116 protein-coding genes, 2 pseudogenes, 1 riboswitch and 1 other annotated feature (1 of these 120 only partly in view) are annotated in these 115,343 nt (G+C 38.5%); of the genes and pseudogenes, 40 read left to right on the top strand and 78 right to left on the bottom strand.

Features of this window, described 5'->3' with window-relative positions:
* The first annotated feature begins 197 nt into the window (after positions 1–197).
* The 3 genes from AC25Y1_RS08680 to AC25Y1_RS08670 are packed head-to-tail and all read left to right on the top strand — an operon-like array spanning position 198 to position 1,048.
* Complete coding sequence (locus AC25Y1_RS08680) at positions 198–590, top strand: hypothetical protein (RefSeq protein WP_488147574.1); 393 nt, start codon at positions 198–200, stop codon at positions 588–590.
* A gap of 34 nt (positions 591–624) precedes the next feature.
* Positions 625–804, top strand: a complete 180-nt coding sequence (locus AC25Y1_RS08675; RefSeq protein ID WP_488147573.1) for a hypothetical protein — start codon at positions 625–627, stop codon at positions 802–804.
* 58 nt (positions 805–862) lie between these two features.
* Entirely contained in the window at positions 863–1,048 is a 186-nt protein-coding gene (locus tag AC25Y1_RS08670; RefSeq protein ID WP_488147572.1) for a hypothetical protein, read from the top strand.
* Between the two features lie 231 nt (positions 1,049–1,279).
* On the opposite strand, the gene AC25Y1_RS08665 is transcribed toward AC25Y1_RS08670, so the two are convergent.
* The 3 genes from AC25Y1_RS08665 to abc-f all read right to left on the bottom strand — a co-directional run bounded on the left by AC25Y1_RS08665 (position 1,280) and on the right by abc-f (position 4,463).
* The gene (locus tag AC25Y1_RS08665; RefSeq protein WP_488147571.1) at positions 1,280–2,017 is read right to left on the bottom strand and encodes a hypothetical protein; all 738 of its coding nucleotides are present in this window, start codon (positions 2,015–2,017) and stop codon (positions 1,280–1,282) included.
* A complete protein-coding gene (locus AC25Y1_RS08660) occupies positions 2,010–2,480 on the bottom strand; it encodes an RNA polymerase sigma factor (RefSeq protein WP_488147645.1) in 471 nt (156 codons plus the stop codon). The genes AC25Y1_RS08665 and AC25Y1_RS08660 overlap by 8 nt, the downstream gene beginning before the upstream one ends.
* Positions 2,481–2,801: 321 nt before the next feature.
* Positions 2,802–4,463 carry a ribosomal protection-like ABC-F family protein gene (gene abc-f / locus AC25Y1_RS08655; protein WP_488147570.1) on the bottom strand — a complete coding sequence of 554 codons (1,662 nt, stop codon included), beginning with the start codon at positions 4,461–4,463 and terminating at the stop codon, positions 2,802–2,804.
* Between the two features lie 465 nt (positions 4,464–4,928).
* Between abc-f and pgeF the strand changes: the two genes are divergently transcribed.
* The 3 genes from pgeF to AC25Y1_RS08640 all read left to right on the top strand — a co-directional run bounded on the left by pgeF (position 4,929) and on the right by AC25Y1_RS08640 (position 7,664).
* The gene (gene pgeF, locus AC25Y1_RS08650) at positions 4,929–5,693 is read left to right on the top strand and encodes a peptidoglycan editing factor PgeF (RefSeq protein ID WP_488147569.1); all 765 of its coding nucleotides are present in this window, start codon (positions 4,929–4,931) and stop codon (positions 5,691–5,693) included.
* A 222-nt stretch (positions 5,694–5,915) separates the two neighbouring features.
* Positions 5,916–6,575: a VC0807 family protein gene (locus AC25Y1_RS08645; protein WP_488147568.1), complete on the top strand. Its 660-nt coding sequence runs from the start codon at positions 5,916–5,918 to the stop codon at positions 6,573–6,575.
* 153 nt (positions 6,576–6,728) lie between these two features.
* Positions 6,729–7,664, top strand: coding sequence for a DUF2167 domain-containing protein (locus AC25Y1_RS08640; protein ID WP_488147567.1), 936 nt, complete (start codon positions 6,729–6,731; stop codon positions 7,662–7,664).
* A gap of 52 nt (positions 7,665–7,716) precedes the next feature.
* Here the strand turns inward: AC25Y1_RS08640 and mqo are convergent, their stop codons facing one another.
* A complete protein-coding gene (gene mqo, locus AC25Y1_RS08635) occupies positions 7,717–9,246 on the bottom strand; it encodes a malate dehydrogenase (quinone) (protein WP_488147566.1) in 1,530 nt (509 codons plus the stop codon).
* Between the two features lie 364 nt (positions 9,247–9,610).
* Here mqo and AC25Y1_RS08630 point away from each other — a divergent pair, with 364 nt between their 5' ends.
* A complete protein-coding gene (locus AC25Y1_RS08630; protein WP_488147565.1) occupies positions 9,611–10,243 on the top strand; it encodes a CBS domain-containing protein in 633 nt (210 codons plus the stop codon).
* A 48-nt stretch (positions 10,244–10,291) separates the two neighbouring features.
* Here AC25Y1_RS08630 and AC25Y1_RS08625 read toward each other — a convergent pair whose 3' ends face one another.
* Genes AC25Y1_RS08625 through AC25Y1_RS08600 form a run of 6 tightly spaced genes read right to left on the bottom strand, consistent with a single transcriptional unit; the run spans position 10,292 to position 16,929 of the window.
* Positions 10,292–11,419, bottom strand: a complete 1,128-nt coding sequence (locus AC25Y1_RS08625; protein WP_488147564.1) for a M20 family metallopeptidase — start codon at positions 11,417–11,419, stop codon at positions 10,292–10,294.
* A 17-nt stretch (positions 11,420–11,436) separates the two neighbouring features.
* Positions 11,437–12,423: an ABC transporter ATP-binding protein gene (locus AC25Y1_RS08620; RefSeq protein ID WP_488147563.1), complete on the bottom strand. Its 987-nt coding sequence runs from the start codon at positions 12,421–12,423 to the stop codon at positions 11,437–11,439.
* Positions 12,410–13,423: an ABC transporter ATP-binding protein gene (locus tag AC25Y1_RS08615; RefSeq protein WP_488147562.1), complete on the bottom strand. Its 1,014-nt coding sequence runs from the start codon at positions 13,421–13,423 to the stop codon at positions 12,410–12,412. Before AC25Y1_RS08615 ends, AC25Y1_RS08620 begins: the two co-directional genes overlap by 14 nt.
* Positions 13,416–14,342 carry an ABC transporter permease gene (locus tag AC25Y1_RS08610; protein WP_488147561.1) on the bottom strand — a complete coding sequence of 309 codons (927 nt, stop codon included), beginning with the start codon at positions 14,340–14,342 and terminating at the stop codon, positions 13,416–13,418. The genes AC25Y1_RS08615 and AC25Y1_RS08610 overlap by 8 nt, the downstream gene beginning before the upstream one ends.
* A 13-nt stretch (positions 14,343–14,355) precedes the next feature.
* Complete coding sequence (locus AC25Y1_RS08605; RefSeq protein WP_488147560.1) at positions 14,356–15,306, bottom strand: ABC transporter permease; 951 nt, start codon at positions 15,304–15,306, stop codon at positions 14,356–14,358.
* Positions 15,307–15,342: 36 nt separating this feature from the next.
* A complete protein-coding gene (locus tag AC25Y1_RS08600) occupies positions 15,343–16,929 on the bottom strand; it encodes an ABC transporter substrate-binding protein (protein ID WP_488147559.1) in 1,587 nt (528 codons plus the stop codon).
* A gap of 188 nt (positions 16,930–17,117) precedes the next feature.
* Between AC25Y1_RS08600 and AC25Y1_RS08595 the strand changes: the two genes are divergently transcribed.
* Both AC25Y1_RS08595 and AC25Y1_RS08590 read left to right on the top strand, forming a co-directional pair.
* Positions 17,118–18,056, top strand: coding sequence for an ATP-grasp domain-containing protein (locus tag AC25Y1_RS08595; RefSeq protein ID WP_488147558.1), 939 nt, complete (start codon positions 17,118–17,120; stop codon positions 18,054–18,056).
* A gap of 193 nt (positions 18,057–18,249) precedes the next feature.
* Positions 18,250–18,498, top strand: a binding site (T-box leader).
* Positions 18,499–18,541: 43 nt separating this feature from the next.
* Positions 18,542–19,351, top strand: a complete 810-nt coding sequence (locus AC25Y1_RS08590) for a YitT family protein (RefSeq protein ID WP_488147557.1) — start codon at positions 18,542–18,544, stop codon at positions 19,349–19,351.
* A gap of 72 nt (positions 19,352–19,423) precedes the next feature.
* Here AC25Y1_RS08590 and AC25Y1_RS08585 read toward each other — a convergent pair whose 3' ends face one another.
* The 3 genes from AC25Y1_RS08585 to AC25Y1_RS08575 all read right to left on the bottom strand — a co-directional run bounded on the left by AC25Y1_RS08585 (position 19,424) and on the right by AC25Y1_RS08575 (position 22,118).
* Entirely contained in the window at positions 19,424–20,518 is a 1,095-nt protein-coding gene (locus AC25Y1_RS08585; protein WP_488147556.1) for a copper resistance D family protein, read from the bottom strand.
* Positions 20,519–21,091, bottom strand: coding sequence for a copper resistance CopC family protein (locus AC25Y1_RS08580; protein WP_488147555.1), 573 nt, complete (start codon positions 21,089–21,091; stop codon positions 20,519–20,521).
* A 268-nt stretch (positions 21,092–21,359) separates the two neighbouring features.
* Positions 21,360–22,118, bottom strand: a complete 759-nt coding sequence (locus AC25Y1_RS08575; RefSeq protein WP_488147554.1) for an SDR family oxidoreductase — start codon at positions 22,116–22,118, stop codon at positions 21,360–21,362.
* A gap of 197 nt (positions 22,119–22,315) precedes the next feature.
* Here AC25Y1_RS08575 and AC25Y1_RS08570 point away from each other — a divergent pair, with 197 nt between their 5' ends.
* The 8 genes from AC25Y1_RS08570 to AC25Y1_RS08535 all read left to right on the top strand — a co-directional run bounded on the left by AC25Y1_RS08570 (position 22,316) and on the right by AC25Y1_RS08535 (position 39,175).
* Positions 22,316–22,924, top strand: coding sequence for a TetR/AcrR family transcriptional regulator (locus tag AC25Y1_RS08570; protein WP_488147553.1), 609 nt, complete (start codon positions 22,316–22,318; stop codon positions 22,922–22,924).
* Positions 22,925–23,104: 180 nt separating this feature from the next.
* Positions 23,105–23,812: a DNA alkylation repair protein gene (locus AC25Y1_RS08565; RefSeq protein WP_488147552.1), complete on the top strand. Its 708-nt coding sequence runs from the start codon at positions 23,105–23,107 to the stop codon at positions 23,810–23,812.
* A 28-nt stretch (positions 23,813–23,840) separates the two neighbouring features.
* On the top strand, positions 23,841–24,131 hold the full coding sequence (locus tag AC25Y1_RS08560) for an RNA polymerase alpha subunit C-terminal domain-containing protein (protein ID WP_488147551.1): 291 nt from the start codon (positions 23,841–23,843) through the stop codon (positions 24,129–24,131).
* Between the two features lie 1,326 nt (positions 24,132–25,457).
* Positions 25,458–27,707, top strand: coding sequence for an FIMAH domain-containing protein (locus tag AC25Y1_RS08555; protein ID WP_488147550.1), 2,250 nt, complete (start codon positions 25,458–25,460; stop codon positions 27,705–27,707).
* A gap of 194 nt (positions 27,708–27,901) precedes the next feature.
* Positions 27,902–32,386: an Ig-like domain-containing protein gene (locus AC25Y1_RS08550; protein ID WP_488147549.1), complete on the top strand. Its 4,485-nt coding sequence runs from the start codon at positions 27,902–27,904 to the stop codon at positions 32,384–32,386.
* Between the two features lie 134 nt (positions 32,387–32,520).
* Entirely contained in the window at positions 32,521–34,854 is a 2,334-nt protein-coding gene (locus AC25Y1_RS08545; RefSeq protein ID WP_488147548.1) for an FIMAH domain-containing protein, read from the top strand.
* 92 nt (positions 34,855–34,946) lie between these two features.
* On the top strand, positions 34,947–38,105 hold the full coding sequence (locus AC25Y1_RS08540) for an FIMAH domain-containing protein (RefSeq protein WP_488147547.1): 3,159 nt from the start codon (positions 34,947–34,949) through the stop codon (positions 38,103–38,105).
* A 254-nt stretch (positions 38,106–38,359) separates the two neighbouring features.
* Complete coding sequence (locus tag AC25Y1_RS08535; protein WP_488147546.1) at positions 38,360–39,175, top strand: undecaprenyl-diphosphate phosphatase; 816 nt, start codon at positions 38,360–38,362, stop codon at positions 39,173–39,175.
* 184 nt (positions 39,176–39,359) lie between these two features.
* Here the strand turns inward: AC25Y1_RS08535 and AC25Y1_RS08530 are convergent, their stop codons facing one another.
* The 6 genes from AC25Y1_RS08530 to AC25Y1_RS08505 form a co-directional block, all read right to left on the bottom strand.
* The gene (locus AC25Y1_RS08530; protein WP_488147545.1) at positions 39,360–39,788 is read right to left on the bottom strand and encodes a YrvL family regulatory protein; all 429 of its coding nucleotides are present in this window, start codon (positions 39,786–39,788) and stop codon (positions 39,360–39,362) included.
* A gap of 331 nt (positions 39,789–40,119) precedes the next feature.
* Entirely contained in the window at positions 40,120–41,256 is a 1,137-nt protein-coding gene (locus AC25Y1_RS08525) for a hypothetical protein (RefSeq protein WP_488147544.1), read from the bottom strand.
* A complete protein-coding gene (locus AC25Y1_RS08520; RefSeq protein ID WP_488147543.1) occupies positions 41,243–41,764 on the bottom strand; it encodes an RNA polymerase sigma factor in 522 nt (173 codons plus the stop codon). Before AC25Y1_RS08520 ends, AC25Y1_RS08525 begins: the two co-directional genes overlap by 14 nt.
* Positions 41,765–42,032: 268 nt before the next feature.
* Positions 42,033–42,431: a VOC family protein gene (locus AC25Y1_RS08515; protein WP_488147542.1), complete on the bottom strand. Its 399-nt coding sequence runs from the start codon at positions 42,429–42,431 to the stop codon at positions 42,033–42,035.
* 45 nt (positions 42,432–42,476) lie between these two features.
* On the bottom strand, positions 42,477–42,974 hold the full coding sequence (locus tag AC25Y1_RS08510) for an SRPBCC family protein (protein ID WP_488147541.1): 498 nt from the start codon (positions 42,972–42,974) through the stop codon (positions 42,477–42,479).
* Between the two features lie 20 nt (positions 42,975–42,994).
* Positions 42,995–43,336: an ArsR/SmtB family transcription factor gene (locus AC25Y1_RS08505; RefSeq protein WP_488147540.1), complete on the bottom strand. Its 342-nt coding sequence runs from the start codon at positions 43,334–43,336 to the stop codon at positions 42,995–42,997.
* 300 nt (positions 43,337–43,636) lie between these two features.
* Between AC25Y1_RS08505 and AC25Y1_RS08500 the strand changes: the two genes are divergently transcribed.
* A complete protein-coding gene (locus AC25Y1_RS08500; RefSeq protein WP_488147539.1) occupies positions 43,637–43,894 on the top strand; it encodes a hypothetical protein in 258 nt (85 codons plus the stop codon).
* A 223-nt stretch (positions 43,895–44,117) separates the two neighbouring features.
* Here the strand turns inward: AC25Y1_RS08500 and AC25Y1_RS08495 are convergent, their stop codons facing one another.
* The 13 genes from AC25Y1_RS08495 to AC25Y1_RS08435 form a co-directional block, all read right to left on the bottom strand.
* On the bottom strand, positions 44,118–44,471 hold the full coding sequence (locus tag AC25Y1_RS08495) for a hypothetical protein (protein WP_488147538.1): 354 nt from the start codon (positions 44,469–44,471) through the stop codon (positions 44,118–44,120).
* A gap of 173 nt (positions 44,472–44,644) precedes the next feature.
* A complete protein-coding gene (locus tag AC25Y1_RS08490) occupies positions 44,645–45,181 on the bottom strand; it encodes a DUF1572 domain-containing protein (RefSeq protein WP_488147537.1) in 537 nt (178 codons plus the stop codon).
* 233 nt (positions 45,182–45,414) lie between these two features.
* Complete coding sequence (locus AC25Y1_RS08485) at positions 45,415–45,756, bottom strand: hypothetical protein (RefSeq protein WP_488147536.1); 342 nt, start codon at positions 45,754–45,756, stop codon at positions 45,415–45,417.
* 32 nt (positions 45,757–45,788) lie between these two features.
* Positions 45,789–46,184 (bottom strand): hypothetical protein, encoded by a 396-nt coding sequence (locus AC25Y1_RS08480; RefSeq protein ID WP_488147535.1) that lies wholly within the window; start codon positions 46,182–46,184, stop codon positions 45,789–45,791.
* Between the two features lie 358 nt (positions 46,185–46,542).
* Positions 46,543–46,962 (bottom strand): arsenate reductase (thioredoxin), encoded by a 420-nt coding sequence (gene arsC, locus AC25Y1_RS08475; protein WP_488147534.1) that lies wholly within the window; start codon positions 46,960–46,962, stop codon positions 46,543–46,545.
* A gap of 25 nt (positions 46,963–46,987) precedes the next feature.
* Positions 46,988–48,286, bottom strand: a complete 1,299-nt coding sequence (locus tag AC25Y1_RS08470) for an arsenic transporter (RefSeq protein WP_488147533.1) — start codon at positions 48,284–48,286, stop codon at positions 46,988–46,990.
* Positions 48,287–48,301: 15 nt separating this feature from the next.
* Complete coding sequence (locus AC25Y1_RS08465) at positions 48,302–48,649, bottom strand: ArsR/SmtB family transcription factor (protein ID WP_488147532.1); 348 nt, start codon at positions 48,647–48,649, stop codon at positions 48,302–48,304.
* Between the two features lie 172 nt (positions 48,650–48,821).
* The gene (locus AC25Y1_RS08460) at positions 48,822–52,013 is read right to left on the bottom strand and encodes a lamin tail domain-containing protein (protein ID WP_488147531.1); all 3,192 of its coding nucleotides are present in this window, start codon (positions 52,011–52,013) and stop codon (positions 48,822–48,824) included.
* Between the two features lie 287 nt (positions 52,014–52,300).
* Positions 52,301–52,753, bottom strand: a complete 453-nt coding sequence (locus AC25Y1_RS08455; RefSeq protein ID WP_488147530.1) for an NUDIX hydrolase — start codon at positions 52,751–52,753, stop codon at positions 52,301–52,303.
* A 95-nt stretch (positions 52,754–52,848) separates the two neighbouring features.
* Positions 52,849–53,565, bottom strand: coding sequence for a DUF6998 domain-containing protein (locus AC25Y1_RS08450; protein WP_488147529.1), 717 nt, complete (start codon positions 53,563–53,565; stop codon positions 52,849–52,851).
* Positions 53,566–53,789: 224 nt separating this feature from the next.
* A complete protein-coding gene (locus tag AC25Y1_RS08445; RefSeq protein WP_488147528.1) occupies positions 53,790–55,046 on the bottom strand; it encodes a hypothetical protein in 1,257 nt (418 codons plus the stop codon).
* 251 nt (positions 55,047–55,297) lie between these two features.
* A complete protein-coding gene (locus AC25Y1_RS08440) occupies positions 55,298–56,323 on the bottom strand; it encodes a hypothetical protein (protein WP_488147527.1) in 1,026 nt (341 codons plus the stop codon).
* A 79-nt stretch (positions 56,324–56,402) separates the two neighbouring features.
* Positions 56,403–57,899, bottom strand: a complete 1,497-nt coding sequence (locus AC25Y1_RS08435) for a Sau3AI family type II restriction endonuclease (RefSeq protein WP_488147526.1) — start codon at positions 57,897–57,899, stop codon at positions 56,403–56,405.
* Positions 57,900–58,246: 347 nt separating this feature from the next.
* Between AC25Y1_RS08435 and dcm the strand changes: the two genes are divergently transcribed.
* Positions 58,247–59,485 carry a DNA (cytosine-5-)-methyltransferase gene (dcm, locus tag AC25Y1_RS08430; RefSeq protein WP_488147644.1) on the top strand — a complete coding sequence of 413 codons (1,239 nt, stop codon included), beginning with the start codon at positions 58,247–58,249 and terminating at the stop codon, positions 59,483–59,485.
* A gap of 120 nt (positions 59,486–59,605) precedes the next feature.
* Here dcm and AC25Y1_RS08425 read toward each other — a convergent pair whose 3' ends face one another.
* Positions 59,606–61,075 (bottom strand): MutH/Sau3AI family endonuclease, encoded by a 1,470-nt coding sequence (locus AC25Y1_RS08425; protein ID WP_488147525.1) that lies wholly within the window; start codon positions 61,073–61,075, stop codon positions 59,606–59,608.
* A gap of 554 nt (positions 61,076–61,629) precedes the next feature.
* On the opposite strand from AC25Y1_RS08425, the gene AC25Y1_RS08420 reads away from it, so the two are divergent.
* Positions 61,630–62,094, top strand: coding sequence for a hypothetical protein (locus AC25Y1_RS08420; protein WP_488147524.1), 465 nt, complete (start codon positions 61,630–61,632; stop codon positions 62,092–62,094).
* Positions 62,095–62,127: 33 nt separating this feature from the next.
* Here AC25Y1_RS08420 and AC25Y1_RS08415 read toward each other — a convergent pair whose 3' ends face one another.
* The 3 genes from AC25Y1_RS08415 to AC25Y1_RS08405 form a co-directional block, all read right to left on the bottom strand.
* Entirely contained in the window at positions 62,128–62,505 is a 378-nt protein-coding gene (locus AC25Y1_RS08415; RefSeq protein ID WP_488147523.1) for a hypothetical protein, read from the bottom strand.
* A gap of 6 nt (positions 62,506–62,511) precedes the next feature.
* Complete coding sequence (locus AC25Y1_RS08410; RefSeq protein ID WP_488147522.1) at positions 62,512–62,685, bottom strand: hypothetical protein; 174 nt, start codon at positions 62,683–62,685, stop codon at positions 62,512–62,514.
* A gap of 307 nt (positions 62,686–62,992) precedes the next feature.
* Positions 62,993–63,517 (bottom strand): hypothetical protein, encoded by a 525-nt coding sequence (locus AC25Y1_RS08405; RefSeq protein WP_488147521.1) that lies wholly within the window; start codon positions 63,515–63,517, stop codon positions 62,993–62,995.
* Positions 63,518–63,661: 144 nt separating this feature from the next.
* On the opposite strand from AC25Y1_RS08405, the gene AC25Y1_RS08400 reads away from it, so the two are divergent.
* Both AC25Y1_RS08400 and AC25Y1_RS08395 read left to right on the top strand, forming a co-directional pair.
* Positions 63,662–64,333, top strand: a complete 672-nt coding sequence (locus tag AC25Y1_RS08400) for a hypothetical protein (protein WP_488147520.1) — start codon at positions 63,662–63,664, stop codon at positions 64,331–64,333.
* Positions 64,334–64,522: 189 nt separating this feature from the next.
* Positions 64,523–64,963 carry a PH domain-containing protein gene (locus tag AC25Y1_RS08395; RefSeq protein ID WP_488147519.1) on the top strand — a complete coding sequence of 147 codons (441 nt, stop codon included), beginning with the start codon at positions 64,523–64,525 and terminating at the stop codon, positions 64,961–64,963.
* Between the two features lie 97 nt (positions 64,964–65,060).
* On the opposite strand, the gene AC25Y1_RS08390 is transcribed toward AC25Y1_RS08395, so the two are convergent.
* Complete coding sequence (locus tag AC25Y1_RS08390) at positions 65,061–65,318, bottom strand: GlsB/YeaQ/YmgE family stress response membrane protein (RefSeq protein WP_488147518.1); 258 nt, start codon at positions 65,316–65,318, stop codon at positions 65,061–65,063.
* A gap of 260 nt (positions 65,319–65,578) precedes the next feature.
* Here AC25Y1_RS08390 and AC25Y1_RS08385 point away from each other — a divergent pair.
* Positions 65,579–65,701: pseudogene (locus AC25Y1_RS08385) on the top strand (FMN-binding negative transcriptional regulator); the annotation flags it as partial.
* Positions 65,702–65,708: 7 nt separating this feature from the next.
* Here AC25Y1_RS08385 and AC25Y1_RS08380 read toward each other — a convergent pair.
* The 4 genes from AC25Y1_RS08380 to AC25Y1_RS08365 form a co-directional block, all read right to left on the bottom strand.
* Positions 65,709–65,912 carry a hypothetical protein gene (locus AC25Y1_RS08380; RefSeq protein ID WP_488147517.1) on the bottom strand — a complete coding sequence of 68 codons (204 nt, stop codon included), beginning with the start codon at positions 65,910–65,912 and terminating at the stop codon, positions 65,709–65,711.
* Between the two features lie 40 nt (positions 65,913–65,952).
* Positions 65,953–66,207 carry a hypothetical protein gene (locus tag AC25Y1_RS08375; RefSeq protein ID WP_488147516.1) on the bottom strand — a complete coding sequence of 85 codons (255 nt, stop codon included), beginning with the start codon at positions 66,205–66,207 and terminating at the stop codon, positions 65,953–65,955.
* A 459-nt stretch (positions 66,208–66,666) separates the two neighbouring features.
* Positions 66,667–67,356, bottom strand: coding sequence for a zinc metallopeptidase (locus AC25Y1_RS08370; RefSeq protein ID WP_488147515.1), 690 nt, complete (start codon positions 67,354–67,356; stop codon positions 66,667–66,669).
* A gap of 98 nt (positions 67,357–67,454) precedes the next feature.
* Positions 67,455–67,967, bottom strand: coding sequence for a hypothetical protein (locus tag AC25Y1_RS08365; RefSeq protein ID WP_488147514.1), 513 nt, complete (start codon positions 67,965–67,967; stop codon positions 67,455–67,457).
* Positions 67,968–68,425: 458 nt separating this feature from the next.
* Between AC25Y1_RS08365 and AC25Y1_RS08360 the strand changes: the two are divergent.
* From AC25Y1_RS08360 to AC25Y1_RS08340, 5 genes and pseudogenes are all read left to right on the top strand, one after another.
* Positions 68,426–68,963: pseudogene (locus AC25Y1_RS08360) on the top strand (Uma2 family endonuclease).
* A gap of 112 nt (positions 68,964–69,075) precedes the next feature.
* Positions 69,076–69,528: a MarR family winged helix-turn-helix transcriptional regulator gene (locus AC25Y1_RS08355; RefSeq protein ID WP_488147513.1), complete on the top strand. Its 453-nt coding sequence runs from the start codon at positions 69,076–69,078 to the stop codon at positions 69,526–69,528.
* A 25-nt stretch (positions 69,529–69,553) separates the two neighbouring features.
* Positions 69,554–70,048: a spermidine/spermine N(1)-acetyltransferase gene (gene paiA, locus AC25Y1_RS08350; RefSeq protein ID WP_488147512.1), complete on the top strand. Its 495-nt coding sequence runs from the start codon at positions 69,554–69,556 to the stop codon at positions 70,046–70,048.
* A 12-nt stretch (positions 70,049–70,060) separates the two neighbouring features.
* Entirely contained in the window at positions 70,061–70,684 is a 624-nt protein-coding gene (locus tag AC25Y1_RS08345) for an FMN-binding negative transcriptional regulator (protein ID WP_488147511.1), read from the top strand.
* A 17-nt stretch (positions 70,685–70,701) separates the two neighbouring features.
* On the top strand, positions 70,702–71,004 hold the full coding sequence (locus tag AC25Y1_RS08340) for a DUF3784 domain-containing protein (RefSeq protein WP_488147510.1): 303 nt from the start codon (positions 70,702–70,704) through the stop codon (positions 71,002–71,004).
* A gap of 63 nt (positions 71,005–71,067) precedes the next feature.
* Here AC25Y1_RS08340 and AC25Y1_RS08335 read toward each other — a convergent pair whose 3' ends face one another.
* Positions 71,068–71,952 carry a LysR family transcriptional regulator gene (locus tag AC25Y1_RS08335; RefSeq protein WP_488147509.1) on the bottom strand — a complete coding sequence of 295 codons (885 nt, stop codon included), beginning with the start codon at positions 71,950–71,952 and terminating at the stop codon, positions 71,068–71,070.
* A 130-nt stretch (positions 71,953–72,082) separates the two neighbouring features.
* Between AC25Y1_RS08335 and AC25Y1_RS08330 the strand changes: the two genes are divergently transcribed.
* Positions 72,083–73,075 carry a DMT family transporter gene (locus AC25Y1_RS08330; RefSeq protein WP_488147508.1) on the top strand — a complete coding sequence of 331 codons (993 nt, stop codon included), beginning with the start codon at positions 72,083–72,085 and terminating at the stop codon, positions 73,073–73,075.
* 338 nt (positions 73,076–73,413) lie between these two features.
* On the opposite strand, the gene AC25Y1_RS08325 is transcribed toward AC25Y1_RS08330, so the two are convergent.
* From AC25Y1_RS08325 to AC25Y1_RS08265, 13 genes are all read right to left on the bottom strand, one after another.
* Positions 73,414–74,562, bottom strand: a complete 1,149-nt coding sequence (locus AC25Y1_RS08325; RefSeq protein WP_488147507.1) for a thiolase family protein — start codon at positions 74,560–74,562, stop codon at positions 73,414–73,416.
* 32 nt (positions 74,563–74,594) lie between these two features.
* Positions 74,595–75,386, bottom strand: a complete 792-nt coding sequence (locus AC25Y1_RS08320; RefSeq protein ID WP_488147506.1) for a 3-hydroxyacyl-CoA dehydrogenase — start codon at positions 75,384–75,386, stop codon at positions 74,595–74,597.
* A gap of 480 nt (positions 75,387–75,866) precedes the next feature.
* Positions 75,867–76,709, bottom strand: coding sequence for a 3-hydroxyacyl-CoA dehydrogenase NAD-binding domain-containing protein (locus AC25Y1_RS08315; RefSeq protein WP_488147505.1), 843 nt, complete (start codon positions 76,707–76,709; stop codon positions 75,867–75,869).
* A complete protein-coding gene (locus AC25Y1_RS08310; protein WP_488147504.1) occupies positions 76,706–77,518 on the bottom strand; it encodes an enoyl-CoA hydratase-related protein in 813 nt (270 codons plus the stop codon). The genes AC25Y1_RS08315 and AC25Y1_RS08310 overlap by 4 nt, the downstream gene beginning before the upstream one ends.
* Positions 77,511–78,404 carry an NAD(P)H-dependent flavin oxidoreductase gene (locus tag AC25Y1_RS08305; protein WP_488147503.1) on the bottom strand — a complete coding sequence of 298 codons (894 nt, stop codon included), beginning with the start codon at positions 78,402–78,404 and terminating at the stop codon, positions 77,511–77,513. The genes AC25Y1_RS08310 and AC25Y1_RS08305 overlap by 8 nt, the downstream gene beginning before the upstream one ends.
* The gene (locus AC25Y1_RS08300; protein WP_488147502.1) at positions 78,397–79,578 is read right to left on the bottom strand and encodes an acetyl-CoA C-acetyltransferase; all 1,182 of its coding nucleotides are present in this window, start codon (positions 79,576–79,578) and stop codon (positions 78,397–78,399) included. Before AC25Y1_RS08300 ends, AC25Y1_RS08305 begins: the two co-directional genes overlap by 8 nt.
* Positions 79,575–80,087, bottom strand: coding sequence for a TRAP transporter small permease (locus AC25Y1_RS08295; protein ID WP_488147501.1), 513 nt, complete (start codon positions 80,085–80,087; stop codon positions 79,575–79,577). Before AC25Y1_RS08295 ends, AC25Y1_RS08300 begins: the two co-directional genes overlap by 4 nt.
* A gap of 14 nt (positions 80,088–80,101) precedes the next feature.
* The gene (locus tag AC25Y1_RS08290) at positions 80,102–81,409 is read right to left on the bottom strand and encodes a TRAP transporter large permease (protein WP_488147500.1); all 1,308 of its coding nucleotides are present in this window, start codon (positions 81,407–81,409) and stop codon (positions 80,102–80,104) included.
* A 56-nt stretch (positions 81,410–81,465) separates the two neighbouring features.
* Entirely contained in the window at positions 81,466–82,584 is a 1,119-nt protein-coding gene (locus AC25Y1_RS08285) for a TRAP transporter substrate-binding protein (protein ID WP_488147499.1), read from the bottom strand.
* Positions 82,585–82,607: 23 nt separating this feature from the next.
* Complete coding sequence (locus AC25Y1_RS08280) at positions 82,608–83,381, bottom strand: enoyl-CoA hydratase/isomerase family protein (protein WP_488147498.1); 774 nt, start codon at positions 83,379–83,381, stop codon at positions 82,608–82,610.
* Positions 83,378–84,877 carry a class I adenylate-forming enzyme family protein gene (locus AC25Y1_RS08275; protein ID WP_488147497.1) on the bottom strand — a complete coding sequence of 500 codons (1,500 nt, stop codon included), beginning with the start codon at positions 84,875–84,877 and terminating at the stop codon, positions 83,378–83,380. Before AC25Y1_RS08275 ends, AC25Y1_RS08280 begins: the two co-directional genes overlap by 4 nt.
* Positions 84,878–84,891: 14 nt before the next feature.
* Positions 84,892–85,476, bottom strand: coding sequence for a TetR/AcrR family transcriptional regulator (locus AC25Y1_RS08270; RefSeq protein WP_488147496.1), 585 nt, complete (start codon positions 85,474–85,476; stop codon positions 84,892–84,894).
* A gap of 10 nt (positions 85,477–85,486) precedes the next feature.
* Complete coding sequence (locus AC25Y1_RS08265; RefSeq protein ID WP_488147495.1) at positions 85,487–86,635, bottom strand: acyl-CoA dehydrogenase family protein; 1,149 nt, start codon at positions 86,633–86,635, stop codon at positions 85,487–85,489.
* 157 nt (positions 86,636–86,792) lie between these two features.
* On the opposite strand from AC25Y1_RS08265, the gene AC25Y1_RS08260 reads away from it, so the two are divergent.
* From AC25Y1_RS08260 to AC25Y1_RS08245, 4 genes are all read left to right on the top strand, one after another.
* Positions 86,793–87,068: a hypothetical protein gene (locus AC25Y1_RS08260; RefSeq protein ID WP_488147494.1), complete on the top strand. Its 276-nt coding sequence runs from the start codon at positions 86,793–86,795 to the stop codon at positions 87,066–87,068.
* Between the two features lie 338 nt (positions 87,069–87,406).
* Entirely contained in the window at positions 87,407–88,195 is a 789-nt protein-coding gene (locus AC25Y1_RS08255; protein ID WP_488147493.1) for an MBL fold metallo-hydrolase, read from the top strand.
* 236 nt (positions 88,196–88,431) lie between these two features.
* Positions 88,432–88,563: a hypothetical protein gene (locus tag AC25Y1_RS08250; protein ID WP_488147492.1), complete on the top strand. Its 132-nt coding sequence runs from the start codon at positions 88,432–88,434 to the stop codon at positions 88,561–88,563.
* Between the two features lie 181 nt (positions 88,564–88,744).
* Positions 88,745–89,200 carry a PaaI family thioesterase gene (locus AC25Y1_RS08245; RefSeq protein ID WP_488147491.1) on the top strand — a complete coding sequence of 152 codons (456 nt, stop codon included), beginning with the start codon at positions 88,745–88,747 and terminating at the stop codon, positions 89,198–89,200.
* A gap of 106 nt (positions 89,201–89,306) precedes the next feature.
* Here AC25Y1_RS08245 and AC25Y1_RS08240 read toward each other — a convergent pair whose 3' ends face one another.
* The 3 genes from AC25Y1_RS08240 to AC25Y1_RS08230 form a co-directional block, all read right to left on the bottom strand.
* Entirely contained in the window at positions 89,307–89,621 is a 315-nt protein-coding gene (locus AC25Y1_RS08240) for a DMT family transporter (RefSeq protein WP_488147490.1), read from the bottom strand.
* Positions 89,621–89,962 carry a DMT family transporter gene (locus tag AC25Y1_RS08235; RefSeq protein ID WP_488147489.1) on the bottom strand — a complete coding sequence of 114 codons (342 nt, stop codon included), beginning with the start codon at positions 89,960–89,962 and terminating at the stop codon, positions 89,621–89,623. Before AC25Y1_RS08235 ends, AC25Y1_RS08240 begins: the two co-directional genes overlap by 1 nt.
* A gap of 70 nt (positions 89,963–90,032) precedes the next feature.
* Positions 90,033–90,132, bottom strand: a riboswitch (guanidine-I (ykkC/yxkD leader).
* Positions 90,133–90,292: 160 nt separating this feature from the next.
* A complete protein-coding gene (locus tag AC25Y1_RS08230; RefSeq protein WP_488147488.1) occupies positions 90,293–90,523 on the bottom strand; it encodes a hypothetical protein in 231 nt (76 codons plus the stop codon).
* A gap of 160 nt (positions 90,524–90,683) precedes the next feature.
* Here AC25Y1_RS08230 and AC25Y1_RS08225 point away from each other — a divergent pair, with 160 nt between their 5' ends.
* Positions 90,684–90,923, top strand: a complete 240-nt coding sequence (locus tag AC25Y1_RS08225) for a hypothetical protein (protein ID WP_488147487.1) — start codon at positions 90,684–90,686, stop codon at positions 90,921–90,923.
* A 76-nt stretch (positions 90,924–90,999) separates the two neighbouring features.
* Here the strand turns inward: AC25Y1_RS08225 and AC25Y1_RS08220 are convergent, their stop codons facing one another.
* The 3 genes from AC25Y1_RS08220 to AC25Y1_RS08210 form a co-directional block, all read right to left on the bottom strand.
* Positions 91,000–92,343 (bottom strand): (Fe-S)-binding protein, encoded by a 1,344-nt coding sequence (locus tag AC25Y1_RS08220; RefSeq protein ID WP_488147643.1) that lies wholly within the window; start codon positions 92,341–92,343, stop codon positions 91,000–91,002.
* A complete protein-coding gene (gene glcD / locus AC25Y1_RS08215; protein WP_488147486.1) occupies positions 92,343–93,755 on the bottom strand; it encodes a glycolate oxidase subunit GlcD in 1,413 nt (470 codons plus the stop codon). The genes AC25Y1_RS08220 and glcD overlap by 1 nt, the downstream gene beginning before the upstream one ends.
* Before the next feature lie 131 nt (positions 93,756–93,886).
* On the bottom strand, positions 93,887–94,747 hold the full coding sequence (locus tag AC25Y1_RS08210; RefSeq protein WP_488147485.1) for a dimethylarginine dimethylaminohydrolase family protein: 861 nt from the start codon (positions 94,745–94,747) through the stop codon (positions 93,887–93,889).
* A gap of 164 nt (positions 94,748–94,911) precedes the next feature.
* On the opposite strand from AC25Y1_RS08210, the gene AC25Y1_RS08205 reads away from it, so the two are divergent.
* Positions 94,912–95,646, top strand: coding sequence for a YqcI/YcgG family protein (locus tag AC25Y1_RS08205; protein WP_488147484.1), 735 nt, complete (start codon positions 94,912–94,914; stop codon positions 95,644–95,646).
* 184 nt (positions 95,647–95,830) lie between these two features.
* Here AC25Y1_RS08205 and AC25Y1_RS08200 read toward each other — a convergent pair whose 3' ends face one another.
* From AC25Y1_RS08200 to desA, 14 genes are all read right to left on the bottom strand, one after another.
* Entirely contained in the window at positions 95,831–98,440 is a 2,610-nt protein-coding gene (locus AC25Y1_RS08200) for an ABC transporter permease family protein (RefSeq protein WP_488147483.1), read from the bottom strand.
* Positions 98,437–99,105 carry an ABC transporter ATP-binding protein gene (locus AC25Y1_RS08195; RefSeq protein ID WP_488147482.1) on the bottom strand — a complete coding sequence of 223 codons (669 nt, stop codon included), beginning with the start codon at positions 99,103–99,105 and terminating at the stop codon, positions 98,437–98,439. The genes AC25Y1_RS08200 and AC25Y1_RS08195 overlap by 4 nt, the downstream gene beginning before the upstream one ends.
* A gap of 13 nt (positions 99,106–99,118) precedes the next feature.
* On the bottom strand, positions 99,119–99,895 hold the full coding sequence (locus AC25Y1_RS08190; protein WP_488147481.1) for a hypothetical protein: 777 nt from the start codon (positions 99,893–99,895) through the stop codon (positions 99,119–99,121).
* A complete protein-coding gene (locus AC25Y1_RS08185; RefSeq protein ID WP_488147480.1) occupies positions 99,876–100,406 on the bottom strand; it encodes an RNA polymerase sigma factor in 531 nt (176 codons plus the stop codon). Before AC25Y1_RS08185 ends, AC25Y1_RS08190 begins: the two co-directional genes overlap by 20 nt.
* A gap of 142 nt (positions 100,407–100,548) precedes the next feature.
* Complete coding sequence (locus AC25Y1_RS08180; RefSeq protein WP_488147479.1) at positions 100,549–101,079, bottom strand: GrpB family protein; 531 nt, start codon at positions 101,077–101,079, stop codon at positions 100,549–100,551.
* A gap of 74 nt (positions 101,080–101,153) precedes the next feature.
* Positions 101,154–102,464, bottom strand: a complete 1,311-nt coding sequence (dsdA, locus tag AC25Y1_RS08175) for a D-serine ammonia-lyase (RefSeq protein ID WP_488147478.1) — start codon at positions 102,462–102,464, stop codon at positions 101,154–101,156.
* Positions 102,465–102,537: 73 nt separating this feature from the next.
* Complete coding sequence (locus AC25Y1_RS08170; protein ID WP_488147477.1) at positions 102,538–103,428, bottom strand: D-alanyl-D-alanine carboxypeptidase family protein; 891 nt, start codon at positions 103,426–103,428, stop codon at positions 102,538–102,540.
* A gap of 242 nt (positions 103,429–103,670) precedes the next feature.
* Entirely contained in the window at positions 103,671–103,832 is a 162-nt protein-coding gene (locus tag AC25Y1_RS08165) for a hypothetical protein (RefSeq protein ID WP_488147476.1), read from the bottom strand.
* 67 nt (positions 103,833–103,899) lie between these two features.
* Positions 103,900–104,718 carry a tryptophan 2,3-dioxygenase gene (kynA, locus tag AC25Y1_RS08160; protein WP_488147475.1) on the bottom strand — a complete coding sequence of 273 codons (819 nt, stop codon included), beginning with the start codon at positions 104,716–104,718 and terminating at the stop codon, positions 103,900–103,902.
* A gap of 1 nt (position 104,719) precedes the next feature.
* Complete coding sequence (gene kynB, locus AC25Y1_RS08155) at positions 104,720–105,355, bottom strand: arylformamidase (protein WP_488147474.1); 636 nt, start codon at positions 105,353–105,355, stop codon at positions 104,720–104,722.
* A complete protein-coding gene (kynU, locus tag AC25Y1_RS08150) occupies positions 105,352–106,623 on the bottom strand; it encodes a kynureninase (RefSeq protein ID WP_488147473.1) in 1,272 nt (423 codons plus the stop codon). The genes kynB and kynU overlap by 4 nt, the downstream gene beginning before the upstream one ends.
* A 236-nt stretch (positions 106,624–106,859) precedes the next feature.
* The gene (locus AC25Y1_RS08145) at positions 106,860–107,465 is read right to left on the bottom strand and encodes a response regulator (protein ID WP_488147472.1); all 606 of its coding nucleotides are present in this window, start codon (positions 107,463–107,465) and stop codon (positions 106,860–106,862) included.
* Positions 107,466–108,596 (bottom strand): sensor histidine kinase, encoded by a 1,131-nt coding sequence (locus AC25Y1_RS08140; protein WP_488147471.1) that lies wholly within the window; start codon positions 108,594–108,596, stop codon positions 107,466–107,468.
* Positions 108,597–108,705: 109 nt separating this feature from the next.
* Entirely contained in the window at positions 108,706–109,758 is a 1,053-nt protein-coding gene (gene desA, locus AC25Y1_RS08135; protein ID WP_488147470.1) for a Delta(5) desaturase DesA, read from the bottom strand.
* 518 nt (positions 109,759–110,276) lie between these two features.
* Here desA and AC25Y1_RS08130 point away from each other — a divergent pair.
* Entirely contained in the window at positions 110,277–111,413 is a 1,137-nt protein-coding gene (locus AC25Y1_RS08130; RefSeq protein ID WP_488147469.1) for an amidohydrolase, read from the top strand.
* A gap of 272 nt (positions 111,414–111,685) precedes the next feature.
* Positions 111,686–112,234, top strand: a complete 549-nt coding sequence (locus AC25Y1_RS08125; RefSeq protein ID WP_488147468.1) for an aspartyl-tRNA synthetase — start codon at positions 111,686–111,688, stop codon at positions 112,232–112,234.
* Positions 112,235–112,596: 362 nt separating this feature from the next.
* Here the strand turns inward: AC25Y1_RS08125 and ytxJ are convergent, their stop codons facing one another.
* Together ytxJ and AC25Y1_RS08115 are read right to left on the bottom strand one after the other, a co-directional pair.
* Positions 112,597–112,938 carry a bacillithiol system redox-active protein YtxJ gene (gene ytxJ / locus AC25Y1_RS08120; RefSeq protein ID WP_488147642.1) on the bottom strand — a complete coding sequence of 114 codons (342 nt, stop codon included), beginning with the start codon at positions 112,936–112,938 and terminating at the stop codon, positions 112,597–112,599.
* Between the two features lie 56 nt (positions 112,939–112,994).
* Entirely contained in the window at positions 112,995–113,564 is a 570-nt protein-coding gene (locus tag AC25Y1_RS08115) for a glycerol-3-phosphate acyltransferase (protein WP_488147467.1), read from the bottom strand.
* A gap of 39 nt (positions 113,565–113,603) precedes the next feature.
* Here AC25Y1_RS08115 and AC25Y1_RS08110 point away from each other — a divergent pair, with 39 nt between their 5' ends.
* Positions 113,604–114,263: a phosphatase PAP2 family protein gene (locus AC25Y1_RS08110; protein WP_488147466.1), complete on the top strand. Its 660-nt coding sequence runs from the start codon at positions 113,604–113,606 to the stop codon at positions 114,261–114,263.
* Between the two features lie 19 nt (positions 114,264–114,282).
* Here the strand turns inward: AC25Y1_RS08110 and AC25Y1_RS08105 are convergent, their stop codons facing one another.
* Positions 114,283–114,675 (bottom strand): VOC family protein, encoded by a 393-nt coding sequence (locus AC25Y1_RS08105; RefSeq protein ID WP_488147465.1) that lies wholly within the window; start codon positions 114,673–114,675, stop codon positions 114,283–114,285.
* A gap of 189 nt (positions 114,676–114,864) precedes the next feature.
* On the opposite strand from AC25Y1_RS08105, the gene AC25Y1_RS08100 reads away from it, so the two are divergent.
* Entirely contained in the window at positions 114,865–115,176 is a 312-nt protein-coding gene (locus tag AC25Y1_RS08100) for an MGMT family protein (protein WP_488147464.1), read from the top strand.
* Positions 115,177–115,197: 21 nt separating this feature from the next.
* On the top strand, positions 115,198–115,343 hold the beginning of the coding sequence (locus AC25Y1_RS08095) for a hypothetical protein (RefSeq protein ID WP_488147463.1). Its footprint extends 370 nt past the window's final position; the window shows 146 of its 516 coding nt (coding positions 1–146); the start codon lies at positions 115,198–115,200; its stop codon lies beyond the right edge, outside the window.

Genomic DNA, 115,343 nt, shown 5'->3' with positions numbered 1-115,343 from the left:
ATGAAGTATAAAATCATCAGGACCAGTTCTCTAAATGCTTCACATTCCATATCACGTCCTCCTGATTGACGACTTATTTTTAAATGAGCTTGTTAGATCGTGTTGTCTATTATATATTGACTGAAGAGAGATAATATTTCATCATCCAATGAAATTGAAAAAGGGGCTTAGATAAATTGATTAAAAAAAGTTTATTTATGATAGGCTTTGTTATTTTGATTATCATTCTATACAATCAATTTTTCTCAAAAGACCTTATGATAGAAGATATTGTAGGAGATAAATATTTTGATCGAGAGACTGGTGTAGCTGTTCAAACGATCAATTCGGAGGATATTATTTCAATAGATATTTCAGAAGAAAAACAACAAGCGTTAACTTCATTGATTGAAAGTCTTGAGTTTAAAAAATCTGATGAATCTTATGGGCCACTTGATGCAAAATATATCGTTACTTCAAAAATTAACCCTGCGAATAAAATCTATTTATTTGTGGAAGAAAATATCGTCGTGTTCTCCTCAAAAAGTAGTAGAGGATACATTGTACAAAACGAAAAAGTCATTCAAGAAATAGATGATTTACTACCTTAAAAATAATTCTAGTTGGAAGACAGGGGTAATATTCATGGAACTTATCATATATGTTGTTGTGCCTATAATAGGTGTCTTGTGGTTTTTGAATCTAATCACTTTTTTGGAGAACTTACACAAAGGTAGAAACACTCATAATCAAAAGGTTTTAGGGGTTTTTTGGACATTCGCATTCATCGTTGCATTTTACACGGGATTATTATCATTTCATTGATACTATATAATGCATGCTTATTTTACGATTGCCAGCAACTCCAGAAAGGAGATTTCACATGCAAAAATTATATATACCAGGCATAATTCTATCGACAATCGTTTTATTAACACATGTCTTCTTTAACCTACATAACTTTATGCCCGTTTTAATGGCCAATATTTTAATAGCCATTTTCAGTCTCACATTACTACTATGTATATTTTATTTAATCGATCAAAAAAAGAGGCCTACGACTAAATAAAAACACTTTCAGGTGGTGTCAAATTTATACTGTATATTCTCGTGTCTGTATTGTGCAGGCGTATTTTGGCCACTTGCATTCATCGTTACATATATTCTTTCACGGGAAATTCATTAATGCCTTTTCAATTTATAGACTCTCTTTGCTCGATTCAACAAGCAAACCAAGCTCTCAAAACACTGTAACTTTCAGTACTTAAAGACCTGATGCATTCCTAAGCTTATAAATAATTTATAGTCCTTCAGCCTCTTTCAAGTAATCTTTATTCACGTTTATTTGTTTTTTATATTTTTCATATAAGTCAGTTTTATATTGTTCTTGAGTATACTGCCCATTAAAAACACCTTCAGAGTAAAGTTGTGTAATAAAGTTATTTGAAATAATTACTGACTCATATTGTTTTAGAGTTGTAGGATGTGTAAAGTATTCTTCTACATTAACCCCTAACTTCTTAGCAAGTTCCTCATTGATTTCAATTAGGTTAGTGTCATTTGTTTCTGCCATTCCTTGTTTCGTTTGCTGAGCATATTCATTTATTTCTTGTGTTGTTGCTACCACGCCATGATTTTTAGCCTCGTACAGCAATAGTTCAGTTTCTATTAATTGTTTGAGTAACTCCAAGTCTGATAAAGCATACGGGAAATTATTTAATTCATGTATTAATAATACATTCTCTTTATAATCGATAAATTGTTTTAGCGTAATCGATAAAATATCGGATTCTGCTACTATTTTTGTTTCATCTATAGTAGATAATTTTTGATCCTTTGATTCGAAAAAGTCACTTATTGATATATAATTTGAGAACACGATAGGCGTAGTACATAGAATTAAGAATAGCATGGCGACAGTTGGTAACATCCAACGTTTGGCTCTTTTGGTACTGGTATTATTTAAACGCTCATAAGCAACTTTATGCAATTTATCAGGGAGTGGTATTTGTTCAATAGATTTTCTTATTTTATTCATAGAAATCAGCCTCCTCAATTTGTATGCGTAATTTTTTTAAAGCCCTATAGCAAATAGATTTCGCAGTTCCTAATGGTATTTCTAATATTTTACCCGTTTCTTCAAATGTATGGCCTTGATAAAAGCGAAGAAGTATGACGTTCTTCTCCTCATTTGTTAATTTTTCAATCAAATGTTTTAAAGTTAGCTTTAGTGAAATATCTGTAGCGGCAACTTGTAAAATAGCTGACTGCTTTTCATCAATGCTTATCACTCTTTCTGCCTTTTTTAAATTGGAAAGGCTAGTGTTTATCACGATTTTAATCAACCACGTTTTAAAGTACGCTGTTTCTTTCAAAGTATTAATTTTTTCATAAGCCTTTAAAATCGTTTCTTGAACAACATCTAAGGCATCGTGTTCATTTTTCATGTAGACAAATGCCATTCGGTATAAATCTGCTTCATAAGGCTCAATGCATTGTATAAAAGCAGTTTTATTACCCCGTTTGGCTTTCTTTATAAGTTTTTGAATAGGAATTGCACCCCCTTCTATACATTAGACAATTTAGATTAGAATTTAGCTCATTAAAAATGGAAAAAGTTTTCTTTTGCGTATAACTAGTATACAGACTCTCACTACTGATTTAGTTTTCACAACGAAGGAGACCAAAAACTCACCATTATGACCCAATCTTTAACATTGAATTTGAGGGAGCAAAATTCCTTCTTTCCAGCCGAAATCTAATAAAAATAGGCTTGGTTCTATACAAAAGAACCAAGCCAAATTATTTCCCAACAAATATCGCTACAAAGATCTTAATCGCGCACTTAATTCCACAAAGGTTTTATCCAGCGCCTCGTACTTTTTATCGCCCGGCTTCAACAAGCTTAACTCGCCTAACACTGCCTGTCGTTCCGTCTCAAGACGAAGCCGGTCCTCCACCGTAGACTTCTGTTTTGGCATAGCCCTGCGTTCTTTCCATTCCGTATACGTCATCGGCAACTTCCGAATCATTCCTTCTTCAAATATAAGTAATCCGTCCGCCATCCGTTCAACGAAATAGCGGTCATGCGAAGCAAATAGGAGCGTCCCTGGAAAAGTATCCAACGTTCTTTCTAACGCTTCCCGCGAAGCCAAATCGAGATGATTCGTCGGTTCGTCCAATATCAACACATCCGTCCCTTCAAGGATGAATTGCATTAATTTCACCTTCAGACGCTCGCCCATACTCAGTGCAGCAAGAGGTAAATCCCATTGTTTTTCCGAAAACCCAAGATTCGTTAAATTTATGCGAATTAACCCCTGTTCCTTAAACGTCTCAGCTTGAAAGTATTCAGCCATCGTTTTTTCTTCTGGCAAGTCTAACACCGTCTGGCTCAAATAACCAATCGTCATGCCATCTGTTTTCCATAAATCACCGTCGTACGCCTCTTCCCCCAGCATCATCCGAAACAACGTCGATTTCCCTGAACCATTCGGCCCGACTAGCGCAATTCGCTCACCTGCCTGCACCGTAAACGAGACATTGGTAAACAACGCATCTTCGTCGTAAGCTTTTCGAACAGCTTTCAACTCAAATACGCGTCTGCCTTTTTTCTTTTGCCCTTTCATATGAAAGGAAACGTCGTATTCGTCCTCCGGCTTATGAATGCGTTCCTTATTCAGCTCAGCTTCAAGACGTTTTCGCTTCGAACGAATTTGCACATCTTTCTTTTTCGCTTTCATGCGATAATACTCTTTAGCCCCGCCTTTTTTCGTTGAATCTGCATGTGCTTTTTCCGACCATCTCCCAAGCTGATCCATCTGCCCTTCAATTCTTTCAATCATACGTTGCTGTTGCTCATAGTGATGTTGCTGCACTTCGCGGTCAAATTCCTTCTTCGTCCAATAATCCGTGTAATTCCCTTTATAGACTGTCAATTTCCCAAACTCAATCTCAAATACATAATCTGCAACTTTATCGATGAAATGCCGATCATGCGAAACGATGAGGTAGGTCCCGTCACCCGCTTGGATAATCCGTATCAATTCATCCAAACTATCGCTGTCCAGATGATTCGTCGGTTCATCCAGTAACACCAAATTACTTCTTTCTGCAAGTGCTGCAGAAAGCCTCATCTTCATCCGCTCCCCACCACTCGCAAAATGATAAGCCGTTTTTTCCGGCACATTCCACTTCCGCTGGTAAATATGCGCATCGGCTTGTTCCCAGTTCACTTCCGATGCTTCTTTTTGTTCTTGCCGAAAATACGTCATCGATGGCGCTTTCCCATTCCAGTGAATCGTCCCGGATGTGGGCATAATTTCGCCTGCTACCAGTGACATAAGCGTCGTCTTCCCGGCCCCGTTCGGCCCAACAATCGCAATACGTGCACCTGCGGGAATCTCCGCCGTCACCTCATCAAGTATCACGTTTTCTCCATATCGAATTGATAATGCATTCAATTTTCCTATAAGCATAGCCATACCTCCGTAAACGAAGGGACAAAAAAATCCCTTCGAAAATAATCGAAAGGATTAGTCTTAGAGAACCTTAAAAAAACCTCTAGCTCGCGCGTTGAGGAAGGAACTATTTTGTGCAAAATGAGCAGACTAATCCTGTTTCCGTTGTTTAAAACCTAAATTTCTCGGAATTCAAAGATTAGTTGTCCATCGTCCACGCTCAGTCCTTCCCCTGTTTCATTACCGCTAGTGTAACACGCTACTTAATGAATTAAAAGTGTTTATTGCGAATAAACAAGACGGGAGAATAGTCCCGCTTTGCGGATATATGCTTTTATGTGCATGATATACATCCAAGTCTTTCGGATATCCCCGAGTATACGATGGATATTCTCTCCTCTGGGTCGGATATCCACCGCCATCTGTCGGATATATTTCTCCGCCTATACATCACCACAACACTACGCTATATTAACAATAGGTGATGAAATGAAAACGAAAATATATGTAAATAATAAGCACTTTATTGCAGGAATGACCATGAAAGATGAGAGCGCACTCGAAAACAACAATATGGCACTTCATGCATGTGAAAACCCTGAAAATATAATCAAAAACAGAACGAAACTAGCTGCGTCCCTACAAACCGACCTAGCTTCCTTTGTGTGCGCTCAGCAAACACACAGCGCGAACTTTCACAAAGTAGACCTCTCAGACAAAGGACGAGGTGCTGAGCAACTAGAGACGGCCATTCAAGACACAGATGCACTTTACACATACGAACCGAATATCGTCTTATGCAGCTTCACCGCCGATTGTGTTCCTGTCATTTTTCACAATGAAAAAATCGGACTCGTCGGCGTCATCCATTCCGGCTGGCAAGGCACTGTAAAAGAGATCACGACGAAACTATTCGACCACTTGAAACAAGTCGAACAATGCGAGCCAACAGATTTCCAAGTTCAAATCGGCGCCGCCCTTAGCCAAAAGAAATTTGAAGTCGACGAAGACGTATTCCTTAAATTTAAAGACCTTGACTATGCGGACGAGTTTATATATTTCAATGAGCAAACAAATAAATACCACATCGACAATCAACGAACCGTGAAAAAACAACTGGAGTTGGCGGGCATCCCAACTGAACAAATTACAATGGACCAAACTTGCACGTTTCAAGATCCAAACGGCTTTTCTTACCGCGAAGATAGACAATGCGGGCGACATTTAAGTTTTATTGTAAGAAAGAGTGACTGAGTTAGGAATTGGATGGGGTTTGCTTGCACTTAGGCGTAGTTTCCTTGCAGATGAGTGAACTTTGCTTGCACTCAACCCCAGTTTCCTTGCACTCTTCGAAGGTTTGCTTGCAAGTCGGGACTATTGGCGCGTTCACGTATTACCGAATTTTGCAAAAACAGATGTCCTTTATGTTGCGAATTGGCTTATAATGGGTAAAAGCGGGGAAGGAGATAAAAAATCATGAGCAGACACATACTTTTTGACTTGATCTACTATATGATCCTTCCTTTTCTACTCTGGAATTATGGCCGGGAATTTTTGGGAGACTATTATGCTATGCTCTTATCTACTATCCCTGGATTTATTTATACCTTGTATCGCTTTTTTCGCGAGCGCCAAGTGAACATTAGTGGCTTATTCATCCTCCTCTCTCTTTTTCTAAGCACAACGGTCAACTTATTGTCTGGCAATGCAGAGACCATGCTCTGGAATCAAGTATATCTAGGGCTGTTTTATGCAGCTGTATTTTGTCTGTCCATCCTGATTCGAAAACCTTTAGCGCTCTATTTTGCCGTAGATTTTATGTACCTACAAGGCCACCCACGGAAAAACAGCAAAGCTTTGTTTTCAAGCAAAGGCATCTTCAAATGGTACCAGCTGCTAACAGTTATATTTTTCATTCGTAGCATTTTCCAAAGTACTTTAAAAGCCTGGCTGATTCATTCCTATGGCGTTGAAGGCTATGGGAAAGTGTTGATTTATATGCAAATTAGCGGCTGGTTCTTTGGTGGTTTGATATTCGCTGGTTTTTTCTTCATAGGTACTAAAGTTAAAGTATATGTCAACAACCGCAGCACCAATCAGCCATCTACATCAATTTCACAAACAGTCGACCCATGATTTCCTCGCAAATTAAATCACGCTTCTAAAACATATAAATTCAAAGTTAAATAGTGCTATTATTTTCCAATAATTCCGTGCTATACTGTTGTTTGTCTTAGGCAAAAAAGTGTATAAGACGTATCACAGGGATAGTAGGGGGAAATCTACACTATGAAACGAATAATTATCATGATGTCTATCATATTTATGGCGTTTAGCACGACAGGAAACGCTGAAAATTATTATGAATGGGTCGAAGGCGGTACGACAGTTGACTTAGGGGATATGGCGACAATAGACCTTGATCCAGAATTCATCTTTTTAGACGGAGAAAACACGCAGCAAATGGCAGCAGACTATGGAGATGCGGTTACTGGGCTTGAAATCGGAAGCATTTTTCCAATGGATGAATCCCAAACGTGGTCAGTTTTTTTCGATTATGAAGAAATTGGTCATATAGAAGACGCTGAAAAAGAAAAAATCGATAGCAAAGCGTTATTAAAAAGTTATAAAGACGGCGCAAAAGAAGACAATAAAAACCGTGAACCGGGGGAACGTTTCTATGTAACTGGTTGGGATATCGAGCCGTATTACGATGAAGAAACGCACAGATTAACCTGGTCTATATTATTAGAAGATGACAACGATTTAACTTTCCTAAACTATAATACCCTTATCCTCACAAGAGAAGGCAATATCTCTGTCGTGCTTGTGACAGATCCCAATAACAGAGAAGCAGATAAAAAACTGCTTAATGAACAAATTCTTTCTCAGTTAGAAGTGAAAGAAGGCAACAAATACGAAGACTTTGACAAATCAACCGATAAAGTATCGGAGGATGGCTTAAACGCATTAATCTTAGGCGGCGCTGGTTTAGAAGTTGCCCAAAAAGTAGGACTTCTTGCAGTCATTCTGATTTTCTTTAGAAAGTTCGGCATCATCATCATCGCTGCACTAGCGGGTCTTTGGGGCTTTTTAAGGAAAAAGAAAAAACAACCTAAGCCTGTATCCTTCGAGGAAGAATACGAACCTGCAGAACTAGTAGAACTAGAGGAACTAAAAGATTTAAAAACTGAAGAACAAGAAGAAGAACAGCCGAGGAAATAAAAATTAAAAAAGCTTAGTCCGCCACGATTTACTCGTGAGGACTAAGCTTTTTTTATATTGTTACGCCAACTTTAGTTTTAGCTTCCACGTCAGCAACAGCTATTTCTGGCTTTAATTTCAACGCCTCTGCTGTTGAAGCATGAATTTCCTTCAGCAACTTAGGATTGTTCGCTAATGACAAACCGTACGAAGGAATCATTTCTTTCAACTTTGGTTCCCACTCATTCATATGTTCTGGGAAACATTTATTGAATATCTCGATCATCACGTGAACAGCAGTCGAGGCTCCTGGCGATGCACCTAGCAAAGCCGCTACAGAACCGTCTTCAGCCGTTATCACTTCTGTCCCAAACTGAAGGGATCCTTTACCTGCGTCCGTATCTTTAATGACCTGCACGCGTTGACCCGCAACGACTAAATCCCAATCTTCATCTTTCGCGTTCGGGATAAAATCACGCAACTCTTCAATACGCTGTTCCTTCGTCAACATCACTTGTTCAACCAAGTATTTCGTTAACGACAATTCTTTAGCACCCGCCGCCAACATCGTTAAGACGTTGTTCGGTTTAACCGAAGTGATTAAATCCATATTCGAACCCGTTTTTAAAAACTTCGGTGAGAAACCAGCAAAAGGTCCAAAGAGCAACTCTTTTTTATCCTCTATAAATCTTGTATCAAGATGCGGAACCGACATCGGAGGCGCACCAAGTTTAGCTTTTCCGTATACTTTCGCATGGTGTCGTTCAACAACTTCCGGATTATTACACGTCAAGAATATCCCACTCACAGGGAATCCGCCTATATGTTTGGACTCGGGAATACCAGTTTTCTGTAACAAATGTATGCTACCCCCACCGCCGCCGATAAACACAAATTTTGCTTTATGGCGTTCAAGGATACCCCTACCATTACGTACCTTTAACTCCCACGAGCCATCACTTGCACGCTTAATATCTTCGACAGTATGCTTATAATGCACATCGACCTCTTGAGCCTTTAAATGGTCGAATAACATACGCGTTAAAGCGCCAAAATTCACATCTGTCCCAGAGTCAATCTTCGTTGCAGCAATCGATTCTTTTGACTGACGATTTTCCATGATCAACGGAATCCATTCCATCAGTTTTTCCGGATCTTCAGAAAACGTCATCCCTTCAAACAAAGGATTACCTATCAACGCATCAAAACGCTTCTTCAAAAACGCGACGTTGTCATCCCCTTGCACCATACTCATATGTGGCAACTGCATGATAAAGTCCTCAGGATTTTGAATCAGACCTTTGTTCACAAGATAAGACCAAAACTGCATCGACACCTGAAACTGTTCATTTATATTAATCGCTTTACCAATATTCATTGTCCCATCAGCATTTTCCGAAGTATAGTTCAACTCGCATAATGCCGCATGACCTGTTCCCGCATTATTCCACTCATTCGAACTTTCCTCACCGGCACTGACAAGCTTCTCAAACACCGAAATCTTCCAATCTGGCGCCAACTCTTTCAAAAGCGTACCCAAAGTCGCACTCATAACCCCTGCCCCGATTAAAATAACATCTGTTATCGTTTCCTTGTTAGTCATTACAACCATCCCCACACTTTAAATTTGCAAAAAAGACGGAGCAATTCCAATCACATACTTTTTTGTCTTCTATATTCAAATCATCATCTATAAAAACTATTCTTAAATAATTAATCGAGCCTATCATATCTAATTATAGACCAATTTAGCCATTTAAAAAAGGGTGAAGTTCATTTCCAAACTTTAACCAGAAAAACAAACCCATTTTTTGCTAAAGCGGACTCGCACTTCAAACCTATATAATAACCGCCATGTTCCAAAAAAGTCATGTACATCTTAGCAATTATCTACTATAATGAAAATAAGATAATTATAATCAAAAGATTATAATATTACTGAAAATGCTTGCGTAGGGGGAACAATTATGTATATTGGGGATTTATTACTAAAAAGAATTGCCGTATCGACGGTAAACAGTGACAAGACAATTTCTGAAGCACTGGAGAAAATCAATGAGAGTGGATACCGAGCCGTTCCTGTCGTAGATGCCGATGATAACTATCAAGGGGCAATCTATAAAATGGACCTACTCGAATATCTTCTAGAGCAAAACGGGAAAGACAGCGATCCAATTACCCCATTAGTCAAACACAAAGACGTGCATCTAGACGAAAATGTCTCTTTCTTAAATGCACTTGTTGAGATCAAGGCATTGCCATTCATCAGCGTGGTGAAAGATGGAAAATTGACAGGGATATTAACCCATAACCAAGTAGAAAGTGTATTAGAAGATGCCTTCGGACTAAAAACAGGCGGCATTAATATGACCGTCGCCTCATCAGAAGCTGCAGGTACATTAGAAAGATTAACCAAAACATTGCGCGGTGAGCATATTGAAGGCCTATTCACACTAGACAACGGCTCCGTACTCGCCAGACGCCTCGTCCTCACCCTAAGAGGCGACAAAACCGATGAGGAAATTGAGAAACTAAAACACAAACTAGACAAAAACGGCTTCACTACCTTACAAACAAATCGCATAGAAAAGAAATGGTAAAGAAGAGGAATCATCCTCTTCTTTTTTGTTTTTCAACTTCGCAAACATTTACGCCAGTCTCTCTATTACTTTCGCTAACAAAAGTGCTCTTTCTGTTAGAGAAGGAATATACAAATACTCATCTTCACTATGTGCATTTCCACCAATTGGGCCAAGTCCATCGATCGATGCTACGCCAACAGAGGATGTTAGGTTTCCGTCCGACCCACCGCCACTTTTCACAGCCGTCAAGTCAAGTCCAAGTTTTGCGCCCTCTTCTTGAATCACTTTCAATAAAGCGTTGGAACCTTCTGTAACGAGCATTGGCGGTCTTGTGATTTTCCCACTTAACGCTAAAGATGTTCCTGCAACATCTGAGTAACTGCAGATTTCTTTAATGGCTGCATCGATTTCTGCTGCTTGCTCATGAGTTTCAATTCGAACGTCAATAGATGCATGCGCACTCGGTGCAATTGTGTTAATCGATGTCCCACCGTTCACCAACCCTACGTTGACATTGATGCCTTTATCTAGGTTCGTTAATTGATGAAGTTTTAGAATTTTATGACCAAGTTCTTCGATTGCACTAATCCCATTTTCTGGTTCGACTCCTGCATGCGCAGACTTCCCGGTAATTTCTAAGAAGTATTTGCCTCCACCTTTTCGAGCGTTGACAAGCGTTCCCTCCATTGCAGGTTCGACAATAAGTGCATAATCCTTAGTCTTTACTGTTTTTTCAATAAGTTCTCGTGAATTAATCGAACCAATTTCTTCATCAGTATTGAGGATCAGTTCAATATTTTTGAATGCTTCACTATTCGCATTCATCAAAGCCCGTAGTGCAAATAATGTCGTCGCCTGACTTGCCTTCATATCGATGACGCCAGGGCCATACGCGTAGTCGTCGTCACGTTTAAACGGACGTTTAGAAACAGTCCCCTCTTGAAACACAGTGTCTAAATGAGCGATGATGAGGACTTTAGGATTCACAGCCTCCTGGTGACGGATGTGAATATTATTCCCGAGCTTTTCTTCTTGATGAACTTCTACGACAAAACCATCTTTTTCATACTCTGCAACTAAAATTTCACCTACACGGTCAACGCCACTCTTAAAATACGTTCCACTATCGATATTGACCAACTTCTCGATTAAGGCGAGCATGTTTTCTTCATTTGAATCTATAAATTTCTTCATTGGTGATATCCCCATTCTTAGTTATATAAATGACATTGAACTTCGTGACCTTCACCCATTTGAATTCTTTCAGGAACAACAGCTTTACAGATGTCCATTGCTTTGGGGCAACGTGTATGGAAAACACAGCCGGATGGTGGGTTGAGTGGTGATGGCACATCTCCTTTTAAGATAATGCGTTCTTTCTTCACACCTGGCGTTGGACTCGGAATTGCGGATAACAAAGACTCGGTATACGGATGCAGTGGATTTTTAAACAAATCATCTGTGTCAGCCGTTTCTACCAATTGTCCAAGGTACATCACACCAATTCGATCAGCAATATAGCGTACAACGCTAAGATCATGAGCGATAAATAAATAGGACAATTGGAAATCATTTTGCAATCTCTTTAATAGATTCAAAACAGAAGATTGGATAGAGACATCCAATGCAGAAACCGGCTCATCACATACAATTAGTTTTGGATCCAATACTAACGCTCTCGCAATTCCAATTCGTTGCCGCTGACCACCTGAAAACTCATGTGGAAATTTATCATAGGCATCCTCATCGAACCCTACTTTTTTAAGTAACTCGAGCACACGTTTCCGACGCTCTTTCTTGTCTCCAACCTTATGAATAATCATCGGTTCTTCAACGCTATACCCAATTCGTTTTTTAGGATCCAACGAAGCATAGGGATCTTGGAAAATCATTTGAAAATCTTGCCGGATACTTGAGAATTCCTTTTCTTTCATCTCAAATATATTTTCATCATTATAATAGACATTTCCACCAGTTGGTTCCGTTAGTTTCAATAACGTTCTACCTGCTGTACTTTTCCCACAGCCCGATTCACCGACAATCCCAAATGTTTCACCTTCATATATTTCAAAAGAAATATCATTTACGGCCTTCACTTCACCCGTTTTAAAACCGAACGGGGAGCGAACCGGAAAAGATTTCTTTAAGTTTTCAACTTTAAGCAAAGGCTGCCTATTCTTCGGCTCAACTTGTTGCATAGGATTTTTCCGCCTCCTGTTCAACAATTTCACGATAATGCCAACATCTCACTTTATGAGATCCGTTAACGTCCTCCAAGACGGGCGCTAGTTCCCGACATTTGGCATCCGCGAATTGACATCTTGGGGCAAAACGACAACCATTTGGAATATGATGCAGAGAAGGAACTGAACCACCAATTTCATGTAATTCGATATCACGATCCCCATCAATTTTCGGCATGGAGTTCATTAAGCCTTTCGTATAAGGATGTAACGGTTGACTAAATAAGGCATTTACAGATGTTTCTTCAATCACTTCTCCCAAATACATAACAACAACACGTGTACACATCTCGGCAACAACAGCCAAATCATGCGTGATTAACATAACACCCATGCCGTTTTCTTTTTGTAAATCATTGATTAGTTCCAATATCTGCGCTTGAATTGTTACATCGAGCGCAGTTGTCGGCTCATCTGCAATTAAGAGCCTCGGTTCACATGAAATCGCAAGCGCAATCATAACCCGTTGCCGCATTCCGCCCGAGAGTTCGTGAGGATACTCATGAATTCTTTGTTCTGGAGAAGGAATTCCCGTTAACCGAAGGATGTCGACCGCTTTTTCATATGCTTTTTTCTTTGACAGTTTTTGATGAAGGCGAATCGATTCTACAATCTGGTCACCAATCGTAAAGACTGGGTTCAATGAACTCATTGGATCTTGAAAAATCATGGATATTTCATTACCTCTAATTTTTCTCATCTCTGCTTCAGAAAGCGTCAATAAGTTCTCACCTTTATATGAAATCGTTCCCGCATAGTCCGTGCTATCTTCATCTAATAATCTTAGAATGGATTCCGAGGTTACACTTTTCCCGCAACCAGATTCACCCACAATACCAATGGTTTCACCTGGATACACATGAAAGGATACTTCCTCAACGGCATCGACTTTGCCTCTTTCTGTCCAAAATGACACTTTCAGCTTATTCACATCTAATAGCCGCTCTTTATCCATTTATGCCACCTCTTTTAAAAAGACGTTTTCTCTTGATCATTCCTCGTGTTTTTGGATCTAAAAAGTCTCGAAGACCATCGCCTAATAGATTTAAACCGAGTACTAAAGCAACAACAAACACACCAGGAAAAACAGTCATCCACCAAGAGTTGAATATGACGCTTTTACCGTCGAATAAAATATTACCTAAACTCGGTGAAGGTGGTGGAATTCCTGCACCTAAAAAACTCAGTGCAGCCTCTGTTAAAATCGATACCGCAAAAATGAAAGTAGATTGAACAATAAGCGGAGAAATTACATTCGGGAACATATGAATGACCATAATTCTGAAACTACTTGCACCTTGTGCCCTCAATGCCTCAATAAATGTCTGCTCTTTCACAACAAGTGCCGCAGATCTTACAACCCGTGCAATTGAAGGTATATAGACAATCGTTAACGCTAAAACAACATTTATCGTTTTTGGTCCCATCGCTGCAACAATTGCCATCGCGAGTAGAATTGATGGAAAGGCATATAAACCGTCTACAATTCTCATCAAGACATGATCTAAAACAGTATTATAAGCCGACACAATACCGATAATTAGGCCGATCACACTAGCTAATACCGCAACAGAACAACCCACGATAAAAGAAACCCGAATCCCATATAACACACGACTTAATAAATCCCGACCGAAATTATCCGTCCCAAACCAATGCGTAGCACTCGGCGCCTCTAATCGTTGGATGGTGTTTATTTCATACGGGTTAAATGGTGCAATAAGGGGGGCAAACAGCGCAAGAATTGTCATAATCGCAATAATGATAGAACCAGAAAGAAGCATGTTATTTGAAAAAAATCGCCGAGCGACAATAACTCTCTTCTCTCTTGGCGACAATTCATTTTTCTGTACTACTGAAGTTTTAATCGTCATGAAATCCCCTCTTTTATCTCCTATTTACACGGAGTCTCGGATCTACAATTCCATAAAGAAGGTCTATGACTAAATTTAATAACACATAGGTTACTGTTATCATCAAAACCGTTCCTTGGATTACTGCGAAATCTCTTCTCTCAATCGAATTCACGATTAATTGTCCAATCCCCGGGATGTTGAAAATCGTTTCTACAACGACTGCACCGGTGATCAACGTTCCAAAAGTCTCACCAATGACCGTCAAAATTGGAATGAAAGCATTACGAAGCGCATGTTTATAAACAACTACCCCTGGTTTTAAACCCTTCGACTTAGCTGTTTTAATATAGTTACCACTTAACACATCCAACATTGAAGACCTCGTCATGCGTGTAATTAAAGCTGCTTGCATGGTCCCTAGCGCAATCGCAGGGAGTAGTAAGTACCGTAAATGCTCAATGAGCCCTGCACTTAAAGGTTGATAACCAGCTACTGGCAACCACTGTAATTTCACCGCGAATAACAACACTAATAATAAACCAAGTAAAAAACTAGGAATTGAAATTCCTAGTAAGGAAAAACTCATTACTGCTTGATCAATAAGCGTTCCGCGTTTTCTCGCTGCCAACACACCTAGCATTAACGCAATCACAACCGCAATGATTTGGGCCATTATCGCAAGCGACAAGGTAGGTGAGAGATAATCAAAAAACACTTCAGTAATTGGCTTATCAAGAAAAAATGAGTCGCCCAAATCACCTGTTAAAATCCCCTTAAACCACGTGATAAATTGAGTGAATAGCGGCAAGTCCAAACCGAGCTCGGCGCGCAACTCGGCTTTTACTTCTGCTGACGCCTCTTCACCAAGAATCACAGTCACTGGATCGCCGGGCGTTATATGCGCTAAAAAGAACACAATAACTGCCACAACGAGTAAGACAGGTATTACGGATAATAAACGTAATAGTATATATTTAGCCACATTTACTATCCTCCTTCACAACAACTTTCGATTGTTTTATTCTGATTTACTCACATTCCACAAAATAGGGCCAATCAAATTATCATATCCAGCTATTTTATCACTCACGACGACAAGGTCTTGAATATTTCCGATTTTAATAATCGGCAAGTACTCCCAAACTTCTTGTTGTAACTCATCGATCAGTGGTTTTGCTTCTTCAAGAGATGCTGAAGCATTGATTTCTTCGAGTAACTGGTCCATTTTTTCACTATCAGTCCAGCCCGAATACTCAGCTTTTGAGTCTAAAAATGGATTTTGGTGTATCGTTGGTCGAACTGCAAAACTCATTGGGAATACATCAAAATTATTTTCGTCCGTACGTCTTTCAATCAGCGTCGGCCAATCATATACATCCAATTTTACTTTTACTCCAATACTCTCTAAAACTTGTTGTGCGACTACGCCCGCATTATATTGATGTGGGTAATCTCTCGTCGTTAGGATTGTAAGTTCTTCACCGTTATAAGACGATTCTTTTACAAGCTCTTTTGCCTTGTCTAGATCATGCTGATTGTATAACTCTTTTCCTGCTTCACTATGCCAAAGCGTTCCTGGTAATGCTAATGCAGAATCTAGTGTATAGAAACGATCATCACTATAAGCTGCACGTAGGACTTCTTCCATATCAAGTGCTGTGCTAAAAGCCTGTCTGAACTTCTGATCACTAAATGGACCTGCTTTTTTATTGAGCACATAACTTAAAATTCCGCCGTCATTAAAAACGTTTTCAACGCCATCTGTTGCTTCGATTTGATCGGCATTGTCAAAAGGAATCAAGAATGCAATGTCATATTGTCCTGTTGATACGCCTGAAAGACGTGTGGATTCATCTGGCACAATATGAAAAAACACTTCTTTTGCTAAAGCTTCCTTCTTCCCAGCCAAGCCACTACTCTCTTCAGTTCTAGATGAATAGTCATCAAATCTAGTTAAATGGATATGTTGGTCTACTTTCCAATCTTCTAATTTAAATGGACCTGTTCCGATGAACTCTGTTAGTCCCTCTGCTCCTGCATTTTCAATCGATGCTTTCGGCACAATTGCTGGGAAAGGCGCCATATCTGCTAAAACAAATGGAACAACCAAAGATGCCTTTTCAATATGTAATTCAACTGTTTGTGCATCTACTTCTTTAAATTCGGCACCCGCCAAATTCGCTTTTCCTTGCGATGAAGTTTCTAACCATTTGTCCATGGAAGCCACAACATCTGCTGCTGTTAAATCATTTCCATTATGGAACTTCACATTTTCACGAAGATTAAATGTATACACGAGACCATCGTCACTCACTTCAAATGACTCTGCAAGTGAAGGTTGTACTTCATAGTTTTCATCTAACACAAGAAGCTGTTCAAATATTTGACGTGCAACATCACGCGTTGCTGCATTCGTTGTTAAATGAGGATCTAATGTTGTTAAATTAGTCGGATAGGCAATATTAATCGTGCCATCCTTTGATTCGTTCGCACCTTGCTTACCATCTTTAGACTCATCTGATGAAGCGCCACCCCCACTACAAGCAGCAAGTAATAACACCATCATTAATGAAATGACACCAATTAATCTATTACGCTTTTTCATTTATAATTTCCCCCCTATTAATACCAACTTAACCACTAGGCTTTATACACTTATCAATATAACCACATGTATAAATGAAGTCAAGCAGGTGATTCTAGCAAAAAAATGGTCAATCCAGCTTCTTTGACAAAAACCAAGTATACAGGTAGGATTACTTTAATTCTAATTAATGAAGGAGTCGTTTATAGATGTCGAAAATTTATGTTATTCACGAAAATAGCGAGTGGACTGTTCACTTAACCAATAGACTGAAAGAATTAAACTTACCGTATGAAGAGTTATTTTTAGATGAGGGACTAGTCGATTTAACCTCAGAACCACCAGTAGGCGTTTATTACAATCGCATTAGTGCTTCTTCACACACACGCGATCACCGATATGCACCCGAGTTAACGGCTGCTTATATTGCATGGCTTGAGCAACATGACAGAACTGTATTTAATGGTACAAGAGCACTTCAACTCGAGCTCAGTAAAGTCGCTCAACAAACGGCACTAGAAAAACAAGGTATTCATACCCCAAAAACGATTGCTGCTGTTGGGAAAGACCAAATCGTTGAAGCTGCTAAGAAAATGAACGGAAAACCATTTATCACAAAACATAATCGTGCTGGTAAAGGGCTTGGGGTTCAACTGTTCCAGACTGTAGAAGCACTTGAAAGCTATGTACGTGGTGCAAGCTTCGAAGATTCAATCGACGGGATTACACTGATCCAGGAATACATCACATCAGCTGATCAATCCATCGTCCGTTGTGAATTTATCGGCGGGAAGTTTTTATACGCAGTGAGAGTGGATACATCAGAAGGGTTTGAACTTTGTCCGGCAGATGCTTGCCAAATCGAAGACCTATATTGCCCGGTTGGAGAAGAAAAGACAGAAAAACCGATGTTTGAAATCATCGAGAACTTCCAACATCCTGTCATTCAAAAGTACGAGGCTTTCCTTGCAGAAAACAAAATCACTTTCGCGGGAATTGAATTCATCACAGATCAAGACGGAAAAATTTACACGTATGACGTCAATACAAATACAAATTACAACTCAGATGCTGAAGAAGCAGCTGGTAAATATGCAATGTTAGAAATGGCGAAATACTTAGGTGAAAAACTCCAAGTAACTGTATGATTCAGATTCAGTAGCCTAAATTTTTAAAAAAATCCAAAGACGACAATGAGTAAATGCTCATAATCCTCTTTGGATTTTTTATCTGCTTATTTACAACGAAATAGATTAAAGAATTCACTATTTTCCCCATAGTGTTATAGCTCTATAACGTATTGACATGTCTATTTTTCTCTGCTAAATTAACCTTTAACAAAAAAAATCGATCAAGAGAAAAAGTACGATCAGAACCCTGTTCCCCAGAGAGTCGACAACTGCTGTAAGTCGATGGACAGCCCTCATCTGAAAAACATCTCTGAGATGCAAAGCTGAGATTGGTAAGCTTTGACGGATGTCCACCGTTACACAGGATCACGTATGATTGCACGTTGAATGAGCGTCGCTTGTTTCATAATCGAAACTTGCGAAATTTGGGTGGTAACACGAGCACAAACTCGTCCCTTTTACAGGGGCGAGTTTTTTATTTTAAAAGGAGGGATTTTGCTAGTATGAAAAAGAATTTAATTGTCGTCATAGGGTCATTGATTGTTGCATTTGCATTTAACTCTTTCCTCGTGCCATTCGGGATTTTAAGCAGCGGCATTAGCGGAATCGCCATCTTACTCGGGATACTTACGCCATTTGACACCGGCCTGATGAATTTCGTATTGAACTTACCTTTAATTGTCTTAGGTTATTATAAACTCGGAAAAACCATCACAGTGAATACATTGGTTTGCGTTGTTTCTGTATCGGTTTTTCTCTACTTATTGCCAGCCGTTGCAATCACGGACAACATGCTGTTATCGACCGTTTTTGGTGGTGGAATCGGCGGGATTGGTGTGGGTCTAATCCTAAAATATTCCGGAACTTCCGGTGGCTTGGATATTATCGCCATCATCGTTTCCCGGACAAGTTCTTTCAGCATTGGACTTCTCCTCACAGCCATGAACGGCGTCATTGTGCTCATTTCAGGATTCATCTTTAACTGGGAAATTGCACTCTATACGCTTCTCTCTATTTATATAACAGGAAAAATGATCGACACCATTTTCACAGACCACATCAAATTGACCATGCAAATCGTCACAACACAAGGGAATGTTATTCGCGAAGAACTACTCGGATCTATTTATCGTGGAATTACAATGTCAGAAGGCTTCGGAGGTTACACGCAAGAGAAGAAAGACATTCTCATGATGGTGTTAACCCGTTACGAAACCATGCATGTGAAAAACATTGTCCGAAAACATGATCAAGACGCGTTTATTAACATCTATGAAACTGTCGAGGTCGACGGGAAATTTCACGTGAATTAAGGCAAGAAACCCGACAATATAAATATTGTCGGGTTTTTTGTGCAGGTACCTGAAAAGGGACCCTAAAAGTAATCATTGAACGCTGGCCATTATACCGAAATAAAGTGATAGGATGCAGAACATTCCCATGAAAAATGGGACGACTGCAGCCTTCTTTTTCTTGAAGCTATACAACATTAGCCACATGAAAAGAATTGCCACGATGAAAAACAATATATTTATCGTGTTAAACCCAAGTTGCACATGCATAGAAGGATCAATAATCCCTGGATAAAAATAAGCGAAAATAGACGAGGGTCCCGTGCTACTAAGCGTTGCTTCAATGCTATGAGGCGGTTCCTGTTGTCCTAAAACCGCTGTCGAAACAAAAGTGAAGAATAGTAGAATGCTTTCGAACTTCAACCATGGGATTGGGTTAATTTTCTCTTGACGCTTCAATTTACGTTTAATCCAAAATCCATTTATGAATGCGAAAATCAGTACAGGAATGATCGTCAGATGCTTCATCAATAAGGATTGTCCATAAGGAATCATCCACGCGTCCCCATACTCATTTACATCAATCACCGACGTCATAAGAAATAACCCAGATCCCGCAATCACGAGAAAACACATGATTGCCACAGGGGTAAACCATCTTAAATAAGCAAGCCAGTTCTCTTGGTTTTTTGAACCCCAACCTACGATGAGGAGAATTCCAATCCACACTGTTACTGCTAAAAAATGCAATGAATGGAAAACGAACCCACTCCACCCAGTAAGGGATGCTGCATGACTCCCCCATCCCAATGCTAAAATCAGTGAGAACGTGAATGCTAGAGATATACTAGATAGCACTTTATTATTCAATACTGGGAAAAACGTAACAAATAGGAAAAAGAAAATTGCTAGTATTGCCGTGAAACTCCAAGCCTTTCCGACTTCAAAACCACCGAGAACATTTTGTATCGCGACAAATAAACCAATATCTTCATAAAGAAAATGCACCAATCTCATCACAGGTGCAACAGAAAAGAGCATAATACCTAACACAGAGAGTTGAATCAGGCGTTTTGAGATACGTATTTCTGGTTTCATCCGCTCCGGAATGAGTTGCATGATAAATGCGCCCATTAATAGTGAAAAACAAATATATAATAAAATTTCAGAAATATAAATCCAAACCATTTACTTTTGCCTTCTTCCTATGATCCAGCCTATAAATCCGCCAGCTATCGTAAATAAAATAACAAGGATGACAACAAGTACATCATTCGACGCGATTTTTGATGAATCTTCAATTACCTGCTCAACAGGTTCTTCTACTGATTCTTCTACAGGAGCAGCAGGTGTTTCTTCAACCTCTTCCGTTTCTACAGGTTCTTCAGTCACTGCTGGCTCTTCAATTTCTTCTTGATTTACCGTGAATGAATAAGTACCTTGTGTCGGATGACCATCTGCACCAATAACCTTCCATTCAACTGTATATGTACCATTATCCAACGGTGACATGAAATCTGCTGTCATTACACTGTCACTCACTTGGGTATCATTAATAATCATTTCCTCTTCAATCTCATTGACGACCTTCACTGAACTGGTCGTTTCAATCTTTGTATTAAATTCCAATACAATTTGTTCAACATCCTCAGTGACTTCTTCTCCATCAGCTGGTGTTGAACTAGTCAAACCGGTATGTGCATAGCCAACCGATGAAAATGCTAACAAAAAAATCAGTGTTGCACCTAGTATTCTTTTCATGTTAAAGCCTCCTAAAAGTGATTAGTACCTTTCAATCCGATATCATCTTAACACATTCAATCAAGCAACCATTTGAATGTCTTTATTGCTACTATTGACAACTTTTAAACGAATCAAAGACCATACAAATGGGTCTGTGCATGGTTTATGTATAGCAATTCGCAATCTGGTTAAAATCCAAAAAATCCCGACCATACGTTAGATAGTCGGGATTTTTCTTTCACATTATACAATTGTAATCGTTTCTAGAACAGGTAGCTAAAAAGAATTAATAAGCTGTCCAGCCTGCATCTGCTGTGATGACTGTGCCGTTTACGAAACTTGAATCATCGGACGCAAGGAATAATGCAACTTTCGCAATCTCATCTGCTTTACCTATCCGTGGATTGATCGCGAGTCCTGCTTGAGTGCGGCCCATACCAAATTCGCTAATACCAGTCATTGAAGCGCTAATGTTTGTTTCAACAGCACCTGGTGCGATCGCATTACATCGAACACCTTCAGGTCCGTACATGAAACCTGTATTTTTCGTGAAACCAACAACTGCATGTTTTGAAGCTGTGTATGATGCGCCTGCACGCGCGCCTTGTATTCCCCCTGCTGATGCAATATTAATAATGACGCCTGCTTTTTGCGCCAAGAAGATTGGCAGCACTTTACGTGTTGAACGCATAACACTTGTTGTATTGATCGCAAAAATTCGCTCCCAATTATCGTCCTCGATATCTCCTGCGGGTTCAAAATTATCCATGATCCCTGCATTGTTCACCAATACATCAACTGTTCCATAAGTACTTACAGTTGTGTCAATAAGGTTTTGAATGTCAGTCTCTTTCGCAACATTTGCAACGATTGCAGTTGCTTCGCCACCATTTGACTTAATTTCTTCTACTACAGCATTTGCAGAGTCGCTATTAATATCGGAAACGACGACTTTTGCGCCTTCTTTCGCATAGAGCGCAGCAATCGCTTTGCCCATGCCTGATCCAGCTCCTGTTACAACAGCTACTTTGTCTCTTAGTTTCATGTAAAGTTCCTCCTATTGTCATTTTATTACGCTTTCACTTTATGATAATGAACAGATGTTGAATATCTTTCATCTTAAGTATAATCTAAAGAGACTACTCTCTTCAATCAGCAAAAGCGTATGCAATTGTTCATTACTAGACAGTCACCAGTCGTTTTGTTCAGTTACTTAAAATTATAGCCAGGAGGTGTCCCGAATTGAAAGAACTGATGCCAATCGATAGAAGAATTCTAAAATCCAAAACTTCACTAAAGGACGCACTTTTAGACTTAATGCAAACGAATGATTTCAAGAAAATCTCCATCACAGACATCGTTCATCATGCAGATCTCAACCGAGGAACCTTTTACAAACATTATCAAGACAAAGAACAATTGTTAGAAGAAGTCATTGATGAGGTGATTAAAGACTTAACTGCCTCATACCGTGCGCCTTATGAAAACGTTACTGTTTTTGAAGTGAGCAAACTCACTGCATCAGCTATTAAAATATTTGAACACGTCGCAGCACACGCAAACTTTTATACTTTACTTGGAGAATCAAACATACTAACCGGCTTACAAAACCAAGTCTGTAATGAATTAATACGTCTTATATCCGAAGATTTATCGCATAATCTCAACCACACAAAAATCAACGTCAACATCATGGCCAGCTACCAAGCATATGCCATTTGGGGAATGATTACAGCATGGATCGACAGCGAATTCCAACATCCAGCCAATTACATGGCTGAACAATTACTCGAAATTCTTCACCAGCGTCCCATTATTCAGATGCATACAATTCAAACTCAGGGAGAGTAAAACCACACACTAGGGCTGTCTCCCTTCCCCATCTTGATTTCTATACATGGTGGAATCGTAACCTTTCTATATTTGCATACAATTTCAAAAGAAAATAGACAAAATCAGTTACAATTGTATATATGCAAAACGATAACACCCCCCACTTAAGGGAAAAACACCAAAAAGGAAGTGCTAACGATGGATTTAGAAACCGTCATGCAGGAACTTGAAGCCCTTGGCAAGGAACGAATGAAAAAAATGTATATTTCCAATGGTGCATACGAGCCGGTTTTCGGCGTAGCAACGGGCGCTATGAAACCACTCTCGAAGAAAATAAAAATCAATCAGCAGTTAGCTGACGAACTATATGCCACAGGGAACTACGATGCTATGTACTTTGCAGGCATTATCGCAGACCCAAACGCTATGACCGAGTCAGATTATGATCGTTGGATAGATACAGCGTATTTTTATATGCTCTCGGATTTTGTAGTAGCCGTAACGTTATCGGAGTCGGATATTGCACAAGAAGTTGCTGATAAATGGATTGCAAGCGGTGAGGAGCTGAGAATGTCAGCAGGCTGGAGTTGTTACTGTTGGCTTTTAGGCAATCGAAAAGACGTTGAGTTTTCGGAAAGCAAGATTTCCAATATGCTCGATCTCGTCGAAAATACAATCCACGATTCACCAGAACGCACGAAAGCCTCTATGAATAACTTTCTAACCACTGTCGGGATCTCATATTTACCTCTCCATGAAAAAGCCGTCGAGACCGCCAAAGCAGTAGGTATCGTAGAAGTCAAACGGGACAAGAAGAAAAACAGTTTCCTAAACGCTTCTGAAGGCATACAAAAACAAGTAGATAAAGATAAGCTTGGTTTCAAACGCAAGTATGTAAGATGTTAAAATTAGAGCTAAAGGAGACTTTTCTATCATGAAGACAGACAAAGAATTGAGAACTTGCGACAAGGGCCACAATTATTATAAAAGCAGCGATTGTCCAACCTGCCCGATTTGCGAGCAGAAACGCAAACCTGAAAGTGGATTTTTATCACGACTATCCGCACCAGCAAGACGAGCATTAGAACATAACGGGATCCATTCGCTGCCACAGTTATCAGCGTATAGTGAAAAAGAGATTTTGAAATTCCATGGCATTGGCCCCGCATCCATCCCCACACTTCGGGCTGCTTTGGAAGAAGAAGGCTTGTCTTTTAAGCGTTAAACGTTTTCCAAGATACTCACGGACTGACCTATATTAAAAATAACTGACCGGAATAAACACACGAAAAGGGACAATAAACCTCAATGGTAACCCGTTCAGTTGAGTGGTACAAAAACTAAATTAAACACACAAAAGGAGTCCAAATCCGCATCTGAATTGGACTCTTTCCTTTTGCCTATCTATCAACGTTTATGAATGTTGGACGCCCTGTTGACAAGCTGATTAACAGAACTACAATTTTCATTATAGCACTGCTAATGTCTATGTTAAAGCTACTGTTGGTTTATGTGTCTAATTGAACTAAATAATCCTTTAGTCGATAATTAAAGTAAAAAGATAGATTACAAAACTGGTGATGGCTATCGTATCTATAACTATAAGGTCTGATCCTAGCTTCGAGTTTTTTACCTTTTCTAAACTATAATTAAATAAACTATCATACAAACTAAATAAAAATAAAATTGCTGCAATAATAATCACAAATAAATTCCCTGTAATAACGATGGCTAATAAATATATCAACCATCTTCTAATAAAGTTAAACATTAAACCAAATAACATCACAGAAATACTACTGGGTGTTATAACGAACTCTTCTTCAGAAGTAATACCGGATAGCCCTTCTTTTATTTTTTTATGTTCTATTAAATATTCAATGTTTATCCATAAAATAATGAAACAGTATATTAGGATGTAAAACATTTCGTTAGTTTGTGAAATCTCTAATATATCCTACACCCCCCGACCTTTTTTAACTCTCACGCAATCCCATTAATTATTTGTTCATTAACCTACCTGTTACTGTAGTTAGAAATATCTCCTTAATTCTATTATACCATCGTTAGTCAAAATTATCTATTAATTCCGAATTTTATCACCTTATCTAATTGTGATTTAAGAGTTTTTTTCATTACTTGTTAAACGAAAAAGCACTGCGAATTGACGATCTAATATGATGTTGATTGGCTTGTTGTTTCCTATTTTGTACCAGTGAACCGAACGGGTTAACCTCAATGGTTTTAGTCTCTTTTTTTCCATGCTTTTTGTATCCCTCTTAGTCGTCAGAATATGAAAGACTTTCTATCATTTCACTTAATAAACCCCTACAAACATACAGTATAGGTAATGTCGCGCAGGCCGAAAGAACTGTAGGAACAACACTTTTTAGACTTTACGACTACTAAATTCGTAATCATTAGACTAATTTAACTTGTCTGAAATAAAGACTTAATAAAGACTTGTCTATACCAGAACACGGTGCTATTCTAAACCACGAAAGCGTTTTCATAAAATTGGAAAGAAACAAAAAAGAAAAGAGGAGAAAAAATGACAATGAAGAAGGCGCGTAAATATTTAATTACGTTATTTGCACTAATGCTTGTGGTGTTTTCTACCCTAACAAATGATCATGTATCTGCGCATAGCCAGAAGGGATTGCAATTTGGTGACCCAATTAATCTAGGATCTCCAATTGAAAGTGTCGCAATTTATGATTCAACGTATGGTAATGAGGATGGAAGAGACGTTATGTATACGACTGTAACGGGCAATCCTGCTATTTTCCAAGTGGTTGATCTTGCAAGCAAAGAGGTGCTTCGAACATTTAGCCTAGAAGGTTCGGAAAGTTCTTGGACACATATAACAGTTCCAAATGGCGCTGTTTATATAGGTGGAAATGGAAATCTATATGAATATTCACCACTAACAAAGGAATTGAAAAATCTAGGTGGCATCGGAGAGTCAGTCGTCTATGGACTGTCTTATGACGAGGAAGGTCGAGTCTATTTTGGTTCATATCCAAATGCAAAAGCTGGACGATATGACCCTAAAACTGGCGAAATGAAAGACTACGGAAGTGTTGCTCCAGGACAAAACTATTCCCGTAGTACTGCATATCATGATGGTTATTTATATCTTGGTATAGGCATAGATGGCTATTTGGTTAAATTAGATGTAGAAACGGGTGAATTTGAAAAAATTGAATTACCCGAAGCAGCAATAGCTGGAAGCACGAATATATGGCAGTTAGATACTGCTGGAAAATATATAGTAGCAGGTATTGGTGGCGGGAATAATGCCTTATTATTTTACGATACCGAATTAGAAGAATGGAGCGAAAAGTATTATCTAAATAACAAAGGTTTGCGGTTAATTCAGGGCAAACCAGGTGAGGATAAAGCATATTTCTTACAGGGTGCTCGTTTACAAGAAATAAATCTAGCAACACTAGACATAACAGATACTGGTGTTGTGTTCGGTACTTTCTTACGAAATACAACGTGGGTTGAAGTAAGTGGCGATGCAGATTTACCTGGTTTATCACTTGTTACCGTTCAGTTTGGCGGTCAAGTTTCTTATATGAATTTAGAAACCAAAAAGGTGAAATCAACATTATATCCAATCGTGGGAAATCCAATCCCCATCCAAACATTGGAAAAAGGCCCCGATAGTAACCTTTATGTAAGTGGCTATCCGGGCGGAAAAGCGGCTGTCTATAATCCAACAACTCATGAAACACAATCGTTCTCTTTGGGACAAGCTGAGGGGATGGCTTCCTTAGGTAACAAAATGTACTTTGGTGTTTATTCTGGCGCTTCTATCTTTGAGATGGATGTCACAAAGCCCGTTGAAAATAATCTAAAACAAATTTACCAAATACCTAATCAGGATCGTCCATTTATGATGACGCCAATTGATAATAAGATTTATATAGGAACGATTCCTAATTATGGAGAATTAGGTGGGTCTTTAACAGTACTTGACCCGACATCAATAGAGAATACAGTCGTTTACGAAAACGTGATCCATAACCAGTCCATTGTTGGGCTTGCGGAGAAGGATGGTAAAGTCTACGGATCTACAACTGTAGATGGTGGTTTAGGTATTGTACCAACAGAAGCTGCAGCAAAATTATTTGTTTGGGATATTGATAAAGGCGAAGTAATAGAAGAATTTGTTCCAAAAATTCCTGGTGTTTCCATGCAGCCTAGAAGGATTAGCGGAATGTCCCTTGGCCCAGACGGATTAATTTGGGGTGCAGCGGATGGAACAATATTTGCTATGAATCCAGATTCACTTGAAATTGAAAAACACAGAAACATCTATCCTGAAGTAAAAGATAGAGGTAGATGGAGACCAATACACCTCCGCTTTGGTGAAGATGGTTTTCTGTATACCACTTTAGCAGGTAAAATCACTGTCATTAATCCTGAGACATTAGAATCTTACACACTAGCATCGACTGAGTTGATGACGTTAGGAGACGACGGGCATATTTATTACGCCGAAGGTCCTTATTTAATGAAAGTTGAAGTAACCGAGGCTGACCCTGTCATAACGCTGGATTCATTACAAGCACAAATTGAAAACTTATACGAAGAAAAACAACTACCTCATAGCTTATATAAACAGATTTCCAATCAATTAAAACAAGTTCGTCACCATGAAGAAAAAGGACGAACTGACCAAGCGCAACATCATTTAAACGTCATGAAAAAACATGTTGAAAAGTGGCAGCCAGATGAGCAAGATGCGAAGCAAGCATTATTACATCAGATTGATTTCTTAAGACAATAAATTGTCCTGGAATTTCCCCTTCTAGATAATGAACTAGAGGGGGAAATCTAGATTTAATCAATTTTGAGAAAAGTTATTTTGAATCTAATGAATTAAGTTGTATGGCTGAAAACCTAATTAACACGTGGTTGAATTAAATAAACAAGTGTCCTTTAGAGTTAAGCTAAAGGGCACCTTTAAATAAGGAGGAATATATGTTTAGTAAACGATCATTTGTATCATGCAGTCTTATTTTTATGCTCCTATTTGAAAGTTTTTTTGGAATTGCACAAATCACATTCGCTGCAGAAAATAGCGGAACGGCTGTCACAAATATGGATCAGTCAATAATCGATCTAGGAACACCAGTCCAAGAGGCACAAACAATTGATGCAGTTTATGGTCAAGAAAATGGTGCAAATGTGGTTTATACAACTGTCACAGGAAGTGCATCTTCGGGTGACTGGGCAAGATTTAATGTTATCGATATCGATAATCAACGCCTAATTAATTCCTATCCACTAGAAGGAGCTTCTAATTCTTGGGCACATGTCATCACACCAGATGGACGTGTGTATATAGGCGCTTCAAATAAAATGTTTGTTTATTCGCCCGAAACTAAAGAAGTTATCGATCTAGGTATACCTATTCATGGAACGAGTTCCATTTGGTCATTGACTTCCGATCCGGATGGCAATGTTTATGGTGGAATTTATTCTGCATCTATAGGCGGTCAAGTTTTTAAAATTGATGCAGATACACTGACGATAACCAATTTATTAGGTGAAGCGGTTGATAATAATGAAGACTATATTCGGTCAATTGCCTATTATGACGGACATGTATATGCGGGGACAGGTTCAACAAATGGTCGTGTATTTAAGATTAATGCAGTAACAAAAGAGGTAGAGCGGATAGAACTACCAGGCTCTCCTGAAGATGCTATTTACCAAGGTAAATATCATCAAATGGGTTTTGTATATGGCATGACAGTAGCCGGTGATTATTTATTTGCATTCTTCAACGGCCCTTCGACAATGCATGTCTATGATTTAAACAAGCAAGAATGGCGAGAAAAAGGCTTAACAAATATTCGTGGACTTATGGCTGTGACAGGGGAACATAATGGAAAAGTATATACGAATAAAAAAGACGGAAATATGTGGGAAATTGATGTGGAAACACTAGAAGAAAGAGTTGCCATGCCATTTGATGGTTCCATTCGAAACAGCAAGTGGATGGATGTTAAAAACCAACCAGATTTCGATGGACCAGTAATGGTAACTATCTCATATGACGGTAAGGTTATCCTTTCAGATCCTGCAACTAATACACGGGTTTCCATGCGCTCCCTTGTCGAGGGGCAAGCAATAAATCTACAAGCTATGGAAACAGGGCCAGATGGAAAGGTTTATATAAGTAGCTATATGGGCACAAAAGGAGCAATCTATGACCCGGAAAATAATGATGCTTTATCATTGTTTAACATCGGTCAGGCAGAAGGATTTGGTAGTGTAGGAGACACAATGTATGCCGGTGTTTACACGGGTGCGGAAATATTTGGTTGGGATACAAATGAATCTATAGATGATAAAAAGCCTCCCCTCTTATTTGATGTAGGTGAAAAACAAGATCGTCCATTTGTTCTAAAGGAAGGCGGAGGGAAATTATTAATTGGAACAATCCCTGACTATGCAGAACATGGTGGCGCACTAACAGTTTATGATCCCAAAGAATCTGAAGAAACAGGTGAACCAGTATTTGATGTGTACCGAAATATTGTAGAAAATCAGAGTGTTGCAGGATTAGCCTATAAAGATGGAATTGTATATGGATCAACAACAATTCATGGCGGTCTAGGTGCAGATCCAATTGCTAGCAAAGCAAAACTGTTTGCCTGGGATATGGAATCAAAAATGAAAATTCATGAATGGGATCTTGAATTAGATGGTTTAAGCAATACAGTACCAATGATTACAGGCTTGACTGTAGGTACTGATGGTTACATCTGGGGAGTAGCAAATGGATTTGTTTTTGCTTTTGATCCAGACACATATGAAGTAGCGAAATCCAAAAATGTCTATCCAGCTGTAACAAATTATGGACGTTGGAGACCAATGAAACAATATTTGGGATTGGACGGTCTCTTATACACGAATGTTGCAGACACATTAACAGTCATTAATCCAGAAACAATGGAAAGTAAAAAATTAGTCGATAATGTAACGATATTTTCATTAACAAATGAGAATGACATTTATTTTTCGCAAGCAACAAGAGTATTTAAAAAACTAGCGGAAAAGCCTGAAAATATAAGTTTAGCTGCACCCAATACTTTAACAGTTCATGAACCAGAAGAAATGCTTGTAGAAGCTGATTTTTATGGGTGGACACTTGATGTAACCGATAAAGTGGACTTTGAAATTTCTGATCCAGCATTAGTTCAAATCGAAAACGGGTCTATCATTCCTAAAAAAGCTGGAGTGGTTACGATAAACATGTCATATATGGGAACAACATTACCAGCCCATACAATTACAATTAAAGACCGTGATCCAGTAAAATCCTATGTAGATATAGAAAATGCTGATTTTGAAAGTGATCTGGTTGATGGCGAAATTCCTGGCTGGTCAGTAAGAATTCAAGATGAACATACATCAATTGGTCTATCCCAAAATCTAGCATTATCTGGCCAGAATAGTATCAGTCTAAAAGATGCTACGACAGCAGGATATGCAACATTACAGTCAGATTTACTTGAAGTTGAACCAGGTAAAACATATACAGCAGGGGTTAATGTCTATTTAGATGACCCACTAAAAAACCCTGGAACAGGTAATGACTATAGCAGTAGTCGAACAATGTATCAGGTTCGCTATTACGATGAAAATCAAAATGAACTTGGTGATTACCAAGGTTTGGGTACCACATTTGAGCACCCAAGAGATGAATGGATACAAGGCGAATTCTCATTTACGCCTCATAATGATGTGCGATATATTCGTGTGCTATTGACAAGTTCGATTGCTTGGGTATCAAACGTTTATTATGATGATGTCTATGTTTATACAGAAACACTACCAAGCATTCTTGATGTTGCCGATCTAGATGATATTGCAGTAGATTATGGAACTAAAAAAGATAACATCAGCTTACCATCAACGGCTAATGTGACACTAAATAATGGCGACATCGTTAACGTGGCTGTCAGTTGGAGTGATGGAAACCCAGCATATGATGGCCTGACGGAAGGAAGTTACACATTTATAGGAACACTCGAGACGAGCTTGAACAATCCAGCAGATGTGAAAGCAACTGTTAATGTAATCGTTAAACCGGAAGAAGTAATAACAGTTCGTAGTGTTGAAAAACTAAGTGATATCACAGTCGTACAAGGCACGAAAGAAGCTGATATCAATCTACCATCTACAATTAAAGTGACATTTAGTAATGGGACTACAATGAATGTAGATGTAAGATGGAATGATAGTGAACCAATATATAACGGAGAAACTATCGGAATCTATACATTTACAGGTAGTTTGGAAACTGACATCGAAAATCCAGATGGTATAACCGCAAGTATTCAAGTGATTGTTGAAGAAGAAGGACAAATTGATCCAGAAATACCTGTAAAAGTATATTTAGATATTGAAAATGCCGATTTTGAGAGTGACTTAGTTGATAGCGAAATTCCTGGTTGGTCAGTAAGGATTGAGGATGAACATACATCGCTCGAACTTACGCAGGAACAAGCATTATCTGGGCAAAATAGTGTCAGCCTAAGGGATGCCACGACTTCAGGATATGCAGTATTGCAGTCAGATTTGCTTGAAGTTGAATCTGGCAAAGAGTATACAGCAGGTGTAAGTGTTTATTTAGGAGAACCATTAAAAAATCCTATCACAGGTAATGATTTTAGTAGTAGTCGAACAATGTATCAAGTTCGTTATTTTGATGCGAATGGAAAAGAACTGAGTGATTATCTCGGACTAGGTACGACGTTTGAGCATCCAAGAGGAGAATGGATACAAGGTGAATTCACCTTTACACCACATGAAAATGTAAGATATATTCGCGTGTTGTTGTCGAGTTCAATTGCTTGGGTATCAAATGCTTACTATGATGATGTTTATGTTTACTCAGAAGAGTTACCGAATATCGTAGAAGTGGAAGAACTCGCAGATGTTTCTGTTGAATATGGAACAGAAAGATCTGACATCGAACTCCCGTCAACAATTAAAGTTAGCCTAAATAATGGGGACACAACAAATGTAGATGTCATTTGGGATGATGGCGAGCCAATGTACGATGGTCTAGTCTCTCGGACATATACATTTACAGGTAGATTGGATACAGATATTAGCAATCTTGATGAATTGATAGCAGTAGTAAATATTACTGTGTTGGAAAAAGAAGTTGAGGAGCCGACGAATCCAACGCTAGCTGATTTGTCAGGACAGTTAGAAGAATATATCAAGTCAGGAGAAGTTAGCGGGCCATTAGTAAATCAGTTAAGAAATAGTCTAAAACAAGCTGAACATCATTTAAATAAAGGCTCAAATCATAAGGCATCGGACTTTGTTGAGAAGTTCTTAAAGCATCTAAACAACAAGCCAATGCAAAAACATATTAATGAGGAAGCAAAAGCCGAATTAGAGAGAAAAGCCGAAAGCCTAATTAACTATTGGATGAACTGATGAACTAGTGTACTAGAAACAACATAAGACATAGTGAGATGCCCCCCTTAGTAATCTAGGGGGGAGATTTCTAAAACATCTACATGTTACTTTATTAAAAAATGCTAATAGACCTATTAAAGGGAGATGTAATAATGAAAAAGATCATTTCACCAGCTTTTCTACTTGGATTGACGCTATTAATGTTCGTTTCTTTATTAACACCTGCAGCGTTTACGAAAACTTCTTTTGCCGAAACGGATCATTCAACTGAATTAGACCTACCATTTGAATATGGGGAACCAATAAACTTAGGCCCAGCAGCTTTAGCAGCAAAAGCACAAGGCGTCGCTATTGGTGACAAGGAAGTTTATTATGCCATCAATGGAGATCCGGCTACTTTCTATGCAGCTGATGCAGTGACTGGAGAAGTCGTATATACAGAATCATTACCAGGCAGCGATGTTGTTTGGGGAATGACAGTTGGTGCCGATGGAAATGTTTATTTTTCAGGAACATTTGACGGGATTTTATATCGATATGTGGTCGACGAAAAAAGATTAGACAAAGTAGGAAAGAACCCCTCTGATAACTGGGTATGGCAATTAAAATCAACAGATGACGGTAAGATCTACGGCGCAACCTATCCGAATGCGAAAGTATTTGAATATGATATTGCGACGGAGGAATTTATCGATTTAGGAACATTTCAAGAAGGACAACTTTATGCTAGAGGAATCGGGGTCACAGATGAAAATCTATATGTAGGAATAGGAACGACTGCTTCCTTACATAAAATGAACAGAGAAACGAGAGAAAAAACGGAAATCGAGCTCCCTATTACTGGAGAACAAACATCAGTCTCTAATATCTGGGAGTATGGCGAGTATTTATTTGTAGCTTATGGCACCTCTTTACTCACAGTGGATATCGCTTCAGGTGAAGTGGTACATGAGATGTACTGGGAAGATCTACACACATTTGATGGATTAATATCTTCCCCATCACCTTATGATGAAAATCTCATTTATTTTAGAGATAAACAGACTGGTGAACTTTGGACTTATCACATGGAAAACAAAAGTATGCAAGCAGTGGAGCCTAAAGTTCAATTACCAGGATCCGCACTTAAAGCAATGGAATGGATAAAAGATGATGAAGGTAATGATGTGCTCGCTATGTTCCATCATCAACTAGAATACGCAAATTATAATCCACAGACAAATGAATTATCGGTCACCTATCCAGAAGCTGAAATGCAGGGACTTGCGATTCAAAGCTTAGAAATGGGACCGGATAATGCTATCTATATGGGTGGCTATCAAGGCTCATTTGGCTTATTCGATACAGCCAAAGATGAATATATTCTACGTGAAAGAGATCCACACCAAGTAGAGGGAATTGGTTTTCTGAATGGAGATGTATTTTTAGGCACATACGGCGGTGCGCGTATTTATAAGTACAACCCGGATCTACCCTATTCCTACAACGGCGGGGTAACAGGAGATAATCCTGAAATGGTTTATGGTATTCCAGATGACCAAAGTAGACCCTTTACATTTACATCTGGCGATAATAAGTTATTCGTTGGAACGATTGCAGATTATGGAAAACTAGGTGGTTCTTTAGCAATCTATGATTCTATAACTGATGAGTGGTCGAGCACTAGAAACGTCATTGAAAATCAAAGTATCATTGGATTAGCCTACCTAGATGGCATTCTTTTCGGAGGATCGACAACTGCTGGTGGCTTGGGAATTAATCCCACGGAAGACAAGGCAAAAATGTTTGCCTATGATACGCGTTCAGATGCGTATGACGTATTCGAATTGGAAGTAGAAGGATTAGTAGCTCCAAAAATGATTGGTGAACTATCTATCGGCCCTGATAACAATCTTTGGGGCATTGCATACGGACTCAGTAGTGAAGGAACAAATAATTCAGTTGTTTTCGCTATGAATCCTGACACAAAAGAAGTGATTAAGAGTACGGAGATTTATGCGGGGGTTGCTGCTGGAAGTTCATGGCGTCCCTTCTATATTCGCTGGGATGACCAAGGTTTACTCTATACAACAGCAGGTAGAAAACTCACTGTCATCGATCCAGAGACAATGGCGAGCAAACAAATCATTCCTCATACAGTTAATCTAATGGACTTGGATAGTGAGGGAAATATTTATTATGCAGATGGAGCTGATTTATATAAACTGCCTGTAATTAAGGCTGAATCACCGGTTATTACGCTTGATTCTTTACAAGCACAAATTGAAAGCTTATATGAAGAAAAACAAATACCGCATAACTTATATAAACAGCTTACCAATCAATTAAAACAAGTTCGTCATCATGAAGAAAGTGGACGCACCGACCAAGCGCAACATCATTTAAACGTCATGAAAAAACATGTTGAAAAGTGGCAACCAGTGAATGAACCAACTGTTAAGCAGTCCTTGTTAGACAACATTACCTTTTTAATAGATCAGTTTTGAAGTAGGTAAACAATCAAGTAATCCAAGTGATACTCGCTATCAATGGATTACTTGATTTACTTATCTAGTAAAAATATGCGAGGAGTGAACTTATGAAACTGAAAAAAATTGCGATAATTATGATGCTAATCATGTTAGCCTTGCCTAGTATGATTCCACAGATACCAAAAGGACAAGCACTAGATAATATAGAATTTGAACCCATAATAATTGAAAATCCGGGGTTTGAAGAAGTAAATGAAGACGGTTCTTTTCCAGGCTGGACCATTAATATTATTGGACCAGATGATGGTCTGTTAACAGAAGCAGTAGCTGAAACGGATAGCCAGTTTGTAAAATCCGGTACACAAAGCATTAAGTTAGAAGATCAGAGCCCCAAAAAAGGGATCGAATTAAAAAGTAATCGCATTCCCATTGAAGGCGGAAACTTTTATCGTTTAACAACGCAAGTATATGCAGCTGAGAAAAGTGTTCGGATATATGTTAAATACTTTACGCATAGTGGCGCGGCAATTCCTGGTGCAGAAGGTAATATTCTAGCCAATACACCAAAAGTATGGAATGAGGAACAATTGGAAGTGTATGCCCCATCAGAGGCAGCATTCGCAGAGATTTGGTTTTATAAATCTCCAGCAGGAGCGGGGACATTAGTCTATATAGATGATGTTGAATTCGCCAAAAAAGTAACGTTAAAGGAAGATGAACTCGACGTCCCTTATGGAGATGAAGTTCAGGATCTAGGAGAAAAGGTGAAAATTGGTTTGTCACAGGCAGCAACATTTGGAACTGGTCCTGACGGTAAGCTATATCATTATATTACAACGCAAGGGAGCCCTAGCGCCTTTACTGTTGTCGATGCCTTAACAGGAGAAGAGATTTTTACAGAACGCGTCACTGGAGCCGGTGATACGATTTGGGGAATCGATCAAGGTTCAGATGGTAATATTTACTTTGCTTCTTCTGGTAAACTTTATCGGTATTTAGTGACTGAAATGGAAATTGAAATGCTTGGGACTAACCCAACAGGTAACACAACTATGTACGATATCAAAGCAAGTAATGACGGGAAAATATACGGAAGTACTTTTCACTCTAGTAACCAAGGGAAAGTTTTTGAATATGATATTGCGGAAAATAAATTCAAAGATTTAGGGATTGCAAAAGAAGGCCAGAATTATGCACGCGGCTTAGGTGTAACAGATGATTATGTCTATATCGGTGTTGGGGAATATGCACATTTAATGCGGTATGATCGCAAAACGGGTGAAATAATCGAAATCGATATACCTACTATAACCGGAACAAAGCGCATGCTTTCAGAGATTGATGTGTATAGCGGCCACTTATTTGTTTATGCAGGAGACCAAGTGCATATTTTGAAGGAAGATACCTATGAATACATTCGCACAATTGAATTCCAAAACAAAATATCGCCGCCGTCGCAAGCTGAGCCAGACATCGTCTACTATAAAGTTGGCGAAGCATTATTCAGCTATAATATTTTGCTAGATGAAGTAGCGAAAGTCGCTAGCATTCAGCAACCCTTGCCAGATACAGCCTTTAAGATACATCAATGGCTAACGCCAACAAGTGGCCAGTTTGCTAACCGAGAAGTACTATTTAGCATGGCTGCATACGGGGAAACCCTTATATTTGATCCAATGGATGGCATGTATTCTACACATGTAGCGGATCTTCCGGTAATTGGAACACAAATCAACACTTTGGAACATAAAGACGGACTGCTTTACATGGGTGGTTTCCAGCGTGGTATGAGCATTTATGATATTGCTGAGGATAAAATCATCCACGATTATCCGTCGTTCCATCAAGCTGAAAGTATTGGTTTCTTTAATGACTCCGTTTACTTTGGTACGTATACGGGCGCAAAAATGTACCGTATGAATTTAGATGAACCAATCGAATACAATCAATTCGGTTGGGGGAATCCAGGCTTAGCCTTACAAATTGAAGACCAAAACCGTCCATATGTCATGACAAGCGGTGATGATAAATTATTTATCGGAACATTCCCGTCTGGAGGTACTTTCGAGGGCTCACTGACGATTATGGAAGAAACGAAAGATGAGATTACAGGAAAAGTTAATGGCGTGACATCAACGTCTTTCCCTAATATTGCTGATAATCGTACCGTGATTGGTTTGGCATACCATGAGGGTAAACTATTTGGAAGCACAACTGTATTTAGTGGTAGCGGTAGTGTAAACCCACCTCCCCTACAAGATGAAGCCATCGTATTTCGCTTTAATCCTGAAACAGAAGAAATTGAACAATCAGTTGTGCCAGAAATAGATGGTGTAGAGGGGCCTGTACGAATTGTTGGTGATTTATCAGTAGGACCTGATGGGCTCATTTGGGGTGTCTTAGATGGTTTTATTGATTCTACAAATGGGTTCGATGCAGCAATATTCGCGATGAATCCCAACACATTGGAAATTGTTAAGAGTAAAGTCATTACCCGGTCACCATATAGTACAAGCAAATATCGTCCATATTATATTCGCTTTAGTGACGATGGGTTAATGTACACAACAATTGGACGAAAATTATTCGCGATCGATCCAGAAACATTACAGTCAAAAGAAATGTTACCTGGAACCACAGTCAATTTAATGACAATGGCAGACAATGGAGATATTTATTATGTAAATGGTTCAAAATTATTTAAACTTCCAAAGGATACACCTGCGGAATTACACATAACTGAAATTGAAAAGTTAAATCCTTTAGAAGTTGAGTTTGGTACAAAAAAAGAAGAAGTGAATTTACCGGAAACGGTCAAAGTAACTTTAAGTGATGATACCACCGTAGATGTATCCGTGACCTGGAATAATGGTCACCCAGCATATGATGGGAACAAATCAGGCGTTTATGTCTTCAATGGCGCATTAGAGCTATCGCCGAGCATTCTTAATCCGGATGGGTTGGAAACGGTGGTAAATGTTGTCGTACTCGAGGCACCAGAACAATCAGCAGAGTTACTTTTAGCTGAATTGGCCGAGCAGTTAGCGGCTTATATTGATACCAATGAGGTAAGAGGGCCATTGGTTAACCAACTACAAAACAGCCTAAAACAAGCTGAACATCATTTAAATAAAGGATCAACTGGAAAAGCAGCAGAGTTTATAGAGAAGTTCTTAAAACATATAAACAATAAGCCCATGCAAAAACATATTACGGAAGATGCAAAAGTAGATTTAGTTAATAAGGCCGAAAATTTTATTAACTAGTCGGAGAAGTAAATATTAATACGTTGTTATTAACGGACGCGCCTACAAAGACTCATAGGTAGCGTCTTTTAATACTATTAAAATCCTATAGGCAAAAATTCAAAATACCATAAAGTCACTTCAGGCTACTCTCCAGGAAAACTTGAATAGATATTTATAAGGATTGGCGGTATAATAAATGATTGGTTGAACTACAATCTGGAAACACCACTTTTTTCATATATAAATAAATTCATGGTTTATCAGGAGGTACAATGGGAGAATTAGACTTTATATTAATCATCAAAATGATTATTATCGGACTCGTACAGGGCTTTACAGAACCAATCCCCGTGTCATCAAGCGGCCACGTAATGATTGCAAGTGAAATCTTGGGGCTTGGTGATCAAGGATTTACTTTTGCTATACTAACGAATACAGCTTCATTATTTGCGATTCTTTTTATCTATAGAAAAGATATTGCAAGACTAGCAGGAAATTCAATTCTTTATGTGAAGACGAAAGAAAATCGTTATAAGAGTGACTTTCGTTTTGTTTTCTTTATTGGTGTTGGTACCATTCCAGCAGGTGTTCTTGGGGTACTATTAAGTGACTATATCGCAGAAAATGTTAGCATGACAATGATTGCGTTGATGCTCTTTGTAACAGGGATTGCCTTGTGGTTCATTCGCAATTTGAAAGGACATAAAGACGAAAGTGATCTTACAATTAAGGATGCTTTCATAGTCGGTTTAGGTCAGGCTGTCGCATTAACCCCGGGGATTAGTCGTTCAGGTGCAACAATTATTACAGCAGTTGCTGTTGGTCTGAAACCAGATACAGCACTTCGGTTCTCATTTATGTTGTATATTCCCGTGAGCCTCGGCGGCGTAATACTCGGTTCTACTGATTTTCTAAATGAACCGAATAAGGCTGAATTAGTCATTCCATATTTAGCTACATTTATCGCAACACTTATTATGACCTATTTTGCGATGAAGTGGTTTATGGACATCATGAAAAAAGGGAAACTCATTTATTTTACTTATTATTGTTTTATCGCAGGAACATTACTTCTAATTTTCTTCTAAAAGATAGGATTAGTTTAATAACAACGACAAAAATGCTGAATATTTATTCAGCATTTTTTATTATTTATAAATATTATTCGGCCAAAAGCGCCCTACTCTCGTTTATCGAGTTGAACCCGAAAATTCAATCTGTTTACTGTTTAACTTCTTTAGCCATTCGCTATCATTCCAAATATTAGGGTTGTCAATCGTTAGATTTTCTCCATGCTTTATCATCATCAAATACGATATCCACACTGACAATAAGAAGAGCAGTCAAAATTTCTGCTAAAGTGGATAAGGTGACTGTAGTCATTAAGTCATTAACGATATGGATAACAATCCAAGTTAAACCTAACTTAATAACTATAATCCAAAGGAATTTCTCCTTTTTGTGCAAATTTGTCTTCACAACAAAATACAAGATAACTTTTTCGATAACCTCAAAAACAAGTCCTATCAAAAAACAATAAAGCACAAACAGAAACAAGGATCCCAACGAGTCATAGGTCACGCCGATTAAGGAGAAAAAGCCTGCAAGACTGAAAAAAATACCTCCAAAAAAAACCGCCACTGAACCGACTATCAACAAAGTCATTGCTAATACAACAATGACTTTCTCCCAAACTTTCAAAGCAACCACCTCTTTATTTTTCTTTTTAGCTGTATCGAATAGAGGTCATTTGCTTAAATTTCATGGAAGATAAGCACCGTATATCTTTTCTTCAATAGCCATTGCACAGTTCTATTACAAATCTCTCAATTTATCTACTAATAATCTCTTATTTATCTACGTTCGTTGAACGAATAAGTTTCATATCGACAAACTATCCTAATTTCAGCATAATACCATAACTATACTGCTCCATAGCCTTGACCGATTGTTGGAAATGGAACAACAATTAATAAAAGAAAAAGGGACACAGATTAGTCGTGTGAAAAAGACCTGTTCCCTTTAAATAATTTTATTTTGTTGGTTCTATTACAAACCGCATTCCTTCCTTAGAAACTTTAGAAGTAAAGGTGAATCTGTCTAAATTAAACTGTTCATCGAGTTGCTGAACTTTTTCACCCGGATACAATCCAGTTAAATCCACAAATTCGTCAATACTTACTGGCAATTGTAAAACATCATGTAGAATTTCTAAGAAATAATATAAAGTGTGCGAGTCATAATCTACGCCTTCTCCAAAGAGGGCAATATTTGTGAGTTCGTTTTCTATAGGATCATTTTTGCTAGTCATTTCTATATTGCTCCACGGTTTCCCGTCATTTTTTTCATGATAAAAGTGGTAGTTGACGGTGCTTCCATCAGCGGATTCCTCCAGGTTGCCAATTTTGACACTGACTTCATGCTTGTCATGATTAAAAAGAGTTTTTAACTCTTCTTTACTTAGACCCATTGTAGGGATTTTTTCAACTTTTGTTTCATCTTCTTTATCTTTATCCGTCTCTTCTTCTGTATCTTTATCTTTATCTTTATCTTTATCTTCGTCTTTGTCTTGGTCTTCTATTTCACCCTCATCCAACGGCGGCGTTTTTAATGTGTCCAAGAATTCTTCTGCCATCCCCAAAAAACTTTCTGTTTCTGCACTTGTACTTACATAATGAATTTCACTATCCATGTCTTTAATTGTCAGCCCGTCTTTTGAAGTCCAAATTTTAAATCGATAAAGTTGCTCCCCGGAATATACGCCAAGATCATATAGAGCCATCCCTTCTGGCAAAGTGTCAGTTTCACTCATCGTCTCCAATACCTTCTTCACCTTGTCATGCCATACAGGATTATCTTTAATTTCAACCATACCCAAAGGATCCACCGGTTCTGGATTAAACTCACGATTACTAACAGAATGCATTATAAAACTTTTATCCACCGAACCCACTGAAAAACCTGGTGAATAGGGACTGACTTCTTTCTCCATATTCATCATTATAAATAGGAGTACGGCAACGGCAAGAACCCCCGTAAAAATTGATGGGATGACAAAGCGACGTTTACGAGAACGACTCCCTTGCAGTTTTCGAAGCGTTTTTTCCTTTGCACCAGTTGGGCGTTCTACCTTCTTTAGACGACTAAATAAATTATCAAGTTCCTGCACTATACTCACCTTCCTTCTCTAGCATCTTTTCTTTCAGCGCATTAAATGCTCGCTGTGACATCCCCTTCACTTTCGCTTCCGTCCAGCCCAAAATAAACGCAGTTTCTTTAATCGAACTTTCATCAATTCTCCGAAGAAAAATAACGTCTTGATAACTTTGTTTTAAGGATTTTATTGCCCGATACAATTTTTCTATTTCATCTTGTTCTACTGATACCTGTTCAGGATCTTTAAGTCGCTCATCCACATAATCCTCTTTGCCAAATGCAAAAAATTGCACAATCTTTCTCCGCCTGAAATAATCATAAGTCAGGTTTCGAGCAATTTTCATCAGCCACGTCGCATGACCTGATTCGTTTCGAAACGTATGAATACTTCGATACGCTTTTAAAAACGTATCATGCGTTAAGTCTTCAGCTTTTTGTTTATGCCCAATGAGCATATAAATATATCTGTAAACCCGGTCACTTTCTAGCCGATAAAGGTCATCAAATTCATAATCCGTCATTATACTGTTCCTCCCCCCTCACCCTAATAGACGATTCGGTTTATAAAAAGTACTATAATTCTTTTTCCTTTTGGAATAATTAAATAAATAAAAAGCGGAACATTCTACATGGATTGATAACCGGCGTGAATATAGATGGTAAGAACGTAGTTAAAAGATCGAAAATAAGCTATGAACAACAAAAGCCTGCTTCTCCTCCAAAAATAGGCAAGAAACAGGCTTTATCATTGTAATGATGTTTTCAAAGATTGCTGATGTTTATTCTAGATTACTCTGGTAAGTTCAGCTGCCAAGAGATGCCGAACTGGTCATTCAACCATCCGAATTTCTTGCTGAATCCATAGTTATCTATAGGCATAAGTGCTGTGCCATTTTGCATCATTTTTTCATAAAGGCTGTCAATTTCCTCTTCCGTCTCACACGTTAGAAAGATAGAAAAAGACGGGGTAAATGTAAACGCATGGTCAGCATGGCTGTCGATACACATGAACTCCTGCCCCTTTAGTGAGAATACAGCTTGTATAACTGTACCTTCTGGACCAGGTCCCTCAGCCCCGTATCGAGTAATGCTTTTAATTTCCGAATCCTCGATGAGTGAGATGTAGTAATTCATTGCTTCTTCTGCAACGCCGCCTTGAAACATTAAAAATGGGGTTACGTTCTTCATAGTTATCTTCCCTTTCTTTAGAAAAACTTTATTGTTGTTTGATTTTTAGCCTTTGTAGCTCACTTCGCCAGTTTCCAGTAATTCCTTAAGTCCCATGAACATCAAGTTCCAACCATGTTCAGTACCATCATGCGTTTCGCCAAGCGCTTTTTCAATATCAGAATCTGTCCAATTCTCTTCCTCAGCAACATGGATTAATTGCGTAAACGTCATCTCACAGCGTTGCCCGAGTTCTTTTAACTCAACTGTAATCGTATCTGCTAATTCGCTGAACTGTGGCATCTTAAAAGTGAATACAATTTTTTTCGGAGGATCAATTTCAAGGTACTCTCCAACCGCACGGTAATCTTTTCCTCCACGATGGTCAACAATTTCCCAAGTACCGCCTACTTCAGGATTATTTTTCGTTACCTTATTCGTCCCTTCCAATGTGAAAAACCATTTTCTCATCATTTCTGGGTTCAACCATGCGTCAAAAACTCTTTCGCGTTTTACATCAAATTCTCTTTTCATCGTTAATGTTGTCGTTGAAATGTTGTTCATAAAATCCCTCTTCCAATGATTTAGTGTTCTTTCTTCTTCGCTTTCAATAACTCACTTTCCAACAGGTCAAAACGGTTACTCCAAAAACTCTCATAAAAACGGAGCCATTTAGTAGCTTGAGACAGTGACTCCGTATTTAAACTACATATATGCGTTCTTCCTGTTACACTCCTCTCTACTAATTTTGCGCGTTCAAGGACCTTTATATGTTTGGAAATAGCGGCTAATGACATATCAAAAGGCGCTGCTAACTCTGAAACGGTTCTTTCTCTTTGAGCCATCATATGAATGATTTCTCTTCTCGTTGGATCAGCCAAGGCATGAAATATTTCATTTAAGTTATCTTGATTATGGTTAAGCATATAATTAATATAGCAGTTTTATTATCATCATTCAACCATTTGGTTAAATGATTTAAACATAAATACCTTATCTATATTATTTACCCTTTTACTAAATACATTTCCTTCACAATCTGGCCTGTTTTATTAAAAATCAATCAATTTTTAACAAGCACCTCACATTTACTAGCTGATCTATTTGAAAAGAAAAGCATATATTAAATTATAAACGTTATATTTTTGTACTAATTATTTTATTTTTGAATAAGGATAGTATTCAAAAATCCAGATTGCGGAACAAGTAGAAGGAAGTGAGAGGAGGTGATTAAAATCAAACGTAAAATTCTGTATGGGCTCGGCGTGGGAGTCATCCTATCCGTAATCGGGCTAGTTATTGGATTGTTCGTTGGTATGAATATAGGTGGCAATCATTTTGCTGATTTTGAATTTATGGGTGGGCGTGGTTATGAGGCTGCCGGATACTTAGGGGCTACAATAGGTGCTGCAGTTGGTATGTTGCTTGGGGTTTTGTTGGGTATTAAACTTTCAGGTGAAAAAGAAAAAAGGAAAGTTTCATAAAGGTGCGATTATTGAACATCGAAAGCCTAATTCCTCGCCAAAATAGGCAAGAAACAAGCTTTATTATCATGCGCTATTTAAAATCTCCAATTAGTAAATACGGTGGCAACAGGTGGTAAGTTCTGTGGCAATGACTGGTGAAAAAGGTACCAAAACAGTTTTGTCTTATTCATCCAGGGTGAATTATACTTTGTGATTGTACTTCACTTGTTTAAAACAACTACTAATATAGTCCAGTACCAGCTAATTGTAGCAATGTATGTACTATGTATTTTTTACCAAGCTCATAATCATTAAAGTTTTTTTCATGGTGGATAGAGCCCCTCTCTCTAAAAAAGGTGTACCATTTACCTTCTTCCTCAAAAAAGTGGAAGCCTTCAGCCATAGAACCTCTACTCGTTGAATCACTCGGTGGGAGACCATTGATTGTGGTATATTCATATACTTCTTCTTCACTAACCGTAAAAACTTTTGAGTAACTATGATATCTCATATTTTCAACACCAAGAGTTTCACAAGCAAAATCTAATGGATTTCCATAAAGCAGTATCTTTATCTGTGTTTCTTTGTCAACCAAAAATATCAACTCCTTATAGGACTTTTATGCACTAGCCTACTACCGTAATTTAATAACTCATAGTATTAATTTTAGCATAATATTATAAAAACCTATACACTTTTTTGAACAATAAAGAGCTACCATTGCCATATTAAGGTATCGCCCGTTTACGGAACTAAAGTCTATTAATTTTAAGTCCGATGTTTTTTTAGCTTCTGCTGTAAGTATTCTTCTGATTTTCCTTTAGGGATACTAAGAGTTTCCCAGTTCTCGCCTTTTAATTGCTTGGCAATATAAACAATCTGACCAATATGGTAAGCGTAATGAGCCATTTGTCTTTCGATTGCTTCTAGCGCAGTATGTTTCTCGCCCCGAATGGTTATATTTTTCAACAAATCTTGGTTTTCTAATCCATTCAATGTAGTCAAAAGATAGTTCCATCCTTCTTCCCAACTAGTTATCATTTCCTGTTTCGAGGAAATGTCATCTTCAAATTCACGATCACGATTTCTGGAGGATTTCTCCCCATCTGATGTTAAAAAGTCGGACCATCTCGATATCATATTTCCACTTAAGTGTTTTGTAATAATTGCAATGCTATTTGAAGCCTCGTTTAATCTCCAGTGTATGTCCTCTTCTGATAATTGACTTATTGTTTTATCACCAAGATTTTTTAGGCTTTCAAACCTTTCTTGTACAATCTTCAAGTATTCATTTCCAAGATTCATAAATTTACCCACCCTTTGTTTTAAACCATTCTCTCTTCCAACTTTTTTCTATCAACGGAACAAAATAGCTGCATAGACACTTCCAAAGCTCGCAGTAAACTTAATGTCAATTACTTCAATGTCAGGATGAGATGTCGTTAACCTTATGATCTAAACCACTGCTTGACATGGCCGAAAATGAAATAAACTTCAAATTTATCACCTACTCTTTCATATTAATTAGCCAACGACAACTAAAAATAATGAATTATTAACTGATATATCGCCAAAGAGAACCCCAGAATACTTGCTTTTACTTTAGCAGGATGGGGCTTTTTGTTTTTATTTCCATACATATAAATGGCTAGAAATATATAGCCTACTGGAAGCCATACTTCAAAATAGCCAGTCTTTGTACTTTCGTTATAAACTGGAGCAATATAAGTGCTGATTAGGAAGTAAAAGAAAATCGTGAAGCGTCGTGTTTCTACCTGCTTGCTCCACTTAACTAGCAAGTAAATGATGATAATTGCCATAATCGTCATGTGTAAAGGGGGTAAAAAAATAGACATACCGTCTCCAATTTTGAACTCCATCTTTTAAGCATCCCTCTCGATCTACCACCTACTTATTGTATGGTGAGGTATTTATTTAAAGAATAGCCTACATAGTAAGCAGCAAACATTAATAAAAAAGCGGTTATGCTTGCTAACCCAAGGCCGTTATCCCATGACAATAAGAACGAAAATATTCCATCTACAAAGGCAGAAATATTCATCAAGGGTAAATAATAGAACTGAGCAGCTAAAAATACATTTGACCATAATTGCCCCGATATTATTTGATACATTATCAATAAGAGCGCTAACAAGGCAGGTAAATGTGCAATCATGGTCGACTTTAATAATGTTTTTTCAAACTTAAAACCAATGAACCCAACGATTACCCAAAAAGCTAGAAATACAAATCCGATTAGTTTAAAAGGTAAAACTCTATCTGGATTATCCAGAATCCATGAATTCATGATGAAACCTAACACTAATGGGATAAGTCCTAATATAATCAAAGTCAGCTTTTTAATGATAATCCCCCCAATATCTTAGTATCAATCTACGCTTCTACATTCTTATGGCCGAACTCACCCTTTAATTACATGAACCATACTTTGATTTACACCGAGCTATATAACAAGACCAATTATTTCAGAGTTCCCTAAACCCTCCTTCGACATCAACGTCTTCGAAACCTTTACACATTTTTATTTTGCATAAAAAAGGAATCCGACCAAATATTAATTTGGTTGGATTCCTCAATCAAATGCTGATCTTTTCTATTTTTTGCTACATCAACTACTACTTCTTTGTTGTTCCAGCCTGTTTTACTTATTCACCCGTTTTAGCGAAGTGTTCAATCCTTGCACCGATTTCATCACGTACACGCTGGAAGAATGCCCATTTCTCTTCATCTGTTCCTTCTGCTTTTGCAGGGTCATCAAATCCCCAATGATCACGTTTTACATGTGGGGGGGTCATCGGACACTTGTCATCAGCATCCGCGCAAAGCGTGACAACAAAATCTGCATTATTTAAGATTTGCGGATCAATAATATCCGAAGTTTGATTCGAAATGTCGACGCCGGCCTCATTCATCGCTTTAACAGCACTTGGATTTACGCCGTGTGCTTCTATACCAGCACTTAGAACTTGCCATTCTTCACCAAGATACTTTTTGCCCCATCCTTCAGCCATTTGGCTACGGCATGAGTTACCTGTACATAAGAAATAGAGTGTTTTTTTCGACATAATTAAAATCTCCTTTTTTTGTGTTTTATTGTATGAATGACAGCCATAAATACAGGCCGATTAGTGTAATCAATAGTGTAGGAATTGTTAATATAATACCGATTTTGAAATAACTACCCCAAGATATTTTCACACCTTTTTGGGACAAAACATGTAACCATAATAAAGTGGCCAAGGAACCGATTGGCGTGATTTTCGGACCTAAATCCGACCCAATTACATTCGCATAAATCAAAGCTTCACGAATCGGTCCAGATGTAGTCGTTTCCGATATAGCTAAAGCGTTAATCATCACAGTAGGCATATTATTCATAATGGACGATAATATCGCCGCAATAAAGCCCATCGAAATCGTTGCGACAAAGAGTCCTTGATTGGCCGCCATTTGAATAACATCTGCCAAGACACTTGTCAGACCAGCATTTCTTAACCCATAAACGACTACGTACATGCCGACAGAGAAGAAAACAATATTCCAAGGTGCCCCTTTAATAACTTGCTTCGTGTGAACAGCAGGACTTCTTTGTGCCATAAGCATAAAGAAGATAGCTGTAATCCCAGCAATAATCGAGACAGGCAATCCTGTAACGCCACTCGAGAAATAACCTACGAGTAATACGCCTAAAATTACCCAAGCAAGTCGAAACAACTTTAAATCTTTGATGGCATCCTTCGGTTCTTTTAAATCTGACACTTCATAGTTTTTAGGGATACTTTTACGAAAGAATAACAACAACACTAAAATACTCGCAACTAATGCAAATAAATTTGGGACAATCATTCGGGATGCATATTCAACAAATCCGATACCGAAAAAGTCTGCTGAAACAATATTGACTAAGTTACTTACGACTAATGGTAGCGAAGTCGTATCTGCGATAAACCCACTGGCTATAATAAACGGGAAAATCATTTTTTCATTGAAATTTAAATTTCGAACCATCGCTAAAACAATTGGCGTTAGGATCAAGGCAGCCCCATCGTTTGCGAATAACGCAGCAACGACTGCACCTAAAAGACTGACATAAACGAACATCCGAATCCCGCTGCCTTTAGCCAATCTGGCCATATGAAGGGCAGACCATTCGAAAAATCCAATTTCGTCTAGGATTAATGAGATAATAATGATCGCAACAAAAGCCAGCGTAGCATTCCATACAATTCCTGTCACATCGATAACGTCTTGAAAATTAACTACGCCCACTAACAAAGCGACCACCGCACCAATACATGCAGTCCATCCAATCGATAAATTTCTAGGTTGCCAAATAACAAAAATAAGTGTAATGATGAAAATCAATGATGCGGTTATAGCTGAAACCAACGTACTTTCTCCTCCTTATTGACAACAAACTCGAAGCCCTTGTGCTTCCAGCTTTGCGATAGATTCGTTCTGTTCTGGTAGATGTTCAAGAATGCTTTTAATAAACGGATAGTCTTCATGATTTTCATTAATCGAGAAGAAAATCCATTGACCTCTGCGTTCTTCCTTAACTAATTCGATATCTCTAAGTTTACGTAAGTGCTGGCTAATCGCCGGCTGACTCATCTTAAATATCTCAACAAATTCACACACACAGCATTCATGTGACTTGAGTAACTTCATCATCGTTAAACGTGTCGGATCTCCGAGCAATTTTAATAGTTGTGATGCTCGTTGTAGATTAATCTTTACCGTTGTAGTCAAGTGTCATCCCTCCAATTAAGTATTAGTATATAACCATATGCTTATATAAGCAAGTATGTGTTTTTTCTTCAACTAGACTTGGTGCTAGTATCAGAATAAATTAGAAGGCAAAGAGGAATCTGACCAAATAAAATCTGATCGGATTCCTCTTTAATATTTGTATTCCCTTAATTTACTGTTCCGCTCTACCTCTCCTCTTCAGGAATGTTGCTATGCCAAGCCCTAGTAAAATTAACCCTAGTACAAGATTGGTATAGAGTGTTGTACTTGTGTTTGGAAGCCTTTCATTGTTGTTACCTTTTTTCTCTTTATCTTTATCTTTTTCACTTGTTTTGTTTTCTTCATTATTATTTGGACCAACTGGTTTAGCTTCTTCTGGATCTGTTGGATTTGGTTTATTTTCTTCATTCGTGTCCGCTTCCGCAAGTATTGTTAGTTGTGTGTTTACAACTTCATCTGTGAATTCTATGCTGAGTGGATATTCGCCTTCAGCAAGCGTTGCTAAATAGTCATTGAATAGCGTTATTGTCGTACTGCCTGACTCAACTTTATAAGCCTCCTTATCAACTTTCTTATCATTGATATAAAGGTCTTTGAACTTCGTATGATCAACATCTACAACAATAACTAAATCTTCTTCACTACCATGTTGCCAAACTGGATCGCCTGAGATAATCGTTCCGCCATTACCTGGTTCGCTTTCATTATAATTAGTTGCAATTGAACCGATAGATAATGATCCAACTTTATCTCCATCTTTAAAGCGATACACTGGTCTTTGGCCGTTTTTAGTATATTCTTTCGCTGCAATCGCAAACCCTTCATTATTCGCATTAATATCAACACCACTTGCAGGCATAACATGAACGATATCTGGTTGTTTTTTACCATTTAACGTTATTTTTGCGGAACGGTTATTATATCCATTATCAGCAACAACCCATAAGACATCTTCAAAAGTATCATAATCAAGTGCCATCGCCCCGCCGAGCTTTCCGTTAATATCAGCGATTTGTACAAAGCTTTCGTCTTCATTTAACACATATGCATACACATGACCATTATCTTCTAATGCTACGAAGAATACGCCATTTGCGATTGCATTTGGATAATGGGATGCATCGAATGCTGCTTTCGTATTTTCATCGTAAAGCTTACCTTCAACATCTGCATTAGAAACCCACTCTACGGCTTCGATTCCCATATTTGCTGAAACTTGTGGGAGTGATGCTGTTAAATCCCATTGTTGTAAAGCGATTAAATCTTCCGCTTTATCATTTGAATCTACTTTTAAAATCATATTGAAGTTAACGCCCTTGAAGCTATTATCGCGTTCAGAAGCAATATAGACCAAACCATCTTGATCTACTGTGATTCCTTCCGCATCTGGCCCTGCTGCTCTTGGATTATCGGCATCTTTCTGGAAACGTACGCGCTTGCCGCCGTTTTCAAAGCCTTCTGCAAAGCTTAAAGTACCGTCTATTGCAACGTCTAAAATCCAGAACTTACCCGTTCCATTATCAACAGCATATAATTGTCCGTTATGGAAGTCTAAACCTGATGAATCTTCTAAGAACATCGGTTCATGATCATAAATTACAACTTCACCATTACCTGGCCATTCAATCACATCAGGAATACCTTCAAACTTATTTGGTGCACCTGGTGTCTCTTCAAGCGTATTTCTATATTCTTTTCCATTAACATTTGGGTATAATCCCCAAGTCGGATTCGTATGATCTGTCCACGTTGTGTGGGCAATTAATCTCTCGTTTTCAAATAAACGTACAGCGTCATTCTTTCCAAGTCCGAAACCAAATTCGTCATCAGTTATAACTAAAAAGCCATTTTTATCAATTGTCGTTCCTTCTGCAAAAACATACTGATTCGCATCATTATTATCTTTCATAACAATTCCTGAGATGTCTAGAACTTCATTTGTTGGGTTTGCAAGCTCTACCCAATCTGCGCCGCCATTTGCATCACTTGATTGTATTTCATTGATTACGACAGGGTTTGTGGCAATATTAGCTTTTCCTTTAGTCGATGTTGGGAAATCTACAAAGTCACCCACCCCATCAGGAATACGTGCGTAAACTCCCTCTGCATGCACTTCCCACGCATACTCTGCAATGACTATACCTGATTGATTAAAGATTGTTGCTTTATCATTTTTACCTAAACCAAATGTAAAATCCTTATTTTGATCAAATACATAAAATTCACCCGGGTTAAGCATCGTTCCTTCTATCACAGGGGTAATATCCGCAGCATGACCTACTGGATCGTCATCATATAAATACCAACCCGATAAATCAACCGGTGTATTTCCTATATTATAAACTTCAACCCAATCCGTCTCATCACCGTTAGACTCTACTTCATTGATGACAATTTGAGGCTGATACCATTCGTTTTTTGCACCTTTTGTTTCCTTCGTTAAGACAAACGAACCCGTTCCATCCGGATATCTACCATAGGATGCTTTCGATTCATCGCCTTCGTAGCTCGCATGCTTCGTCCATGAATAGTCATCTAGTAAATCTCCGTTTCGATTGTATAAACGAATAGAATCTCCTGATCCAATTCCGATTGCTTCTTGGAACTCACCTGGGATATACACCTTAGCTTGGTCGTCATAAATAAGACCCTGTGTATTTGCATCAACAACAATAAGTCCACCCGCTGCTAGCTTTGTGCCTTCACTAAATTTAAAGCGATGGTCATTTGAATTATCACGAATTTCATAATTTGAAAGGTCCATCTCACCTGTTCCTAAGTTCATCAGCTCTACCCAGTCATCGGGTGCAGAGTTAATCTCGTTAATCACTAACTTATATTCTGGTAGTTCTTCTTTTTCTACAATATTTAGCGCATTCTTAGTCGGTTCTTGGTCGACAAAATCGCCCTTTCCATCTGGTACTCTTGAATACGTACCCACCGCATGCCCTGTATAAGAATATGTATCTACTAACTGCTCGTTATGATCAAATAAAGAAACTGTGTCATTTTTCCCTAAAGATAAATTACCTAACACGACATCATGTTCAACAACAAGAATTTCGCCAGCAGCTAAGACAGTCCCTTCTGGAATACGCCATTCTTTATTGTCTTCAACACGTTCTAACCCTTTGTCATCTGACACGAACCAACCACTTACATCTATATTACTATTTCCTGTATTTATAATTTCGATCCAATCTATGTCTGTCACTGGATCATTTGATTCAATTTCATTAATAAAAACGGTATTATCTACTTCCGATGCTTTAACGACTAGTAATTCCGAAGATAAAAGCGAAAAGATAATCATTCCAATCATAAACAAATTAAAAATACCTGCGCCTTTCTTCTTTGTCCTCATTTCACAACTTCCTTTTTAGTATATTTTAGTAGGTGTACAAAACGCCTCCATTATTGAGTATTGCACAGCCTTGTAAATTAACTTCAGGAAATTTGTTAAGATGATGTAAACCTTTGAATAGGAAGTTTTTTGTGGGCATTTCTGTCTAATAAGTCCTTAAAATAAAACAGATGGAGAAAAACGACTCATTTTTCTCCACCTGTTTTTGTATCTTTTTGATTAAACCCCTAATTCCGATTGATGTGGCCAAAAAGGAACCCAGCCAAATAATATGGTTGGATTCCTCTCTAATATTCGTTATATTCGTTAAAAACCTGACCTAACAGAATATTTTTCAATTCTTTAAGTATAGAATCATATTTTTCACTTTGTAGTTCATCTTGATCTACCCAAACATATTCCGAGTGCTCTTCATCAATTTCTAATGTAGAAATATCATCATTTTTTGGTTTGACAAGGTATGTGAAAACAACACGATAGTACTTTTCACCAGTAGAAGTTTCGCTTGTTAGATTTCTAATAGATAATTCCTTGACCATTTCTACAACTAAACTCGTTTCTTCTTTAGCTTCACGATATAGAGCTTCTATTGGGATTTCCTCATATTTCACTTTACCAGCTGGCACATTCCAAACACCAGGAGCTACAACCGATTCCTCCGAACGCTTAACTAGTAAAACTTTCCCCTTATGAGCAATAATAATCTCCACCGAATTGCGATAGTTTGGATAACCTGACACATCAACTCTCCTTTCTATTAGATCATCAAAACTTGCAAACTATATTAAGGCATTAAAAATTCCATTTAACACCTCTAAGTTATTGAATCTTCATGTTATGTCTCAACATATACGCTATCAATACGTACTTTATTGTCTACTTGATTCAAACTTTTAATAATTAACGTCCCCAACTGCCGAGTATTAAAAGGATTCCCATTGGCATTAAATAACGGTACTGAAATCTCACCTGCAATATCCCTCAAAGCAGGTTTTACCACAGATTGTCTCTCCCCATTATCATAAACCTCAATCGTTCCGCTCTCTAACTCTCTGATTTCATAATTTCGATATACTGCTTGCTTAATAACGGCAACCTCACTATCATTACGCACCTTTTGATTCGGTTTATAAATCTTCGACATCGAAATAGATAGCTTGCCACTACTGTTAGCAGTCATAAGAGTCTTTGCCTCTTCGACTGATTTGTCCAACAGAATTTCAAGTTCCATTTCTTCAGCATTGAATCTCAAAATAATAACCCGATCCACAAATTGCAAAGTATTTGGATTGAAGGATACATGACCTTGTCCACTCGTTCGCGAAGTCGTTTTCACCGATATTCGTTCATTATCCTTCGTAACGACGTCATACCCTTTTTCATTCACATTGTCGGCCATATTCCCATTCGTATACATTGCGACATATAATTCACCGATACGACCCATAAGATGCGTCAGTCCCGTTGGATTTGCACCCCAGCTGATTTCTCTTTCTAACCAATTCATTGCCTCACCTAGAGATTGAATGATTTGCATTTGTGTTAGTGCCAAGTGAATACCCCCCCTTAATTATTTACACTTCGACAATTAGCTTGAAAATCCTTTTATCGAATAGAAAACTACCGACTTAGTTTTGGTACCTGAACAAGGTGCTATATTGACAATCCACGTTTTTGGATATTAGCATGAGGAAGATATTAACAAAGTGTTATATAATCAGCTTAACCTTCTCCTGTTATGTACTAGACTTGTAACTGAAACTACCCTATACTTCTCTAATTGAAGCCCAAATTTTCTGGGAGTTCCCCTCCTATATCTTCATTTAATTTACTGTAGATTTCTTTTATTAAAGGGTTTTCTTCAAATAATTCTTTTATTGCATCTCCTAATTTCCATGGTGTATGTTTTGCATTAAAAGTATCATTAAGGACACTAACTATATCTTTATTTAACCCATATATTTTTAGATATAGGCAGATAATATGTTTATTTTCTCTTGCCCAGTCAAAGTTTTTCACTTTTGGGAAATCCCCAAAGGCTAAATCTGCAAATATCTCAAAGAATCCACATTCCTGCAATGAAACTACATCAACTTGTTCTACTCGTGAGAAATGAGCATCATTTACGATTACCGAAACTCTTTCAATAGCTTCTTTGAACTCCTCAGGTGGAATCAGTCTATTCCTTAACATCGTAATAAATAATGGATAAATCCTATATGAGTTCCAAAACTTCTTTTTCCAAAGAGTGCGTATAAACTGTTTTTCATCACTAAAATATAACACCAATTTTGGTTCAGTCATTAATAAATCCAATATGAATGAGTCGTTATCAATTAAAAACTTAATTGTACTATTGGAAAATTCTTCATCAATCTTTAACAACGATGCCCAGAATATTATAACGGTATCATCGGTTGATATACCTTTATCTTTAAAATAGTTATAAATATCTTGAAGAAACTCTCTATGCTCAGATTTTTCCAGCACTTTAGGAATAGATTCAATTATTTTTGTAATGCTAGCACTCCTAGGGGTTACGTTCCAATCGAAATGAACTTTAACTTCTTCAATGAGTGATTCTTTTCCCCCATTAACTACAAATTTCGCTAGATTTGATTCAATAAAAAGCCAGAATATTTCAACGTGTTGGTAACTAATTTGATTACCTTTAGCATGTGCGCAATCATTTCTGCGATCCTTCCAGTATTCATACTGCTTCCTAACCTCATCGCTAAGTAGGAATATTTCTGAAGGCTTTTTTCTAATTACAGTCTCAAATAATTTACTCTCCCAAATATCATCATTAAGAAGATCTCTTTGAATTGAATCCCAAAGACTTTGGGATGTTGCGCTCGGCTTTTTCGCATCCAAAATCCTATCTTTGAGTATTGTCTGGAAAGTCAAATAAGAGAACAACAGAGAGGATCTGTATGCTGATGATTTATAACATAGGATTGCCTCCTTAAGTAATTCACTTGCTTGTAAAGATATTTTTTGTTTAATTAACCATTCTTCGAATTGAACTTTCATATAAACTCATCTCCTATCTATTTTACATAGCAGGTAACTTTCACTGCTGAACTTTTCAAACAAATCTTCAAAGTCGGTTGTTGCTTAATGTCAAATTGGAGTTAAAACCCCAAATAATTAGCAAAGATTGGCTTGTTCTTCTTACTTTATGCTTCTTCATATATTGTCGGATTTGTTTCTAACACGTTCCAGATATTACCTGAAACCATTTTACGGCTTGGATAAAGAAATACTAATTACATTTAAAACATCTAAGATTTCTCTACCTTAAACCTTAATTCATTTTCTAACGTTACTGCTAAATCATTAAGTCTAAGTAGTTTATCTTCCTTATTTGGTACCACTGTCCTATTACTAACTTGAACTTGTCTGGCGTAGTTGCATAACTCAATGATATCTTCATCTTTCCAGCCCGAGCTATAGAAAATTCTAGTTGAATATGCTGGAACTATTTTCCCAGCCCCCAATATTTTCTCTTCCTGCGAAATAAATATCGAGTCAAATAGCAACTTAATCCCTTTATCAAAGGTAACAAATATTGGGATCTCCTGATAACCGGAAAGCTCCGACAATTGGGACGCCTGTGTAGGCATTAACATATCAATCGAAGCCGCGTATATCTTGTTCAACAGGGTTTCTATGCCTTTAGATGGGTTCGTACTCTTTAATATATTTGGTTCCTCTCCTAAATAGTGGATGACAAAGGATGTACTTATTGGCGAAAAAACATTTATTTCCTCCGCCATGAAATTAAACATGTCTTTTATCTTTACTTTATTATCTTGGTTATCAAAATGTTTCATAAGGTATGCCTTTAAAATAGTTGTATAGGTTATTACTAGTTGCTTTTTGAACAATCCACTATTTAATAAAATCGGTGCTTTACTATACCTTAAATCATCTTCAACAAAATCTTCTCTAGATAAAACTTCAGTTTTAAAATCTAATTCAAATACTTCCCCAACACATTTCACCATTAATTTATACTTTTCAGGGTCGATATTCCCAGTTGTTTTTGATCTAGATGCTTCTTCACAAGCCATTGCATATATTATTCTCGAAGAATAATTCTTTGTTACAGTAATAATCTTTTCGAATTTAGTTTTTTGTTTTTCGTAATACTTATTAAAAGAAGCTCTATCTGTAACATAATATCGCGCCATAATTGCAAAGTTGGCATCCAAAATAAACATAAATCTTCTATCACTGTTATCTTGCATTAACCTATCCATATTTTCTATTTTCCCGTCCACCCACGCTGTAGAAAATACACCCATTTAATTATCCACCCTTTCTAGAAGGTTAAGATTTTCTTACACTTGTGAGTAATTCTATGAATTTTCTTGTACCTTGGGATTACTTTTCTAAATAATCCTCTACCTGTTCTAACACATAATGATTATTAAGCCAAAAACTTTGAATCGTCATAAAATCCCCATTCGGAAGTTGATCGGCATGTTTTTCAATATCACCTTTACTGTAATCAAACTCTTGTATTAAATAAGCTGATTTTGCAGTATGTGGACGGACATGGAGGATTTCTGTCTCGGATTGTTTCGGTAAATCATTCAACACAACAATTCCATTTTTCTGTTCTCTCAGTTTAAAATTTACCCCACGTTGAAACGTATTTCTGGCTTTCGTCCACTCCATTTGGAGGGCCCCATCTATTTCAGGAGCTGGCATATTCCAAAATAATGCCTCAGATAAATAATATTCATCACCATCTTTTTGAAAGATTACAAATAAGAATTTCGTTTCTTCGAAATACTGACGAATCTGGGAAGTTTCCCACTCTTCCTCTATAAGTTCATTGATTTTAAAGGCAGGAAAGGACATAGATTCGACAATTTTCTTACGGCCTTGATCATGGTCAACGCGAATTGCTTTTACAACAATATTCGCTTTTTCAAACTCCTCGGCGTTTTCTGTACGTACGCCTAATATTGCATACGCGATTCTACTATAATCTGAGTACGAATCTTTATACTCTCCCTTGAGAAAGCGATTAAATAAATCTCTACTCCTCTGCCCTTTATATTCATTTAGCTTATCAATTACATAAGCTTCGAAGTCTACAACGCGATCATCTTTTATTACTTTATCACTTTGTTTAACTTGTAAAGACTGTTCTTCCTGCGGCACAATATAGTTACGAAGTAAGTGTGTCATATATGAGCCTTTTAAAGAAAAGGCTCTAGGTTTTGCCAATTCTGTTGAGTTTGGTTGTGCTGTCCTACTACTTGAACTACTCGATTTTGTTGCAGCACCTAAATACATGGTATCCCCCTCAGACAGTTCATGGGCTTTACCGTCTAACACCTTTTTCTGAATCGTCTCGTAGTCATGAAGAATAATTTGCAGGTCTTCTTCGGAAGGAGTGTAGAGGTATATGTAATCGATAATATAATTTAATCGATCTTGTATTTCGGAATCTGCATTGTAATAAATAAGTAAAATGTTTTTTATCTTTTCCCATGCATTACTTTCATCAAAATTAGTGTCAATAATTTTCATATAATTAATCATAGAAATACTCAAACGTTCTTTTGCTGACAATGTTTTGTTTTTATTAATCTTATAAGGAGTCACTTTTAATTCCAATTCAGCCTCTGGAAAATCAGCCCTTGCCTCATTATCTATTTTATAGTGAAAAAAACGTTCTTCTATTATTTCTCCTAAACCACCTTTTCTCTTCTTATTTTTATATTCCTCTTTATAAATTAGTGCATCCCTGTCAGGTTGTAAAAAAACTTCATCTAGATCACAGACATCGTTAAAGGTTTGCCCTTTCAATTTTTGAGCATATCGAAAGATGGATTCTTTATCAGTTTTATCATATTTTAGATTCATTACCCGGCCCCCTAACTCCTATTACATAATATATATCACATTTTTCTAAATATATCCATAATAGCAGGAGGAAATGTTCACTCCCCCTATAGCAGATATAGATATTTTGATAATTTCATTCGAAGAAGATGGACTTACTTACCTTTGAAACTCTCTGCAACACTTCACCATATAATTTAACTATTATCAGCATGAAGTATGATTTTCTTTAAATTAATTCATTAAGAAAGTACTTCTTTATTTAACTTATAGATTATTATTGATCTTTTTGTCGAAATAGGGTATAATATATTAAAAGAATCGAAAGGGTGTTCGTAAAATTGAAAACTAACAATACGATACGCGTAATGGAATTATTCGCCGGTGTAGGTGGTTTTCGACTAGGATTAGAAAAGGCTAACCCCTTCCTTTTCGATATTACTTGGGGCAATCAATGGGAACCTTCAAGAAAGACCCAAGATGCTTTTGATTGTTATACGCGGAATTTTAGTAAAGGGGAACATAGCAATGAAGACATTGCGACAGTTTCTGATGATAAATTTGAAAGTCTTTCACCTGATCTAGTTGTTGGCGGCTTCCCTTGCCAAGACTATTCTGTTGCTCGAACACTTTCAGGCGAACAAGGTATACAAGGAAAAAAAGGCGTTTTATTTTGGGAGATAAAAAGGGTACTGGAAAATTCACATCCAAAATATGTTCTTCTTGAAAACGTTGATAGATTATTAAAGTCACCGTCTTCTCAACGAGGACGAGATTTTGCAGTCATGCTTGCTACTTTTAGGGACTTAAATTATACAGTTGAATGGCGGGTCATCAATGCCGCGGAATATGGATTTGCACAGCGACGTAGAAGAGTCTTTATTTTCGCCTATAAAAATGGAATATCATTTGAAGAAAATCAAAGAGAACTTGAATCTGAAGATATTGTGTTCAATGGAGGTTTTTTTGCAGTTCCTTTCCCTATTAAAGAACAACCTTATAAAGAACGAGTTGGCCATGATAAACTACCAGAAGATATCATAGACGTGTCCGATAACTATTCATTTAACTTTCATACCGCAGGCCTTATGAGAAATGGGGATATCTACACGGTCCATGCTGATCCGGTATTAAATACAGCAACTCCACTAAAAGATATATTATTGGATGAAGAGCTTATAGATGAGAAATACTATTTAACGCCAGAAGTAGAAGAGAAGTTTGCTTACTTGAGAGGATCCAAGAAAATCGAACGTACTACAGCAGACGGCCATAAATACGTTTTTTCAGAAGGCGGAATGTCCCCAACCGATTTTCTCGATAAACCTGGGAGAACTATGTTAACAAGTGAAGGCTCAACAAACCGTAGTACACATATCGTGGAAGTAAATGGTCGGAAAAGATTCTTGACACCAATCGAATGTGAGCGGCTAAATGGTTTCCCTGACAATTGGACAGAAGGAATGACTGATCGCATGCGTTACTTCTGCATGGGAAATGCGCTTGTTGTAGGGTTAATTGAGATAATGGGCAACAGGATTGCGGAAATTGAAGCAACCGACACACCAACAAAAGTACAAATGGAATTGCAATTAGCTGATACTTAACTGTATCAGCTTTTTTTATTGACATTTGTATACCGGTATTCCAAGGTACCAAGTTCTCAGTAAATCCAGGTTTTATTAGGTCTTAGTACTCAAATTCGACTATAAACTTTTTAGACACTGCTAAATATATTGCTCAGTTTCAAGTTCCTCCACAATCCATTTCCCTTTAATCCAAAAGAATTGTGCATACATTCTCACACCATTTAGTTCTACCGGTTTCTTTGATGAATCAGCACCTGACCCTCTTGCAAACACTACATAGTCCTTAGATTTCGGAAGATTTATCTCTGTTTTTATAGTGCCATTTTGATTAATCTGTGATTTTCCTTTTTTCTCCCCCGTTTTATACAACACAGGCTCTTCACGAACTTCTTTATTTTCAATCAGTCGTTTCAATTCATCGTAGTATGTTTTCAATTCATTTTCTACAAATTTATCGGTAAAACTATACCGCTTGAATCCAACAAATCGGTTTTTAAGTAGTGGAGAATTCTTCTCAGGTTCTTTGAAAATCACAAACAGAAACTTATGGTTATAGAAGTAATCGTATAAATAGCTATCCTCATATTCTTCCCCTTCAACAAACCATTCTTCAAAATCAATCTTATCAAACTTCATATCTTCTGTTCTACCGCCATTTGGGTTTAAAACAATTGTTTTTGGTATCAATCCAATCTTCGAGAATAAATCAATCTGTCTTAATTTCTTCTTTTCAGAACCAAAGAACTTCGTAATAATTTGTTCGGCAGTATTTTTACTTGGTTTTTTCGATAATTCAACACTTAAATCAGTCGCAATTTCTTTAAGCGTTTTTCCTTTGTATAGCTCAGTGAAGTTGTGTAATAGCTGATCCAAATGGGAGTAGCTCGTAATCCTCCTTTGTAACTTCTCAAGTTTCTTATCAAAAAACTCACCAATAATCACATTTGCTACATCCTTCTTCAAACGAAAACGAGGACTTTTCTTTGGTGCTAAATCAAAATACATCAACTCACTACGCAACTTAGTAAGCGATGGATATTCCTTCTTGGGGTTTAGCGAAGTCTTTTGAATTTCTTCAACTTTATCTCGAACAATTTTCCAATCGTTGTAGATGATTTCCTTATCATCATCAGAAAACTCATAAAAGTGATGCCCCAGTATTTTGAAGGTAGAGTAATGATACGCCGGCACAACCTTATATGAATTGTAATGATAAAACACAAATAACATATACTCCATTTTGTGCCACAGGTAAGAATTCTCAAATTCCTGGCTTGTGATATTTTCTGGAGAAACAGCCGTTATAGAAACACCTTCCTTTGCGATAAAATCTCTTTCGTCAGCACTGTTTTCAAGCCTCTTCGGTTTTCTAAGACCAGTCGTTTTTAATTCTGTATGGAAGCCATCCACTATTAAATCTGGCTCTTGCTTATTATCAGCAGGATATCCTAGCACCGATTGTTCGATGACATCCCCTGCAATTCCTGTAATCTTTGGCTTATCAATCGCTTTAATAAAAACGTTATTAACATCCACTTCCCCGAGTGTCTTATTCGTTACGCTATATAACTTTTCATCCAGCTCTTTTCGTGTGTAAATATGATTCATCTTAAATCCCCCCAACAAAACTATTAATCCAGAACGACACTATTTCGTTCAATTATAGAATTTCTAACTTACCCGCAACGCACAAATGCAAATTGTTTTTTATTTGATTAATCGCTAAACGCCACTCAAATTTTATATAAAAGACAAAGGAAAGCTTCCTCAATATCACCAAATAATTAGGTAACACCCTAATTTTTCAAACTCCCTAGTATGTCTGCTAGTGTTCAGTTAAGTGACGATAGGTATTCCTTGGTTACCAATTTGGTCCCCTCATGCACTAAAATTATTGGAATGACTGACATAACTTCCCACATAATTGTTTCATATCCAACAATCTCTCAGTCAGAATTAACTTGTAATGCTATTGTCCTACACTTTTTATGTATTTTCAACAATCAATTAACTTTTACCTAGTATGCTGGTTTATTAATTCAATATAGATTGCAGTTTGTTGCTTGGCCATTCTATGAATTTATCACCAAATTAATTGCTGTTAGCGGCTTGGCCCTTTATGATTGATTTAATAAAAGTGTTGTTATATTGGAGGGATTGTAATGGCCAATTGGGTGGATGGATACGCGATATTGACAGGTAAGATTGATGACATTTTAAAGTTTGTCACAACATGGACAATGCATCAAGGTGAACCTGTACATGCACTACTAGAAGGTAGTAAAATAATCTTCCCAAACAATTTTATCCCCGAAGATTTATATGTCTTAAATTCGACGCGTGCATTTATTGGTTTCTCCCGTAAGCATGACATAAAGAAAACAGATACACCTAACCTCTATGAAGTAAGTGTTACTTGGGATCAGGCTCATGGTCTTATTACAGAGGAGCTATCAACCTTAGCAAAGCAAAACAATCTAGCAATTGAGGTAGAAGGCATAGTAGTAGAGTTAGCGTTAAAAGAGCACATCATCGTGAATAATCGAGGAAAAATACTACTGGACGAGTGCATTGAATATCACAGTGAAGACTATGATCCTAATGATGATTACCAGGGAATTAATTAATATCACTACCAATTAAAAGTGAGAGTAACTTTTTCAACTATCTTCCCAATTCGTCCAGTAAGCATCGCCCTTGCCGCCATCATGAATCTTTAAATACTCTTTCCAAGAAATTACCTTAGTCAAGCAATCTTTACTACAATACTGTGTCCCATCTGATTCAAAATAAAATCCTCTTTGCATTGGGCTTTCGCATTGTGTACAATGCCGTCCTTCTTTTAATTCTTTTATAGTCAAATTTCTGGCAGCAAGTATATGTTTCAACTGAGATCTCGCTGTACATACAAAGTCAAAGTAGCCATCTGCGTATATGACACAAAGGCCATCTCCTTCTATCAAGATACCTTTTTCCAGATAGACCTCACCATTGTCTTCTAACAATTGAATGGTTGTTTTTTCAACATTGAAATCCAATAGTAATCACTCTCCTTCTTCTTGCGACTCCATTTTTTCACCCTGAAGTTCTGATTCCGGAACAATTCGAATGCTGACACATTCACATGTTTCACAAATACTTGTTTCATCCGCATGCATCCTATCGCATTCATTGCAAACATAAAGGAACTTTTTCACTTGAATCACCCCTAATGTCATGCTTTTGGCTTCATTATATCAAGATTGAATTTCATCCGACTATTACATTTGGTATTTTTAATTCCGCTGAAACACTAAAGTCCATAAAGGACTCGCTAAATAATGCTTTCTCAATTAGCTTACGCAGCACACCGTCGTAATAGCCGTACAAATTTCGGATGTTTTTCTTTTTATTTGATTGAAATGTGATCGTAATTGCTTGTAGTGATAGGGCTTCGAATAGTTCTTTTTTGTCTTCATGAATGCTGAATTTAAGTAAGCGACCCGTCTGTCCACGGTAAATGCTATAGAGTCTATTGATCTGCTGCTAATCCTTTTCGCCTGTGTAAGATTTAAGAAGACTTTTGAATCTTTGGTAATGCGTAACGGTCACTTGCTTATACGTATTATAACTATAAAGATCTTTATTGCTTTTAAGATTAAGAGCTTCATTTTCAAAATTAGTGTGTTCTTCCGTTGTGGCTGTAGGTCTGGTCGGCTCTTGTCGAGGTGACATTTCCGATATGACACTTGGTGACAAAAAAATATACAGGTTAGCTCCAAAACCCCCGCTCACTTCCCTAGTGAATGATTTTCTTTCGACAATTTTCAACTCTTCTAGCTTCCGAATCGAACGCTGAATTGTTCTCGTTGCTTTTTTGATTGCCAGTGAAAGGGTGTCCACCTTTAAATGGGCGACACCGGGATATTTTACGGCATAGCGGCTTAACATTTCTATAACACTTCTGTCTGTTTTATTTAATTCAAAATTGCATCTATATAGGTGTGAAGATACGGCTTCGTTTAATTCGCGTTTGTTGGTAAATGGTTGATGGCTCTTTAGGTATTGCATATCACTGATCCCCCCGGTCAATTATGATTTTCAATTGTTATATAGAGGGATGTTTTGAAAAAGGATACTCATGTTAAAAAAGTTTTTTGTCGCGTAACAAAATAATTTAGCCGTATGTATAGTGACCGTAAGGAGGGGTTTTAGATGCATGAATGTGCGACATGTAAAAAAACGTTTACGGGAGAGCCTTTTCAGTTTCACTTAGATCAATCAGTATTTTGTTCTGTTGAGTGTTATCCAGAGGGGGTTTTGGATGAGCCTTATGCGTTTACTTATGCGGAGATGGTGGAGTTGTATCGGCAGTGTGTGATAGATGCGGAGTATATGGAGACCATTGAACAGCGGGATGATCTTGCGAATGATATCGACCTTTATATGCAGCAGTGTTTAAGCGAAGCGTGGATGGATCCTGATGCCTTTTTCTATAATGGGTTAATTGCCAGGTTTCATGATTTGTTTTCGCATTTGTATGATGAGGTCTATGATTACTTTTTGGATTCAAAGAGGTATGTTTATTTGAAAGGCTTGGATGTTTATTGGGAAGATCTGAAGTTTAATGGTGAGGAACAGTTGGCAGTAGGGCTTGAATCCAGGCTAAAAGAAGTGCTCGACGAAATAGGATATACGCGAGATATCTTATACAGTCAGATATTCGATGCTGCGAAAGAACTCAATATAACTTTTTCATTTTCCGAAGACATTCAAGGTGGACAGGTTGCGTTGGAAATATTGCATGATGAGAGCGTTGCGTTTTTGGAAAAAGAGCTTCCGAAAGACACGAAGGTTGTAATCGCAGACGCTGTTTCGTATATATAACTTTGTAAGTGCCTCGTTTGCGGACAGCCGGAACCTTACGAAGATTTCGGCTTGAATGAGAGTTACAATGTCTTTGCTTGTAGTTTTTGCGTGAATAAAGTGAGGGAATATTAAATTGTAATCTACTTTTGTAATGAAACCTTTAGGCCATGTAACCCGTATGAAATGATAAGCGAGGTGTAATGAAAAATGATTTTTCATTCAAAAGTAGATGCCTTTTTTGTTAAGTTCATAGTGATTGCGATACTTATTATCGGACTGGTGACGCTTTTCCCTATATTCATCGGAGATGGAGATGAGTTATCAGTTGTTTTTGTTTCGATTTCTGTCTTTCTTATTGCGACAGCGCTCATATTGTGGTCTTCCTTTTCGATTAAATACGTTTTTCATCAAGATCATTTATTTGTAAAAGGCGGCCCGTTTAGGAGTAAAATTCCTTATGAAAGCATTACAAAAGTTTCGCCTACATCATCCATTTTCATGGGTTATATAATATTGTCATCCCGGGATGGCATCGAAATATTTAATAGGATTACAATGTTGGGGAGCGTTAAGATTTCGCCTAAAGAGCAAGAGGCCTTTATGCTTGAGTTGGAAAAGCGGTGCCCGAACTTGAAGATTCAGGCGTAAAGCTTGGATTCAACTGTGTTTAACATATGAAAAAGCCGTCCCTTTGGAGAGGCGGCTCGTGTTAGGTATCTTCTTCTGTTCCGTTCCTTTTAAGAGATCACCAGTTTCTCTTGCGTATTGATTTCATTACAAAGCTTAAGATAATTAGAAAGATAAGTGCCCCGATGATTGCCGGGATAAGGTAAAAATCAGAGAGTTTTGGCCCCCAATTCCCCAGTAATCTGCCGCCAATCCATGCACCAACGATACCAGCAACAACATTACCTATGACTCCGCCCGGCAAGTCTCTTCCTAAAATTATTCCCGCGAACCAACCAATGACACCGCCAATAATTAAATACAATATTAAGCCCATGCTATACCTCTCCTTTCATTATTGAGAAATATGGCTCTTTATAAAATCGAAATACTTTTAAGCTTTTAATTTGGATTCTTTATAAATTAATACGCTTTGCGATGTTTGAATAGACCTTTTACCACAGTTCTAGAAATTATTTGGTCAATACACCCATTGCATTATGAGGAAATCGCAAGAGAAGTTATTGATGCCATTGCTTTCTATAAGTAAATGGAGTTTGAACAAACCGGCGTCCACACTTTTCATATGGGTACGAGGAACAAGGGAAACCAATTGCTACTCATTTGCCTATGAGATTAAGTAAAAAAGATGATGATTATTATATTACTGGACATATGGCTTATGGAAATCCCCAGTGGAGAACATTTGGACATTGTCAGGTACCTTTCACGATTTCTTATTAAATTCATCCTCTAATTCTTTTTCAATTTCATCATCACTAACTTTAACGGCTTCATCTGTTACCCCGTACTTCGTTTTTATTAACTGACCTACCACCGACTTATCAATCCCATCCTTTACTGCTGCGAAGATGACTACGTACAAAATAAATAAACCGACAATCGATAATAAAATAGTTCCCCATACCATTTATCTATCCCCCCACATTAATTATTTCTTTTATCTTGATTCAAAGCTTACGTTCCTGATTTATTACTTCTATGGTTTCTGGAACTTCTGAATAACTTCTTTTTAGAAAACTATAACCTGTAAGTAATCCAATAATCATCGGACATAAAGTTAAGAGAATTTGATAACCTTCCGCTTTTGAATGCACACCTAGCACAATCACTAATACGGTTGTTAGTATAGAAACCATCCCCATAATAACAGCTAGTATCAGAATAGCCTTTTTCTTATTCGGATAAGTGGTTAGTTTTTCCACGCCAGAGTCACTCCTAATTAGTATTCTTGTCAATCCTACCTACAAGCGCAAACATTGCGACTGATAATGATATAGAAACCAAATAAGAAAATAGTTTTACTTGGTTTAGTGAATTCTCAACTGCTTCACTAATTAATAAACCGAGATTTTAGTTATGACTGATAAAAAGATTCTTGCCAACTGTTTCATAATAATACCTTGACTAATTTGAAAGAGACCATTTTCTATAAGCAATTACTTCCAGAATAACTAACACAGTGACCACCCCCGCATGGAATGATAAATACTCAACTGTGTAACTAAATAGCTCATTTAAAATAAATGCACATAAAAATACAAAGATATTAATTAGGATCGCTTTAATAATTATTACTCTTGAATTTAAAGCTAAATACTTTTTCAACATAAACTCATCCTTCCTGTTAAAAGGTAAATCGTTTAATATTAATAGTTAAGATTTCACGTAATAAATAGCACCATATAATAGATCAACGATACAGCTATAGTCATAAACAATGCTTGAGATAATTGTTGATAAAAACAAGCGTGCAAGAAGCGTTTTGCATACTTCACTACCAACTTCTCATAATGCTGTTCAATATACTCAAGGGCAATTCGACTCGCATGGTATTCTTCGGACATCCCGATTGACAACCTCAAAGTAGTCGCAATCACAAAAAAAATCAATACAACTGTTAAAGGTAGAGGATTAGTTAAAAAGAAACTTTTTTCAGCATCAAAAATAAAAGCGGAAAAGATAAATATCGGAATAATGATGAGTCTATTGACTCCAATAATACTTAGAGTAAACACAAACCTTTTACGCTTTTGAGCATTTTGATTGATCGATAGATAGTGCCCTCCTTCATGCAGGGATAGAATATGATCAAACACTGTCTTCAAATCAAAACTTCTGATTCTAATTGTATTTTTGATTGGATGATAAGAATGTCTTTTAGATTCTGCGATTTGGATTTCTTCAGAATCCAAATCAACCCTATGTAAGGTTAACATCCTACGTAATGCATCATCTGCTTGAATATTTAAATCGGTCTTTTTACCTTTGTAAATAAAAACTCTAACGGCAACTTCGATAATTAATACTATCAAAGTGGTTAGAATTAGAAAATAAACACCAAGCATTAACAATATTCTCTGCCCCTTTTCGTACAAATACTTCAAAACCACTTTTTCAAACCGAGATAATGGGAAGGTGATTCCCATTATCTCAGTTTAAATTCCTTACCCTACTCAATAAAAATATCCCCAATTGCTTCTGAAAGACTAATTAATTCCAATTTCCCTATGTATTTATTCGTGAGGGTTTCAAAGTCTGTTGCAGTTAGATACAGTAACACACTGTCCCCAAAGTCTTGTGAAGTATAGATGGATATGCTTTTTTTATTTAAAATATCAAAATGGAAAAACGATGAATTTGTAATAGGTTTCTCTTGCATACTATCCAAGAGAAAACCTTTAACTTCATCGTTCAAAATAACAGTGAGTAAATTAAGATCATCTTCCGCTTTTCCCATTACATAATCAGTATCTAATTCGATAAGCTTCTTAATGCCATAGCCCGAATAACCTGTATTTACACTAGCTACATCTTCTGGCCAATATTTAAATCTTGCTTTTGTTCCTTTTGCTAGAAAGAAACTTGTGATTGTAATCCACGATTGTTTGATGGACTGTTGTTGTAGCGCATAATCTTGCTCTAATTCTTCGGGGTTGCTTGTGTCCAGTCTGTAATTGTACAAAGCCACTCCCCCCTCACATCCTTTAATATTTTAATAGCAAATATACCACTAGTGGGGCTGCGGAAACTAAAGCCGATAAAACCACTAATTTTGTATTATCTTTACACCGACTATATATGTCATTAAATAAATTGACACCTAGTAACACGATAATTAGGGGCATGTAAAAACTATTAATAGATGCAGGAATGATTAATATAAAAATTCCAACCAAGGTGCCATAATGAATTGTTTTTTCATGTTAGCATCTTTTTCTGCTGTTTTAGCCATAGTGCGCTACCTGCCTAATGTCTTGTTAATAGTATTCGACTACAATTCATTTTCCTCCTTTAAAACACCCACTTTTTTAAGTTCTACATAAAAATGGTTGGTGAATATCAGCAGAACCCGGACTTCACGATACATGAAATCCGCGGTTCATGTGATATACTAATGAAAAGGACTTGGGAGGGATTTTGATGCCTCAGTCAAAATCAAATCAAAAGTTTTCGATTGCAGAAATCAATGGATGGGATGGAGCTTGGGAATTGATTGACGGGATACCTTACAATATGACACCAGCACCATCCCCGCTTCATCAACGAATCGTCGGTGAGCTTTTTTTCGAATTACGTGCACATTTTGGAATGAGTGGTTGCGCCTTTCGACGTCCAAATAGATGAAGCTGATGACTTCACGATTGTACAGCCGGATATCTCAGTATTTTGCGATAAGCGTCAAGTTGGATCAAAGCGTGCAACAGGGACACCCGAACTTATTATTGAAGTTCTTTCCCCGTCAACAGCCTTAAAAGATCGCAACAATAAATTCAATTTGTATGAGCGCACTGGTGTAAAGGAATACTGGCTTGTTGACCCTCATAATGAAACAATCGAGGTTTATGGACTTTTAGAAAACCGATATCGGAAACGAAAAGTATTTGGAAAAGCCGACTTGTTATCTTCATTTGTTTTTGATGAGCTTACTATTGAGTTGAGCGGTATATTTTTAGACTAGAGCATCTACGGGTGCTTTTTTTATTCGGCATTCTTTGTTGCAAGTGCAACAAAATTGAGTTAAATTTAATCTATATTGTTTTTCAACAAAAATATGTACCAAGGAGTTAATTATGAAGGAAATTCTTCGTGAAATCGGCATGATCGCAAGGGCATTAGATTCGATAAGTAATATAGAATTTAAGGAATATGATCTTACGAGGGGTCAGTATTTGTACCTTGTACGAATATGTGAAAACCCGGGAATCATTCAAGAAAAGTTGGCCGAGATGATAAAAGTAGATCGAACAACAGCGTCTCGTGCAATAAAGAAACTTGAAATGAATGGCTTTATTGAAAAGAATGAAGATAAGCATAACAAAAAGATTAAAAAACTCTTTTCAACAGAAAAAGGGCAAAATGTTTATCCGTTTATTAAAAGAGAAAATGATTATTCTAATCTTGTGGCGTTAGAAGGATTTTCTGAAAGTGAAGTAGAAACCATTTCTACTCTTCTCCAAAGAGTAAGAAAGAATGTAGAAAAAGACTGGGAATCAGTAAAAAAAGGAAACAAAAGAAATTATTGATCATATAAAGGAGCGACAGAGTGAAATGACTATACTTATTAAACAGTGTTCCTTAGAAGATTTACATGAACTACAAGAAATTAGTTATGAAACATTTGACGAAACATTTAAAGATCAGAATTCACCTGAGAATATGAAAGCCTATTTGGAAGGTGCATTTAATTTAAATCAATTGGAAAAAGAACTATCTGATGCTTCTTCGCAATTCTTTTTTGTTTATTTTAATCAAGAAGTTGCTGGCTATTTGAAGGTCAATATGGAAGTTGATTCACTCGAAATCGAGCGAATCTATATAAAGAACATATTTCAAAAACATGGGCTGGGTAAAGTCCTTCTGAATAAAGCGATGGCAATTGCGATGGAACTTAATAAAAAGAAAGTCTGGTTAGGCGTATGGGAGAAAAATGAAAACGCGATTGCTTTCTACAAGAAAATGGGGTTTGAACAAACCAGCGTCCATTCTTTTCATATGGGTGACGAGGAACAAATGGACTTTATCATGACTAAAACACTTCAATAAAGGGGGATTATTATGTACATTCCAAAATACTTCAAGGTCACAAATGTTGATGAAATTTCGGGTTTTATTGAAAAAAATAGCTTCGGCACGATTGTCACTACAGTACAAGGGAAACCGATCGCTACTCACTTGCCTTTTGGGTTAAAGAAAATTGATGAGGATTACTATATCACTGGCCATATGGCTTATGGAAATCCACAGTGGAAAACATTTGAATATTGTGATGATGTGCTTGTTATGTTTCAGGGGCCGCACGCTTATATTTCTTCTTCTTGGTATGGGCATGAAGAGGTTCCAACATGGAATTATCAAGCCGTCCATGTCTATGGCAAAGCTAGTATTATAGAAAAAGATGAGTTAATAGAAGATTTGACAATCATGCTGGAAAAATATGAGGATAGTCGTGAAAATCCTGTATTGTGGGATAAACTTTCTCCTGATTTCTTGGAGAATCAACTGAAGGGTATCGTTGGATTCAAAATTAAGGTGGGGGAAATTCAGGCTGCGTATAAGTTAAGTCAGAACAGGAATGAAACGGATTATGCGAATATTATTGATCAATTACAGAATGAAGGAAATCCGGAAATGGCGGAAGTGATGGAAAAAAGACTAGAAAGTCGCAACCCTGGAGAATAGTAAGGAGTGCTTGGAATATGTTTTTAGGCGGTCTTATTACGTGTCTATTTGTCAGTATGATTTGTTTCTCGTTTGGTTACTTAATCTGGAAGAAAAAAGAACTTTCATTAATTTCTGGATATAACGAAGAAACGTATAGTGGAGATAAAGACAAGTTAGCATCTGGAATTGGAAGATTACTCATCGGAATTGGTGTCTTAACACTTGTGCTCCCGTTTGGTTTAGAGTTTATTGGTTCTATTGTAGGTGCATTCTATGGAATAATTGTTATCATTGGCATAGTGGCATTTGTTCTATATGTAAGATCTATTAATAAATAAGAGCGTAACCCTGTTAAAAAACGAGCGTCCTCTTCTACTTAAAATCGTAGATAGCGGACGCTTTTATTGGTTGCCCAGAATGGGTTGTATGATTTCGTCATTGCAGCCTTCAATCGTTTCGATAAACTTTTCGATGGTTGAGGTTAGGTAAGCATTGGACCGTCTGATGAAAATTGTATTGATTTTGCTATATTTTTCGGGCAGTTCGTGGCATTGGATGAGGCCTTTCTTTTCCAAGTGAACGACTGCAGATTTGGGTACGAAGGTGACACCTAGACCAACTGTGACGCTACTTAAAATGGTTTCTAATGTACCGAATTCCATTACCTTTTGAGGTGTAACGTTTTCGTCTTTATACCATTTTTCAAGTCTGGATCGGTAGCCACATCCTTCACTAAAGCATAGGAAAGGTTCATTTTTTAGTTGATCGAGCGATGTTTCATTCATGTCAGATATTAAGACGAGCTCTTCTTTAAAAACATCGTGTGCGACAAGGTCTGGATGTAAGGCTGTCTCCGTCACAAAAGCGCCGTCTAGCTTATGGTTTAATACGTCTGCTTGTAGTTTGTCAGTGACACCTGAGATGAGGGATAGGTCTACGTCTTTATATTTTTTACTGTAAGCCGAGAGGATATGCGGTAATTGGATGACGGTTTCCACTGTACCGATTTCGAGTTTTCCAGCTGGTTCGTCTTTGCTTTGGATGACTTTTCTCATTTCATTCGTTAAAGATAATATTTTTTCGCTATAGACCATTAGTTTTTTGCCTTCGGGTGTTAAGGTCATCCCGCGGTTGTGACGGTTAAACAACGGGGTGTTCAGCTCAACTTCGAGCTTTTGAATTCTTGCGGATACGTTGGATTGAACATAACTTAACTCTCTTGCTGCGGCTGAAATTGTTCCTTTTTCTGCAACCATTTGAAATATTTCCAGGTCTTTAAACTCCATGTTTTCAACTCTCCTTTTATTCATGGTATCACAAATAGTGATAGCCATCATCATTATTGTTCGTTTTACATGATGTCTATTTTGGTGTCTAATGAATACAGAGATAGAGATGAAGGAGACTTTGATTTAATTGAAAAATAAAGTATTGTGGGGCGCTTTCTTGTGCTTTATAGCGAGCGTTTCCTGGGGCGCGATGTTTCCCGTTGCGAATCATGCGTTCAATTATATTGATCCATTTTATTTCACGATTTTTCGTTACATAGCGGTCACCGTACTATTAGTTGTCATGCTTTTCTGGCGCGAAGGGAAACAAGCTTTTCGACTGGAAGGTAAAGGCTTGTCGTTATGGTTTTTTGGTACAATGGCTTTTGCTGTTTATAATTTACTCATTTTCTGGGGTCAGGATTTACTAGGTGAACCAGGCGTGATGGTGGCGTCGATTATGGAGTCTTTGATGCCGATGATCTCAATTGTGATTGTCTGGTTGTTAACTAGAAATCGACCGCATGGTATTACGTTATTCTTTGTCTTTACTGCATTTATCGGGGTTTCGCTCGTCATCTCAAAAGGTGATTTCGGAGCGTTCTTAACAGCAACAAGCGATATCGTGCCGTCACTATTCATCTTCATCGCGGTCGTTGGTTGGGTTGTCTATACGATGGGCGGTAGTAAGTTTAGCGAAAAGGGTTGGTCCGCGCTTCGCTATTCAACATTAAGCTGTTTACTTGGTACAGCGACAGCGACTGTTGTTACGATTCTTGTGACGTTTTCGGGCTATGTGACAGTACCTACGATGGCGACGATTCAAATCGTTAGTCCTCATTTAACCTTTATGATTATTTTCCCGGGACTTATTGCGTTACTGGGTTGGAATATTGGTGTAGGTATCCTATCACCTTTAAACGCGTTGTTGTTCATTAACTTTGTTCCTGTGACAACTCTGGTTATTTCATTTGTCCAAGGCAATCAATTGACAGCTTATGACTATATTGGAACTGTGTTTATTGTTGTTTCGTTAATTGCGAATAATATTTTCGTCAGAATGCGTCAGAACAATACAACGCCGCAACTTCTCAGAAAAAGATTGCGCGAGGTTCTTTCTTTACTACAAAACCAAACTTAAGAAAACGAGAAAAGCATCCTTCCCGCGCATAAAGTCCTGCGAGAGAGGATGCTTTTCTTAATTGGATTCTTGTACTGCTGCAAAGGATGAGTGACAGAAAAATAGTGGTTAGTATCTTCCAATTCATAATTCCTTCTCTCCTCGTCAAACATAATCTAAGAGTGTTTATTAAATTATTGCAAGAGAAGGGTAAGTTTCTATATTTTCTACTGAAATTGGTGTCCTTAACGTGTCCTTAACGTGTCCTTAACGTGTCCTTAATCCTGATTTTATTTCCTTATATCTTCCTTATTTATATTTCCATGACAAAATACCGATTGCAGTTCACTCCACTCCAACTAAATCCGCTCAATTATCGTCGCGTTCGCCATTCCCATCCCTTCACAGATAGCGAGTAGCCCGTAGCGGCCACCTGTGCGTTCTAATCTGTTCATGAGCGTCACTAAGAGTTTCGTGCCGGTTGCGCCGAGTGGATGTCCAAGTGCGATGGCTCCACCGTCTGGATTGAGCTTGTTAGGATCAGCGCCGATATCATTCAACCAGGCTAGCGGAACTTGGGCAAATGCCTCGTTCACTTCGTAGGTATCCATGTCTTCTATGGTCATCCCTGCTTTTTCCAGCACTTTTCGGGTTGCTTCAATTGGGCCAGTAAGCATAAGTGTCGGATCAGAACCAACAACACTTCTTGCCACGATTCGGGCTTTTGGCAATAAACCAAGTTCGTCAGCCTTTTCGCGTGACATGAGTAGGACCGCGGATGCTCCGTCGCTCATTTGACTCGCATTTCCTGCAGTGATGACGCCGTTTTTGTCGAAGACCGGGTTTAATCCGCCTAGAACTTCAACTGTTGAGCCTTCTCGTGGACCCTCATCGACTGAAACTGTTTTAATGCTTCCGTCTTCTTGTTCAACTTCAACTGGCATAATTTCTTTTTCAAAATGTCCGTTTTTTATTGCCTGAAATGCTTTTGTGTGGCTGTTCGCCGAATACTGGTCCAAGTCCTCCCGTGTAAATCCCCATTTTTCCACCATGCGTTCAGAAGACAGACCTTGATTGATAATCTCGTATTTTTCCGTTAGTTTTGGACTTGGTTTTGTATCTTTTATCGTTGCCAACATCGGCACGCGCGTCATGTTTTCCACGCCGCCTGCAATGACAATATCCATATCTCCTGACGCGATAGCTTGAGAGGCAAAGTGAACAGCTTGTTGGCTGGATCCGCATTGACGGTCAATCGTGACACCGGGGACATGAATCGGGAAGCCCGCTATAAGTGCCGCAGTTCTTGCAACGTTCCCGCCTTGTTCACCCGTTTGTGTCACGCAGCCTAAAATGACATCTTCCACGTCTCCTTTTTCAATTCCCGCACGCGTTACAAGTTCATCGAGCACGACCGCTGCCAGTTCGTCTGGTCTGTACCCAGCGAACATGCCTTTTCTTCTTCCAATTGCTGTGCGAACCCCATCTATGATGACAACTTCAGTCATTTGTGTTCCACCCCTTTTTATTGATCAATCAATTACCTCGGTTGCATGCGAATGCCGCCGTCCAAACGAATCACTTCCCCGTTTACATAGCCGTTTTCTATTAAGAATAATACCGTAGATGCATATTCATCTGGCGTTCCAAGACGTTTTGGAAACTCGACCATTCCTTCAAGTCTTGCAATAGCCTTTTCCGGCAATCCTTCTGCCATAGGCGTTCTGAAGAGACCCGGTGCAATTGTATTCATACGGATGCCGTAGGAGGAAAGATCTCGTGCAATCGGTAACGTCATACCCGCGACACCCGCTTTACTAGCTCCGTATGCGGCTTGCCCCATTTGGCCGTCGAAAGCCGCAACAGATGCGGTGTTTATAATGACGCCTCGTTCCCCGTCTTCTGTTTGTGGTTCGTTTTTTGCCATTGCTTCCGCGGCTAACCGTAATGTATTAAACGTACCGATTAAGTTCACCTCGATGACTTTTCTAAAGTTTTCCAACGGCATCACACCCGCTCGACCGATTGTTTTTTGCGGAGGCGCGATGCCTGCACAGTTGACGCATATATGAACGGACCCAAAAGTATCAACCGCTAATTTTATGCCAGCTTCGACTGATGTTTCACTTGTGACATCTACATTTGCGTACGTGACATCTACATTTGCGTACGCGACATCTGCCCCTAATTCTTCGCACACTTCGATTGCTTTGGCTTCATTCAAATCAAAGATGACCACTTTAGCCCCTTTTCCCACCAAACTTCTTACGGTTCCAAGACCTAAACCCGAAGCTCCCCCAGTAACCACGGCAACTTTATCTTTAATATCCAATCTCCCACTCCCCTTTGACGGTTTTTTCTGAAGATTCTATCTTACTATAATTCTAGCAAGCTAATTGGGGAATTGCAATTGAGTTGGAAGCATACTGTTCCCTGTTGAATTAAAAGGTGTCACTGAAGTGATTAGACCGAATAACTTCGAAATCGCAAATAAGGACAATCCACAAAAATATTCCCAAGAATCAAAGAAGCCAACCAATTCATCTTTGGTTGACTTCACTTTTATTAACTTTTCCGTTCCACATCAATAGTTACGGACAATAAGCGTTAATTTATTGTAAGGAAATCTTTTCACCACACTATTGCGTCATCCAGCCATCGTCAATAAAAGTAGTTCGACCACTTATGAAATTGCTTGCGTTGCACGCCATTAAGAGAAGTGAGGTTAGTGGAAAAATCCTACAATATACTATTGCTACCTGTTTAAAGTAAGTGTTTCCCACGTATATTATCTTCTCTTTAACAGAAAAAATTAGTATTTAAAAAAACCTTCTCCTGATTTCCTTCCAAGACGACCGGCTCTTACATATTTCCTAAGTAAAGGCGCTGGACGATATTTGGAATCATTCGTTTCGTAATAGAGGGTTTCCGCAACAAAAAGCATCGTATCGAGTCCAATAAGATCAGCAAGTGCAAGCGGACCAATAGGATGATTTGCTCCTAGCACCATGCCTTTATCAATATCCTCTGCTGATGCAATTCCCTCCGACAAAACAAATATCGCCTCATTAATCATTGGAGTTAAAATTCGATTCACAGCAAATAATGGGGCTTCTTTCACGGATATCGCCACTTTGTTAAATTTTTCTGCCAGTTGATGAGCAGTTTCAAAGGTTAGGTCATTCGTTTGTTCACCACGAATGATTTCAACCAATTGCATAACCGGAACAGGATTGAAGAAATGTATGCCAATCACCTGTCCACTTCGCTTCACCGCACTAGCCATTTCCGTGATGCTTAATCCTGATGTATTTGAAACGAAAATAGTGGAGGGTTTGCAAATTTGATCAAGTTCTGCAAATAGCTCTTTTTTCGGCTCAATTTGCTCCACTATTGCTTCTATAACAATGTCTACATCTTTGAGGTTTTCTATCGAACTTGTTGGTTTAATTCGTTCTCTAATTTGATCCGCTGCGGCTTGATCATTCTTTCCCTTTTCTACATTACGCTTTAAGGTCTTTTCAATTCGTTTCAGTCCCTGTTCAAGACCTGCAGGGTTTTTATCATACAACAACACTTCAAACCCTGCTTCAGCTGCTACCTGAGAAATACCATTTCCCATTGTACCCGCGCCAACTACTGCGATTTTCTTCATTCACCATCACTCCTAAAGAAACTTGGTAATTCTGATGCTTTCATCGGAAAATTTGCTGGTCGCTTTTCTATAAAAGATTGAATTCCTTCATTTATATCTGCATTCCGACTTGCCCAATGAAGGAATTTTGATTCAACTAAATGTGATTCATAAGGATGATTTTCGCCAAGCATCTTCCATAATAATTGTCTTGTAAAGCTGTTAGACGTCGCTGCTGTATTTTCCACAATTTCACGCGCAATTTCATATGCCTTCGCAAGTGGATCTTCTTCCTCATATTGAACAAGACCCGTTGCCAGTGCTTCATTCGTCGGTATGTATCGCCCCGTCAACGTCCACTCAAGCGCCTTTCCAATTCCGACAACCCTTGGTAAGAACCATCCTGCAGCTGTTTCAGGACCAATTCCGCGACGACCAAATACAAATCCGATTTTCACGCCTTTTTTCACAATCCGAATGTCCATTGGCAAAGTCATCGTAATCCCTATTCCAACCGCAGCACCGTTAATCGCAGCAATTATAGGCTTATTCACTTCATACATCTGCATACTCACCTGTCCGCCAAGATCACGATAATCCTCCTGAGTTTCGTCGGTTGCAAACCCTTCGTTTAAATCCATGCCAGCGCAAAAGGCTCGTCCACTTCCAGTAACTACGATGACCCGTACATCGTCATTTTTGTTTACTTCTTTATAAAAGTGAAGCAATTCTTCATTCATTTTATGGGTATAGGCATTCAATGCTTCCGGGCGATTCAGCGTCAACGTCAAAATGCCATCTTGTAAATTTGTTTTAATCGTTTCATACAAGGTTCGCCACTCCTTCCTTGTACTCTTTAATTAGTGTTTCAACAATTTCTTTTGTCGTTTCACGTTTTGTTACATTTGTAACGCCTTGACCTGCAGACCAAATATCGCGCCAAGCTTTAACATTAACCAAATGAGACAAATCCACTTCATCTCTTGGCTTCAATGCAGTTGGATCGATACCTTCTTTTATAATACTTGGAATGAGATAATTCGCGTGAACCCCACTGAATGAATCTGTGTACAGGATATCTTCGATCGTTGAATCGATAACCATTTGTTTGAACCCTTCTTGTGCACTGCTTTCTTCAGCTGCCAAAAAACGAGTACCCATATAGGCATAATCCGCTCCCATTAATCGGGCAGAAGCAACATCTGCCCCTGTTGAAATGGTTCCTGATAAAATAATCGTTCCTTCATAAAACTTTTTTACTGCTGCAATAAAGGCGAATGGATTTAATGTTCCACCGTGTCCACCCGCTCCGGCACAAACTAAAACGAGTCCATCTACACCAGATTGTGCAGCTTTTTTCGCATGTTTTATATTCGCTACATCTGAATAGACAAGGCCGCCATATCCATGAACAACCGCATTTACATCGCTTGGATTACCAAGGGAGGTAATGACAATCGGTGGTTCATATTTCCTGATTAACTCAAGATCGTCATCATAACGTTTATTGGTTTTCTTATGACAGATGAAGTTGACTGCCCAAGGAATATCCCCAAGCCCATCCTTCACTTCCTGAAGCCATTGTGCACACTTTTCAATCGGGCGTGCATTCAATAGTGGAAAAGAACCAATTACACCAGCTTTGCCTGCCTCAATCGTCATCTTTGGTGTAGAGACTAAAAACATTGGAGATACAATTACTGGAAGCTTAAGCATGTTCGATCACCACCGCAATCCCTTGTCCGCCGCCAATACATAAACTCGCCACTGCATACTTTGCATGACGACGTTTTAATTCGTAAGCGGCTGACAATAATATTCTTGTTCCACTCGCTCCAACTGGGTGGCCTAGTGCGATTGCCCCACCGTTTACGTTCGTTTTAGAACGATCTAAACCTAACTCTTTTTCTACAGCCAAATACTGGGCAGCAAACGCTTCATTGATTTCAAAAACATCAATATCTTCAACAGTTAAATTCGCCCGCTCCAATGCCTGCCTAATCGCTGGGACGGGGCCGATTCCCATTATTGTTGGATCAACACCAGCAACTCCCCACGAAACGATTCGTGCGATTGGTTTTAACCCGTGTTCATTGACAGCCTTTTCACTAGCTACGATTACTGACGCAGCCCCGTCGTTAATCCCGGAGGCATTTGCTGCCGTAACTGTTCCATCTTTTTTAAATGCGGGACGTAGCCCAGCCATTCTTTCTTCAGTTACATCCGGTTTAATATGCTCGTCTTTGTCGACAATTACTGATTTTTTCCGATACTTCACTTCTATTGGCACGATTTCTTCAGCAAATACGCCATCTTCCACCGCCTTTGTCGCACGGAGATTCGATTCAACGGCAAATGCATCTTGTTCCTCCCTTGAAATAGCGTATTGTTCCGATAACTTCTCGGCTGTCATCCCCATGCCACTTCCCGTATATTGATCGGTTAACGTCGCCTGTAACATATCTTCAAATTGCAGGTTCCCCATCTTAGATCCGCCAAATCTCTGTTCGAAATTTGAATATGGGGATTGTGACATGTTCTCAGCACCGCCCGCTAAGACAATATCCGCATCGCCTACTAAAATATGTTGTGCCCCCGAAACAATACTTTGCATACCGGATCCACATAGTCGATTCAATGTTAAAGCCGGGACCTCCTGTGGAACCCCTGCATTTAACCCAATATGTCGCGCGATATAGGAAGCGTTCTTTCCTGTATGAATGACATTTCCATAAATCACATGATCCACTTGTTCGGGTTTCACATTCGAACGTAACATCGCTTCAATTGCAGTCGCGGTCCCCAGTGTTGTCGCATCCACCTTCGCAAAAGATCCACCAAACTCGGTAAATGCAGTCCGAGCACCTTCAACGATATATACATTAGTCATAGCCCGACTTCCCCTCCTTCTTCAGCTTCTTCAGGCTTACTACCAAAACGTAAAATAACCTCTAGCAAAACAAATAAAAAACCGATGGGTACTAGGAAATAGACTGGCCATATCGTTACTAAGCTCCCGCCAACCGGAATTGCCATTTGATCTTTCATTCCTGACATCGCAAATAAATAACCATAATACGTTAATAAAGCAAAAACAACCGTGTCTATAAGTAAAATTAGGATTCTATTAAATTTCTCAAACCAATCTGGTGCTTTTGAAATAAGCTCGGATAACCTTGGTAATATACCTGACCAATAGGCATAACCTAAAGCGGGAAATACTGCCAATGGCATAAGAAAATATTGGACAATCTCATAAGTTCCTGCAATTGGTTTTCCGAAAACGTTTCGCATAAAAACATCTATTACGATAACTAGCATCATGCCTAATATTGAAAAACCACTGATGTATTTTCCACTTTCTCTCACTATTCGGCTTATCTTTTCAAGAACTTGCATATTGTCATCCCCCATTATTTCATCTGATTCGGCAACCAAGTGACGAGCTCAGGGAAAATTATTAATAATCCTATGACAATGATTGAAGCTGCAATCGCAAACACTGTCGACGTTTTAAATAAACGCTCTATCGGGATACCCGTTACACTACCGACTACGTAGACACTCATCCCAACTGGTGGCGTAATCATACCAACCGTACAAACGACCGTAAGCATAATTCCGAACCAAAGTGGATCGGCATTGATTGTATCTAATATCGGTGTGATTATTGGCACAGTCATCAAAATGACTGCCACACCTTCGATAAACATAAATAGGAAGAAATAAAACACCATGATAATTATAATTACCAAAGTTGGTGTATCTAATAACGGACCAAGTAAATCGATGATTTTTCGCGGTACTAATGACAGGGAAATAAAGCGCCCAAAAAGTGATGCCCCCATTACAATAAACATAGCCATAACTGTGATTTTTGTTGTTTCAATCATTGACTTCTTGAAAAAACTTAAATTCACCTTTTTCAATAATAAAGCCATGATTAACGCCAGGAAAGCTCCAATTGCACCTGCTTCAGTTGGCGAGAAAATCCCCCCGTAAATTCCACCGAAAATTGCAATCATAATTGTCGCGCCCATAATTGTCACGATGATGTAACGAGATACGGGAACGTTTTCGCTTACATAATCCTTGGAAGAAGCATTCAATTGATCACGATTCATCCTTAAATACACGATTGCCACCAACGAAAAACTAAGCATTAATAGTATTCCTGGAATTAATGCCGCAGTAAATAATTTTCCGATTGAAACTTGAGCGATAACCCCATACAAAATCAGTATTACACTGGGTGGTATAATAGCAGAAAGTGACCCCGCGGCTGCCGCAATCGTTCCTGCAAGATGATCTGGATAGCCTCTTCTTTGTAATTCTGGAACCGCAATTTGACCCAAAGCCGCCGATGTCGCTGTTCCAGAACCGGAAACCCCACCTAGCAGCCCCCCTAATAATATTGTCATTATGCCAAGTGGTCCCGGGCGTCCCTTTGACAGGGTGTACATTAGACTGTATAAATCCCGTACAATACCTGCCTGCATAATGAACTGAGCCATTAATATATATAGTGGAATGGTTGTTAATGAATAGCTTGCTGTGCGCGTAAATGGATCGCTTTGTAGAAATCCATTCAATAAATCCATGCCACCAAGAAGATAAATTCCTAGCATTCCTATCGCAAACATTAAGGAACTAATATACTGACCTACGATTAGAAAGTAGAGAAAAAGAATTAGCGCCACAATAATAATAATGTTTTCCATAATTGGCCCCCCGTACTTTTCAAAAAAGGAGCACTAAGGCCCCTATTTTGTATTGTTTACTTCAAATCTATTATTTCTTGTGGTAACACACCGCCAGCTTCCACTAACATATCTCTCCAAAGAAGCGCCATTTCTTTTCCTTCAAGGCCTCCACCTTCTAAATCTTCAATCCAATCAATCCATGAAGCAACAAGAACGTTTTCAAGATGGGCTTGTACATCAGGGGTTAGATCATTAAAATGCGTTACCTCTCCGCCCTTTTCTTTATTGCTAGCAAAGTTCTCTTCAGACTCACTTGCCGTTAAAGCCGCGCCTGAATGAATAAGCTCGTATGCATTTTCTTCAAATAGACTTTGTACTTTTGGGGACAGTGAATCCCATGTTTTTTGAGTCATCGCAGTGTGTCCGACGAAATGACCTAAGTTTACTCCCGTAATCGAATTTTTAATAAGTTCATCTAATCCATATGCAATCCAATCGGGTGCATTATAGATGATGCCATCCAGGGCATTCCGGCTTAACGCATCATAGGCATCTGAAATAGGCATTGATTGTCCTGTAATGCCCAATTCTTTCGCCAAAATCTCATGTACACGTGAAGCTGTGCGTACTCGGATAGCTTCATTGAAATCATTTACAGTTTCAAATTTTGCTTTTGTTGTTGAAATGACATATGGCTCAGTTGGTGGAGTTGCAAATGCAACTAACCCTTTATCACCAAATTCCAAATCATAATACGTTTTACCGTCTTTTATTATACGATCACTTTTCATCATGCTTGCCATTGCTTTGGCAGCGACTGTTGCATCGGAGTCAAGTAATGGCAACATCACAACTTCAGTGTATGGGAAACGTTGTGGATCATACGGTGCCATTAACGTTAAAGCAATATCAATCGAACCGGACACCAATGCATCATATTCATTTCCCAATTCGACTAGTTCTCCTGATGTGAATAATTCAAATGCCACTTCTTCATCCGATTCTTCCGCTATATTTTTAGTTAAAGGTTCAAAAAAACCACGGTGCCAAAAATGTTTATCTGGTACTCCCGAAGAAGCCCTAAGCTTTTTCGTATCATTTGAACCTGCTGCTGTTCCTGTATTTGCATCACCACAAGCACCTAACACCAGTAAAGTAGCCAATAAAAGTAATAACCATCTCATTTTTTTCATGAATGAAATCCCCTTTTAGTTTATTATTTTCCTGTGAATTCTGGCCTACGTTTTTCATAAAATGCTTTGACGCCCTCTTGGTGGTCTAATGATTTCAGCAACATTGTTTGATGTACATTTTCCTGTGAGATACTTTCATCCAAAGCAGTATTATTCAAATAATTAATTATTCGTTTTGAATACTTTAAACTTAAGGGACTTCCTTCTGTTAACGGTCGTATGAATTCTGTAGCTAGTTCTACAACAGAACCACTACCAACTTTGTTAATAACACCTCTAGCCAACAAATCCTGAGCGGTTAAAGTCGGTGCAAAGCTAATCCATTCCTTCACAATATTAATAGGTACTCGTTCAAGCAGAAGCTGATAAAGCCCCATGTCTGGTACGAGTCCAACTTTCGAGAAACTTAGGACGAACTTTGCATCCATATCCGCTACAATATAGTCTGCAGCCAATGCTATGCTAAAGCCTGCACCCGCCGCATACCCGTGAACTGCCGCCACGATATGCTTAGGCGATTTTCGGATTTTTTTCGTTAATGTCGTCACTTCATTCATCCATGTGTAAATTTCATTTACATCTTCAAAAGCTTGCATCATTGCAAGATCTCCACCTGCGCTAAATGCCTTCCCTTCACCTGAAAGAATAACCGCCTTTACTTGATCATTCGATTCAGCCCAATCAAGTGCTTCATGAAACCCAGCGATGAGTTCGCGTGACAGTGTATTCAGTTTTTCAGGACGATTTAACGTAATATAACCAATACCTTCCCGTACTTCATAATTGACCTGACTCATATAGTCACCTTTGCCGTTCCAAGAGTTTGTTTCAATACCTTCCCTGAAGCATTTCGTGGTAATTCATTCATAAATTCAACTTTCATTGGTACCTTATATTCCGCTAACTGTGTTTTACAATATTCAAGGATTTGTTCTTCAGTAATTGATTGTCCCTCTTTTAATACAGCGAACGCCCTCGGTACTTCACCGTAAACTTCATGGGGTACCCCAATAACCGCTGCCTCCAGTAATTCATCTATTTGATAAAGCACTTCTTCTACTTCGACTGGGTAAACATTTTCGCCGCTTCGTATGATCATATCTTTTTTACGGTCGACAATGTATAGGAGCCCATCCTCATCAAATCTTCCTAAGTCTCCGGAATATAGCCAACCATTTTTTATTGCACGCTTTGTTTCTTCTTCATTTTTCAAATAACCTTTCATCACTTGGGGCCCTTTCACAACGATTTCGCCCACTTGACCGGCTGGAAGCGATTTCCCTAGCTCGTCTACTACTCGAATTTCTGTTTGCGGAAGTGGTTCACCGACAGATCCGATTTTCTCAAGCGCAAGATGGTCTTTTAAAGAAGATGCTGCAGGTGCATTTTCCGTTTGACCATATAAATTTTGAACCTTCACACTCGGGAATGTCTCTTTTAACTTCTTCAAAATTTCATAAGGCATAGGTGCCGCCCCATAAGCGAATAAACGTAATGTTGAAAGTTCAATACTTTTAATATCAGGTAGGTTCAAAATAATTGTATACATTGCCGGAACCCCAAAAAACATGGTCGGTTTTGCATCCTTCAAAAGCTTAAGCGTTTTACTTGTCGAAAATGTTTCCTCAATAATGATTGTTCCACCTTTGTACGTCACCGGTACAACGAAGCAATGACTCGCCGCACAGTGGAATAAGGGTGTCGAGACAAGCATTCTATCATCATCTGTTACTTCCATTGCTTCTGACCAAATTTCACCTGCGGCAAGAATATTGTTATGCGTTAACATAACGCCTTTCGGCTTGCCTGTTGTTCCAGAAGTATACATGACAACTGACGTGTCATTTCCGTCATGCTGTATCGGTGAAAAGTCTAGTAAATCGTTTTCCAGAATCTGTCCAAGGGTATCCTTTCCCCCAATTTCAAGTTCTTCGTGAAAGACATGCTTTGTCTTGCTAATAACATTTTCGATGCGTACATCATAAATTAGTGTTTTCGCTTCAGAATGTTTAAAAATGTATTCCACTTCGGGTGAAGCCAATTTTGTATTGATTGGCATAACAGAGAATCCACCCAATTGAATACCGTAATAACAAACTAGGAATATATCAGAGTTCAAACAGTAAAGCGCGATAATATCCTCTTTTTTGTAATCTTTGGATTGAAAATAAGCTGCCACTCTTTTTGCTTTTTCATAAAACTCACCGTACGTCCATTCGCGTCCGTTATAAGAAGTAAAAATTTTATTCGGTTGACTTTCTGCATAACCAGCTAAAATCTCAGGCATAAACATATCAAAAATCTCCTTTACTTCAATAGTTTTATAATATTTTCCCAAAAGCTTTGTTTTAGCTCTTCCTTTTTCATTCTTCCATTTGGACGGTACCATTGTTGAATCCAATTCATGGCACCTAGAATCATCATTCTTACAATTATTGGTTCATTCATGGAAAACTCTTCTGTAGCCACTCCTTTTTCGATAGCTTGATCAAATAACCTCGCATAATATTTGCGTAGTTTAGAAACTGAATCCAATTGTTCTACATTAAAAAAGTGTCTAGGTTCAAACATTAAGTTGAACGTTTCTTTTTCTTCAATCGCATATTCGATATGAGTGTCAATCATTTTCCGAAGAATTTCTTCTGCTGTGCCTGGTTCCCGTAAATTGAATTCGTGTTCTTTTATTGCTTGAGAGAGAACAAGGTTATGGCATTGATACATCAAATCACCTTTGTTTTCAAAGTAGTAATATAAAGAACCCTTTGTCATCAGCAGCTCCGCAGCGATTTCTTCCATCGTCGCTCCCTCATATCCTCTTTGGTTTACAATAGTAATTGCTGTCAATAATATTTGTTCCTTCTTTTTCAAGGTTCGTTTCTCAGAAAGCTTCATTTTTTCACCTCTACGCAAGAATTTTCTTCGCGATAATGCTCTTCATAATCTCGGTCGTTCCGGCGTAAATCGATGTAACTGGAATATCACGATACCTTCGGGCGATTTCATATTCCTCGATGTACCCGTAACCACCGTGCAGTTGTAAACATTCGGCTGCTACGCGTTTGGCCATCTCACTAATCCACCATTTTGCCATCGAGACCTCCTTCACGATATCTCTCCCATGAAGGTGTTTTTCTGTCAGTGTATTGATATAGTTTCGGCCTAGATCTATTTCTGTCGCCATTTCAGCGATTTTAAATTGGGTATTTTGGAAATCCGCGATGCGGCTACCGAATGCTTTCCTTTCTTTTACATAATCAATCGTTAGTTTCAGCATCTCTTCCGCCTCGACTTGTACTTGTATCGCTACGACTAAGCGCTCTTGCTGAAGTTTTTCCATCAGGTAATAAAAACCTTTTCCTTCTTCTCCGAGGAGATTTTCTAAAGGGACTTTAACATCTTCAAAAATCAATTCGGCTGTATCTCCGGAATGCATACCCATTTTTTCAAGCCTCTTGCCTCTTTTAAATCCCTGCATCCCGTTTTCGACAATTAATAATGAAATTCCACGATGGGCCGGCTCCGCTTTCGGGTCTGTTTTACAAACGACAACAACATAATCCGCTTTTTCTCCATTTGTAATAAACGTTTTTTCTCCATTTAATACATAGTGGTTCTCCTCTTTTCGTGCAGTGGCACGAATTCCCGCTAAATCAGATCCAGCACCCGGCTCAGTCATCGCTATCGCAGAAATGAATTCCCCCGTCATGCTCTTAGGCAGGTACTTCTGTTTTTGTTCCTCCGACCCAAAAGTAGCTATGTAAGGGCTTACAATATCTGAGTGTAGAGAGACTCCGCTAGCCAAACCTACCCCTACTCGCTCCAATTCTTCTGTTAGAATCATAGAGTAAGAAAAATCAAGCCCTAGTCCACCATATTTTTCATCCACCCAAGGCAATAAAAAACCACTCTCGCCAAGCTTCAACCAAAAGTCACGTGGGATTTCCCGTTCCTTCTCCCACATCTCATAATAAGGATAGGCCTCTTTATCAAGCATTTTCCAAAGTGCTTCCCGAAACATATCATGTTCCTCTGTTAAAAATGACGCTTTCATTACGCACACCCCTTTTGAATGTCGTTCAGTTATCTGTTAATTCACATCTTTATATTACCTTACCAACTAGTAAATTGAATTGCAAGTACTTTTTGAACATTGTTTGAATTTTAAACTGTCGTTCAAGTTAGGCCTGAAATCGTCGGAAAGAAACTTCATGAAAACTTTTTTTTGCGGAGATACACGGAAAGTGAACGTCACAATTGCACTCTGGGAAACTAGGAATAGAAATCCAGGTCTGATCGCCCATTTAAATAATATGTTACTTGAAAAAGTGTACGCAGAAATGATTGAAGAGACAATTGATAAAATGAAAAAAAGCGTAGACCTTGTTCCCGTTATAGTAGGCGGTGGCGGAAGCGATTCATTAATTGAGCGGCTTACAAGGGATTGCGCAGATAACTTTCACGAGAAGACTTTCACAAGTGTATGAAACCGCTCAATCGCAATATTTCGAAGTTTATGGAATTAAGAAGGATTATGTTTCACATACGTTGAATTCTACTAATAGATTGGCGCAAGAGGTGATAATAATGAAGAAACGCCGAAAAGCAACGCCTAAGTTTTTAATAATAATGTCCAATATTTACGGCTTATTTATTATTTATCAAAGCGTTATTGTTATTCACACCCCATACATTTTTGAGAGTTATAAACTTAATAACTATAATCTTGCTGTCTGCAGCTATCGGGGCTTTTATTAGAGAATCGTTTGTTTTAAAGAAGAAGTAATAATTCTAATACGAGCGTTTAGAAAGGGGAATTTAATAAATGGTTGAAATTAAAGACTCGTGGTTTACAGTAAATAAAATAGATCATACAACTTTCGCTATTAGTGAGTATGGACATTGGGAAAAGGTTCACTCTTATTTATTAATTGGCGAGGAGAAAGCTGCATTAATAGATACGGGTCTTGGAATTGACAACATAAAGAGGATTACAGACCAGCTAACAAATTTACCGATTATCGTTCTAACAACACACGTCCATTGGGACCATATTGGAAGTCACGGTGAATTTAAGAATATTTATGTACATAAGCATGAAGAAGACTGGCTAGTCAATGGGATTAAGAAACTTCCAATCGAACAAATCAGAAAAGATGTAAGTCGTGATATTACAATACCCACGCCAGAAACGTTCGATCCGGAAACTTATAAACCTTTTCAAGGGAACCCTAAAGGTTTGTTAAATGATGGCGATGAAATAGAGATTGGCAATAGAAAATTGACTATCTACCATACTCCAGGACATTCTCCAGGGCATATTTCAATTTTAGATAATAGTCGAAGTTATTTATTTACGGGTGATTTGCTTTATGATAAAACTCCAGTGTATGCTTTTTTTCCAACAACCAATCCTGTGGATCTAGTGCAATCATTAAAGAAAATAGCCGACATTCCCAATATAACGAAGATTTATGGTGGACATAATACAATAGGTCTTGATGCAAAACTTTTACAAGAAGTGAAATATGCAGTTGAAGAGCTTAAAGAAAAAGATGAGATAAGATTCGGAACTGGAATTCATAAATTCAAAGGGTTTAGTGTGCAATTTTAATTATTACTATAGAATTATTAATCAATGAAAGGAGTTTCAAATGGAGTTAATTTTGCTTAGTGTCTTCTCAGCACTAATAATATTTATGACCGTTTATTCGTAGATTAAAGTATTTAGCATCGCCTATAAAAGAAAGGAAATATCGCTTCGAAAATGTAGACTTTTAGTAACTTCTTCAATCTTAATCGGCTTACTAGTATTTTCGATTTTGCCCTTCATTTATCAAAAGATATTTAATGCGATTTTCTAACCCTTTACGCAGTGATTTTATCGAGTTTGGTGAACTGCTCATGCACATATCAATTATATGTACAGCTGATTTCATGATTGGTTTGGGCGCTTCGGATGAGGAACTAGACCGCTACTAACAAGGAGGCCGAGCCATAAGCGAATCTGAAATCCATTGCTACCACCCTAATCGATTTACACAGTTACTTCCATTCGTTCATTAAACTTCTATATTGTTTTCGATTCTCCCAACTGTTGTTTATATTATTTTGGTTCAAATGGTTTTTCAAGGAATTTATATATACTAAGGGGCAGATAGATATGAAGAAGAAAATTGATGAGGTTCAAATCCATGAGAAACACTACGAACAAATTTACAATCAAGTAAAAAACGATCCATATGCGCAGTCTTTGGGTATTCAACTAACAAAATTTGAAGTTGGTTTTGCAGAAACAATACTAGAAGTGCAGGACCATATGGTCAATGCGCATGGAACTGTTCACGGTGCAATTATTTATGCTTTAGCTGACCATGCATTTTCGGTAGCTTGTAATGCATACGGAAAAACTTCAGTAGGACTATCAACAACAATCCAGTTTATTGAATCGGCTAAGCCTGGAGACAAGTTAGTCGCCCTTGCAACAGAAATAAGACGTAACTTCCGTACTGGTTTTTACCGAATTGAAATCTTTCATGCAGAAAATCTAATCGCAACAATGGAGGCCGTATCCTATCGTAAGGATTATTATTTTATTGAACTTGATGAACATAGTTAAGTTCAGCAATGCAATCGATATTGTTTAGAACAGGCCTACAAAAGTAAAGCAGATAATTTACTTTATTAAATGAAAATTATCTGCTTACTAGTAGAAAAAAATTTACTTAAGACACAAGTTTCAAACCCACCGCAGCCCCTAAAACCATGCCTATAAAAACAAGTCTTTTCCAGTCTGATGATTCCCCATAAAAAACCATACCTAAAATGGCTCCACCAGACGCGCCAATCCCTGTCCATATTGCATAAGCTGTCCCCATCGGAAGTGTCTTCATGGAATAGGCAAGCAATATAAAACTTACACCAAACGAAAGAATCAAGAGTGCCAATGACTGCCAGTTCCGGTCTTTATGCAATTTATTAATCATCGCAACACCAAACATCTCACATATCCCCGCTGCTACTAAAGAAATCCAAGCCATTAGGATTCATCTCCTTCCTGAACTTTGTCCGTTGTCACCAATTTCAAACCAATGACTCCTGCCAATAAAACCAAAATCAACAGTACTTTCTCGATCATAAATGGTTCTTCAAAGAATAGAATTTCGGAAAAGACAGTTCCTGCTGTACCTAAACCCACAAAAACTGCATATACAGTGCCTACTGGTAGCTTTCGTCCAGCCATAATCATTAAATAGAAGCTGATAAAAATCGCAATTGCCGTACCAGCCCAAGTCCAAAAATCAGAGGCATGTTTTAAACCAATCACCCAAAAAACTTCAAAGAAAGCAGCAATAAATACTTTAACCCAGTCATTATTCATCTAAAAGACACCTCCAATTTTATTGTTGTCCAAAAAACAAAAAAAGCCTAAGAGTAAACTGTTAAACAGTTTCTCCCAGGCTTTTATCCTTCCGTGACACAGCAAATACTGTGAGTTTTCTCTCGGACCAGACCAACATATAATGTTGCGGAACCCTAGAAAACATTTAAGATATGCAATTACTGCTTATTATACACATTGTTAGAACTCAGTCAATATTCGTATGGCTAGAATTTGTTGGGAAATTAAAGGTATTACATGTCGTAGTAACGAAGAGTGTTCAATAACACTTCTACGGAGGGGCAGCAGGATGGATATATATCTTCAAAACTATTTGATTGTGCTTAAACGAAACTTCATGTTATTGATTATGGCATCTTTATTATTAATTTTAACCTTTTTTCTATGGGCTGGTGTTCCAATTTTTATTATTGGAGGGGTCATAGCAGATTTAACGGCTAACTTAGTAATAATCCATTTTTGTATTGCACTATCTGTCGGATTTCTTTTTTCCTTATACTTTGTACCACTTAATCTAAAAGTTGCTAAAAATATTGCCAACTTAAAAAGTCGTGGTGTAGGTCGTTCTTTTATTTACATACAATTAACCTGGACTATAATATGTTCTGTTATTTTCGAATTGGTTATGATTACCGTTCTACAACTACTATAGTATAGTTGAATTAATTATTATTTTATTTTTATAAATGGTGGTGTTTTAATGGAAAATGGTCGTGATAGAGGAATTTTTTACTGGAAGTTGAGTTATAGGAAAAAATTTATTAGGAATTTATGGATGATACCAATCAGTGTTATTCTCATTATATTTTTGTTCACTTATTCTGAATTACCCATGACTTTTAAAATAATTTCTACCTCGGCATTGCTCGTTTCTTTGCTTGTTCAATTAGCCTATACCTTTTCTAAATGGAGAAGTGAAGAAAAACAGAATCAAATATAATTAGCTACTTAAAACCCTATTACAACAAAAAAAGAAGGGACAAAACCATAGCGGTTTATTGTCCCTTTTCGTATGTTTAATAGCCGTTAACACTACTTTTCCCGTTTTCATAGGCTTCTACTAACAAATCAACAATATGCACAGCATCCATCTCATTAGAAAGTCCTTCGCGTTCTATGCCGAGCTTCATTTGTAGTAAACAACCAGGGTTCGTCGTCACAATTGTTTTGGCGTTGGTCTTTTTCGTTTGCGCCATTTTATAATCTAAAATTTGCATCGACATCTCAGACTCTACAATATTATAGATTCCCGCAGATCCACAACAACGACCCGCATCATTCATTTCGACATATGTTACCCCTTCGATCGATTGCAATAATTGACGAGGTTCAACAAATGTTTTTTGACCATTTTTCAAATGACAGGAATCTTGATACGTGACAGTTCGATCACTCAGTTGAAGTGGTAGTTTATCGAATTCAAGTTCGACTAATACGCCCGTGATATCTTTGATTTTATCCGAAAAGGCTTGTGCACGTTCGCTCCATACAGGGTCATCTTTTAAAAGATGTCCGTAGTCTACTAAAAACGCACCGCATCCGCCGGCATTTGTAATGATGTAGTCGACTTCAGCCGTTTCAAACGCTTCGATATTGCGTTTGGCCATTTCTTTCGCTCGGTCTTTCTCACCACTATGGCCGTGTAGTGCGCCGCAACAGCCCTGCGTTTCGGGTACGACGATTTCACAGCCTGCATATTGTAATAGTTTTGTCGTTGAATCATTTGTGGACATGAAAATCGTATCCATTAAACAACCCGAGAAAAAGGCGACGTTCTTTTTTCGTTCTCGTAGTGGTTCAAAATGACGTTGTCGTTGTTTCATTTCCTTCTTCTTAGGAACCGCTGGCAATACTTTTTCCATCGTGCGCATCGTTTCTGGGAAAAGGTTCATAATGCCGACTGATCTCGTCACTTTCTGAAGACCAGATCGTTGGTAAAAGCCAAGTAAACCGACTGCACCAATCATTCGATTGTGATAAGGAAATAGATTATTAAAGAAAATACTTCGCATCGCTTTTTCAGGAAAAGATTGATCATTCGTTTGATAGATTGCATCCCGTGCTTGTTCAAGTAAATGTCCAAAGTTTACGCCTGATGGACAAACAGGCTCGCACGCACGGCAACCTAAACATGAGTCGATGGACCGTTTGACGTCTTCATCAGGTTCGATAAGTCCATCCACGACACCTTTCATCAAGGCAATTCTTCCACGCGGTGAATTTATCTCTTTTTTTCCAGATTCAATATAGGTTGGGCAACTTGGTAAACAAAATCCACAACGCGTGCAATTCATCAGTTCGTCGTAATCCATTTTTTCTTTAAAGCTTTGTTCGATTCGCTCTTTTTCCTTTGTGCTCATCATTGTTCAACCACCACCCGACTTCGTTCGTTCATTGAGAATATTTTTCCCGGGTTCATAATGTTGTTTGGATCAATTGATTTTTTAATGCCTCGCAGGACATCCACACCTGCTTCACCTATCTTTAACTGCAAGTAAGGTAGTTTCATAGCGCCCACACCGTGTTCTCCAGTAATCGTTCCACCGAGCGCTACCGCTTTTTCAAAAATTTCTTCGAATGCTTTTTCGACCAGTGCCATCTCTTCTAGATTTCGAGCATCCGTTAAGCAAGTAGGATGGAGATTTCCATCTCCGGCATGTCCGAATGTGCAAATAGTCAGCTGGTACTTTTCAGCAATTTCTTCAATGGCACGCACCATTTCGGCGATTTTCGAACGCGGAACGGTCGCATCTTCCAAAATGGTTGTGGGCTTTACTCTTGAAAGAGCAGATAATGCCGTTCTTCTCGCGCTCGTTAATGCTTCCGCCTCTTCGCTTGTTTTTGCCACTCGAACATCGACTGCTTTAGTTTCTCTACAAATCTTTTCGATTTTGGCCATATCCCTCGCGACCACTTCCGCAGCACCGTCTTGTTCGATCAATAAAACAGCGCCTACATCTGTTGGCAGACCAATTTTCGCGAAATCCTCCACAACTTGTACTGTTTGTTGGTCTAAAAACTCTAGTGTCGCTGGGATAATTCGATTGGCGATGATTGCAGAAACTGCTTTCGCGGACGTTTCCAAATCATCGAATAATGCAAGTGCTGTTTGTTTCGTTTCAGGTTTTGGTATTAATTTTAAAACGGCTTCTGTCACAACACCGAGTGTTCCTTCTGACCCGACAAATAGTCTGGTCAAATCATAGCCAGCAACATCTTTTGCGAGCTTTCCACCGGTTTTGATGAGCTCTCCATTTGGCAATGCTACTTCCAATCCCATAACGTAATCCCTTGTGACACCGTATTTCAATCCACGTAGTCCACCCGCATTTTCGCTGATATTGCCGCCTATTGTGGAAATGTGCATAGAGCCTGGGTCTGGTGGATAAAAGAGGCCAATTGTTTCTGCCGCAATAATGATTTCGGATGTAATGACGCCTGGTTGGACAGTCATCGTTAAGTTTTCTTCATCAATTTCGAGAATTTGGTCCATATGTTTGAATAGCAAAACAACGCCGCCATGTAACGGTGTTGTTCCCCCACTTAAATTCGTTCCGGAACCTCTTGGCACGACGGGTATCTGATGGTCATTGCAGACTTTTAAGACCGCAGCGACTTCTTTTGCATTCCGCGGGCAAACAATGCAATTCGGCATTGCTTGAAAACCTGGTGTTGCATCATATGAATAGGCATGTAACGTTGCTTTGTTATCCTCGACATTTTCAATGCCTACGATCTTTTCAAATTCGGCTTTTACAGTGGAAGAAATCATTTACATCCCCCTAAGTTATCAATCTACCTTTAGTTTACCTGTATGTTATCTAATTAGAAAGTCAATACAGACTTTATTTGCAATGAAAAAACCGCATACTTCCCCAACAATTGGAAGCATGCAGTCTATTTTCATTCTCTTTCAACTGGCATCGAACAACATCGAAATGATCCACCTGATTTGATAATTTCGGAAAAATCCACTTCAATGACGTTAAATCCATAGGCGCGCATTTGCTTGTTCACTTCTGGGTTTTGCGGCAAACTAAATACTTTTTTTCCACCGATAGAGAGGACATTTGTGCCCAGTGTAAATTGCTCTTCTTCCGATACTTCGATGAGTGTGTACCTGTCAGTTAGCATCTCGACTGTTTTCTCATCCAATGCACTGGGAAAAATCAATCCGATTTTCGGGGAAAGTATGTTAAATACACAGTCTAAATGTAAGTACTTTTCGTTAAACGGCACTGGGATAACTTCATGGTTTGGAAGTTTCTTTGTTAGTTCCCCAACGGCATCCATACTTGTTCGACTACTGATTCCGACATACACAGTATTGCGGTCGATGATGACGTCGCCGCCTTCAATTTTGTTTGTGCGGAGCTTGTTGTACAACGTATTCGTTGACTGTAGCCATCTTTCAAGTTCTTCTTCTTCCCCTTCACGAATTTCACTGCCCATTTCAGCGACGAAAATATCATCACCTAGCGTAAAACCAATGTCGCGGGTGAATACTTGTTCTGGAAATTGTTCGGATGCGGGTAATCGAATGACCTCAACATCGTGTTCTTCTAGTTTATTGAGAAAGGCTTTATGCTGTTTTTTTGCAATATTTTTGTTGATGTTTTCATCTTTATATTGTTCTTGAACTTCATTGATCACTTCTTGGATTTCCATATACTTCGGTTCGCAAACGATGACACGTTGTAATGTGTCGTATTCACTTCGGCATCCTTTAGCCGTGTTCTGATCAGCTTCTTTGGGGGTTTGCATGTTGATATCCTCCGATTATTTTATAATTGTCCATTCCTAGGAATTCCCTACTTTCTGTTTTCCAAACGTGAGAAACTAGAAACCGTTTCAATTCCCCGTGGACGGGTACTAATTAATTAACAGTGAAGTATACTTAACTATTGGGATGCATTGGAGGAATAATGATGATTACAACTGGAAAGGATTTACTCGAAAGAGCAGACTTTGAGACACGAGATGATTTACCTGATTGGCTTGTCCAAGAATATCAAACCTTTCATAACATCGTGACCGATAAATCGTTTCCTTGTTATTTTGGCATGGCAGGCGAATTGGGCGGGGAATTGCGCTATGGCTATGTGACACAAAATGATTGGTCTAACTTACCGAATATCTTGACGTCATTCTTATCCCTTTTTGATGATCCGAAACATAAAAGGCATGGATTATTTGTTTTTGTTGAGCCATTTGAGGTTGAAGGGTCTATCGAAGATTACCGTAAGCAGTTTTGGGATATTTTACAGTATTTGCATGAGGTTGATGAAATAGAGTGGCCAACAGAAAGTCCACGCGACCCAGATCATTATTTATGGGATTTCCGATTTCACGGTGAACCCATCTTTGCTTTTGGCAATGCGCCGGCCTATAAACAACGAAAGACACGCCATTTAGGGAATTCAATGATCATCGGTTTCCAACCACGAATGATTTTTGAAGGCTTAAAAGGAACTGAAAAAGGTGGGATTATGTCACGGGAAAAAGTACGGGAACGCGTTGAAGTATGGGATCAGTTGCCGAAGCACCCAGACATCAGCCATTTTGGAGATCCTACGCATAATGAGTGGAAGCAATTTTTTATCGGCGATGATAGTGAACCGATTATCGGGAAATGTCCGTTTTTGCATAAGGAAATGAAGTGAAAACCGTCTGGAAAGGCGGTTTTTTTTGATGGGGGGGTAATTGCTTGCACTTGGGAGTGGTTTCCTTGCACTCGAACATGGTTTCCTTGCACTTTGATGGGGTTTGATTGCACTCGTAGGGTGTTTGCTTGCAATTCAGGACTTTCCACCTATACAAACACCCTTACTTTCCACCGAGGCAACTCTATATCTCCCTTTTAATATACCCAACAATCGTAATCCCAGCGACAACTACTGCGCCTATGAAAAATCCGATTGACGACATTATAAGTACAACCCATACGTCTGGATTTATTGAATAAAGCGTACTGTAAACTAGCAGACTGACGACGCCCCCGAGGCCAATGGCTATCCCCGCGACAACAACTATTTCTTTAATCAACAAAACAAATACATGTTTAGTTTTCCATCCAAGTGTCATAAAGGTGGATATTTCATCTTTTCTAATGCGAAGTAGTGACAATAGGCTTTCTACAAGTGTGACGAACGCCAGCAAATAGACACTGCCAATTAATAATGTTTGCCAACCGCCTACTTGAACATTTATATACTCTCCTAAAAGGGTCGCATTTGTTTCTCTCACTGTTTCCGTTAGTGATAAATAGACAAACGATGCCAGCGCACTGACCATCAGCAATTGGATGAAACTTAGTAAATGGAATCGTCGGAAATACGATAGACTTTTTAAAACTAATGTTTTCGACCAAATCCCCGTCGTTATATAGCCCGTCGTTTGATTCTGATCCGTAAATAATCGAGAAATCTTTTTGGAAATTAACACCAAGAGGAGACTAACCGCGACAATACCGATTGCGATGTGAATCAAGAAAAGATTTTCAGTTACTGCGAGTTTCCCTCGAAAGCTAAATAAGAGGGCGAGTGAGAGAAGCCATGCAATGATTACGAGAAAACCACTTTCTTTACGCGCCGAGTTCGCAATATCTTTTTTCCGCCAACCAAGCTGTGACAACAAAGTCATTTCACCTTGTTTGTTCAACTGCCAAAACGTCACCCGGTTAATCATATAAATTAGCGATACACCTAAAAAGGAAATCGCTAAGATTAAATTCGATAAATTCCATTGTTCAATGATTGTTCCCGCAGCTCCTAATGTCGTCCAGGATTCGCGCACTAAGCCGACATCCTCAACATCCACTTCCAAATATTGCGAAGAAGCACCAGCTATAATGGATACTTGTAGCCCTGAATCTCGAATTTCATTGGCAATGCGGTCAATTTTTTCTGCCGCGGATGTCGTGTATCCATCGATGCCTGCAACTTTCACGCGTATTGCGTCAATCGGTTTGTCGCCTTTAATCAGCGCTGCAGATTTAATATTTGTTACGCCACTCGCTGCGGCGGTCACAAAACTACCGGGCATAACAGTTGGTCGCAATACAATTTCATTCTCCTCCCCGTCGCCTATGTATGTTGCTGGATATTCTGAATAGATTCCGAGCGGGCTTGATGCTAGCTGATTTTCCTGACCTTCATAGTGGAATTCCCCAATTGGATCTATGATAAGCGATGGACTTAAATCATTATCATATGCCTCTTTTGTTGTAATGCCATTTCGGGTGATTTCCCGGTACAAAGGAACCCCATTCTCATCCCCAATTTTCCGGATGACTAACTTGTCGCCATCCTGTTCATAATTCACATGACCGACTGTATAATACTGGGAGGAATAGGTGAAATCCAAGTCATTGAAATAAGTCCCATCTGCAATTAATTCGTCCAATTCTCCGTTTTCCCCGATGAGAATTGCCTCCTGACGATAAGGATCTAAACGAGCGCCTAAATCGAGGTGGTAAGTCTGGCTACTTTCAGATTTTAATGCGATTAATTCAAAAAGCAGCTGATTATATTCATCCGTGAAAAGTTTGTTTATAAAGACAGGTTGCCCCTTTTGGTGAAGGATCCCCTCTATTGTTTGATAGACATAATCATCATCTAATCCCATTTCATTACGAAATTCCAGCGTCTTTTCTTTCGTAATTGGCAGCGTTTCTACCTCACTTCGTGCAAATAAAGAGACATCCCCTTTCTCCAATTGCAAAACGGGGATAAGCGCAGCATCTGGGAACATCACACTTGTACTATATCCCTCACCCCTATACGGATTTTCCTCATCGAGCCCCTCAAAATTGATACCTGTCAGGGCGCTTTCTTCAGTCATATCGATGCCGACCAATAGATGATAGGTTGGCGGAAGTGGTGCCATAGCTGCGCTAGGATTACAACTATTTAAAAGATCCATATGATTGAATAGCTCTTCAAAGTTATCACTATTCCCGAAATTACTTTTATATGTTTTCGGAGATTCCAATAAAAGACAAATATATTCTTCAGTTATGGGGTATTCATGCAGTCCATCAGATGTAAAATATTGAGTCGTGTAGCGTGTCGAGTTTTCGGAAGGATAATAGCCTATATTGGATTTCATTCCCGCGAAATAACCTAGCGAGGCAACTGGTGCTGCAATTTCAATATCGGGACGCTCTTTAATTTCTTCCCACTGTTCAATTGAAATTCCGCCAGTGCCAAAACCAATATAGTTTTCAGGCACAATCCCTTTTTCGACTTCCAGTTGATGTTCAGCGCCTTCCGGTCGAATTAATAAATCATAGCTGCCGCGTGCATAATAGGTAACATCCGTTGCAACTTGGGATTTGATGGCTTGAAGCGAGGTGATTAAGAGCGGAAGGAAGACAAAGATGACTGTAAAAGCTAAAATCGTTAACACATTTTGAAGTTTTTGACGCCACATACTTTTGACGAGTAGTCTGTTCATCTTTGCACCTCCTCCTGAATGATGCCGTCCCGTAAATATAATTCACGCGACCCGTATTTCGCTACTTCACTGTCATGGGTTACGACGATAATTGTTTTCCCATCGTCATTCAGTTTTTTCAAGAGGTCCAACACTTTTTCACGGTTTTCACCATCGAGGTTCCCAGTCGGCTCATCGCATAATAAAACATCCGGTTCATTCAAAAGAGCTCTGGCGATCGCAGTTCTTTGCTTTTCACCGCCTGATAATTGTTCCGGTAAATGGGCAAGGCGATGCCCCATTTGAACTTCGGTTAACAGCTTTTTCGCTCTGTCCTCGATATCGTTTTTTCGCTGAAATGGCATTTGAGGGATCATGACATTTTCTAAAACGGAATACTGATTGAATAACCTGTAGTGTTGAAAAATGAATCCGATTCTTTGTCTTCTAAACGTTTGGATTTCATCAAGTGATAAAGCCTCGTAATTCGTTTCTTTAAATGCAATTGTCCCGGCAGTTGGGCGTTGTAAGCCCCCGATAATATTGAGTAATGTTGTTTTTCCAGATCCAGATGGTCCCAGTACCGAAACCCATTCACCTTCTTTTATCGTGAGGTCAACTTCTTTTAGAACGGGTTCTTGCTCTATCCCTTTGTATCGAAAAGAAATATTTTGAAGTTCAATCATTTTACTGCCCCCCTTAATGTTCCCGATCAAAGTCAATCAGTTCTGCTAGTTCAATTAATAAATCTACATCTTCCGAACCCAACACGTTGTAGTTATACTTGGAAGTCACGATAAAAAGCTGCGGCAATGTATATTCGTTTTGCGTGATCACTGCTTGCTGACCAGAGATTGTTATCAACCTTCCCGTAGTCGGAAAGACATTCAAAGTTTCTTTTATTCTTTCTTCAACGCTAACGCTACCGTCAGAGGTGTGCATTCGAGTCGAAATCTGAATAAGTGTGTCATTTTCAGTTAGATAAGCGGCGGACAATTCCACGCCTTTCCCCAAAACTCTATTAACAGACAAATAAGGTTCCTTCACAATTTCTTCAATTTTATTATGAGCATCTAAAGGTAAAAAAACATGCTTCAACCCCTCCGCTGTAAATGACCATTCGCGCCTTCCATTTACCCTTTCCATTTTGATAGAATCCGGATGATGAATACCGATCGGCTCGATTACACCAAAATCACTTTTTTCAGATGAACCCTGATTTGAATTAAATAGATTATGCACGTTTTCATTCTCGACATTTTGATAAATAAAAGCACCACTTAAAATAATTAATGAGAACATAAAAGCAACTCTCGTGATACTAAGTGTAAATCTCCACACTTTCGACGGACGTCTTGAAATTTTGTTCTGAATGCTTTTCAAAATCACATCCTGTTCTTCTTTTGACAGCGAAACCGACCTTGCTTCTTCAAAATAGGTATCTAGTTCTCCCTCTTCAAAAGGTATTTTCCCCATGAACATATCCCTCCTCTGTTAATTGGATTTTTAACTCGATTAATCCTCGTCGAAGACTCGTTTTTACACGTGATTCATTCCAACCTAAAACTTCTGCAGTCTCTCTAGTCGATAACTCATTAATCTTCCTTAGAATAATAACTTCTTTATACTGTGGACGAATTTTGCTCAGTGCCTTATACAAATATGTAATGTCTTCATGTAATCCGATATCTTTTTCTGGTGTTCTACTTTCAATTCTCGAAAACCGCAGCTGTTCGAGCATATAAGTAAATGGTTTCTTCCGTCTCAAATAATCAACGGATATATTTCTAGCAATCTGGTACAGCCACGTTTTTCCTGAACTATCGCCCTTAAAACTCCCCAAGTTTTTGAAGGCTTTTACAAAGGTGTCGTGGACTAAATCCTTTGCCTGTTCATGGTCACCAATTCGCATCAGAATAAAGCGGTAGATCCCCTCACTATATTCTTGATACCACTCATCGATAATTTTTTTATAGATCGTAACCACCCCTTACCTTCACAAATTTAGACGGATGAATCAAAAATCGGTTTCAAAGTTATTTTAAAATACTAATTAATTAAATGAATTTCACCATGGTATTAGCAAATTATAAAAAAAGCTAAAACCGGTAAATGGTTTTAGCCTTTTTTCAATCATTCTTCTGTAGAACCTTCAAAATAAAACTTTCTTTATAATTCGTATAGTCGTTCATGTCGCCCTTTTCATTCTGAATATAACTCATTTTGATTTTCTCATACTCTTGCCTCAGCTCAATAGATGCATTCAATTTATTGCGGAATGATATCAAGTCATTCCACTTTTCACCTTTATAATCTATCATGTGAATAATATGAGTCTTGATGTCGAATGTTTCATTGTTATCGAATTTAGCCAAGACGATTTCGTTTTCTAGCACAACACGAAGACGATAAAAACTAATTTCTTGCAAACTCTTAAAGATGTGGGAAGGAACATTATTTATATCATCCACGCCAATAGCAAAGTCAATCATCGGTTTTGCTTTAATCCCAATGATTGAAGTGCTGCCAATATGTTCAATGCGATGAATATCAATTCCGGTTACTGTGTGAATTTCTTTTTGTATTTTTTGAAATTCCTCTTGCCAACCCTCTTGTGGTTCAACTATTTTTATTTCATCTCTTTTTAACCCTAAAATCATTTCAGATCCCCCTAAAAGTGATTTATATGTTTTACATGCCTAATCTTGTCGATTTCCCGGGAAATTCGCCGGTTTTATTCTCTACCCATTTTATAATAAAGGTCCCTCTCAGCTTGCGGAACCATACCGCCGCCTGTTGCCCAAGCGATGTGGGTCGCATTCGGTGAACTAGCGGCTGGTATGTTTCTCTGAATTGCATTGATAGGTCCAATCATTCCAGCGAGTGCAGATGGTTCAAGTTGAATGCCTTCTGCGTCAACAAGTGATGTCAATAGTTTGAAAAGACTGTCATCTTGAATGGTGTAAATCCCAGACAATAACGGTTCCATGGTTTTGCCTACATGACCGGATGCTCTCCCTACCGCTAAGCCGTCTGCAGCGGTTAAATTGCTAAGTCCGAAGTCTTGTACAGAAACTTCTTCGTGAAGTCTCGTCATCATGCCTAATAAGACAGATGGTGAGTTCGTTGGTTCTGCGAAGAAACAATGTACATGATCCCCAAAGACAAGTTTCAAACCAAATGTCACACCGCCCGGGCTTCCCCCTACGCCACAAGGTAAATACATGAATAGTGGATTGTCTTCATCGACAATCGTTCCTCTTTCTTTTAACTGAGATGCAATGCGCTCACCCGCAACTGCATAACCGAAGAATAAATCATAGGAGTTTTCATCATCGATAAAATAACAAGAGGGATCTGCTTCTGCCTGCCTGCGTCCTTCAGCTATCGCTACACTAAAATCATTCGGATACTCGACAACAAAGACACCTTTTTCTCGAAGGAGATCCTTCTTCCACTGTTTTGCATCTGCCGACATATGAACAGTGACATTAAAGCCAAGTTTCGCACTCATAATCCCAATGCTAAGCCCAAGATTTCCTGTGGATCCGACTGCGATTTTATGTTTTGCAAATAAGTCTTTGAATTTCGGCTCCGCGAATTTCACATAATCATCTTCAATTGTCAGCAGACCATGTTGTATCGCAAGTGCCTCCGCATGCTTAAGCACTTCATAAATCCCGCCGCGCGATTTAATAGAACCAGATATTGGCATGGCATTATCCTCTTTCAACAGAAGTTCGCCGGGGATTTTAACCCCGTAATGCTGTTCGAGTTCCTTTTTCATGTTTGGAATAGGCGTCAACGGTGATTCTAGAATCCCATTCGATACTTTGGTTTCTGGGAATACATGTTGAATAAACGGTGCAAAACGCTTTAATCGATCAGATGCTTCTTTCACATCTTCAGCCGTTACGCTAACTTTTGTTAAACCCGTTTTCGTCGTCTCTTGTAAAGGGTTTTCCCAAAAAACTTCTTCTTGCTTCATGATGTTTCCGATTAACGGTAGCTTTTCTTTCCACATAGTTGTATTTACTTCACTCATGGTCTCGCTCCCTTTTCAGAATGGTCTAAAACTAGTATACCATTTGGAGCGCTTCTCAATCCTGTCTGTAAAATTACTGATTCATCACGAATTGTTCAATCAAATCTTCAGTCAGTTGGAATTTAGGATTTATGCGATCATTACCCTCTGCTGCCACATTCATCACGACTGATATCACCCGTCGACCGTCAAAAACACCTGTACTTGCAAAACAAGGCCCAGCCAAGTCTGTAAAACCCGTCTTCAGACCATCAATCTGATTGACTGCCATTGGCATACCCGGCAACATTGAATTTGTGTTCCAAAGCTCAATGCCGTGGCTTGTTGTGAAGTTCGTTATTTTTGTGAAATCCAATACTTCAGGATGTTTGGCAAGAAGTTTCTCAGCAATGATGGAAACTTCTTTTGCTGTCGAAAGATTTGTTTCTTGCGTACTCTTACCAACATAATCCCCGTCCAAGCCACTGGCATTGTAGAAAGTTGTTTTCTTCAGTTTAAATGCTTTTGCTTGTTCATTCATCAACTCAACAAAAGCTTCTTCAGAACCGCTGACCATTTCAGCTAGTGCGATGGCCGCGTCATTTGCAGAGGCGACAGTCATTGCTGTGAAAAGTTCTTCTACTGTATATGTACGGTTGTTCGACATACCTAATCTCACGACACCCGATTCAGTCGTCATCTGATGCATGTACTCACTTGGCTGGTATTCACTCTCCCATGATAGTAGTCCGTCCTTAACCGAATTCAATACAAGGTATTGCGTCATCATTTTTGACATACTCGCAATCGGTAATGCCTCATTACTGTTATGTTCGTAAAGCACGTTTCCACTATCCGCATCGATCAAAATCATCGCCACTGCATCCACATCAAAGTCATAAACTTTTGTCTCAGGAATATCATTTTTAAAAGCCAACGTAAAGCCAATGATTAGAATGATGCCGATGAATAAAAACTTCTTCATGTTCAACACGCCTTTTCAGTTATTCGTTATGCTAATCATAGACAATGGAACTGAAGAATTAGGAAGTGAAATCATGAAGAATTTCTTAAGATTCATGATGTAGGAAATTTGCTTGCACTTCTAGGTGCTTTCCTTGCACTTGGGTTAGGTTTCCTTGCACTTAGCCGTGGTTTGCTTGCAAGTCGGGACTTAAGTCACACATAAAATTAACATGGCGCCATTGAAAACTGCCATCTTTAAAATTACTTCGTAAACAACCAAGTCAAAACTAAAATAACGCCCAATGCCACCCATAATAGGGACAACATCTTCTCTCGTTTCTTCTTATCTTCCATATCCCTTGTCAAATATCGCATGAAAAGTTCAGCTGCAATTGCAATCACGATGATTAATAACCAGTTCAACACCTATTACCTCCTTTGATCAACGAAACGCTGCCGTATACGTGGCAGCGCTTCATTCGTTTTATCTCTACAGATTTGTCCGTACAGCCCATAGCTCTGGAAAAAATTGATGATCAAGTACCGATTTCAAATAACTGACTCCCGCGGAACCACCCGTTCCTTTTTTAAATCCAATAATCCGTTCGACCGTTTTCATATGACGGAAGCGCCATTGTTGATGACTGTCTTCTATATCGACTAGCTTCTCAGCCAGTTGATATAAGTCCCAATTGTCTTCTACATTACGGTATACTTCCAACCAAGCATCTGAGACAGTTTGATCACCTGAGTAGGTAATGGAAAAGTCACGATTTATTAATTTAGGGTTAATTGAAAAACCAGCTTTTGCAAGTGCGCGAACAGCTACATCGTAAATACTTGGTGCTTTATAAGCTGCCTCGAGTTCACTGGCTAGCTCAGGATCTTTTTCGTAGATTTTCAAAATATGTGGTTGCCTATAGCCAAGCGAGAATTCAATCAGTCTGTTTTGATACGATTGAAAACCAGACGCGCGTCCTAAGCTACCCCGAAACTCCATATATTCAGCTGGTGTCAACGTTGCGAGTACATCCCATGCCTGAATGATTTGTGTTTGAATACGCGACACCCGTGCCAACATTTTAAATGCTTCCTGCAACTCCCCATTTTCAATAGCCACAGTGGCTGCACTGAGCTCATGTAAAATGAGTTTCATCCAGAGTTCGCTAACTTGATGAATGACGATAAATAACATTTCATCATGATGTCCAGAAAGTCGGGTCTGACCGGCTAGTATTTTATCGAGATTCAAATATTCACCATAAGTCATCTGCTCTTTAAAATCTGTGTAAATCCCTTTGTCATCCATTTTACAGTCCTCCTTCAAATGGTCGTAAAACTGCACGAACTGGGCTACCATCTGATTCTGCTAAAGGAAGTGGCAGTGCAATGAGTTCATAATCCCCGGGTTCAATAGCCTTGAGCACAATGTTTTCCAAAATCATCACACCGTTATTGTTTAATGAATGATGGGCCTCCAATAATTTACTCGTTTCTGGGTCCACTGACGGTGCTTCAACACCAATCAGCCGAACACCACGCGACTTTAGAAACGGTCCGATATCCGCACGTAAATACGCGAAGTCCTCCGGAAAAACTGACAAATCACGGCGACTCCCCATTTTGAATAAAATCCGTTCTGCGCCACCAAAATCGATGTCAGCCAGTTCCTTTTCACCGATACTTTCATAACCAGAAACATCAATGACACGCGCTCGGCCAATATAAAGATTGATTGGTAAATCAAGCACTTTCAATCCATGATCGTCAAAATGGAAGGGTGCGTCGATATGCGTGCCCATATGCGTACTTGTCGTCATTTTCCCGATATTCACTGAGCCTGTGTCCACTTTCTTAAATGCAACTTCATATGAAAAAGGGGTATCCCCTGGCCATTCAGCAATCCCATTTTTAAGGGGTTGGGAAATATCAATCCATTTAGTCATGCAACAACGCCCCTTTTATTTTCAAATTTCTCGTAGCGTTTTTCGTCCATAATTACTTTCAATTTTTGAACAGTCCGCCACACATCTTCGAATGAGTTATAGAGCGCAACTGGTGCAAGTCGGACGCCGTTTGGTGCTCGAAAATCTGGAATGACACCGTCTTCTTTTAAGGCACTACAAATACGTGCAGCTTCTTTATGTTCCAGTAAAATATGACCACCGCGTGATTCATCAACCGGACTTCCTATTGTAAATCCGTGACTTGTAAGTTCTGTATGCACTAAATCCAAAAGATAGTTCGTTAATTGCAGCGATTTTTCACGCACACGCTTGATGCCAACTTCTTCAAATAGTTCCAGCGCTCCAATCACTGGCGCTAAACTTAGAACATGCGGCGTTCCAATTTGATAAGCACCCACATCTAATGCGGGGTCCATTGCATGATCCATGTCAAATTGTGCTTCTTTTTTAGAACCGAACCAACCTGCTAGTCCGGGTGCTTTTCCGAAATTTTTCTCATGAACGAATAAACCGCCAACTGAACCTGGTCCGCCGTTTAAATGCTTATACGTACACCAGAAAGCAAAATCCACACCCCAATCATGGAGCGAATGTTCAATCGCACCGACAGAATGACATAAATCGAAGCCAATTGGAATTCCTCTTTCATTCGCTGCAGCAGTGAGTCGTTTCATATCGAGGATCTGCCCACTGCGATACAGGACTGACGGCAAGACAATTAGCGCAATGTCATCTGTCATCGCTTCAATAATATCGTCTTCTTTTAAAAATCGACCGTCCCTGCTCTTTACTCTGACAAGATGTTCATCTGGGGCATAGCCTTTTAATGCCAACTGACTTTTGAGCGCATATATATCTGATGGAAAATTCAATTCGTCTGCGAGGATTTTTGTTTTATTCCCCGTGGGTTTGTAAAACGTGGCTACGAGCTGATGTAAATTCGTTGTTGTCGATCCCGTTGCCAACACTTCGCTTTTTGCTCCCCCAACAAGTGGCGCCATTTTTTCGCCAACCGATTCCGATAAGTAAAACCACGGATGTTCTCCTTCTGTCCAACCATCGATGCCAAGCGTTCTCCAGGAATCAAGTAATTCGAGTAAAGTTTTTTCAGCTCGTTTTGATAAAAGACCTAAAGAATTCCCATCCATATAGATGATATTTTCTTGCAAATAAAATTCTTCTCTCAAACTGGCTAAGTTGTCTTTTGCATCAAGATTCTGTGCATATTCGAGTGTTGTCAATGTCAACTTCCATCCCCCCGCATCATTTTTCTAACTTACCTAAATCATAACATTAATGGGATTGTTGGTGACATCTGATTTCACACAAAAAAATACAGACAGAAGTGTATGAAACCCTTCTACCTGCATTGATTACCTAGAGTACCCGTACTTCTCTATTTTTAAACATTCCTAATATTTAACTTAATGTAAAAGAATGCCATGTAGAATCGCGAATTGAATAACGCCTAGATTCATTCTCCCTATTTAAACCATCCTTTTTCTTTAAATCGGGAAATGGCTTCAATCCGATTACTCACACCTAGTTTGTCCAATATCGTAGAAATATAATTCCGAACCGTTCCTGGTGTTAGATATAATTCTCCTGCAATTTCTTTAGTTGTTTTTCCTTTTGATACAAGTTTAAGCACTTGGCTTTCCCGCTCTGTTAAAGGGTTTTCGTTTTCATCGTCGAATGCAATATCGACGAGTTCTGGCGCGTAAATTCGACGCCCCTCCATAATTTTCCGAATCGAACTCACCAGTTCCTCAATCGGACTATCTTTTAATAAATAACCGCGCACGCCTGCTTTTCGAGCCCGTTCAAAATACCCTGAACGCGCAAAAGTCGTCAGAATAATGATTTTGCACGGAGAGCCTTGTAAATCCTCCGCCGCATCCAATCCTGTTTTGACAGGCATTTCAATATCCATGATACAAACATCTGGGTTCTGCTCATTTACTAACTGTACTGCTTCTTCCCCGTTTTTCGCCATACCCACGATTTCTATATCATCTTCCATACTCAGTAATGAACCCAATGCGCCTAAGAGCATTCCTTGATCTTCCGCCAACACAATGCGTATCACTCAATCTCCCCCTGCACTCTTCTTAATAATGTCCGGAACTCGAATCGTGAGTTTTGTTCCTGGATTTCCTTCAATTTCTAAAGATCCATTTACAAACTCGAGTCTTTCCCGAATACCTTTTAAACCGTTTCCTGGAAGATTGACGCCTTTACCTGGAATCCCAATACCATCATCTTCCACGTGAATCAGAAATTCATCTGATGACTTCTCAAATTCAATATGACATTCACTTCCGTAACTATGTTTCACAACATTTGTTATAGCTTCCTTCAAACACATACTTAATACATTTTCAACTAACGGCGGGATATCCATCTGTTCAGGATTGCCTTCTACCGTTAACGTCATTTCAGCAGCTTTTAAGATCTGCCGAACGCGTAATAACTCATCTTTTAGCTTTGTCATTCGGATATCATCCACAAGTTCTCGCACTTCTTTTAATGCTGCACTTGCAGTTTGTCGAATATCTAGTAGTTCTTTTGCAGCGGCTTCTGGATTTCTTGAAATTAGCCTTCCTGCAAGGTCGCTTTTTAGGCCTATAAGAGATAATTTCTGTCCAAGAGTGTCATGCAAATCGCGCGCAATGCGGTTACGTTCCTCAAGAATGATTAATTCTGAAATACGTTCATTTGCGTGTTCCAATTGGCCTTCTAATTTCTCGCGTTTGTTTCGATTGTATAAAGTGAATGGCAAAAGTACCGTACCGAGCACCGAGATGAGGATAAAATGAACTTGCGGTAAAAACAATTCGATTTCAATGAAGAAACCAGTAACAATCGCGACAATTGTAAATGCAATATGGAGTCCATACATGATGAAAAAACCGACCGGATTTCGTATATTTCCAATGAAAAAGGCTGTGAATGTGGATAAGTACAAATAACCAAACAACAATGTCATGACAACATTAATAATGATTTCAAAGCTGACCCACATATAAACAAGTCCACTTTTTGACTTGTATGAAAAACGATAGGATAAGAAAAATAATAGTAATAAGAAGATGCCAATTGCAATTTCAATTCGAGAAGATGATCTAAATATGAAAAAGAACGGTAAAAAACAAAATACTGCCCAAGCATATATACTAAGCCATGGACTTTTCGGAAAAATACTATACCAACTATTCATACCACTTGCTCACCGTCCTTTCTCCGATTATACCAAATTTTTCTACTCCTGCGTGTCTCTGAATGAAAAACAACCACCTCTAAGTTGAGGTGGTTGCCGTCAAATCATTTTACTTTCCTTCGAGACTTGTGCGTTTTGGTTTTAAATCAATTGAGTCACTTGCTTTACGTACTATATTTTTCACTTCACCAAATGTAACGAACCCTTTTTTAGCTGGATCATATAGTTTATATTTTAACGATGCCAAACTTGTTTTAATGGTAATTGTTGTTGCGTTATGAAGAGGTGGCACTGAATCATGTGCGACTTCCAAGTTGTAATTCGGAACACGTGGTGATAAGTGATGGACGTGGTGGAAACCAATGTTTCCAGTTGCCCACTGCAATACTTTCGGCAGTTTGTAGTATGAACTTCCGTCAACAGCAGCTTTCACATAATCCCATTCTGACTCTTCTTCAAAATAAGAGTCCTCAAACGTATGTTGGATATAGAATAACCAAATGCCTAGTGCACCTGCAACAAACATAATTGTTCCTTGAACAATGACAAATGCTTGCCATCCAATTAAGACGATCATCAACGTATAAAGCACGACTAAAATTATGTTCGTCAAATACGTATTGTTTCTTTCTTTTTGTCTAGCGTCTTTACGGTTAAAGCGGCTTGAAATCAGAACTAGAAATAATGGTCCAAATCCAAACATCACAAGTGGATTACGGTATAAGCGATAAGCCAAACGCGTCCATTTCGATGCTTCAACATATTCTTCAACAGTCATAACCCAAATGTCACCAACACCGCGCTTATCAAGATTTGAACTTGAAGCGTGATGAATCGCATGCTCGCGTTTCCATTTTGAATAGGCGAACAGTGTTAAAATTCCTGTAGCCGTGCCGACAATATCATTCGCTTTACGATTTTTGAAAAACGAACCGTGTGTACAGTCATGGAATATGATAAATGTTCGAATGACAAATCCTGCAGCGATAATCGCGAACGGGAGCATCAACCAGATTGACACCGACAAACTTTGATACGCCAAAAACCAGAAGATAAATAACGGTGGAACTGTGTTCACTAATTGGATAATACTTTTCTTTTTATCTGATTTTGCAAAAGGAGCTACGTTCTTGTGTAATTTCATTGTTTTTTCTTTACTCATTTGTTTTCCTCCTTGGGAATCATGATGATCTGTTTTCATTTCTTACTTATCATACTAATGTGTTTCTCTCCTCCTGATTAGACTTAAATGTCATCACTTCTATATGACAACTGTCATATATGATGGAAATTACTACCACCGTTAAGGAAGGTAGCTCTTGTTGCTTGAACAGGAATGTGGTTGTGATCGGTGCTGCGTGGATTCTGATCGATGCGGACCCAGTTGTGCTCGTTGCTCGAAATGGAGCGAGGTTATGCTCGATGCGATGTGGGTTCTGATCGGTACTGACCTAGTTGTGCTCGTTGCTCCGATGTTTGTGCTCGATGCTCGAAATGGAGCAAGATTATGCTCGATGCGATGTGGGTTGTAATCGGTACTGAACCCAGTTGTGCTCGTTGCTCCGATGTTTGTGCTCGTTGCTTGAACATGAATGATTTTGTGTAGGAGCTTCTAGGTGAAAATATACTATTTCGTCAATTAAGGCATTTTACGCTATACTAGGATAGGGAGGAATGACAATGTTATACATACAAAACGCAAAAATTTTCACGGGAACTGGTCAAGTGGTTGAAGGAAATATTTATGTTAAAGATGGAAAGTTTGTTGACGTTGGGGCGACGCTAGCTATTCCTGAAGGTTCGGTGGTCGTGAATGCCAAGGGAAAAATTATTACGCCGGGGTTGATTGATGTCCATTCCCATCTTGGCTTAAGTGAGCAAGGAATCGGCATAGCTGGACAAGATGTGAATGAAATGAGTGCAGCGTCAACGCCTCAAGTAAGTGCGCTTGACGGGATTAACCCGGGGGATACTGGATTTGAGGATGCAAGACGTTTCGGTGTCACGACTGTACAAATAATGCCTGGTAGTGCAAACGTTATTGGCGGAGAAATGGTTGTCGTCAAAACAGTTGGGAATGTTGTCGATGAAATGATTGTGAAAAATCCTTCTGGGCTGAAGGCTGCAACAGGTGAAAATCCAAAACAGGTTTACGGCAGTAAAGGTAAAATGCCAACTACACGAATGGGCTTAGCTGCACAGATACGTGAAGATCTTATCGCAGCACAAAACTATATCGATGACCGAAAAACAAATAAATGCGGTCGTGATTTAGGGCTCGAAAATATTGCGAAGGTCTTACAAAAAGAAATTCCACTACGCGTCCATGCACACAGAGCCGATGATATCGCGACCGTTTTGCGTATCCAAAAAGAATTTGATATTCAGCTTACGATTGAACATTGTACAGAAGGTCATCTCATTGCCGATTTCATTGCGCAGCATGACGTCAGGGTTTCTGTTGGACCGACAATGTCGCCTCGTTCCAAAACAGAGTTATCCGATAAGGGATGGCATACCCTTCTTGCCCTTTCCGAAGCTGGCATACCAGTCTCCATAACGACTGATCATCCAGTGATTGCAATCGAGCATTTAATGACTAGCGCGATTCTTGCGGTGAAAAATGGATTTCCAGAAGAAAAAGCATTAGAAGCGATAACACTGAATGCAGCGAAACATATTGGTGTCGAAGACCGAGTTGGTTCGATCGAAAAAGGAAAAGATGCGGATTTCGTTATTTGGAATGGTGATCCTTTTGATCTTCGTTCGACGATTGATGCTACTTATATAGAGGGTAAAGTGGTGTACCAGAAATAATGCATCAAAAAAAGAGCTGCCCAGTATAACCTTAACCCGTTCAGTTCACTGGTACAAAAGTTGAAATAACAAGCGAAATAACATCGAACTAGAACAACAATTAGCATCGCAATTAGCGGTGCTTTTTTCATCTTTAAAAAGGTTTTTTGTGGTAAATATGGTACGATAACAGTAGGACGTATATATATTCAATATTCAACAAACGGGCCAGATTGTAAAAGATTATGCACGACGTTATAGAGACTTTCTATATCTGTAAAGGGAGTGGATTAATGAAACGGAAAATACTAATAGCCGTGGTATTGGTCGCAGTCATAATAACTGGTGTGTGGGTAATGGCTGAGAAATCGAATTCATACTCGGAACCTCAGGAAGCTCTATTAGCAAATGATAAAGATTTGTTACTGATACCTGCATACAAATTAAACAACAAAGCACTTTTCTTTTTTATAAAAAATGAGAACAACTTGGGGGCTGTTTATGTCAGTAAAGGTTTCTTCGGATGGAAATCAAATATGCTAACGTGGAGTCCAATGGACAGTACAAGAAATTATGATGGTGATACTCTAAATGGACATCAAGGGCACGGAGAGAATTTACTTTATGGTTTAATTAAGAACAGTGATAATCGAATTGTAAAAGTTAATAATGAACTAGCCAATATACTCGATTTGGCAATGTTATCACAAGATGAGATAGAAAGTTTCCGTTTGGAAGATTTATATATCTGGTATTTTGAAAGTAAAAAAGCACTGTCAGATAGTGAAATTGAATTGTTCGATAAGGATACTGACGAAGAATTAGATGAAGCAAACTCTTAAAATAAAATATTAGAGTTATGCGTCAATCTGGCGCGATTGTGGAATAGTAAAAGTGAAAAAGGGCCTTATGGTCCTTTTTTTATTGGGATAACGAAATGTAATATTGTGTTTTAACACACAAATTAACAGTGGTATTAACACTTACATTAGCAGATTTACAATAGAAATTGTAACCCTGCTAATAGGCTTGTCAGTAAGGTGTCTAAAATAGGTGTGTTTCATTCACAAACGTTGATACATAGGTAAAAGGAAAGAGTCCAATTCATATGCGAATTTGGACTCTAATAGTGTGTTTAATTGATGTTTTGTACCACTCAACTGAACGGGTTAGTATAACCTGGTGCAGCTCTTTCCCTATTTTATTAATCGATGCTGTTCTCTTTTAGACCTCTATTAATCTCATTATCAGTGATAACTGTGTGAGATGCGTTCCAAACTGCTTCGCCTTTATTCAAAATAAAGAGTTGTGGTGATTGGTGCTCTACGCCTAATGTGCTTTCGATGTCATTAGAAACTGGACGGCTTTCACGAACTTTCAACCAATATTTTGGAAGATCCGTTTCAAAATTCTCAACTCTACTGAACGCAGATGTGCTGATTGGGCATGTTGTACTGTGCTTCAGTAAAAGTACCGGTTCACCCTTTGATTTCTCCAAAATCTCTTGCCATTCCTCAATTGTATGTAACTCTTTCACTACTATCATCTCCCTGTATCGATTTTTACTTGTACTCAATATATATAATACTTTGGACGTGATGTCTAGTTAGCTGTTTGGTGCTTCCACTTTATATCATCACGATGGGCAAATAAAATTATTCCGCTTATCAAACATGATAAGTAGATAAAATGGGTATTATAAGAAAATATTAATATAACAATTGGTAATGAAAGGATTGCGCTCAGTCCAGCTCCTGTGAAATTCTTCATGAAAAATAACAAGACCAGAAATATACTTATAAAAACTAAAAAAACAAGCGGGTTGAAAACAAGTAGCCCTCCGATAAACGTTGACACGCCTTTTCCACCGCGGAATCTGTAAAAGACGGGATAGATGTGGCCGATGATAACAAAAAGTAAGAGTAGGAGTTCGATTAGCTGATCGAAACCAAATATTCTTGCTGCATAAACAACAATTATACCTTTCAGTGCATCGCCGAGAAATGTTATGACAAAGGCTTTCTTCCCATAGAGTCTTCCTATATTACGAGCTCCGGGATTGCCGCTTCCTTTTGAACGAATTTCGGCGTTATAATAAAACGTACTTATCAGTGAAGCAGCTAATAGGTTTCCTAGTAAGTACGAACCAACAACTAAACTAATTAGTAACATCCAGATCAACCCCTTTATCGATTTTAAAAGGAGGAAGCTATGAAACACTCTTCACTACGATTTATAATTGCTTTGGTATTATGTATTGGATTCGGTCTATCGTTTGGTTATTTCTCAACGACATTTGGAGATGACACGCTATCCAGTTTTGATCAAACGATGATTCATACAATTCAAGGGCTCGAAACACCCTGGCTTACTATGATAATGAAACTTTTCACATGGATTGGTTCCACACTTGCCGTAATATTTATTACGGTCATTGCGATTACACTCTTGTATGTTGTCTTTAAGAATCGTCAACAAGCCTTGCTTCTAGTTGGCGTAGTTCTCGGAACCGTCCTATTGAATCATCTTTTAAAATTGTATTTCAAACGAGAACGTCCAGAAATCCATCGAATATTGGATGCAGGTGGCTATAGCTTTCCAAGTGGACATACAATGATGGCATTTAGTCTTTACGTTATTATTGCCTATATTGCATGGCGAAATATAAAAACTAGATTGGGAAAGTTCCTATTAATTTTATTTACTACATGTATGATCATAATGATTGGGACAAGCCGCGTCTATCTTGGTGTTCATTTCCCGAGTGATATCGCTGGCGGTATGATGGCGAGTGGATTTTTGGTTACGATTGCGATTACGGTTTATGCGTTTTATCAAGACCGATTTACTAAAGAAAAACCATCCTTGTAAAAAAGGTGGTTTTTTATCCTTACTTGGTTTCAAGATTTAATTGCCAAGATACGCCGTACTGATCTTCTACCCAAGCAAATTTTACGCTAAATGGGGTTGGTGCCAAATCCATGAGAATTTTCCCGTCTTCGGCTAATCTCTTGAAAACATGATCGATTTCCTGTTCTGATTCACATGTGACAAATAGTGAAAATGCTGCGGTGAATGGGATATCGTTTCCATTACCATTGTCGATTGCCATGAACGTTTGGCCGTTCAATGTAAAAGTTGCGTGCATGACCGTACCGTTTTCTTGATGAAAAATACTTTGAATTTCTGCATCCTCAAAAATGGACGTGTAAAAATTCATCGCTTCTTCGGCATTGCCATCGAACATTAAAAATGGGGTGATTTTCTGATTTTGATTTTTCATAGTACTGCCCCTTTAAGTAATTTTGGTTTAAATCCAGTTAGTTCAATGTATTCGGTTTTACCGTCTGATTCAACATAAAATGAAATGTTAGCTGCATATCCTTTTGCCACTTTCACTATTTCGTAATTTTCAGTATACTATATGTATCAGATTATTAATGGTTTTATTTCCATTAAGGAGTTTTATTTTATGAATTTATTTACACAGCGCGTTGTTACCATCATTCAATCGATTCCATCGGGGTATGTCATGTCGTATGGACAAGTTGCCGCAGCTGCGGGAAATCCCCGCGGGGCTCGACAAGTTGTACGAATCCTCCATTCGATGAGTAAAAAATATGTGCTCCCTTGGCATCGAATTATTAATGCGAAAGGGGAAATTTCTTTTTCCGGAAAAGATCAACGCAGTTTACTAGAAGCGGAAGGTGTTGAGTTTAGTCTTAATGGAAAAATTGATTTAGCTCGTTATCGCTGGTTTCCACTTGACGCGGAGGACGGCTAATCTACCAACTGGGGGGATTCGATGAAACGATGTAAAAGCGTTATCCTATTTCTTGGCGTCATTCTGTTATTCGGTTGCGGGAAAACGGCGATGACACCTGAAACACTGATTCAAGATGCTTCGGTTGTCGTGATGGCTGATAACCAAATGATACTTGTAGATGAAGT

The organism is Sporosarcina sp. Y1009 (assembly GCF_057669865.1).
Note: the sequence above shows the minus strand (reverse complement) of the source record. Positions and strands in the feature narration are given on the sequence as shown.

Bases quoted from the DNA above. Each gene is read 5' to 3' on its own strand.
- AC25Y1_RS08680 (WP_488147574.1), top strand. From the start codon at position 198: ATGATAGGCTTTGTTATTTTGATTATCATTCTATACAATCAATTTTTC.
- AC25Y1_RS08675 (WP_488147573.1), top strand. From the start codon at position 625: ATGGAACTTATCATATATGTTGTTGTGCCTATAATAGGTGTCTTGTGG.
- AC25Y1_RS08670 (WP_488147572.1), top strand. From the start codon at position 863: ATGCAAAAATTATATATACCAGGCATAATTCTATCGACAATCGTTTTA.
- AC25Y1_RS08665 (WP_488147571.1), bottom strand. From the start codon at position 2,017: ATGAATAAAATAAGAAAATCTATTGAACAAATACCACTCCCTGATAAA.
- abc-f (WP_488147570.1), bottom strand. From the start codon at position 4,463: ATGGCTATGCTTATAGGAAAATTGAATGCATTATCAATTCGATATGGA.
- pgeF (WP_488147569.1), top strand. From the start codon at position 4,929: ATGAAAACGAAAATATATGTAAATAATAAGCACTTTATTGCAGGAATG.
- AC25Y1_RS08645 (WP_488147568.1), top strand. From the start codon at position 5,916: ATGAGCAGACACATACTTTTTGACTTGATCTACTATATGATCCTTCCT.
- AC25Y1_RS08640 (WP_488147567.1), top strand. From the start codon at position 6,729: ATGAAACGAATAATTATCATGATGTCTATCATATTTATGGCGTTTAGC.
- mqo (WP_488147566.1), bottom strand. From the start codon at position 9,246: ATGACTAACAAGGAAACGATAACAGATGTTATTTTAATCGGGGCAGGG.
- AC25Y1_RS08630 (WP_488147565.1), top strand. From the start codon at position 9,611: ATGTATATTGGGGATTTATTACTAAAAAGAATTGCCGTATCGACGGTA.
- AC25Y1_RS08625 (WP_488147564.1), bottom strand. From the start codon at position 11,419: ATGAAGAAATTTATAGATTCAAATGAAGAAAACATGCTCGCCTTAATC.
- AC25Y1_RS08620 (WP_488147563.1), bottom strand. From the start codon at position 12,423: ATGCAACAAGTTGAGCCGAAGAATAGGCAGCCTTTGCTTAAAGTTGAA.
- AC25Y1_RS08615 (WP_488147562.1), bottom strand. From the start codon at position 13,423: ATGGATAAAGAGCGGCTATTAGATGTGAATAAGCTGAAAGTGTCATTT.
- AC25Y1_RS08610 (WP_488147561.1), bottom strand. From the start codon at position 14,342: ATGACGATTAAAACTTCAGTAGTACAGAAAAATGAATTGTCGCCAAGA.
- AC25Y1_RS08600 (WP_488147559.1), bottom strand. From the start codon at position 16,929: ATGAAAAAGCGTAATAGATTAATTGGTGTCATTTCATTAATGATGGTG.
- AC25Y1_RS08595 (WP_488147558.1), top strand. From the start codon at position 17,118: ATGTCGAAAATTTATGTTATTCACGAAAATAGCGAGTGGACTGTTCAC.
- AC25Y1_RS08590 (WP_488147557.1), top strand. From the start codon at position 18,542: ATGAAAAAGAATTTAATTGTCGTCATAGGGTCATTGATTGTTGCATTT.
- AC25Y1_RS08585 (WP_488147556.1), bottom strand. From the start codon at position 20,518: ATGGTTTGGATTTATATTTCTGAAATTTTATTATATATTTGTTTTTCA.
- AC25Y1_RS08580 (WP_488147555.1), bottom strand. From the start codon at position 21,091: ATGAAAAGAATACTAGGTGCAACACTGATTTTTTTGTTAGCATTTTCA.
- AC25Y1_RS08575 (WP_488147554.1), bottom strand. From the start codon at position 22,118: ATGAAACTAAGAGACAAAGTAGCTGTTGTAACAGGAGCTGGATCAGGC.
- AC25Y1_RS08565 (WP_488147552.1), top strand. From the start codon at position 23,105: ATGGATTTAGAAACCGTCATGCAGGAACTTGAAGCCCTTGGCAAGGAA.
- AC25Y1_RS08560 (WP_488147551.1), top strand. From the start codon at position 23,841: ATGAAGACAGACAAAGAATTGAGAACTTGCGACAAGGGCCACAATTAT.
- AC25Y1_RS08555 (WP_488147550.1), top strand. From the start codon at position 25,458: ATGACAATGAAGAAGGCGCGTAAATATTTAATTACGTTATTTGCACTA.
- AC25Y1_RS08550 (WP_488147549.1), top strand. From the start codon at position 27,902: ATGTTTAGTAAACGATCATTTGTATCATGCAGTCTTATTTTTATGCTC.
- AC25Y1_RS08545 (WP_488147548.1), top strand. From the start codon at position 32,521: ATGAAAAAGATCATTTCACCAGCTTTTCTACTTGGATTGACGCTATTA.
- AC25Y1_RS08540 (WP_488147547.1), top strand. From the start codon at position 34,947: ATGAAACTGAAAAAAATTGCGATAATTATGATGCTAATCATGTTAGCC.
- AC25Y1_RS08535 (WP_488147546.1), top strand. From the start codon at position 38,360: ATGGGAGAATTAGACTTTATATTAATCATCAAAATGATTATTATCGGA.
- AC25Y1_RS08520 (WP_488147543.1), bottom strand. From the start codon at position 41,764: ATGACGGATTATGAATTTGATGACCTTTATCGGCTAGAAAGTGACCGG.
- AC25Y1_RS08515 (WP_488147542.1), bottom strand. From the start codon at position 42,431: ATGAAGAACGTAACCCCATTTTTAATGTTTCAAGGCGGCGTTGCAGAA.
- AC25Y1_RS08510 (WP_488147541.1), bottom strand. From the start codon at position 42,974: ATGAACAACATTTCAACGACAACATTAACGATGAAAAGAGAATTTGAT.
- AC25Y1_RS08505 (WP_488147540.1), bottom strand. From the start codon at position 43,336: ATGCTTAACCATAATCAAGATAACTTAAATGAAATATTTCATGCCTTG.
- AC25Y1_RS08490 (WP_488147537.1), bottom strand. From the start codon at position 45,181: ATGAATCTTGGAAATGAATACTTGAAGATTGTACAAGAAAGGTTTGAA.
- AC25Y1_RS08485 (WP_488147536.1), bottom strand. From the start codon at position 45,756: ATGGAGTTCAAAATTGGAGACGGTATGTCTATTTTTTTACCCCCTTTA.
- AC25Y1_RS08480 (WP_488147535.1), bottom strand. From the start codon at position 46,184: ATGAATTCATGGATTCTGGATAATCCAGATAGAGTTTTACCTTTTAAA.
- arsC (WP_488147534.1), bottom strand. From the start codon at position 46,962: ATGTCGAAAAAAACACTCTATTTCTTATGTACAGGTAACTCATGCCGT.
- AC25Y1_RS08460 (WP_488147531.1), bottom strand. From the start codon at position 52,013: ATGAGGACAAAGAAGAAAGGCGCAGGTATTTTTAATTTGTTTATGATT.
- AC25Y1_RS08445 (WP_488147528.1), bottom strand. From the start codon at position 55,046: ATGAAAGTTCAATTCGAAGAATGGTTAATTAAACAAAAAATATCTTTA.
- AC25Y1_RS08440 (WP_488147527.1), bottom strand. From the start codon at position 56,323: ATGGGTGTATTTTCTACAGCGTGGGTGGACGGGAAAATAGAAAATATG.
- AC25Y1_RS08435 (WP_488147526.1), bottom strand. From the start codon at position 57,899: ATGAATCTAAAATATGATAAAACTGATAAAGAATCCATCTTTCGATAT.
- dcm (WP_488147644.1), top strand. From the start codon at position 58,247: ATGGAATTATTCGCCGGTGTAGGTGGTTTTCGACTAGGATTAGAAAAG.
- AC25Y1_RS08425 (WP_488147525.1), bottom strand. From the start codon at position 61,075: ATGAATCATATTTACACACGAAAAGAGCTGGATGAAAAGTTATATAGC.
- AC25Y1_RS08420 (WP_488147524.1), top strand. From the start codon at position 61,630: ATGGCCAATTGGGTGGATGGATACGCGATATTGACAGGTAAGATTGAT.
- AC25Y1_RS08410 (WP_488147522.1), bottom strand. From the start codon at position 62,685: ATGACATTAGGGGTGATTCAAGTGAAAAAGTTCCTTTATGTTTGCAAT.
- AC25Y1_RS08405 (WP_488147521.1), bottom strand. From the start codon at position 63,517: ATGCAATACCTAAAGAGCCATCAACCATTTACCAACAAACGCGAATTA.
- AC25Y1_RS08400 (WP_488147520.1), top strand. From the start codon at position 63,662: ATGCATGAATGTGCGACATGTAAAAAAACGTTTACGGGAGAGCCTTTT.
- AC25Y1_RS08395 (WP_488147519.1), top strand. From the start codon at position 64,523: ATGATTTTTCATTCAAAAGTAGATGCCTTTTTTGTTAAGTTCATAGTG.
- AC25Y1_RS08390 (WP_488147518.1), bottom strand. From the start codon at position 65,318: ATGGGCTTAATATTGTATTTAATTATTGGCGGTGTCATTGGTTGGTTC.
- AC25Y1_RS08380 (WP_488147517.1), bottom strand. From the start codon at position 65,912: ATGGTATGGGGAACTATTTTATTATCGATTGTCGGTTTATTTATTTTG.
- AC25Y1_RS08355 (WP_488147513.1), top strand. From the start codon at position 69,076: ATGAAGGAAATTCTTCGTGAAATCGGCATGATCGCAAGGGCATTAGAT.
- paiA (WP_488147512.1), top strand. From the start codon at position 69,554: ATGACTATACTTATTAAACAGTGTTCCTTAGAAGATTTACATGAACTA.
- AC25Y1_RS08345 (WP_488147511.1), top strand. From the start codon at position 70,061: ATGTACATTCCAAAATACTTCAAGGTCACAAATGTTGATGAAATTTCG.
- AC25Y1_RS08340 (WP_488147510.1), top strand. From the start codon at position 70,702: ATGTTTTTAGGCGGTCTTATTACGTGTCTATTTGTCAGTATGATTTGT.
- AC25Y1_RS08335 (WP_488147509.1), bottom strand. From the start codon at position 71,952: ATGGAGTTTAAAGACCTGGAAATATTTCAAATGGTTGCAGAAAAAGGA.
- AC25Y1_RS08325 (WP_488147507.1), bottom strand. From the start codon at position 74,562: ATGACTGAAGTTGTCATCATAGATGGGGTTCGCACAGCAATTGGAAGA.
- AC25Y1_RS08315 (WP_488147505.1), bottom strand. From the start codon at position 76,709: ATGAAGAAAATCGCAGTAGTTGGCGCGGGTACAATGGGAAATGGTATT.
- AC25Y1_RS08305 (WP_488147503.1), bottom strand. From the start codon at position 78,404: ATGCTTAAGCTTCCAGTAATTGTATCTCCAATGTTTTTAGTCTCTACA.
- AC25Y1_RS08300 (WP_488147502.1), bottom strand. From the start codon at position 79,578: ATGACTAATGTATATATCGTTGAAGGTGCTCGGACTGCATTTACCGAG.
- AC25Y1_RS08295 (WP_488147501.1), bottom strand. From the start codon at position 80,087: ATGCAAGTTCTTGAAAAGATAAGCCGAATAGTGAGAGAAAGTGGAAAA.
- AC25Y1_RS08290 (WP_488147500.1), bottom strand. From the start codon at position 81,409: ATGGAAAACATTATTATTATTGTGGCGCTAATTCTTTTTCTCTACTTT.
- AC25Y1_RS08285 (WP_488147499.1), bottom strand. From the start codon at position 82,584: ATGAAAAAAATGAGATGGTTATTACTTTTATTGGCTACTTTACTGGTG.
- AC25Y1_RS08280 (WP_488147498.1), bottom strand. From the start codon at position 83,381: ATGAGTCAGGTCAATTATGAAGTACGGGAAGGTATTGGTTATATTACG.
- AC25Y1_RS08275 (WP_488147497.1), bottom strand. From the start codon at position 84,877: ATGTTTATGCCTGAGATTTTAGCTGGTTATGCAGAAAGTCAACCGAAT.
- AC25Y1_RS08270 (WP_488147496.1), bottom strand. From the start codon at position 85,476: ATGAAGCTTTCTGAGAAACGAACCTTGAAAAAGAAGGAACAAATATTA.
- AC25Y1_RS08265 (WP_488147495.1), bottom strand. From the start codon at position 86,635: ATGAAAGCGTCATTTTTAACAGAGGAACATGATATGTTTCGGGAAGCA.
- AC25Y1_RS08260 (WP_488147494.1), top strand. From the start codon at position 86,793: ATGAAAACTTTTTTTTGCGGAGATACACGGAAAGTGAACGTCACAATT.
- AC25Y1_RS08255 (WP_488147493.1), top strand. From the start codon at position 87,407: ATGGTTGAAATTAAAGACTCGTGGTTTACAGTAAATAAAATAGATCAT.
- AC25Y1_RS08250 (WP_488147492.1), top strand. From the start codon at position 88,432: ATGCGATTTTCTAACCCTTTACGCAGTGATTTTATCGAGTTTGGTGAA.
- AC25Y1_RS08245 (WP_488147491.1), top strand. From the start codon at position 88,745: ATGAAGAAGAAAATTGATGAGGTTCAAATCCATGAGAAACACTACGAA.
- AC25Y1_RS08240 (WP_488147490.1), bottom strand. From the start codon at position 89,621: ATGGCTTGGATTTCTTTAGTAGCAGCGGGGATATGTGAGATGTTTGGT.
- AC25Y1_RS08235 (WP_488147489.1), bottom strand. From the start codon at position 89,962: ATGAATAATGACTGGGTTAAAGTATTTATTGCTGCTTTCTTTGAAGTT.
- AC25Y1_RS08225 (WP_488147487.1), top strand. From the start codon at position 90,684: ATGGAAAATGGTCGTGATAGAGGAATTTTTTACTGGAAGTTGAGTTAT.
- AC25Y1_RS08220 (WP_488147643.1), bottom strand. From the start codon at position 92,343: ATGAGCACAAAGGAAAAAGAGCGAATCGAACAAAGCTTTAAAGAAAAA.
- glcD (WP_488147486.1), bottom strand. From the start codon at position 93,755: ATGATTTCTTCCACTGTAAAAGCCGAATTTGAAAAGATCGTAGGCATT.
- AC25Y1_RS08210 (WP_488147485.1), bottom strand. From the start codon at position 94,747: ATGCAAACCCCCAAAGAAGCTGATCAGAACACGGCTAAAGGATGCCGA.
- AC25Y1_RS08205 (WP_488147484.1), top strand. From the start codon at position 94,912: ATGATTACAACTGGAAAGGATTTACTCGAAAGAGCAGACTTTGAGACA.
- AC25Y1_RS08200 (WP_488147483.1), bottom strand. From the start codon at position 98,440: ATGAACAGACTACTCGTCAAAAGTATGTGGCGTCAAAAACTTCAAAAT.
- AC25Y1_RS08195 (WP_488147482.1), bottom strand. From the start codon at position 99,105: ATGATTGAACTTCAAAATATTTCTTTTCGATACAAAGGGATAGAGCAA.
- AC25Y1_RS08190 (WP_488147481.1), bottom strand. From the start codon at position 99,895: ATGGGGAAAATACCTTTTGAAGAGGGAGAACTAGATACCTATTTTGAA.
- AC25Y1_RS08180 (WP_488147479.1), bottom strand. From the start codon at position 101,079: ATGATTTTAGGGTTAAAAAGAGATGAAATAAAAATAGTTGAACCACAA.
- dsdA (WP_488147478.1), bottom strand. From the start codon at position 102,464: ATGAGTGAAGTAAATACAACTATGTGGAAAGAAAAGCTACCGTTAATC.
- AC25Y1_RS08170 (WP_488147477.1), bottom strand. From the start codon at position 103,428: ATGAAGAAGTTTTTATTCATCGGCATCATTCTAATCATTGGCTTTACG.
- kynA (WP_488147475.1), bottom strand. From the start codon at position 104,718: ATGGATGACAAAGGGATTTACACAGATTTTAAAGAGCAGATGACTTAT.
- kynB (WP_488147474.1), bottom strand. From the start codon at position 105,355: ATGACTAAATGGATTGATATTTCCCAACCCCTTAAAAATGGGATTGCT.
- AC25Y1_RS08140 (WP_488147471.1), bottom strand. From the start codon at position 108,596: ATGAATAGTTGGTATAGTATTTTTCCGAAAAGTCCATGGCTTAGTATA.
- desA (WP_488147470.1), bottom strand. From the start codon at position 109,758: ATGAGTAAAGAAAAAACAATGAAATTACACAAGAACGTAGCTCCTTTT.
- AC25Y1_RS08130 (WP_488147469.1), top strand. From the start codon at position 110,277: ATGTTATACATACAAAACGCAAAAATTTTCACGGGAACTGGTCAAGTG.
- AC25Y1_RS08125 (WP_488147468.1), top strand. From the start codon at position 111,686: ATGAAACGGAAAATACTAATAGCCGTGGTATTGGTCGCAGTCATAATA.
- ytxJ (WP_488147642.1), bottom strand. From the start codon at position 112,938: ATGATAGTAGTGAAAGAGTTACATACAATTGAGGAATGGCAAGAGATT.
- AC25Y1_RS08115 (WP_488147467.1), bottom strand. From the start codon at position 113,564: ATGTTACTAATTAGTTTAGTTGTTGGTTCGTACTTACTAGGAAACCTA.
- AC25Y1_RS08110 (WP_488147466.1), top strand. From the start codon at position 113,604: ATGAAACACTCTTCACTACGATTTATAATTGCTTTGGTATTATGTATT.
- AC25Y1_RS08105 (WP_488147465.1), bottom strand. From the start codon at position 114,675: ATGAAAAATCAAAATCAGAAAATCACCCCATTTTTAATGTTCGATGGC.
- AC25Y1_RS08100 (WP_488147464.1), top strand. From the start codon at position 114,865: ATGAATTTATTTACACAGCGCGTTGTTACCATCATTCAATCGATTCCA.